This is a genomic window from Ruegeria sp. AD5 (genome assembly GCF_056542345.1).
In genome coordinates, this window is sequence record NZ_JBQFZR010000002.1 from 449,522 (window position 1) to 561,101 (window position 111,580).

The window sequence follows — 111,580 nt, forward strand, 5'->3', positions numbered from 1 at the left end:
GCCCTTATCGTAGCGTGACTGCATCCAGGCTTTGCTCATATCAATGCTGTCTGCATAGACGATGGGGGCGATCGCGTCGAAAAAGGCCAGCGCCTCGGCACCAGTCTCTGCGCGAATGGCTTCCCCCAATGCGGGCGAGGTCAACGGCCCGGTTGCAAAGATCCACTTTCCGTCTTGGGGTAGACTGGTTACTTCTTCCGCTGAGACCGAGACCCGTGGATGGGCCTTCAGCTTGGCAGTTACGGCTTCGGCAAAAGGATCACGGTCAACCGCAAGCGCGCCACCCGCAGGCAGGCGATGGCTATCTGCGGTCGTCATGATCAACCCGTTTGCCGCGCGCATTTCCCAATGCAGCAAGCCGACTGCGTTCTGTTCATCATCATCCGATCGGAATGAGTTCGAACACACCATCTCGGCCAGATTGCCGGTCTGGTGTGCAAACGTGCCCACATTAGGACGCATTTCGTGGATCACAACATCCACGCCCATTTCCGCTGCCTGCCAGGCGGCCTCGGACCCGGCCATGCCGCCGCCCACGATATGCAATGTCTCTATCATGTGCTGCCAAATAGGGCAGAGCAGCGCCATGCGCAATGCGCAGTAATGGCTTTAGTTCTGAGGGGGATTCTTGGGGTCGCCGCTGCGGGAATGTCAACGCCGGTGAGAGAAACCAGCTTGGAGGGACCTTCCGCCCACGGCGACCCAAAAGTATGGTCAGGCCTTGGCCTTGACCCAGCTTTGCCACAGTGTCGCCCTTTTGAAAAGTGAAAAAATGCGAACAGTCGGCAAAAATGAATTAAATAATTGCGTTACTGGTGCCAATCAGGCGGGCGCTTTTCGATAAAGGCACTAATTCCTTCCTCAGTATTCCGGTCCATCATATTCTGTGCCATTACCTCGGCGGTATAATCGTATGCCTGATCAGTCCGCATTGTAATCTGTTGATAAAAAGCGGTTTTACCGATTTTCACCGCACTGCTGAGCTTGCCTGCCAACTTCTCGGCCAACGCATTGGTTTCATCTTCCAACAAGTTCTCGGGAACCGCTCGATTGATCAGACCCAGCTCAGCCGCGCGTTCGGCGGTGATAAAATCACCGGTCGTGAGCATTTCAAACGCCTGTTTCCGCGGTATATTCCGGCTGAGAGCCACCATCGGAGTGGAGCAGAACAAGCCGATATTGACACCATTTACGCCGAACCGTGTACCCTCGGCCGCGATTGCCAGGTCACAGGTTGCTACAAGCTGACACCCTGCGGCAGTGGCGATCCCGTGCGCTTGGGCGATCACGGGTTGGGGCAGGGACTGAATGGACATCATCATCTTGGCACATCGGTCGAACAGATCCTGAAAATAGGAAAGCCCACCATCGGGTGCCTGCCGCCCCTGGGTCATCTGTTTCAGATCGTGCCCCGCGCAAAAGGCTTTCCCCGCACCGGAAAGAACAACAACACGAATCGACTTGTCTTCGCGCAGCGCATCGAACTCTGCCTGCAGTGCCGCCAGCATTTCATCGCTGAGGGCGTTCAACCGCTCAGGCGCGTTCATTCGAAGCCGTGCAATCGCACCTGTGTCGTTACGTTCCAGAATTGCCATCTTGCCCTCCCGCTGGCGTTCAGGCCAACTCTAGGCGGGCAGAGCGACGAGGGGAAGCATGTCATTAGCACTGAACAAACAAGAATTGACGGAATACCTGGCACAGGTGTTTCCACAGGTTCATAGCGACTTTGTCGTCGAGGATCTGACAGAAGCCAACATCACCATGCGCCTGAGGGTCGAAGACCGTCACCTGCGCCCCGGAGGCACAGTATCTGGTCCGTCCATGTTCGGGCTGGCCGATGTCAGTGTATATGCAATGGTTTTGGCACGGAAAGGTCGGCAATCTCTGGCTGTCACCACCAACAGTTCTCTGGATTTCTTGCGCAAGCCCGAAGGCGGGGCGGACCTGATTGCTGAGTGTAAGTTGTTGAAATTAGGTCGTACACTGGCTGTTGGGGATGTGCTGATTTACTCGGTGGGCTCTGACAAGCCCGTCGCGCGGGCCAGCATGACCTATTCGCTTCCTCCAGAAGGCTCAGCCGCTGCTGCCTTTGGGTAAAAAAGGCCGGGGATAAACCCCGGCCAGGAAGAGGTCCCTTAGATGGGACTGGGGATAGTCTATTTCATCCAGAAATAGCGGCTGACTTCTGAATCTGCCCGATGGCGGGTCAGCCCGACATCGCGGAGCAGCCTGTCATCCAGCTTACCTAAGTTTACCCGGCTGCGGCGACGTTGTTCCCATTGTGTGACCGACGCCGCAAACCGCACGGCCAGCGCGGCGATCAGCGGCAGCCGAGGGCTGTCGTTCAGCAGCAAGAGGGCGGGGTTGTGCATTGCGCGTGTCATCTTGGGTATCCTTTCAAATTGTATTGACACAAAGTAAATATGTTCGGTACACTGCCTTGATACATTCAGCATTGTGTCGAAATCAAAGGAAGAATTGTAATGGATACAATTTGGCCAGAGGCGTTACCGAAATCCAAAGGTCCAAAATATACTCTGGTCGCTGACACGATCCGAAAAGCGATAGAAAACAAAACACTGGAGGTTGGAAAGAAACTACCTCCGGTGCGTGAGTTAGCGTATCGATTAAAGATTACACCAGGCACTGTCGCGCGCGCCTATACGATCCTGACCGATGAAGGTTTGCTACAAGCCGAGGTCGGGCGTGGTACATTTGTAGCCCCGCCGAGATCGCCCATTCTGGATGATGTCTGGTCGCGGCAGCTACATCTGAGGGACGACAAATATGAATCCAATGTCAGCCTGTTCAGCCCACGCTTGCCGGATGTGGGGCAGGTGACATTAATCCGCGAATGCCTTGAAAAGGTTGCAAAAGGCGATCCGCGGATGTTTATGAACTATCCGACCCGAGATGCCTACCTACCCCTGCGCCAGGTTGTGGCCGACTGGTTGTCAGATCTTCCTCTGGGCTCAATTAATGCAGATGACATTGTACTGACACATGGTGGGCAAAGTGGCATTTGCGTTGTGTTCCAGACCGTTCTGAAAGATCCAAAACCCATCGTGTTGGTTGAGGACTTGTCTTATGCCGGGTTCAGACGGGCAGGTGAGTTGATGCGCGCCGAGGTTGTCGGGGTAAAAATGGACAAATGGGGCATTAGCCCTGAAGCGCTGGACCACATACTCAGGCAAACGAAGGCGCAGGCGATCTGCGTCTCACCCGAGGTGCAGAACCCGACGGGCGGGCATTCTCCGTTGGAGCGACGCAAAGAAGTTGTTGAGATCGCGCGTAAGTATGAACTGCAGATCATCGAAGACGATTGCTATCGCATGGGCGAGGCCCGCGCGCCCAGCTATCGTGCTTTGGCACCCGAACGGGGCTGGCATGTTTCGTCAATTTCGAAAACTCTAACACCAGCATTACGGGTAGGTTTCGCCATCGCACCGAAAGAGCAGAGCGTCGATCTGCGGCGTTCTGCAGAATACGGGTATTTCGGGCTCGCCCAGCCTTTGGCTGAGTTGACGCGGTTACTGTTGGGACATCCAGAGGCGAGGCAACTTGCAAAAAACGTTCGCTCCAAGATGGGCGAATATGTACGTGTGGCGGTAAACGCCCTGGGTGGCTTCGATCTAAACTGGGATTCTGAGATTCCCTTCGTCTGGCTTCATTTGCCTTCCGGTTGGCGGTCTGCTGCGTTCAGCCGGGCGGCCGAGCGGGAAGGTATTCAGCTGCGATCGGCCGATGAATTCGCGCTGCGGGATGGTCGCGCGCCAAATGCCGTTCGTATAGCGGTGAATGGGCATGTCTCGCTCGAGAAGTTCGAAGATGCCATGCTGCGTCTGCGCGCGCTGCTCGATAACCCACCCGAACAAATAAGCGTCTAGCCGCTATTGCACTGGGGCAGGGTCACCGAAAAAGCCCGACAAATGAGAAATCTTACCATCGGCATCGAGACGAATGAAATCATGTCCGGCCACCATAATGGAACCATCGGGAGCAACCATATGCCAGGTGAAGTGGACCACATCATGGTGTGAATTCGGCTCACTGGTCAGCTCAACTCGGCCCTTTGTATCACTCAGAACTGCTCCGATATGGGCATTGAGTTGATCTCTGCCGGAAACTTCTGCAGTTGGATCGACGTAACGACCAGTTTGTGCAAAACACTGCTCAAGAAGGCTCAGTCGCTTTTCGGGATCGGTCGACTGCCATGCCGCACCATAGGCAGCGATAACCTGTTCCAATTCTTGCATAGCCACCTCCGACATTGGATGATCTTGGTTGAGTCTAGCTTAGCTAAACTACGTAAAGTTGGATATGCCGAAGAAATTTTGGGGTAAAATAATACCTATTTTATAAGTTATTGTTATTGATAGATATATTATACTTTGCCTGTATTGACCTGCATAACTAGTAGGTCTAAACCCCCTCCATCGAATTCGGGCCGCTCCGCCAAGGGGCGGTCTTTCACATCAAACAGGACTATCCTGCCATGAAAACCTTTTCTGCAACACCTGCAGACATCGACAAGAAATGGATCCTGATCGACGCCGAGGGCGTTGTTCTGGGCCGTCTTGCCTCGATCGTCGCCATGCGCCTGCGTGGCAAGCACAAAGCGTCGTTCACACCCAACATGGACATGGGCGACAATGTCATCGTGATCAACGCTGACAAAATCCAGATGACCGGCAAGAAGCGCGAAGAGAACTTCTACTGGCACACTGGCCACCCGGGCGGCATCAAGTCGCGCACCAAGCAGCAGATCCTTGAGGGTGCACACCCCGAGCGCGTCGTGACCCAAGCGGTCAAGCGCATGCTGCCGGGCAACCGTCTGGCGCGTCAGCAGATGACCAACCTGCGCGTTTATGCTGGTGCCGAGCATCCTCATGAGGCGCAAGCGCCCGAAGTTCTGGACGTAAAGTCCATGAACAAGAAAAACACCCGGAGCTAATGACCGATGGCTGATCAGATCAATACTCTCGAAGAGCTGAGCGCCGTCGCAGGCGTTGAAACCGTGGCCGAAGAAGTTATCGTACGTGAACCCGTACGTGACGAGCTGGGTCGTTCCTACGCCACCGGCAAGCGTAAAGACGCTGTTGCCCGCGTCTGGATCAAGCCGGGTTCCGGCAAGGTCACCGTAAACGGCAAGGATCAGGACAAGTATTTTGCGCGTCCCGTTCTGCAGCTGATCCTGCGCCAGCCGTTCCAGGTTGCTGGTGTGGAAGGTGAGTTCGACGTTGTTGCAACCGTCAAAGGCGGTGGCCTGACCGGTCAGGCCGGTGCGGTCAAGCACGGCATCTCGAAAGCGCTGCAACTGTACGATCCCAACCTGCGTGGCGCTCTGAAAGCCGCTGGCTTCCTGACCCGCGACAGCCGCGTTGTGGAACGTAAGAAATACGGTAAGCGCAAAGCGCGTCGTTCGTTCCAGTTCTCGAAGCGTTAATCTCTACGGATACCGAATTGGAAAGGGCTCGCAACTGCGAGCCCTTTTTCCTTGGTCGGTTTATTCTTCGTAAACCAGTTTCCACGCACCATTTTCGACGACGCTGACAAATACAGAGTCAGCACCCTGATGGTCATTGGGCCCATAGGTGATCTGGTTGCCGACCAACTCATCCATGTAATCCAGAGATTCCATCGCGGCAATGAAGCTATCATGCGTCAGATCAGGACCTGCAGCTTCAAGCGCTTTGACCATCATCTCGGCCGCTGAATAGCCCAGCATTGAAAATCCGACCGGGTCTTCGCCCGTAGCCTCTTTGTATTCAGAAATAAATGCTGCCGGGGCGGGCTCTTCGGCGCGCGCCCAGAGATCCAGCCACGAGGCCGCCGCATAGAAACCGTCGGTCACACCACCGGGCACCTGCGCCACCACGGTTAGGAAGCTGGCAGAGGTGCCGAGGAACTTCATGTCGGTCAGGCCCATTTTCTTGGCCGTTCCAACAACAGTGATTGCCTGACGCACGCCGAGCGCCATCGTGACGATGTCACAACCTTCTTCTTTAAGCTTGCTCAAGGACCCCACGAAATCCGTCTCGTCCGGTTTATGGGTGGTCTCAGCGCCGAAAGTGATGCCAGCCTCTTCGGCTCCCGCTTTGCTGCCTTCCAGAATTTCCTCACCGAAATCAGTAGGCAGGTACATGGTGCAAACGGTTTGCGATCCAAATTCACCGTTCAGATACTTCACCCCAATCCGAGCTTGATCGTAATAGGTCGAGAACGAGGTGAACTTGTTCTTCATCGGCTCTTGCAGCATTTGCCGCGCGGCGGTCAGAGGGGCGACGTTGGGAATACCTTTCGGATCCAGCAGCTTGAACCCAGCAACATTCATCGGCGTACCCAGCGACTGCAACATCGCGAAAACCTTGTCACGGTTCAGCAGCTTGTTATAGCCCTGCATCGCGCGTGGCATCTGATAGCCGTTATCCTCGACGACAAAGCGGATCTTGCGGCCATGCACGCCACCCTCGGCGTTGACGCGATCAAAGACCACATTTGCGCCTTTGGTGGCCGGAACGCCCACAGCAGCGAAGATGCCGCTGAGGTCGTTGACTGAGCCAATGACGATCTCGTCATCTGTCACGCCTTGTGTTTGCGCCCAGCTGATCGTGGCAGATGCAGTCAATGCCGTCGCTGCGGCAAGGCCCTTAAATAAGTGTTTCATACTTCTCCTCCCTGTTGGGTCGCCCCTTAACTAATTGTACATATCTTCAATGAGATGTGCGTGTTTCTTTTCCACCAGACCACGTTTGAGTTTCATCGTCGCCGTCAGCTCCTCATCTTCGGCAGTGAGCAACACGTCGATCAGCCGGAAATCCTTGATCTGTTCGACCCGCGCAAAGTCCTTATTAACCGCTGCGATTTCCTCGCCGATCAGCTCCGTCACTTCGGAAGCAGCACAAAGGGAAGAAAAGTTCGAAAAGGGGATCTTGCGCTCTTGTGCGAATTTCTCGACATTTTCCTGATCGATCATGATTAGCGCCGTCAGATACTTGCGCCGATCCCCGATGATCACCGCGTCCGAGATATACTGGCTGAACTTCAACCCGCTCTCGATCTCTGCGGGCGTGACGTTCTTACCGCCCGCAGTAATGATGATGTCCTTGAGGCGCCCTGTGATGGTGACAAAGCCTTCCTCGTCGATATGCCCCATATCCCCAGTGCGCAGCCAACCGTCGCAGGTGAAGCTTTCGGCTGTTTTGGCATTGTTGCGCCAGTAGCCCTGAAAGACGTTCAGGCCTTTGACCTGAATTTCTCCGTCTTCCGCGATGCGCAGGTCGTTGCCAGGAACAGGTTTTCCAATGGTGCCGATCTTGTTGGCCTCAAGCGTGTTCAGCGCTGCTATGCCGGCGGTTTCAGTCATACCGAAGCCCTCGACAATGGGCACACCAATTGCCCAATACCACCTGAGCAAATCGGGAGAGATCGGCGCTGCACCAGAGCCGCCTCGGCGGAGACGATCTAAGCCCAGCATCCGGCGCAGGTTGCGCAGAACAAGCCGATCCCAAAGCCAGAACTGCATAGCGATCGGTGCTGGAACAGGTTTGCCTGCAAGGATAAATTCGGCCCGCGCCATTCCAGACTTGAGCGCCTGTGCAAAGGCGAAGCGCCCTGTGGGCGTTGCTTCTTTCGCCATGAACATGACCTGCGAGTAGATCTTCTCCCACACGCGCGGGACGGCAGTGAAGGTGGCGGGAGAGACCTCTTGCAGGTTGGAGAACACTGTCTCGGGGCTTTCAGCGAAATTCACAGTAGTCTTCATCGCAAGCGGGTAGTAGATCGACACGTCGCGTTCGAGGATATGACAGAGCGGCAGAAAACATAGCTGTTCGTCGGTTGATTGGGAGGGCAGGGAATGCGCCCCTGCCTCAATCGCGGCCATGATGTTCTCATGGCTTAGCATGGCGCCTTTGGGATTACCGGTGGTACCTGACGTATATATGAGCAGGGCGGTGTCTTGTGACGTGGTTTCAGCGATTTCTGCTTCGAATGCGCCGGGTTCATCGACCTCAGCTTGCTGCCCCAGAGCATACAAGTCCTCGATCATCATGCAACGCGGATGATCCAGGTCGTGCAGGCCTTCATCCTCAAGGATAATGACCTTGAGCAGATCGGACAGATCCGCCTCGACTTCGAGGAACTTGTCCAACTGCTCTTCATCTTCAACGATCAGAAACCGGCTGCCACTGTCATTGATCAGGTATTTTAACTGGCTGGCCGAATCTGTGGTGTAGACGCCCGAAGCAATCCCTCCGACACACTGGATGCCCATGTCGAACCACGCCCATTCCTTGCGGTCTTCGGACAGGATCGAGACAACCTCGCCACGTTGCAGACCCAGCTTGCGCAGGGCCAGCCCGATCCATTTGGCGTGTTGCCAGTAGTCGGCCCATGAGTAGGATTTCCAGATGCCGAAGTCCTTCTCGCGATGCGCCGTACGCGGTCCCAGTTCGGCACAGCGTTTCTGGAATAACTCGCATATCGTGACACAGCCATCGACTCGCAGGGGTCTCTGACCTGGCGTAGCGTTGAACTGCACACCGTTGATACTGGTCTGAGGGGGCAGGGGGCTTGCGTCCATCCAGCTCACCTCCACGTCTTTTTGCGTTTCCAGCGGCGGTTTTCTCGCGCGCCTTCTTCCTGAACGCCCAGATAGAAGTTCTGAATGTCCTCGGATTGCAGCAAGGTTTCAGCCGCACCATCCATAACGATCCGTCCGATTTCCATTACATAGCCATGATGGGCGAGTGCCAGTGCCGCATTGGCGTTCTGCTCGACCAGCATCATTGTCATGCTCTGTTCGTCATTCAGGCGTTTGAGAATGCCAAAAATCTCTTGCACCAGCAGCGGCGATAGGCCCAGCGAGGGCTCATCCAGCAGCATGATACGCGGGTTAGCCATCAGGCCGCGCCCAATCGCCAGCATCTGCTGTTGCCCGCCGGACAGAGTGCCAGCCTCTTGATTGCGGCGGTCTTTCAGCACAGGAAAGTAGGAAAACACCAGATCGCGGTCATGATCGATCTGTCCTTTATCCGACAGGGTATAAGCCCCAAGGTTCAGGTTCTCGTCGACGGTCAAAAGTGGAAAGACCTCGCGTCCCTCGGGCACATGGACGATGCCTTTTTGCACGACCTTGTGAGGTTCCGATCCCTGTATTTGCTGACCGTCAAATGTGATTGAACCTTTTTCGGGATCCATCACGCCTGAGATTGTTTTCATCAGCGTTGTCTTGCCCGCGCCATTTGCGCCCAGGATTGAAACGACCTGCCCTCGATGCACGTCCAATGACACGCCACGAATGGCCATGATCGGGCCATAAAAGCTTTCAACATTGCGAATGCTAAGGATCGGTTGGTTCATGAAGCTTTGCCCAAATAGGCCTCTACCACAGCAGGATGAGATTGAACTTCGGCTGGGGTTCCAAGGGCAAGCTTCGCTCCGTCGGCCATGGCAAGAACCCGGTCGGATACGCCCGAGACCAGACCCATATCATGCTCTACCATAAGCACGGTAATGCCCATCTGACGCCGGATGTCATCGATCCACCAACGCATATCTGTGGTCTCTTCCACCGATAGGCCCGAGGCGGGTTCATCCAACAGCAGGAGTTTTGGATCGGTGGCCAACGCTCGGGCGACTTCGACCACCTTACGCACGCCATAGGGTAAGCCCGAGATCATCTTGTCACGAAAGGCCTGGAGGTCGAGGAAGTCGATGATCTCTTCTACCTTTTCTCGGTTCTCGATCTCCTGCCTGCGAGCTGAGGGCGAGAACAGAATTTCCGAGATCAGATTGGTTTTGCGGTGCCGGTGGCGCCCGACCAGGAGGTTCTGCAAAACGGTCGCATGTTCGAACAGTTCAATGTTCTGGAACGTCCGCGCGACGCCATAGGCCGCGACACCCGAGGGCTTGATACGCAGCAGATCATGCCCGTCAAAGTGGATCGCACCTGCATAAGGATCATAGAAGCGCGAAATCAGGTTGAAGACCGTTGATTTGCCTGCGCCGTTGGGACCGACGATGGCGAACACCTCACCTTCTTGCACGTTGAAGGACAGATCATCCACAGCAGTCAGACCGCCGAATTTCAGGGTAACGTTTTCAAACTCCAGCAAGCTCATCTCAGACGCTCCGTCTTGAGATAGGACTTTTGTCTTTTGAACATGTCCTTGCGGTAGAAGGGGAACAGTTCGAACCACGTCCGGATTTTTAGCCACCGACCATACAGACCCATCGGTTCGAACAGAATAAAGGCGATCAGGATCATGCCGAAGATGCCGAATTCGAGCCCCGGAATGGCGACCGTATTGCCGCCAAACAGGGCTGCTGCGTATTCTTTTGAAATCGACAGAAACTGCGGTAGGAAACCGATCACGATTGCGCCCAAAAACGCGCCATGGATCGAACCCAGACCTCCGATAACGATCATCATCAGCAATTGGATGGAAATTACGACACTGAAGGTCTCGTTATTGAACGCCCCAGAGAACATACCCATCAATGCGCCTGCTAGTCCGGTGACCGCGCAGGAGAGGGCGAAAGAGATCGTCTTGGTGCGCGCGATATCCACACCCATCGCCTGCGCTGAGACCTCAGAGTCTCGTACGGCGATGAAGCTACGGCCCAAGGGCGCGCGCAATAGGTTGATATAGCCCAGTGTCACGATAACGGCGACGGCCAGCACCAGCCAGAAAAACGGGGCCGGGGTGGCCCAACGATCGACCAGATATCCGAAGATTTCGACACCACCCAGATATTTACCCGCGACACCTCCGGTGACGGGTTCGGCCAGAACGATGATGTCGTCCATGAGCACAGACAGAGCCAGGGTGAAGATCGCAAGATAGATGCCATGCAGGCGCAGGGCAGGGATGGCGACGGTTGCTCCGACGATGCCGGTCAACAGGCCCGCCAACGGGAACGCCAGCAGAAAGGGCACCCCAGCCTCAATCAGGATGACATTGGCATAGCACCCAACGGCCAGAAAGGCGGCATGGCCAAGGCTGGCCTGCCCGGTATGGCCGGTTAGGATCATCAAGCCCAAACCCGCGATGGCCCAGATCAGAACATTGGTCAGTTCGCCAAGATAAAAGTCATCCAACCACCACGGCGCAGCGGTTACGACCGCCAACAGGATCAGATAGAGGCTGAGCTGATAGCCATCCTTCCAAGGGCGAATGTCCTGCATATAGTTTGTTTTGAAAACAATCCGCATGCGATCAGACCTTCTTGACCCGCACCTGGCTGAACAGCCCATGCGGTCGAAAGATCAGAACTGCCAGCAACAGCGCATAAGGCGCGATCTGACTGTACCCGGCTGCGATATAGCGGCTGGCAAAGGGCTCGATTACGCCGACGATTAGCCCGCCGGCCAAAGCGCCAGGCAGGCTGCCGAATCCGCCTATCACAGCTGCTGCAAATGCCTTGATTCCCAGAAGCCCAGTTGTGGGATCGACCGAGCCTTTGGCCGCGAACAAAATTCCGGCAATCCCGGCGACAACTCCGGCCAATGCCCAGATTAAGCCCTGAACCCGCTTAACCGGTATCCCCATGTAATATGCCGCCAACTGGTTTTGAGACGCACCTTGCATGGCAAGCCCCAGCTTGGTCTTGCTGAAGAACACATAAAGACCCCAGGTCAGTAGGACGGTGACAACAATCACGGCCACGTCCTCCATCCCCAGCACAAGACCACCGAACCGGATTTCCTTACCAGCCAATGGGTTCTGCAGCGTTTGCGGCTCGTGCCCCCAGATCAGACCAGCTGCAAACCTGATCACAAAGCCCAAGGCGATGGTTAGGATCACCACGGCAGTCTGACTTTCGCCAAAGACGCGGCGGATGATCAGCCGATCGATCAGATACCCAAGTGCGCCCATAATCCCCAGTGAAATCGGTAGCGCCAGCCAGAAGGGCAGCCCCATATATTCCGTATTCGTAAGGCCAATGGTGACAAACGCACCCAGCATCATGAAATCGCCCTGCGCAAAATTCACTGCCTCGGTGGCTTTGTAAATCAGTACAAAGCCAAGGGCGATCAGGCCGTAGACACAACCATTCGCCAGCCCGCTAATCAGCAGCTGTGCGTTATCCAATCTCACCCTCCCTAAGCCGGTTAAGTCCGGCGCTTTGTTCTACTATGGAGTGATTATCACCTTCCCGTCACTCTTTTTCAGAGCATCCGCCAGATTTGGCAGCACTTCTCGTAGCGAAAGCCGTGCGGAAACATCTGTGCGCCAGCGCCCATCTGCAAATCGCGCCTGCACTTCGCTGACAACTCGCATTTGATCAGCCGGGGGTGTGTCCATCATCCAGCGGGTCAGCCAGAAGCCCTCGATCCGTTTGCTCATGAAGATCAACTGGCCCATCTGGGTCAACTTCGGCATTTCCGTACTGAGTTTCCCATAGCAAACCCACCGCGCGCCATTGGGCATCGCGCAGAACACCTGCTCTGACAGTTGGTCGGCAACCGCGTCGAGAAAAACACGAGGTTTCAGATCTGCACTGATCGTGGCAAACCGCGTCGGCGCATCCGTATCGCTGGTCACGACCACCTCTGCCGCACCCAGGCCTTTTAACATCTCGACCGTTTCGGCGCGCCGCACCAGAGCGATCGGTTTCAACCCAAGATCCCGTCCAAGGCTGCACATCAACTTACCAAGCTGGCTGGTGGCGGCAGAGACCACAAAAGCCTCGCCCTCAGCCCGTGCGATATCCACCATCGCCATTGCGGTTAGCGGGTTTACGATCTGCGCCGCCCCGTCCTCATCCGAGATTTCGGGGCGCAAGGGGATACACATCTGGGCCTGCGTCACAACATATTCGGCCCAAGCACCAGAGCCTGCAGCCACAAAGGCCACGCGCTGATCCAGCAGGGCGTCAGCCCCGGTACCGGTGGCAACAACATCTCCGCACCCCTCGAACCCTGCTGCGGCGCCTTTGACCCGCGGCTGACCATATTCTCCTTTGATAAAATGGATATCTGAAGGATTCACCGAGGCAGTGCGCACTTTGATCAACACTTGTCCCGCCTTTGGGACAGGTACAGGCAGTTCAGCCTCCGCTAACCAGTCCGAGGCATTCTCCAGCGTCGGTCCCGTGGCTGTGCCGGAATATCCGTCCTGCGTCTGAACAACGGCAAACATGGTGTAAGGCAGGGTGGTCATCGTTCGATCCTTCTTTGATGCGAGTTCAGCACGAGGCCTTCATCGTCACAATGTAACACACTGACAAAAGGTTTTATTTTTTCAAAACAATCTCAAGAAAGCAATCAAACACGGTGAGCTATGTCAATTGGGTAATGCCGTAATGTGACGCAAATTAAGTCGCATCCCGACCGGGTGAACCAGCCCTCTTAGGGCTGGTTCTGGAATTGATCACTGCTGCGTCATCAGATTGCGCAGATCCTGTATCTTCGCGACAACCAGCTCAGGCGACGCTTTGATCTCGTCGAGGATCTTCATAACCTGTGTTTTGATGTCCTGAGACAAGGCGCTTTCCTGAACCGACGTGACGATTGCGTCATAGTCGAAATTCTGCGCGGTCAGCATGCCGTCCTGAACCCACGAGTTGAACAGTTCCTGCCCCTGACCGGCAAGCGCTGCGACCTGATCGCCAGCTGCTGAGGCTGCATCATTGGCCTGCTCGGTCAAAGAAGTGGCAGCGTCGCTGGCCTGTTCCGATACCGAAGATGCAGCTTCCGAGGCCTGATCAGCAATCGAGGACGCAGCCTCGGATGCTTGTTCAGTCGCCGCCTCAACGGCATCAGCAGCGCCCTCTTGTATTGCCGAGGCTGCTTCACCAACCGCCTCTGAGGCATCTTCAGCCGCCGATTGCAACTGCTCGGCAGGGGTTGGTTCAGGTTTTGTGGCGAAATAGTAAGCGCCTCCGCCGATAACGGCGATGGCTACGATAAGTAAAAGACGCGACATTGGATGTCTCCTTCAAATGATGTGTCGCTCAGATGGGGTTAAGGTACGTTAAAGCAAAGGGGAAAACACGTGAGTTTGCAGCATATTGCGGGTTTGAGCCACACTGCGCTGATTGACACTGCAGGCAGTGGCAACATCATGCCATCCATTGCAGGAATCGCAACACAAGCAAAGAAACAGCCTTGAAGGATGAATTGATTTATGGCGGAGAGACAGGGATTCGAACCCTGGGTGGGCTTGCACCCACAACGGTTTTCGAGACCGCCCCGTTCGACCACTCCGGCACCTCTCCGCGGGGGTCTGTGAGGGGGGGATTTAGTGGTGAACGGGCAGGGGTGCAAGCAGAAAATACCGGATTTTGACGATAGTGGGATTTTCCATTGCCAGAGGTAAGAAAACACCTAGGCTGATATGTATGACTTACTTTATACGCCAGTTCGCAATCAGCCTCATCCTTCCAATTTTCTCGCTTGGTGTCATGGCCTCGCCATCTCAGGCCGCCAGTCAGGATCAGATTGAGGCGTTTCTGACCACGACAGGGTTTGACGTTGCCTTGGAAAGCATAGCGCAGGCCTCTGCTTCGGCCCCGCAGATGCTGGGTATCGACCCTGACGGCTTCGGATCGGATTGGGCGCGTCTGACCGAAGAGGTGTTTGATACCGCTTTGATGCACGAAACGGCCGTCTCGATCCTTGAACAGACGCTTAGCGAAGAGGCGCTGGTCCACGCGGTCTCGTTTTACGCCTCGGAGTTGGGGCAAAGACTGGTCGTTGCTGAAAACGCCGCTCATATGGATGACGATGATGATGCAAAACAACTGGCCGGGCAAGAAATCGTCTCGAAGTTGATAAAAGAAGGCTCATCTCGTGTTGAAAGCCTGAAGCGCATGAACCGTGCGGTGGACGCCAGCGGAACCTCGCTGCGCGCGCTGCAAGAGATTCAGGTGCGGTTTTTACTGGCCGCAAGTGCGTCTGGCATTATCGACATGCAACTGAGCGGAGATGAACTGCGCGCGATGATCCAACGCAATGAAGGTGAGTTGCGTCGATCTCTGCAACTGTCAGCTTTGGCAGGGGCGGCTTACACCTACCAGGATTTCTCGGATGAGGATGTCGACGCCTATGTTGACGCTCTGGAACAGCCTCTGATGCAGGAGGTCTATGAGCTGTTGAATGCGATCCAATATGAAATCATGGCGATGCGGTTCGAAGTATTGGCCGCCCGCATGGCCGAATTGCGCCCGGCACAGGATATCTGATGCGAGTTTTAGCTGCGGCACTCTGTTTGACGATCTGGGCGCTGCCTCTGGCCGCAAGCGAGCGTGCTGAAAGACTGATGCATGCGATGCATATTTTGGATTTTATGAAAATTCTTAGTGAAGAAGGCGTGGCGCAAGGGCATGCAATCAACGAGTCGATGCTGGGCAGCTCAGGAGGAGCCTATTTTTTGGCGCAAGTTGAGGATTTGTACGATCCGACCACGATGCACCAACAACTTTCGCTGTCGGTTGGCGAGATGATGTCCGATGTGCAGATAGAACAAGCTTCGATCTTTTTTGAAAGCGAACTGGGGCAAAGCATCGTTTCTCTGGAAAACTCGGCGCGCCGGGCCATTGCAAATGACGCGATCGAAGAGATGGCACGCAGCGCTTACGAACAGGTTGATCGCGAGGGCATGTTTTTTCGTCTTGTAGATGAATATGTGCAGGTCAACGACCTGATCGAGAAAAATGTGCAAGGCACCATCAGCGCTGATTATAGTTTTTACCAAGGATTAGCCTCCGGGCAAAGTGCCCTGTTCGACGATGCATCCGTGTTGCAGGAACTGCTATCTCAGCATGAGAACACCAGGGCGGAGACAACTGAATGGATGTACTCGTTCCTTTTATTGGCCTATCAGCCGTTGAACGAGTCTCAGATGCGAGAGAACATCGCCTTTTCCCGAACCGATGCGGGTCGGGCCTTGAATTCCGCTTTGTTCATGGGTTTTGATGAAATGCTAAACGGCATCTCTTACCAGCTTGGTCAAACCGTCGCGCAAGCCATGAAAGCGTCGGATCTCTGAGCCGCAGATTTTCGGATCTCTGAGCCGCGGATTTTTGGTTGACTTTCTTCATGAATGCTTCGATAAGCGCGCATCCCGGCCGGCTTTCCGCGCCGGGTATCGTTATTCTTTGACCTGATGGCATGTGCCAAAGGTCATTCACACAGCCCGAAAAGGGCGCGCTGTTCGAGGTGGCGAAAGCCGGAAACACCCAATCGGGGACCACAGAACGCGGTTAGACAAAGGAAAGACGCATGTTTGCGGTCCTCAAGACTGGCGGCAAGCAGTACAAGGTTCAGGCGGGCGATGTGCTCCGTGTTGAAAAGCTGGCTGCCGACGCAGGTGAAAAAGTTCAATTCAACGATGTTCTGATGCTGGGCGGCGACGCACCGGTTGTTGGTGCACCTTTCGTTGAAGGCGCAGGCGTACAGGCCGAAGTGATCGAACAGATCAAAGGTGACAAGGTCATCAAGTTCGTCAAGCGCCGTCGTAAGCACAGCTCGAAGCGTACCGTTGGTCACCGTCAGAAACTGACTCTGGTCAAAATCACCGACATCCTGTCGTCGGGCGCTGACAAGTCGGGCATCAAAGCTGCAACCGGTTCGGCACCGGCTGGCGAAGCTGCTCCGGTAGCGAAAAAGCCTGCCAAGAAAGCTGAAGCCAAAGCAGAGGCACCCGCCGCAGCTGCTGCCGCCGACGATCTGACAGCCCTTAACGGTGTCGGCCCTGCCGCTGCCAAAAAGCTGGTTGAAGCCGGTATCGAAAGCTTTGCCGCTCTGGCCGCCTTGTCGGACGAGCAGATTGCTGCTATCGACACCATCAAAGTGAAACCCGAATGGGTTGAGCAAGCCAAAGAGCTGGCTCAGGGCTAAGGAGAGAGAGAATGGCACATAAGAAAGCTGGCGGTTCCTCCCGTAACGGTCGCGACTCAGCTGGTCGTCGCCTTGGCGTGAAGCTGTATGGTGGCCAGGCCGCCATCGCAGGCAACATCATCGTACGTCAGCGCGGCACCAAGTTCTGGCCGGGCGAAGGCGTAGGCATGGGCAAAGACCATACCATCTTTGCAACTGTCGATGGCGCCGTGAAGTTCCATAAGGGACTTAAAAACCGCACCTTTATTTCGGTCCTGCCAGTGGCGGAGGCCGCAGAGTAAGCCGAAACCCAGAAGGTTTAAGAAAAATTCATGGGGGACCGGCACAAAGTGCCGGTCCCTTTTTCGTTTTAACGCAGTCGTGATCACCAGAACCGATGACAGTCGCAACCACCAGTTTCCTGATTTTTGCCGCTTCGCAGGTCGGCACGCCGGGACCGGCCAATATGGTCCTGCTGGGAACAGGTGCGCGTTTTGGCTTTCGGTCGGCACTGCCCTTTGTGGGCGGGGTCATTCTGGGAAAACAGCTGATCATCTGGCCGGTTGGATTTGGCCTGATGCAAGTTGCCGATCAAGCGCCGTTGGTGTTCGAGACACTCAAATATGCTTCTGCTGCATATATTTGCTGGCTCGCGTGGAAAATTGCCAATCTGCGGCTTTCCCGAGGTCAATCGGATAAGCAAGTGCCCGGTTTTCTGGCGGGGTTAATAGTGCATCCTCTTAACCCTAAGGCTTGGGCAATGATTATCGCAGGCTTCACCGGGTTTGTGGCAACAGGAACACCCAGTTTTGAGGCGACCCTCACGATCGCTCTCTGTTTGTTAATCTGCCAGATCGTATTGCACCCGATCTGGACATTTGCCGGAGATCGGATCGCCCATGCGGTTGAAGGTCGGCCTGCGGAAAAATATCTGATGTGGACGTTAGCCAGTTTGACAGTTGCGTCCGTACTTTTTGTGTTGTTCGGAGGAGGAACGCACTCATGAAAATTGAGGCAATAATAAATCAGCCGGTCATTGAAACCGAGCGGTTCGACCTTCGCCCTCTGCGTCGGTCGGATTTGGGTCTCATTGAGCACTATGCAGGCGATGAGCGTGTGGCGCGCATGACGACATCGATCCCGCATCCATTGCCACCTGGCTCGATTGAGGCGTTTGTGATGCGCGCGATGGCCGAAGACCGGGACGAGGATGTCTGGGCAATGGATGCCACAAAGGATGGTGGCCCGGAGCTGATCGGACTGATTTCATTGACCCGGCTGGATCGCAACCAGTCCGAGGTCGGCTATTGGGTCGCCCCGGTGTATTGGAACACCGGCATTGCATCGCTGGCCGTTGAAACGCTGGTCAACGCCAATCCGCTGAAAAACGCGACCATGTTTGCCAGCGTGTTCCAGGACAACCCGGCCTCGGCCCGGGTTCTGACCCATTGCGGGTTCCAGTATCTTGGCGATGCGGAAACCTATTCGGTGTCGCGCGATGCGAATGTGCCCACCTGGACCTATACAAAGAAACTCTGACTTGTGGCCGATGGGGCCTTTGCAGTAGGGGACAGCTATGAAATTTCTCGATCTTGCAAAGGTCTACATCCGGTCCGGGGCCGGAGGTGGCGGCTGCGTCAGCTTTAGACGTGAAAAGTACATCGAATACGGCGGACCCGATGGCGGGGACGGCGGTAAAGGCGGTTCGGTTTGGGCCGAAGTTGTGGACGGGCTGAACACCCTGATCGACTTCCGCTATCAGCAGCACTTCTTCGCCAAAAACGGCCAGCCCGGTCGCGGTCAGCAGCGTACCGGCAAGGATGGCGATGACATCATCTTGCGCGTGCCAGTTGGGACCGAAATTCTGGACGAAGACGAAGAAACCGTGATCTGCGACCTGACTGAGGTCGGTCAACGGTTTTTGCTGGCCAAGGGCGGCAATGGCGGATTCGGCAACCTGCATTTCAAATCGGCAACCAATCAGGCCCCGCGCCGTGCAAATCCGGGGCAGGCGGGGATCGACCGCACAATCTGGCTTCGGCTAAAGCTGATCGCGGATGTGGGTCTGTTGGGCATGCCCAACGCGGGCAAGTCGACCTTTCTGGCCGCAACATCGAATGCGCGACCCAAGATCGCCGACTATCCGTTTACTACGCTGCACCCCAATCTGGGCGTTGTCGGTGTCGATAATGTAGAGTTCGTCGTTGCCGACATCCCCGGACTGATCGAAGGCGCGCATGAAGGGCGTGGAATCGGTGACCGGTTTCTGGGCCACGTGGAACGCTGCGCTGTGCTTTTGCATCTGATCGACGGCACCTCGGAAACTGTGGTCGAAGACTATCGCACAATCATCACCGAGCTTGAGGCTTATGGCGGAGAGCTGGCGGATAAGCCACGTATCACCGTTTTGAACAAGATCGACGCTCTGGACGATGAGGAACGCGAACTGATCAAGGCCGAACTGGAAGAAGCCGTTCGCGGCCCGGTCATGACCATGTCAGGCGTTGCGCATTTGGGCGTGACCGAGGTGCTGCGGTCCTTGCGGGCTCAGATCGATGAAAACCGCCTGCGCCAGAAACCCGCCGAGGAGGCCACGCCTTGGCAACCCTGACCCATGCCCGCCGCCTGGTGGTCAAGATCGGATCGGCCTTGTTGGTCGACCGGGATACGGGATTGCTCAGGTCGGATTGGCTGAAATCGCTGGCGCAGGACGTGGCTTGGCTGAAAGGGCAGGGGACAGATGTTGTTCTGGTCTCGTCCGGGTCAATCGCGTTGGGTCGAGGTGTACTTGGCCTGCCGATGCAGAATCTGCCGCTGGAACAGTCACAGGCCGCTGCGGCGGTTGGACAAATCCGGCTTGCCCGTGCGTATGAAGAAGCGTTGACGCCGCATGAGATCAAAACCGCTCAGGTGCTGGTCACGTTGGAAGACAGCGCGGATCGGCGGCGTTATCTGAATTCCCGTGCAACGCTGGAAACGCTGCTGAGCCTGGGTGTTGTTCCGATTGTCAACGAAAACGATACAGTCGCCACGGATGAGATCCGGTATGGCGACAATGACCGGCTGGCAGCGCAAATCGCCGTGACCATCGGCGCGGATCAGTTGATCCTGCTTTCAGATGTCGACGGGTTCTATTCGGGCAATCCCAACGAGGACACGACAGCCACCCGATATGACGTGATCAAACAGATCACGCCCGAGATCGAGGCCATGGCAGGTGACGCGGGATCGGGGCTGTCAAAGGGCGGCATGAAGACCAAGCTGTTGGCTGCCAAGATGGCAACCGCAGCTGGCTGCGATATGGCGATAACTGAAGGATCACCCCTGAACCCGCTGAAAACGCTTGAAAATGGAGCGAGCTGCACTTGGTTCACGGCCACGCTCGATCCGCATGCAGCCCGGAAACGCTGGATTTCGGCGATGAAACCGCGCGGAGAGATCGTGATCGATGACGGCGCGGCAAGGGCGCTTTCCAATGGCAAAAGCCTGTTGCCCGCTGGCATTGTCGAGGTCACGGGTGATTTTGGTCGCGGCGATCCCGTCGCTGTTCTGGATGCGCAGGCGCGGAGGCTGGCACAGGGGCTAAGTCGCTATACCGCGCAAGAGGCGGATGCGATCAAAGGACGTAAATCGTCTGAAATCGAGGCGACGCTAGGCTATCCAGGCCGCGCGGCCCTGATCCACCGGGACGATCTGGCGCTGTAAGGGCGTGATTTGATAAACTGAGACCGAAAGGCGCTTGAGATGAAGGATTTCGACAACATTCCCGCAATGATGGCCGACCTTGGTGCGCGCGCCAAAGCAGCCTCGCAAGAGCTTGCTTTTGCCACCGCAGAACGCAAGCACGCTGCGCTGATCACAGCCGCAGACGCCGTTTGGCACAAACGTGCCGACATTATCGAAGCGAACAAGAAGGATTTGGAGTTCGGGCGAGAAAAGGGTTTGAGCCCCGCGATGATGGACCGCCTGATGCTGGATGAAGCACGCGTTCAGGGCATGGTTGACGGACTGCGCACCGTCGCCGATCAGACCGATCCTGTGGGTGAGGTGTTGGCCGAATGGGACATGGCCTCGGGCCTCAACATTCAGCGTGTGCGCACGCCATTGGGTGTGATCGGCGTGATCTACGAAAGCCGTCCCAACGTGACGGCGGATGCGGGTGCATTGTGCCTGAAATCCGGGAACGCCGTGATCTTGCGAGGCGGGTCTGAGAGCTTTCATTCGTCAACCGCGATCCACGCCTGTCTGGTTGAGGGGCTAGCAGCTGCTAGCTTGCCCGAAGACGCCATTCAACTGGTGCCGACTCGCGACCGGGCTGCGGTGCAAGAGCTTTTGACCATGACTGATTATGTCGACGTCATCGTTCCTCGAGGTGGCAAAGGATTGGTGGGTCTTGTGCAACGCGAGGCGCGCGTGCCCGTCTTTGCGCATCTCGAAGGCATCGTTCATATTTATGTTGATAAAGCCGCCGATCCCCAGAAGACGCTGGATGTTGTGTTGAATGCCAAAACTCGGCGCACCGGTATCTGTGGCGCGGCAGAATGCTTGCTGATCCATCAAGACGTTGCAGAAACACTGGGCCGTGATCTAATCGCTGCTCTTCAAGCTGCGGGTGTTGAAGTGCATGCCGAAGGCGTTTTGGCCAATGAGAACACCATTCCTGCGTCGGATGATGACTGGGGAAAAGAGTACCTAGATAGTATCATCGCTGCACGGCCCCTCGCAGATATCGACGCCGCGATTGCGCATATCCGGCAGTTTGGCTCAAGCCACACCGATTGTATCATTACCGAGGATTCCGTGGCCGCCGAGCACTTTTTCGAACGGCTTGACAGCGCAATCCTGATGCATAACGCCTCGACCCAATTCGCGGATGGCGGTGAGTTTGGCATGGGTGCTGAGATTGGTATCGCCACCGGCAAGATGCACGCGCGCGGTCCTGTCGGTGCCGCTCAGTTGACCAGTTTTAAGTATCTGGTACGCGGAAACGGGACCACGCGGCACTAAAACCGCAGTGTCACCTGGGTTGCGGTCGTTTCTACCGTGATTCTGCGACCCATCGTCGAGGCTGTATCCGGCAGCAGGGCAAATTGAACATGCGCCGGGCTTAGTTTTTCGGTGAATCGCCCCGAGCCAATCCCTTTCCACAGTCCCGTATTGAGGTTCAGCTTGTCAGCAACGCCAGTCACCGTCCATACGTCGCCCTGAGTTTCGATTTCCACTTCGCCGCCGAAGGGCATCGCACTTTCACAGCACATCACAGCCAGAAACGCGAGTTTAACCTGATTGCGCGGGACAGGTTCGGTCAGGTTCCAACTGATCCGCAGACGCCCGGCCTTTTCCACATCTTTAAGAAGCTCGACCACTTCGGTGCGACCCAATGGCTGATCGCTTGCTGATCCAAAGGCAACGCGGAAAAACCGGATGCGGGCGCCTGCACTGCCAACGCTGCCTGAAATCAGCTCCATTTCAGGGCCTTGGACTGCGCCAACCATCTCCAACAGCTCAAGCCCGTTGGTAATTGCCCCAATGGGGCTGATCAGATCATGACAGATCCGAGAGCCGATCAATTCGGCCAGGTTGACGTCTGACGCGCCCATGCGTACCTCCTGCTGCATCTGCCTTGGACCCGGAGCCCGATATGACAGATCTGAATGCCATTCTTGCACCGGGCATGTTTGTCCGCCACCCCGATTTCCCCGATTGGGGCGTTGGACAGGTGCAGTCCAATATCGGAGGCAAGATCACCGTTAACTTTCGCGAGCAGGGGAAAGTGGTGATCGACGGGACACGCATAGCCCTGATGCCGGTCTTTGATCCGTGAAACTGGTTTAGGAAAGGTTAACAACTCGGGCAAAACGCGGGCGAGTTGCCTTTGGCCGAGCAATCGCGTTATCAGCGCGCAACCGCGATCGATGGAATTTTCTTGATGCCAGACGAAGGCCCCTCATTCACTGTCAAATTGGCCAATACCGAGGTTGAACTGCGGGCGGCCCAACGTCTGCGCTATGACGTGTTTGTTCAGGAATTGGGCGGTGGCGGCGAGATGGTGGATCATGAGGCGGGGCTCGAGAAGGATCGGTTCGATCCATACTTCGATCATATGCTCGCCATCGACGATTCATCTGGAGAGGTGATCGGCGTCTATCGACTGCTTCCTGGTGAGCGAGCTGCCGAACTGGGGCAATTCTACTCCGAGGATGAATACGATCTCACCGTTCTGAAACAAAGCGGGCGCAAGCTGTTGGAGCTTGGACGCTCGTGCGTGCATCCGGATTATCGTGGTGGCACGGCGATGTATCATCTGTGGAATGGTCTGGCTGCATACGTCACTGAGCGTGGTATTGAGATCTTGTTCGGGGTCGCGAGTTTCCACGGAACCGACGTGAGCAAATTGGCGCAGCCGCTGTCGATGCTGCATCACAACCATCTTGCCCCGCTGGATTTGCGGGTTCGGGCCCAGCCAGAGGTATTTCAATCAATGGACCTTTTGGCACCCAACGCGCTGGATCGGCGCGCGGCGATGGTTCAAGTGCCGTCTCTCATCAAGGCCTACCTTCGCCTCGGTGGATTCGTGGGCGAGGGGGCATTTATCGATCATGCCTTCAACACAACCGATGTGTGTCTGATCCTTGACACAGCCCGCATGAATGAGCGTCAGCGGCGTATTTATGGTGGAGCATAACCCTGTGAGCGACCCATCGTGGCAGAGTGAAGACGCTCCTGATCCAATTGAGCTTGGTTTCTTAGGTTGGGTCCTGGTGATACTTCGCGGTCTGCCGCTGGCCCTTCTGGTTTTTGGGGGGCTGTTCGTCTTATTGGCCATACGTCTCATCGAACGACCGCTTTATGGCGTTCAACGGCCGGTGACACCGTTCATTTCTCAGTTCGTTTGTCGCAGTGCATTTCGAATTCTCGGGATCAGATTTCGCACCTCTGGCGCGCTCATGCAGGAACGCGGCGCTGTGGTTGCAAACCATACATCGTGGTTGGATATCTTTGCGCTGAATGCCCGTAAGCGCGTGTATTTCGTATCGAAAGCCGAAGTTGCAAAATGGCCCGGCATCGGCTGGCTGGCACGCGCGACGGGTACGGTCTTTATCGAACGTGATCGCAAGAAAGCCCGCGAGCAGACCCGGATTTTCGAGGAACGTCTGAAAGCCGGGCACAAGCTGTTGTTCTTTCCTGAAGGCACTTCGACCGACGGACAGAGAGTTTTACCCTTTAAAACAACACTCTTTGCCGCGTTCTTCACTGAAGAGCTGCGGGAATTCATGTATGTTCAACCGGTTTCGGTCATCTTTCACGCTCCCCAAGGTCAGCCCGATAGGTTTTATGGCTGGTGGGGCGACATGGATTTCGGACCGCATTTGCTTAAGACTTTGGGGGCACGTCGACAAGGCACCGTGGAATTGATCTACCACGCGCCAGCTAAGGTTAGCGACTTTGAAAACCGCAAAGCTCTGGCAGCCCATTGCGAAGACGCGGTACGTCATGCGCATTCACTGGCGCGGCTTGAAAAATAGGGGCATTTGGCCCTTGCGCTGATGCTAAACCTGCCGTATACGCGCGCCATTCAAACCCGCAGGCGGGGTTTGGGCTTTTTGAGGGAGACATCCTTATCTGGCCCGCCGGTTGGAGCATCCGCTTCTTTCACCCCCGCCGAGGCGTAAACCGGAAAAGGAAAGTAAAGCATGGCTCTTCCCGAGTTCACCATGCGTCAGCTGCTAGAAGCTGGCGTTCACTTTGGTCACCAGACACAGCGTTGGAATCCCCGCATGGGCCCGTTCATCTACGGCTCGCGCAATGGCATCCACATCATGGACCTGACTCAGACCGTTCCGATGCTGGATCAGGCTCTGCAGGCTGTTCGTGACACCGTCGCAAAAGGTGGCCGCGTTCTGTTCGTAGGCACCAAGCGTCAGGCAGCTCAGCCGATCGCAGATGCCGCTGAAAAATCGGCTCAGTACTACATGAACCACCGCTGGCTGGGCGGCACGCTGACCAACTGGAAAACCGTTTCCCAGTCGATCAACCGTCTGAACCAGATCGACGAAGCCATGGAGTCGGGTGCCGAAGGCCTGACCAAGAAAGAGCGTCTGGGCATGGAACGTGACCAGGCCAAGCTGCAGGCTTCACTGGGCGGTATCCGCGAGATGGGTGGCGTTCCGGATCTGCTGTTCGTCATCGACGTCAAGAAAGAAGCACTGGCTATCGCCGAAGCCAACAAGCTGGGTATCCCGGTTGTGGCTGTTGTCGACACCAACTGCTCGCCCGATGGCGTTGACTACATCATCCCCGGCAACGACGACGCAGCGCGCGCAATCGCTCTGTATTGCGATCTGGCCGCACGTGCCGCTCTGGACGGCATGACCGCTCAGATGGGTGCTGCTGGCGTTGACCTGGGTGCATTCGAAGAAGCTCCGGTTGAAGAAGTCGTAGCCGAAGAAGCACCCGCTGAAGAAGCCGCGCCGGAAGTCAAAGCCGAAGCGTAAGCTGCCCGTCACGTAAATGACATATGGGGCAGGGTAGACCTGCCCCAATTCCGTTTGAATTGAGGAGAGCCAAAAGATGGCAATCACAGCAGCAATGGTAAAAGAACTGCGCGACTCGACCGGCGCAGGTATGATGGACGCAAAAAAAGCGCTGACCGAAACCGGCGGCAACATGGACGAAGCCGTTGACTGGCTGCGCACCAAAGGCCTGGCCAAGGCGGCCAAGAAATCGGGCCGTACCGCAGCCGAAGGTCTGGTTGCTGTTCACGTCAACGGCGGCAACGGTGTTGCTGTCGAAGTGAACTCGGAAACCGACTTCGTTGCGAAAAACAGTGAATTCCAGGAGATGGTCGGCAAGATCACCTACGCAGCCGAGGGTGTTGATGACGTCGATGCGCTGCTGGCTGCTGATCTGGGCGGCAAGTCTGTTGCAGTTACCCTGACCGACAAGATCGCCACCATTGGTGAAAACATGTCGGTCCGCCGCATGTCGAAACTGTCGGGCGATACCGTCGTGTCATACGTTCACAACGCGGCGACAACCGGCATGGGCAAAATCGGCGTTCTGGTTGCTCTGTCCGGCGGCGATGAAGCCTTCGGCAAGCAGGTTGCAATGCACATTGCGGCTGTGAACCCGGCGGCCCTGTCCGAGGCGGACATGGATCCGGAAGTTGTCGAGAAAGAGAAGCAGGTCCAGATGGACATCGCTCGCGAATCCGGCAAGCCGGAGCAGGTGATCGAAAAGATGATCGTCGGTCGCATGAAGAAATTCGTCGCCGAAGCGACCCTTCTGAACCAGGACTTCGTTGTGAATCCTGACCTGACCGTCGAAGCGGCCGCCAAAGAAGCGGGTGCGACCATCACCGGTTATGTCCGCATGGAAGTAGGCGAAGGCATCGTGGTCGAAAAAGAAGACTTCGCTGCCGAAGTTGCAAAGGCAGCCCAAGGCTAAAATCTTTTGCAGCTTCGGTTAGAGGCTGCAACAAATACCGAGCCCGGTTGCATAGCGCAGCCGGGTTTTTTTCATGTCAAAAGCCTGTGAACCGATGCTTGCGAAGATTAGTGAATTGAGGGGCCCTGCATGATGGGGATGGAAGGGCCCCTCAATAATCCCGACAAAGAGACGTGGACGAATAGACGCCTCGGTGTCAGAGCGATCAGAGAGCTTTGGTATTACAAAGATCCGATCAAAACGTTCCCTGGCTAAAGCCACCACTCACGGAACAATATCAATTTGCAATTTTATCGGGAGATTCGGAAAGTCATGTATTCCTTACCCTAGGTCAATTTGATGCTAATTAGCATCAAAATAGGGTCATGCTTCCATCACAAACATCTGATTCTGCAACGCGGCCTTCAATACGGCCTGTGCTGTTGTTTCAACCGAAAGCGCCTCACGCGCGAGTCTCAGATGTTTTTCCACCGTTGCCGAAGTCAAACCCATCAATAGCGCGATGTCCTGCGTGGTCTTTCCGTCGCCGACCCATTGCAAAGCTTCGCGCTGGCGTTTGGTCAGCGCGCGGTTCGGGGCATGATATGGCAAGGTCAGGATTTTGAGATGAGCAACATTGTTCATCAGAAGGATGTCGTCGCCGTGCTCGTTCCAAACCTCGTCCATCTCCTCCTGGCTGTGATTACGTGCCGCAAGCGAAATCGCCCCTTTGGAACGCATCGATACCGAATTGAAGCTGACCGTATAACCTACTGTAATATCACGCGACTTATTGAACTCGAAAACCCGAAGCTCTTCGTTCGACATGACCCCGCTGGACATCATGTCCTGTATCATGCTCCAACTTGCAGCGCCTTCGTTGTTCAGCGCCCATTTCAGCATGGGGGCGTGAAAATACAGGCCGGATTGAAGGAACCCTTCCAAGTAATCCGAGCAGTGATTGGTCAGGATTACAAAGTCTTCTGGATCGCCGAGCGAAGTCGCCGTTCGGTATTGCGTATACCCATACAACAGCCGGTCGAAGCCATACTTTTCCATCTGGCGGCAATGTGCATCCCAAAGCTCTTCCAGAGTTTTCGTGTAGCTCAGAAAATTCAGATACTCTTTGAGGGTCATCCTGTGTCCCTCTCAGCCAGATGCGCGGCAATCGCGTTCAGTGCAAGAACATAGCTTTGCGCGCCAAAACCACAGATCTGTCCAATCGCGACTGGTGCGATATGCGATTTGTGACGAAACGCCTCGCGCGCGTGGATGTTAGATAAATGAACTTCGACCACGGGTACTTCGGCCGAAGATATCGCATCCATCAGCGCAATCGATGTATGCGTGAATGCGCCTGCATTCAGTACTATGCCATCCTGAACGCCGCGTGCCGCGTGGATCGCGTCAATCAGCGCGCCTTCGTGATTGGATTGGAGATGGGTTATGTTTTGACCCAGCGTTTCACCATGCGCAACGCACAGGTCCTCGATCATCTGCAACGTCGTTGCGCCGTAGACCTCGGGTTGCCGTGTACCAAGCAAATTCAGGTTCGGACCATTCAGAACCAGGATATTGTGCATATTCAAACTGTCCCCATCTTCCCTTTTTCATAAACATGAATTTAAAGGTCGTCCAGCGACCTTCGCTCTTATGGGTAGAGCTTCATTGACGCATGCAGGTTGCTGGATCGGCTCAATCCCATCCCCTATTCAATTATCTTCCATCGTGACCACAACTTTACCGAGAGCCTCGCGCCGTTCGAGCATGCCAATTGCCTCTGCCGCCTGGGTTAGCGAAAATCGTGCACTGATACGGGGTGAAATCACTCCCGAACCATATAGGCGGAACAACTCGGCCAGGTTCTGTGCGTGCCCTTTCGGGTCGCGAAATACGGACGCGCCCCAGAACACCCCGACGATCTGACAGCCCTTGAGCAAAGTCAGGTTCAGCGGAATGCTGGGGATGCCGGCAGGAAAGCCAACAACCAGATAACGCCCACCCCATGCCATACTTCGCAAGGCGGGCTCAGCGTAGTCTCCGCCGACCGCGTCGTAGACCACATCCACACCTTCGCCCCGGGCCAGTGCCTTTATCTCGGCGGACAGGGCCTTTTGCGCTTCGCGGTCCAGATCGCGTGGATAGATCAGCGTCTGGTCTGCGCCAATATCTCTGCAAAACAATGCTTTACCTTCAGACGAGACCGCCGCGATCACATGTGCCCCCATCGCTTTGGCTAGCTCGATCGCCGCAGACCCAACGCCACCGGCGGCCCCCAGAACAAGTACTTTTTCGCCGGACTTAAGTAGCGCACGGTCCTTGAGGGCGTGGTATGAAGTGCCGTAGGTGAAGACAAAGCTGGCCGCATCTTCAAACGGCATCACGTCGGGTATCTTGACGGCAGTCGCTGGTTTGAGCTTCAGATGCGTAGCGAACCCTCCGTGCCCTGTGAGCGCCAGAACCCGATCACCAGGCGCGAAGTCTGTGACGCCTTCTCCGACCGAGACAACTTCTCCGGCGATTTCACCACCTGGCGCAAAGGGGCGGGGTGGTTTTATCTGATAGAGGTCCCGGATCATCAGCGTATCAGGGAAGTTCACCCCGGCGGCGCGGATACGCAATACAATTTCATCTGACTCAGGGGTTGGATCGGGCAGGGTGGTCAGTTCCAAACTCTCGGGGCCGCCTGGTGTGACGCTGAGTAATGCCTGCATGTTTTTCATTTGCCTCTTGCTTCACCTGTTTTGAAATCGTTGGATTGTCAGCACGTATTGTCAAGAAGACCTCACGCCAGAATCCCAGATCGCCTGAATGGAGTGCACATGACGCCCGAGACTTTGTTTTCGCTCAGTGGAAAGACGGCACTGGTAACGGGGGGTGCCACCGGTATCGGTCGAATGGCGGCCGAGGCGTTGGTACGTGCCGGGGCGCATGTACTGATCGCTTCTCGCAAAGGCGAGGCATGCGAGGAGGTTGCAACAGAGTTGAACGCTCTGGACGCACCAGGCTCGGCCGAAGGGTTTGCTGGCGACATCAGCAGTGAGGCGGGTATAGATGCGCTGGTAGATGAAGTCAAAAGTCGCACTCAAGCGATTGATATACTGATGAATAATGCAGGTGTGTCTTGGGGCGCGCCGATGGGGCAGTTCCCTCATTTCGCTTGGGACAAAGTCATGTCGGTTAATGTCGCAGGCGTATTTGATCTGACCCAAAAATTGCTGCCACTTCTGATGAAATCCGCAACCGACGAGGATCCTGCGCGGGTCATCAATGTAGGTTCGGTCATGGGTGAAGTTCCGATGGGTGACGGGGCCTACAGCTATTCCGCGTCCAAAGCGGCGGTTATTCACCTGTCCAAAATCATGGCTAAAGAATTGGCACCCTACAGAGTTACGGTGAATGCGCTGGCCCCGGGACCATTCGTATCGCGCATGACGGCCTTTGCGACCGAGGACGAAACCAAGCGCGCGCGGGTCGGCAAAGGTGTTCCACTGGGCCGGGTTGGCCAGGCCGAGGATATCGCTGGTTGCATGTTGTTTCTATGCGGTCGCGGAGGCAGCTATGTCACTGGCGCGGTCATCCCTGTCTCCGGCGGGATAAATGTGCAGACCGGTGGCAATATCTTTGCCGATGCCCTTTAGCCGTGGGTTCATACGCAGGCTGAATATATGACACACACTGAAAACACTCTGGATATCAAGTCCGTCGACGCTTATCTAAACACGCATCTTGTTGGGTATCATGGCCCTCTTGAGGCTACAAAATTCACCGTGGGTCAGTCGAACCCAACCTATCTGCTGCGTACGCCGGCCAAATCCTATGTTCTGAGACGCAAGCCGCCGGGCATATTGCTGAAATCCGCACATGCAGTGGATCGGGAATTTCGCGTACAAGCGGCGCTGGCTGGTAGCAAAGTGCCCGTCCCGCAAGTACATCTGCTTTGTGAAGATGACAGCGTCATAGGCTCTGCCTTTTACGTGATGGAGCATCTGAAAGGGCGCACATTTGTCGACCCTGTCATGAAAGGCGAAAACAATGCGACGCGCACGGGTGTACTGAAAGAGATGAACCGCGTACTGGCCGAACTGCACATGGTCGATATCGATGCGGTGGGTCTTTCGGATTTCGGACCTCCAGGCAACTATTTTGAGCGGCAAATTGCTCGCTGGACCAAACAATATCGCGCCTCTGAGACCGAAAGAATCGCCGAGATGGATCAGCTGATCGCCGAGCTTGAGCGCCAGATCCCCGAGGATGACAATCAAAGAACACTGGTTCATGGGGACTACCGAATCGACAATCTGATGTTCGAGGCGCATGGCACCGCCTGCATCGGAGTGCTGGATTGGGAGCTATCGACCATCGGTCACCCATATGCGGACCTGGCAGCCGTCATCATGCAATGGCAGCTGCCCCCGGGCAAGGAGGGTCGGGGGTTGGCTGGCGTAGATCGGTTAAGCCTTGGGCTACCGTCAGATCAGGACTTCATCGCCGAGTATTGCGCGCGCCGCGGCCTAACGGGGATTGAGAATTTTGGCTTCTACCTTGCTTTCAACTTCTTTCGGATGGCCGGCATTCTGCAAGGTGTCTACAAGCGGGCCTTGGATGGAAACGCATCAGACCCGGCACGCGCTGGGGCTTTCGGTGCCTATGTGCCGGTCTTCGCCCAACACGGATTATCTGCGCTGCAAAAAACGTAGGCAGTATTCTCGGCGCCCTTCAACAAATCCAGCAAAAATCAGCAGAATTCGCTGTTGCCTCGGATCTCACGAAGGCAAGATCGGCCTGATTAAGATGGAGTTGCCTCATGGGATTTGATCCGACCGCGCAGACCGACATCCACAATTGGATGCACCGATATGTGGAGCAGAGGAAATACGCAGGCAGCGCCCTTCTGATCCACCAGAACGGGCAAGAGGCATTCTTTCACGCATGTGGCCGCCGCTGCATTGAAACCGACCTCGCGTTCCAGCGCGACAGCCTGGTTCGGATCTATTCGATGACTAAGCCTGTGACGTCCGTTGCTTTGATGATGTTGGTGGAACAAGGGTTGTTTCATCTAGATGCCCCGGTTTCCGATTTCCTGCCAGAGTTTGCAACGATGCAAGCCTTGGTCCCGGGCGCAACGCAGTTGAACCAGACCGAGGACGCGCCAACACCCAGCTTGCATCAATTGCTGACGCACACCAGCGGGCTGAGCTACCCGTTCAATCCCGGCCTTTTGCCAATGGCCATGGATGAGCTCGATCTGATCTTTTCCCCGAAACAAGGCCCGCTGGCGGATCGGGTTAAAGTGCTGGCAGGGTTGCCGCTGGCTTTTCAGCCAGGCAGTCGCTGGGAGTACTCGGTCGGGATCGACGTGATTGGCCGCGTGATAGAAGTTGTATCAGGCAAACCGCTGGACGTGTTTCTGACAGAACACATCTTTCGACCACTTGGGATGAGTGAAACCGCGTTTTCAGTGCCTGAAGGGGCAGGGGACCGATTTGCCTCGCTCTACACCCCGCTCGAAGGCGATGCCATGGCGCTGAATGCCGCAAAATCGGGTGGCGAAACATTGCGGTTGGTGGATCGGGCCGGAGAGTCCCCGTTTGAGGCGGCAACGACCTTTTCTGGCGGTGGCGGATTGATCAGTACCATCGACGATTACAGCAAGTTCGCCGAGATGTTGCGAAACAAAGGAACCGCAAATGGCGCGCGATTGCTCGGGCCGAAGACTGTAGAATTCATGTTTCGCAACCATTTACCGGACGATATTGCATCCATGGGTCCACGAAGCTTTGCAGAGCAACCCATGGAAGGCACAGGCTTTGGCATCGGAGGCGCGGTGGTACTGAACCCGGCGCGCACCCGAGCCCCAAGCTCGGTTGGCGACTATGGCTGGGGCGGGATGGCCTCCACCTATTTCTGGATCGATCCGGTCAACGCGCTTTCAACAGTGTTTTTTACACAGCTCTCGCCATCCAGCTCTTATCCATCCCGAGCGGAACTGAAGGCGCTTGTTCACGCGGCGCTCGTTGAATGATCGGTGTTTGAGTGATACCGGAAAAGGCCAAGACGCCGGAGAGCCCTGAATGACCGAAGCCGAACGCATATTGCTTGATCTGCTGAATATCGAACCGCTTGAGGTCGATTTGTTTCGCGGAACCGGTTCTGGTGGCGAGACACCAACGCGTATCTTTGGCGGGCAGGTGATCGCGCAAGCGCTTGCCGCAGCGTACAGGACGGTCGAGGATCGTTTATGCCATTCCTTGCACGCCTATTTCATAAGGCCCGGAGATCCGTCAATTCCGGTTATATATCAAGTGGATCGCGCGCGCGATGGAGGTTCTTTTACAACCCGCCGCGTGGTTGCGATCCAGCATGGCAAGCAAATTTTGAACATGTCGGCCTCGTTTCACAAGCAGGATGACGGATGGGAACATCAGCATCCGATTCCGGACGTTCAAGCGCCCGAGCACCATCCATCGCGTGACGAATTGCGCGAAAAATACCTGGATCGCGTTCCCGAAAAGCTGAAAGCTGAATTGCTGCGCGAGCGCCCGATCGAAGTGCGCGAAATCGATCCGCTGGACCTGTTTGCACCCGCCAAGGCAGATGACAAGAACCACGTCTGGTTTCGCATGGGCGCAGCGAACCACGCGGACACCGTTACACAACATCTTCTATTGGCCTATGCCTCGGATATGAGCTTGCTCAGTTCCGGAATGCGGCCCCATGGGCTGAGCTGGTTCACTGGTGAAATTGATGGGGCCAGTCTGGACCATGCCATCTGGTTTCATGCACCCGTGCAGTTTCAAAACTGGCATCTGTATTCGATGGAGTCGCCGTGGACAGGGCAGGGGCGCAGCTTCAATCGGGGTTCGATCTTCTCGCAGGATGGCAAACTGGTTGCATCCGTCGCGCAAGAAGGCCTGCTCAGAAGACGGAAACCGCGCTAAGAACTGTCAGCAAACCTTTGATTAAGCTTCATCATTCCACCTAACCATCGGTCGTAGTCTTCTGTTTTTAAACGCATATAGTCAAGCACTTGTGGATGCGGAAGAATCAAAAAACGTTCATCCGCCAGCGCCTCGACACAGGCTTGGGCGACCTCATCAGGTTCAATTATTCCGTCAATCGCGGCGACCGAATCCTCATGTCCACGTATCATCTCCGACCGAACGGCCTGTGGACACAGAACCGAAACCCTGAGACCTTTATCGCCATAGGTCATCGCAACCCATTCAGCAAAACCCACAGCCGCATGTTTGGTTACGCCATAAGGGGCTGCGCCGGGTTGATTGAGCAATCCAGCCGCTGATGCTGTGATCATCAAATAACCACCACCACGCGCAACCATCCTTGGGACCAGGTGCCGCGCGGTCCAGACATGAGACATCACGTTGATCTGCCAGATGCGGTCCCATTCAGCATCCGGCACTTCAAATCCACCTAAGGTGAGTATTCCCGCATTGGCACAGAATAAATCAATCGGAGCGATCGTATCCTCGACAGTCTCAATCAGATTTCGAATATCACTTTCCTTGGACACATCACAGCTGAGTGCATCACCGCCAATTTGCGCCGCCACGGCCTGCGCGCCGGCAAGGTCGATATCGGCGCAGACTACATGCGCACCTTCTTCTGAGAACCGCTTGGCAAGACCTTTACCTATGCCATTTGCAGCGCCAGTGATGACGACGGTCTTCCCAATCAGAACCATTGCATAGCTCATGTCTTACTTCTCAAACACAGCGTAACATATTGGCAAGCCACGACCAATGTGTGTTCTATAGTCGTGGCTCGCTTGCTACGTATTTTACATAATACCGATTATGCGAGTAATAGGTGCAGCCTCAGTAAAATGCCTGTAGTCCGGTTTGCGCCCGCCCCAGGATCAATGCATGAACGTCGTGCGTGCCCTCATAGGTGTTGACTGTCTCAAGATTGATCATGTGACGCACCACCTGGAACTCAAGTGAGATACCGTTGCCGCCGTGCATGTCACGCGACATCCGCGCAATGTCCAATGCCTTGCCGCAATTGTTACGTTTGATGATCGAGATCATCTCGGGCGCAGCTTCAGCCTGATCCATCAGTCGGCCGACGCGCAAGCTTGCTTGCAGTCCCAAAGAGATTTCGGTCTGCATCTCTGCCAGTTTGCATTGAAACAACTGGGTCTGCGCAAGTGGTCGATTGAACTGTTTACGATCCAAGCCGTATTGACGCGCTGCGTGCCAGCAGCATTCCGCGGCCCCCATCGCACCCCAGCTGATACCATAGCGTGCGCGGTTCAGGCAGCCGAACGGTCCCTTGAGACCCTGAACATGTGGAAGCAAAGCGCCCTCGTCCACCTCAACGCCATCCATGACAATTTCACCTGTGATCGAAGTACGCAGGCTCAGCTTGTTCTCGATCTTCGGTGCGCTCAGGCCCTTGGTGCCTTTATCCAGCACGAATCCACGAATCTTGCCGTCATGCGCATCTGACTTGGCCCAGACCACATAGACATCTGCGATCGGTGCGTTTGAAATCCACATCTTGCTGCCGGTCAGACGATACCCGCCATCAATCTTCTCGGCACGGGTCTTCATCGCCGCCGGGTCCGAACCCGCATCCGGCTCTGTCAGGCCAAAACACCCAATCCATTCGCCACTTGCCAGTTTCGGCAGATATTTGCGACGCTGTTCTTCGCTGCCATAGGCGAAAATCGGGTACATCACCAACGAGCTTTGCACCGACATCATCGAGCGATAGCCGGAATCCACCCGTTCAACTTCCCGCGCCACCAGTCCATAAGATACGTAGCTCGCACCGATCCCACCATATTCTTCCGGGATTGTCGTGCCCAACAGCCCCATTTCACCCATTTCACGAAAGATCTCGGGATCGGTTTCTTCGTTTGCAAAAGCCTTAGTGACACGCGGCTGCAATTTCTCCTGGGCGTAAGCGCGCGCGCTGTCGGCAATCAGGCGTTCATCCTCTTCCAACTGGTCCGACAAGCGAAACGGGTCGTCCCAGTTGAAACGTCCAAGGTCAGGCGCATCTTTTGCGCGCAGGACAGGCTTTGTATCTGGAGCGTTCATTTTGCTTCTCCGACTTGACTAGGTTTGCGCAACTATAATCTGAGTAATATTCAAAAAACAGCGAGACATTTGCATTGTTTCATGATCAAAACGCATAGATGGACACCAAGCGCCCTATCCTGCCGCCTATATCCGCGCTGCGCGCGCTTGAGGCTTTGGATCGCCTTGGATCAGCCTCGGCAGTCGCGGACGAAATGGCACTGACGCAGAGCGCGGTCAGTCGGCAACTGCAGACGCTTGAAGCGCATTTGGACGCAGAATTGGTCAGCCGTGATCGCAAGCGATTGTCACTGACAAAGGCTGGACAAGACTATGTACAAGAAATTCGGCCAGCCTTGTCTCAGATCGCGCAGGCGGCGCTGAAACTGCACATTTCCCCTGTCGGTGGGACATTGAATCTGGCGATTCTGCCGACATTCGGAATGCGCTGGCTGGTACCGCGCCTGCCGGATTTCGCCCGCCGCCATCCGGATATCACAATCAACATGACCACGCGGTTGCGACCGTTTAGTTTTGCTTCGGAACCCTTTGATGCGGCTTTACATTTTGGGGAACCTGATTGGCCGGGAACTGATCGCTTGTTATTAAGTGTCGAGCGGGTTTTGCCCGTCTGCGCGCCCGAGCTTTTACCCAAAGGCACTCCGACGTCACCCCGCGATCTGCTAAAACTGCCGCTGCTGCATATCCAGACAAGACCGCGCGCCTGGCAGGACTGGTTTCAACAGATGGGTGTCACGCACCCGCATCCCCTGCCCGGCACCGTCCACGACCAGTTCAACACCATCAACCAAGCCGCGCTGCACGGCCTGGGTGTTGCCCTGTTGCCAAACTATCTGGTGGAACTAGACCTTGCGACAGGTAGGCTGGTTGCAGCCTTCCCTGACGCGATAGAGACGATGGGGGCATATTATCTGGTTTGGCCGCGCGAAAAATCGGATGACGCATCATTGCGAGAGTTTCGACACTGGCTTGCTTCTCAGGCCCAGTCCGAAGAAGCACTGCCACGTTAGCCGAGCGCGTATCCTGCCCCGCGCACCGTGCGCACCGGATCTTCACCGCCATGTTGGGTCAACGCTTTGCGCAGACGACCGATATGAACATCAACAGTACGCGTGTCGACGTAGATATCGCGGCCCCAGACGCGGTCAAGCAACTGCTCTCGGCTCCAGACCCGGCCGGGCTTTTCCATGAATGTGCTCAGCAACCGGAACTCGGTCGGGCCCAGTTTTAACAGCTTGTTGTCGCGGCTTACCTTGTGGGTCTCAGAGTCCAATATGATATCGTCAAACTCCAACCGGATGCCCACGGTCGCTGGACGCACTCTGCGCAATTGTGTCCGTACACGCGCCATCAATTCGACAACCGAGTAAGGCTTAACCACATAATCATCGGCACCGGTTTCAAGGCCGCGCACTTTATCAACCTCTTCTGAGCGCGCCGACAGCATGATGATCGGAATTGATCGGGTGTCCGGCCGCGTTTTCAGGCGGCGGCAGACCTCGATACCGCTGAGATTGGGCATCATCCAATCCAGAACGATGATATCCGGGCGGTCTTCTTCGACCAGCAACAAAGCTTCGTCGCCATTAGCGGCACGGATTACCCGGAACCCTTCGGCGTCCAGATTATAGGCCAGTACCTCTCTTTGGGCCAACTCATCCTCAACAACCAGTACCGTCGGTTGATCAGCGGACATGACTGAGATCTCCTAGATCGTTTGCGACGTGTTGTCGGCTTTGGGGCGCGCTTCGCTGGGTCTCTCGCCGGTGACGAGATAGACGACCTGCTCGGCAATGGCGGTGACGTGATCGCCCATGCGTTCGATATTTTTTGCGATGAAATGCAGGTGCATGCACGATGAGATGTTGCGCGGATCCTCCGCCATGAAGGTCAGGAACTCGCGAAACAGGCCGTTATACATCTGGTCCACTTCCAGATCCCGCTCGATCACGTCCTGCGCCAGCTCAGCATCACGCTGGATATAGGCATCCAGCGCGTCGCGCAGCATCCGCTCGACCTCGCGCGCCATTCGGCGCAGAGCGGCGGCACTGCCGTTGATTTCGCCGGCATTCACCAGAACGGTCGTTCGCTTGGCGATGTTCTTGGAGTAATCTCCAATCCGTTCAAGGTTGGTCGCAACCTTCAGCACGGACAGCACCAGCCGCAAATCGCTGGCCGTCGGTGCACGCAAGGCAATCAGGCGCGCGGTCTCTTCGTCAATCAGTTCTTCCAGTGCGTCGATGGCCTTGTCGCCTTGACGCACTTCATTTGCCAGTTCTTCGTCGCGGGTCTCCAGCGACCGGGCCGCGCCCATAATGGCGGCTTCGACCAGTCCACCCATCTTCATGATGTGTGCTTGGATGGCCTCAAGGTCGCGGTCGAACGCGGATGCAATATGTTGTTCGCTCATTGCAGTTATCCTGTGCTCAGCCAATCCGGCCGGTGATGTAACTTTCGGTTCGGGGATCTTCGGGGTTGGTGAAGATCTGCCCGGTTTCGCCGAACTCAACCAAGTTCCCCAGATGGAAAAACGCTGTCTTCTGACTGACCCGCGCGGCCTGTTGCATCGAATGGGTTACGATCACCACTGAATAGCGTGAACGCAGTTCGTCAATCAGTTCCTCGACCTGCGCGGTTGCGATTGGGTCGAGCGCCGAACAGGGTTCGTCCATCAATAGCACCTCAGGCTCGGTGGCTACGGCGCGCGCGATGCAAAGACGCTGTTGCTGACCACCAGAAAGGCCGGTACCGGGGGCATCCAGACGGTCCTTGACCTCATCCCAGATCGCACCACGACGCAGAGATTTCTCTACGATTTCATCCAGTTCTGCCTTATTCTTGGCAAGGCCGTGGATACGCGGACCGTAAGCCACGTTGTCATAGATCGATTTGGGGAACGGGTTCGGTTTTTGAAAAACCATGCCGACCTTGGCACGCAACTGTACCGGATCGACGCGCTTGTCGTAAATGTCTTCACCGTCCAGCAGGATATCACCCTGCACCCGGCAAATGTCGATTGTGTCGTTCATCCGGTTCAGACAGCGCAAGAAGGTGGATTTACCGCAGCCAGAGGGACCGATGAAAGCCGTCACAGTCTTGTCTTCGATATCGACGCTCACGTCCTTAATGGCGTGGGTCTCACCGTAGTAGACCTGAACCTGCTTGGCGTTGATCTTGATGTCTTTGGAGTCCACGGTTCTCTCCACTCGTGTCATATCGTTCATTTTAAACCCCTCCTACCAGCGGCGTTCAAAGCGGCGGCGCAGGATGATAGCGATGATATTCATGGTCAGCAGGAACATCAAAAGGATGATGATGCCGCCCCAGGCTTTCTCGTAAAAACCCACATCGGCACGCGCGGCCCAGGTGTAGATCTGTGCCGGCATGGCCGAGTTCGGCTCGGTGAAGCCCGCCAAAAAGCCATCGGGATAGCCTCGGGCGACAAAACCCACCATGCCGATCAACAGCAACGGAGCAGTTTCACCCAGCGCCTGCGCCAAACCAATGATGGTACCAGTCAGGATACCGGGCGCGGCCAACGGCAGCACGTGGTGGAAGACGGCCTGCATCTTCGAGGCCCCTACCCCCAACGCCGCGTCGCGGATAGACGGGGGAACCGCCTTTAGCGAGGCTCGGGTCGAGATGATGATCGTTGGCAGGGTCATCAGCGTCAGCACCAGACCACCCACCAGCGGTGCCGACTGCGGCAGGTGCATGAATTGAATGAACACTGCCAGCCCCAGGATACCGAAGACGATGGACGGAACGGCGGCCAGGTTCGAGATATTCACCTCGATCAGGTCGGTAAATTTGTTCTGCGGCGCAAACTCTTCCAGATAGATCGAGGCGGCGACCCCAATGGGCAGCGATAGGCACAGCACCACCAGCATCATGAAGAACGAGCCAACGACCGAGGCACCAATACCCGCGCCACCGGGGTTATCCACGCCCGAGTCCGCACCAGTGATGAACGGCCAGTTGAATGCCTGCTTGATGATCCCTGCCTCTTTCAACGCGTCCACCAGATCCAGATCGCTGAGTTGCAGGAAGCGGCTGTCCTGCAGGGTGTCACGAGACACCCGACCCTTGAAGTAGCCATCCACACGGCTTGAAGCCGCCAGATCGAACATGATCGGCTCACCCAGCTTGCTAGGATTATCGGCATAGAAGGTTCGGATCGTACCGCCGATTTTGCCCAACAGACGCTCGATGGCATCCTGATCGAAATCCACGGTGATGCCACTTTCGGCTAGTTGTTCATTCAGTTCCGCAATGAACAGATTGGAGTAGGCCTTTGTCTTGAACATCGTGCCTTCGGCTTCATCGCGCTGCGCTTCGCTCAGCGTGAATTCTAAACTGATCACTGTGCGCTGGAAGGCCGGGATGCCCTGCGACAGGATTGAGGCAAACAGCACAATCAGAAAGAACAGTCCGGTCGCGATAGCGACGATCCCGTAGGCGCGAAAACGCTTTTCGGCAGCCGCGCGTTTTTTGGTCCGGGCATCGGATGCAGTCAGCGAGGTCGAGGTATTTTGCATGCTGGCGTCGGTCATTCGTACTGCTCCCGATACTTGCGCACGATATAAAGGGCGAAAACGTTCAGCCCCAGAGTGAGGATGAACAGCGTCATGCCAAGCGCGAAGGCGACGAGGGCCTCGGGCGAGGCGAAATCGGCGTCGCCCGTCAGCTGGCTGACGATCTTGGCGGTGACGGTGGTCATGGCCTCGAACGGGTTCAGGTCCAGACGCGCGGCGGCCCCTGCCCCCAGAACCACGATCATGGTCTCACCGATGGCGCGCGATGCCGCCAGCAGGATCGCTCCCACGATCCCGGGCAAGGCTGCGGGCAAAACGACCTGCCGGATGGTCTCGGATTGTGTGGCCCCCAGCCCGTAAGAGCCATCACGCATGGCCTGAGGCACCGCGTTGATGATGTCGTCGGAAAGCGACGAAACGAACGGGATCAGCATGATGCCCATGACAAGACCGGCGGTCATCACCGCCGTACCGGCTTTCATCCAGCCCAAACCATCATCCCCGAACACGCTCAGCAACAGCGGGCCAACGGTCAGCAGAGCGAAAAGGCCGTAAACGATGGTCGGGATACCGGCCAGCACTTCCAGCATTGGTTTGGCGATCGAGCGCACGCGTGAAGATGCGTACTCACTGAGATAAATCGCAGCGAAAAGACCGATTGGCACGGCCACCAACAACGCCACCAACGAGATATAGAACGTGCCCCACAGCAAAGGGATGATACCCAGATCTGATGCCCCACCACGGCCCGAGAAACTGGGCGCCCAGGTAGTACCGAAAAAGAATTCTGATGCCGGGTAAAGCTTGAAGAACTCCCACGTATTGAAAACCAGCGAAAGGACGATGCCGACCGTTGTCAGGATCGCAATCGACGCAGCCGCCAGCAGCATCACACGAATTCCCTGCTCAACCACATTGCGGGCACGATATTCAGAATGCGTCTGGAACCAACTGAACGCAGCACCGGCCAAGGCGACCAGTATCACAGCGACGGACATGATCGCGTAACCGGTTGAATTTATCGCCCGATAGGCTTGAGCTGCATGCAAAACCGTCTGCGTGATGTCCGAGGTTACGACTTGACCCGCGTCCTTCAATTTTTGGGTCATCTCGGAAATATCTGCCCGCGCATCCTGTGCGAGCGTTTCGGTGAGATGTCCCTGCGCAACGGCACTGTCCAGACCATTTGCGGTCCGACGCACCTCGGCCATAACAAGACTGCGCGACGATCCTTCCTTGATCGCCGTTTCGGGAACCATCTCCGAGACCTGAGAGTTAACGTAGAGCGGCTGAACCAGCAGCCAGACGATCAACAATCCTAAGGCGGGAACTATGACTTTCAGTGCGACGTTAGCGCCATAAAACGAGGGAAGAGAATGCAGATTGCGGCTGTCCCCTCCGGCACTTTGCAAGGCGCGCATTCGCCCCAAAACATATCCGACTGCCGCGATCGCAAGCACGATCAGAATGAGCCAAAGAATTGGCATGACGCCCCCATAGGTCTTGATCGGGATTAGGGAAAAATTGGGGGCGACAGAAAACGCCGCCCCCAGTCAATTCAATCGGGGTGAGGGATTAGCTGCCCGAACCCAAGGTTACTTCGTTGGCAATCGCGTCCTGCGTTTTTGCCAGTTCAGGATCGGCAACCAGACCGTAGTTGGCCAGCGGGCCCGAGGGACCAGCAATTTCTTCATGAGTGAAGAACTGGGCGTATTCTTTCAGACCGGGGATCACGCCGATATGCGCTTTCTTGACGTAGAAAAACAGCGGGCGCGAGACGGGGTATTCACCCGACGCGATGCTCTCGGTCGACGGTGCGATACCACCCATCGTAGCCACTTTCAGCTTGTCGGTGTTGTTCTCGTAGAACGCCAGACCAAACACGCCGATACCATTGGTGTTTGTGTCGATGCGGGCCAGAGTTTCGGTGTAGTCACCGTCGATATCGACCGATTTGCCGTCGGTGCGCACGTCCAGGCATGCATCTTCGGCGTCATCTTCGCTTAGGCCGCCCGCGACCATGGCTTCCATCGCGCCCGTCGCTTCGCAACCTGCCAGCAGAACCTTGTCTTCGAACACTTCGCGGGTACCGTGCTTGGTGCCCGGGATGAACATTGCGATTTCCACATCCGGCAGGTCAGCGTTGAACTCGGCCCAGCTGTTGAAGCTGTTGTCGACCAGCGCGCCATCTTTCATCACTTTCGATCCGATGGCATTGTAAATATCCGCAGGCTCAAACGCCGTGAACGCAGGACCCGACTGCTGGCTTGCAAATACGATGCCGTCATAACCGATGCGGACTTCCATGATGTCGGTCACACCGTTTTCGGCGCATGCTTTAATCTCTTTTTCACGGATGGCACGCGATGCGTTTGCAACGTCGATCGTGTTTTCACCGACGCCTTCGCAGAAGCGTTTCAGACCGGCGGACGAGCCGCCTGATTCAACAACCGGTGTGGGGAAGTCGGTATTTTCACCGAACAGTTCTGCAACGATTGACGCATAAGGCAGAACGGTGGAAGAGCCAGCAACTTGAACGTTGTCACGCGCAGCAGCAGTGGTTGCCGAGACGGCAGCGATAGCCAGCGCAGAAGCCGACAGTTTTACAAAGGACATTTCAGTCTCCTTGAAAAGGATGGGTACTGATCATCCCCATGATGATCTGAGCGCAGCACTATGACGCCTGCGTAAGCCTTTTGTGACAGGTATGTAACGGTTTCATGACAACTCATGAATTTCTCAGAAATTCTTAACTTGACGATGCGTCACCCTAGTAAAGCCTGCGTTTGGCACGACCTTAGCGTGGTAAAATGACCGTAAACGTCGCTCCCTGCCCCGGTTCACTTTCCACACGCAACCTGCCCCGATGGCGATTGACGATATGCTTCACGATCGCAAGCCCCAGTCCGGTTCCGCCCAACTCGCGCGAGCGGTGACTGTCTGCGCGATAGAACCTTTCGGTCAACCTGGGCAGGTGTTTGGCATCAATACCGGGCCCTTGATCAATGATCTTGATCCGTACCGCAGGACCGCGCATCGCCGTATCCCGCTCAGACAGGGTTACGACCACACCGACCTTGCCACCGCTGCCCCCGTATTTGATCGCGTTTTCAACGAGATTGGTTATCACCTGACGAAGCTGATCGCTGTCTCCGACCATCTCGATCGACTCGTTTGGGGCATCCAACGAAACAACAACACTGGCATCATCCGCCAGCGGTCGCAGAGTGTTTAAGGTCGATTGAATCAGGCCTGTCAGTTCCAATGGCTCTTTAGGTCTGACCCGTTCTTCACTTTCCACCCGATTGAGCGACAGCAAATCCCCCACAAGCCGGTTCATCCGATTGGCCTCATCCGCCATGATCTGAAGAAAGCGGTCGCGGGCGGCGGTGTCGTCGCGGGCGGGGCCTCGCAATGTTTCGATAAACCCCATCAAAGCCGTTAGCGGCGTGCGCAATTCATGGCTGACATTGGCCACGAAATCGCGCCGCATCTGACCGGCCTGTTCCAGATGCGTGATATCCTGAAATACCGCCAATACCGCCTCGGTCCCGCCGACGAATCTGCACTGCACCTCAAACGTCGTATCCTGAGCACCATCATTGGACAGATGCCGCGCTTTGCCGGGCTGCTTCGAGCGCAGGCATTGTTCGACGGCATCGATGACCTGAGGCTGGCGCAGGATTGTGGCAAAATGCCTGCCTTCGATTGCGTGCCCCAAAAGCGTCCGCGCCTCGCTATTTGCGGCGACAATACGCTCGGTCTGACCGACCAGCACGGCGGGCATCGGAATGGCTGAAACCAATTCGGCAAGCAGGGTATCCGTCATGCGCGTTTAGACCGGACGCAATGTTTGGCGAAACTTACGCATGTTGTCCTGATAGTGCAGCGCACTCAGCGTTAGTTTCTGGGCCGCCGCCTCATCAAGCTGCCGCACAACTTTGCCCGGCGAGCCCATGACCAACGAATTATCGGGAACCTCTTTGCCTTCGGTGATCAGCGCCCCCGCCCCGATCAGACAGTTCTTTCCAATCTTCGCCCCGTTTAGAACGATAGCCCCCATACCGATCAGCGTATTGTCTCCGATCGTGCAACCATGCAGCATGACCTTGTGACCAATTGTGCAGTTCTTCCCAATGGTCAGCGGATAGCCCGCATCGATGTGCATCACGCAGTTTTCCTGCACATTGCTGCCTGCGCCCACACGGATTTCTTCGTGATCGGCCCGGATGGTGCACCCGAACCAGACCGAAGCGCCTTGTTCCAGGACTACTTTGCCGATCAAGTTGGCGTCGGGGGCTGCCCAGGTGTCTTCGTGAATTTGCGGCGAGTCATCGCCCAAAGCATAGATGGTCACGACAAGCCCTCGAACTCGGTCTGCAACGAGCGGATGTGGTTCTGCAGGCTGGGCTGTTGGATGCGACGCATGCGTTCTGCGCTGACGATGGTCTTCAGCTTTTCCTCGGTGGTATCCAAATCATCGTTGATCAGAACATAGTCGTAGTAGCCCCAATGGCTGATCTCATCCCAGCTTTTCAACATGCGCTTGGCGATCACATCCTCACTGTCCTGCCCACGCCCTTCCAGCCTGCGCCGAAGCTCGCGGATCGAGGGCGGGAGGATGAAAATCGACAACGCATGCTTGCCCAGATCCGAATTGCGGATCTGCACTTCTCCCTGCCAATCGACATCAAAAAGCACATCGCGCCCCTGTGTGATGGACTCGCGGACCGGTCCAGCAGGAGAGCCGTAGAAGTTGCCGAACACATGCGCGTGTTCCAGCATCTGCCCATCCGCCACCTGCTGTTTGAACTCGTCCTCGGATAGGAAGTAATACTCCCGGCCATGCTCCTCACCCGGGCGCGGAGCACGGGTGGTGGCCGAGATCGAGAATTCCAAACCGACATCCCATTGCATCAAACGGCGGGCCAGAGTGGATTTACCTGCGCCCGAAGGCGAGGACAGTATGATTAATAGACCGCGGCGATCCGCCATATGATGTTCCCGTCCTTATTCCACGTTCTGCACTTGCTCGCGCATCTGATCGATGACCGCTTTCAGCTCCAACCCAACCGCCGTCAGTTCGGCATTCTGCGATTTCGAGCAAAGCGTATTGGCCTCACGATTGAACTCCTGCATCAGGAAATCCAGCTTACGCCCAACCGGGCCGTCTTGCGTTAAAAGGGAACGCGCCGCAGTGACATGGGCCTTCAACCGGTCAATTTCTTCGGTAATATCGGCCTTGACCGCGATCAGGGCCAGTTCTTGTGCAACACGATCAGGGTCCGCACCTTGCGTATTGTCGAGAACGCGCGTCAGATTTTCGCGCATGTTTTGCGCCATTTCCTCGCGGCGACGCTCGGCCAGATCAGCGGCCTGATCCGTCAACTTTGCGACTTGGTCGAGTTGTCCCGCAAGAATGCCTGACAGAGCTTCACCTTCGGAACCGCGCATCTCAATGAATGAAGCAAGCAAGCCACCGAACTCAGATTTCAGGTGCTCGACAAGTTGGGCTGGATCATCCGCGTCAGCTCCGGCTTCCAACATCCCTTTCAACGCAAGAAGATCACTTGCTTTGGACGGTGCCAACAATACGCCCCGCGCGCCTGCAAGCGCTTCGGTCTGGGCCAGTGCATCCAGCGCAGCTTCCATCGCTGGGGTGTTCAATCGGACATCCGCGGCGGATTCTTCCCGTCCCATCCGAAGGGACAGCGTGATGTTCCCTCGGTTGACCTGCTTCGACAGATCGCCTCTCAGCGCGGCCTCTAGCCCTGTCAACCAATCGGGGAGCCGCAGTCGCAAATCCAGCCCCTTGCCATTGACGCTGCGCAATTCCCAAGTCCAGCTATGGGGACCAAACGCCCCCTTGCCCGAGGCGAAACCGGTCATGGATTTGATCATGCCTGCCCTTTCCGTCAAATTCACTGGTCGCACCTAATGCCATTGACCAGCAAGGGGCAAGACCTTGCTCATTCCCCAATCAATGCCAAGAGGTTAACCATTCGTTAAAGAATTGCTCCAAAATTGTATTAACCCGTGTCAATCTGACAGTCAGAAAAGCTGGCGGATCGCAGCTTTGCCCATTAGATGGCATTTTAGGAAAATCGCGAGTGATTGACGGTAGGGTGATGAAATGAAAACCTTTTTCGGGACTGGTTCCGGCTCAGAACTTGGAAAGATCATCGCAATGGACCGATTTGACAGCGGGCGAAGCCTTTCTCCCATCCGTCAGGCCGAAGCCTATTGGACCGCCTTGCTGACAGGTGAAGGCGTTCCGATGCGCTCGCAGATCGATCCGCGCGGCCTGGAGAATGTTCTCGAATACACTTTCATACTGGAACGCATCGCGCCGGGTTTGGCCCGGTTTCGGCTGGCGGGAAGTCACCTGAACAATCTGGCGGGCATGGAAGTTCGCGGTATGCCTCTAACGGCTTTTTTCGAACCGAGCGCCCGCGATGATGTCAAATCCATTCTGGGCCAAGTCCTCACCGGCCCCGCAGTTGCTGAACTGGGCTTGCTTTCGAAAGGCAAGCTCGGACGAACCAGCCTTCAGGCCCGCATGATCCTGCTGCCGCTTAAAAGCGATCTGGGCGACGTCAGCCGCATTCTTGGGGTCATGATCAGCGACGGAACCATCGGGTCGACACCGCGTCGCTTCATCGTCTCGGATCGCCGCGTCAACACGATCTCTGATTTGCAACAGCCTCCGAGGCCTGTCCAACAGCAAGCAGAGGGGTTCGCTGAAGACCAGACCACGTTCAAAGGGGTACCGCACTTAAGGTTGGTATCATCACGTGACGACTAAATGAAAACGGCGGGCATGAGGTCCGCCGTCTTACTAATTCAGGATGTATTCGAAGTCAGCTTGCAGCGCGCTTGCTGCGGTCACGACGTAGGTTGGTCAGTTCTTCCGCGACAAGGAATGCAAGTTCCAGCGACTGCGAGGCGTTCAGGCGCGGGTCACAAGCTGTGTGATAGCGATCCGAAAGATCCTCTTCGGTCACCGCGCGCACACCTCCGGTGCATTCGGTGACATCCAGCCCTGTCATCTCGAAATGAACACCACCAGGGATCGTGCCTTCAGCCTGATGTACGCCAAAGAAATCGCGTACTTCGCGCAGCACGGAATCAAACGGCCGGGTCTTGTAGCCGGTCGCGGATTTGATCGTGTTGCCATGCATCGGATCGCAGACCCAAGTAACCTGTGCGCCCTCTTCCTTCACGGCTTTGACTAGACGCGGCAGATGCTCACCCGCTTTACCTGCACCAAAGCGCGCGATCAGAGTCAGACGCCCCTCTTCGTTTTCGGGATTCAACTTGGACATCAGAACCTTGAGGTCTTCGGCACTGGTTGTCGGGCCGCATTTCAGACCAATCGGGTTCAGAACACCCCGGCAGAACTCGACATGCGCACCGTCGGGCTGACGGGTCCGATCGCCGATCCAGATCATGTGCCCGGAACCGGCCAACCAATTGCCCGAGGTCGAATCCAGACGGGTCAACGCCTCTTCGTACTCAAGCAACAGGCTCTCGTGGCTGGTGTAAAACTCCACCGATGAGAATTCGTGGGTGGTGTCGGCGGTGATGCCTGCAGCCCCCATGAAGTCAATCGAATCCTGAATGCGGTCGGCGATCTCAGAGTATTTCTGAACGTCTTGCCCGTCGGCAAAACCCAGCGTCCACGAATGCACGTGGCTCATATCCGCAAAACCACCGGTCGAGAACGCCCGCAGCAGGTTCAGTGTAGCCGCCGCCTGTGTATATGCCTGAAGCATCTTGTCGGGATTCGGAATGCGTGCCTCGGGTGTAAAGGCCAGCTCATTGATGATGTCACCGCGGTAGCTGGGCAACTCCACACCGTCCACAACCTCAGTCGGTGCACTGCGCGGTTTTGCAAACTGGCCCGCCATGCGGCCAACTTTAACCACGGGAACCTTGGCGCCGTAGGTTAGCACCATTGCCATCTGCAGCATCACCTTGAACGTGTCACGGATCGCATCCGCGCTGAACTGCTCAAAGCTTTCAGCGCAATCCCCGCCTTGCAACAGGAACGCTTCGCCACGGCCCGCGGCTCCCAGATGCTGCTTCAGCCGTCGCGCTTCACCCGCAAAAACCAGCGGGGGATACTGCGAAAGCTGCGCCTCGACTTTGGCCAGCGCGGCCGCGTCGGTATAGTCTGGCATCTGAACCCGGGGCTTGTTGCGCCAGTTCGTTTTTTGCCATTCAGTCATAGCTTTTATCTCCGCTGAAGTATTTCAGGTGGCCTCTATACAAAAAGCATGAATGAGAGGCCATATCCCTTTTGCGCCTCTTGACGCCATAATCAAGCTTTGAGCATGGTGACTGGCATATCCGCCACCGTGAAAACCCCGGTGCGCGCCGAATCAAGGACAGTTCGCCATGCAAGAGCAACGCCAAGTTGTCACTGTGGATCATAGCACAGGCAAGCCGCATAACTTTGTATTTGTGCTTTTGGACAAGTTTTCCCTTTTGTCATTCGCTTCGGCTTTGGACAGTCTGCGGATCGCCAATCGAATGGCCAACCGAGAGCTTTATACCTGGACCTTGACGGGCGAAGGCGGTGAAACAGTGACTTGTTCAGCCGGTACTTCTTTCAATCTTGATTCTGATCTGACCGAATTGCAGCGTGACGACGTCGTCCTGATCTGCGGGGGGGTCGATGTACAAGCGGCAACCACCAAACGCATCCTGAACTGGGTACGCCGCGAAGCGCGTAAAGGGTTGAAAATCGGCGGTCTTTGCACCGCGGCCTATACGCTGGCCAAAGCCGGTTTGCTGGAAGGCAAGCGCGCTACGATCCATTGGGAAAACTCAGACAGTTTCGCCGAAGAATTCGACACAGTAGAGCTGACCAAGTCGGTGTTTTTGGTTGATGGCAACCGAATGACAACTGCAGGCGGCACATCCTCGATTGACCTGATGCTCAAGCTGATTGCCGAAGACTACGGAGAAGACCTGGCCAACGCGGTCGCTGATCAGATGATCTATTCTTCGATACGTACGGATCAGGACACGCAACGTTTGTCGACACCTACACGGATCGGCGTGCGCCACCCCAAGCTCAGTCAGGTTATCCTGATGATGGAAAAGAACATAGAAGAGCCAATCTCGCCTTCTATTCTAGCCAAGGACGTAGGCATGTCGACGCGCCAGCTAGAACGTCTGTTCCGCCGCTATCTAAGCCGCTCGCCCAAGCGCTACTATATGGAGTTGCGCCTACACAAAGCGCGGAACTTGCTGATGCAGACCGATATGAGCGTCATCAATGTGGCGCTGGCTTGCGGCTTTGCCAGCCCGTCGCATTTCTCCAAATGCTACCGGGCGCATTACAACACCACGCCTTATCGCGAACGCGGTGCACAGAGCGGTCGGTTGTCTGTTTGATTCACGGCCGCAGGGAAACCTTACAAATCTTTCGCAAAGTAGTGCAGGTGCGGCCGTAACATCGGTTGATCCAGATAGGTCGTGGTTTCGATTGGTGAGTCCAGTTCAACAAAACCAAGTTTGGGGTACAGGTCGCGCATTTCGACATTCGGTGTAAGCGTATCGGCGATGAGGCGTTTCAAACCCATATCACGCGCGGCCTGTTCCCGGGCTTCGATCAAGGCACGCCCGGCACCGGTTCCCCGTGCCTCCTCGGTCACAAAAACTCGCTTAAGTTCACCGGTTTGGTGATCAAATCGTTTCAGCATCCCACATCCAATGATGTCTCCGGCATCGTTTCGCGCCACCACAAGACATCCATTCGGGGGTAGGTAATCCTCTGTATGCGCCCAAAACTCCGCCAATGCGCTTTCGGGGGCTGCTGGATCAATCTCAAAGCCCATATCCTGCATTCGTTGCACGATAAGCGCATAATATTGTGCCAGGATCGTATTCAGTTCGCGCTTTGGCGGCATTGTTTCACAAAGCTCGATTGCAAAATCACACATTCAAATCTCCTGATCACACTGAAGCCCGGAACAGATACACCGTGACCGAATGGCATAGATGCAAACGCCCTAACCCCGTTTTATACCGTCAGAGGGGCGTCATTCGGTAAACCGCGCCTTGCCCGACGGAAATGAACCAGATCGACCCATCTGGTGCTTCGGCGATGTCGCGAACACGTTCGGTCTCGGGGCCTTCGATCTGCTCAGCCTCACGCAGTGGATCGCCCGCCAAACGTGCAATGTAGTCGAATTTCAAAGAGCCAACGAATAGATTCCCCTTCCATTCCGGCCAAAGTTTCCCGGAATAGACCATCAAGCCAGAGGGTGCGATGGAAGGATCCCAATAATACTCGGGCTGTTCCATTCCTTGCTTCGACGTGCCTTCACCGATCTTCTGACCCGAATAATGAACGCCATACGAAATCACTGGCCAGCCATAATTGGCACCGGGTCTGATCAGATTAACCTCATCCCCGCCTTTTGCCCCGTGTTCCGAAACCCAAAGCCGGCCCTGCTGATCCAAATTGGCACCCTGAGGGTTTCTGTGACCAAACGACCAGATCTCGGGGCGGACACCGGGATTGCCCACAAACGGGTTATCACTGGGAACTGAACCATCACGGTTGATCCGAATGACCGTTCCCATGTGGTTCGAACGATCCTGCGCAGCCGGGCGATCACCTCGGTCACCGATAGTGACGAACAACGTGCCATCATTCGCTTCAACGACACGAGAGCCAAAGTGGCGCCCGCCGGAGCCACCGGGAGAGGCCTCGAATATCACGCGCAGATTGGTTAGACGTTCTCCGTTTTCCGATAAACGAGCGACAGCGACAGCGGTGCCTGCACCGCCTCGTTGCGATTTGGAGAAAGTCAGAAAAAGCTCGCGGGTCTGATTAAAGTCACGCGCGATGGTGACATCTAGCAGACCGCCCTGCCCGTTCGCGACCACTTTTGGCAGACCCTTGATGCGCTTCGCCTCACCTCCGGCAACGTACAAAAGCTCGCCATCTCGCTCAGTGACAACAAAGCTGCCATCCGTAAGAATGCCAATCGCCCAAGGTGTATCAAGGCCTCTAACCACCTGAGTAACCTGAACCGGCCCGCCGGTTGTGTTGATGACATCGGACCAGCCTGCAATCGACCAGCACGACAGAATGAGAATCGCAAAAGTCCTGATCATATCGACCCAATCCCTAGTGGTGCACCGCAACAAACTGACCTAACCTAACAAAACAGATAGGATTGCTGCTTTCAAAAGCACTTTTTTGTTAGGACTTTTCTTTTTCGGACAGCTTGCCTAGGGTCATGCCCAGAACGACGACGTTCAAACGATAAATAGGGAGTAACCTAATGAAAAAGCTGCTTACCGCTACTGCAGCAACCGCTCTGCTGGCGGGTACCGCTATGGCCGAGGACGTGAAGCTGGGCGTGCTGTTCGGCTTTACAGGCCCGATTGAATCGCTGGCCCCGGCCATGGGTTCGGGCGCTGAAATGGCGATGGCCGAGGTCACCGAATCCGGCAAACTGCTGGACGGCGCAAGCGTGACCGGAACCCGCGCCGATACCGGCTGTATCGACAATGGTCTGGCCACCTCGAACGGCGAACGTATGATTGCCGATGGCGTTGCCGGTATCATCGGCGGCGACTGCTCGGGCGTCACTGGCGCGATCCTGCAAAACGTCGCAATCCCGAACGGCATGGTCATGATCTCGCCGTCGGCCACGTCTCCGGGTCTGTCGACCATGGAAGACAACGGCCTGTTCTTCCGCACCGCGCCGTCGGATGCGCGTGAAGGTCAGGTAATGGCAGACATCCTGAATGACCGTGGCATCAGCTCGATTGCTCTGACATACACCAACAATGACTACGGCAAGGGTCTGGCGGACGCGATCCAATCCTCGTTCGAAGCTTCGGGTGGCGAAGTCACCATCGTTGCCGCGCACGAAGACGGCAAGGCCGACTATTCGGCCGAAGTTGGCGCGCTGGCCTCGGCCGGTGGCGATATTCTCGTGGTCGCAGGATATCTGGACCAAGGTGGTTTGGGCATCATCCAGTCGGCTCTGGACAGCGGAGCGTTTGACACGTTCGGTCTGCCGGGCGGCATGATCGGTGACTCGCTGCCGGCAAACGTTGGTCCCGACCTGAACGGCTCGTTCGGTCAGATCGCTGGCTCGGGCGGTGAAGGTGCCGAGAAGTACTTTGCCATGGCTGAAGCTGCGGGCTTTGACGGTTCGTCGCCCTACTCGCCGGAAAGCTATGACGCCGCCGCGCTGTTCATGCTGGCGATGCAGGCCGCAGGTTCGACCAACCCCGCTGAATACGGCGCGAAAATCATGGATGTCGCCAATGCTCCGGGTGAGCAAATCTTCCCCGGAGAACTGGCTAAAGGTCTGGAGCTGTTGGCTGCCGGTCAGGACATCGATTATGTCGGCGCATCGGGCGTTGAGCTGATCGGCCCTGGTGAAAGCGCAGGTTCCTATCGCGAGATCGAGGTGACCGACGGCGAAAACAAGACCGTCAACTTCCGTTGATCCAAGGTTAAAAGTCATAAAAACAAGCAGCCCGGCCCTTGTGTCCGGGCTGTTTCAATGAAAAAAGGCCGCACTCCGGTTAACGGGGATGGTAAAAACGCCGAAAACGGCGGCTAGGGGAAAAGATGATCGTCGTCGATGACGTGCACAAGCATTTCGGCGGGTTTCATGCGGTGGACGGGGCATCGCTGGAAATCCAAAAGGGCTCGATCACCGGTCTGATCGGACCGAACGGGGCCGGAAAAACCACGCTATTCAACGTGATCGCGGGCGTACTTCCACCGACTAGCGGTAAGGTACACATGGACGGTGAGGATATCACTGGCCTGCCCCCGCATGAGCTGTTTCATAAAGGCCTGCTGCGCACCTTCCAGATCGCGCATGAGTTTTCGTCGATGAGCTGCCGTGAAAACCTGATGATGGTGCCCGGCGCACAATCCGGAGAATCGCTGTGGAACACATGGTTCGGGCGTAAGCGTATCGCGGATGAGGAACGTGCACTTAGGGCGAAAGCCGATGAGGTGCTGGAATTCCTGACAATCGAACATCTCGCCGATCACAAGGCCGGTCAGGTCTCGGGCGGTCAGAAGAAGCTGCTGGAACTTGGCCGAACCATGATGGTCGATGCCAAGATCGTGTTTTTGGACGAGGTCGGCGCTGGTGTGAACCGCACCCTGCTGATGACCATCGCCGACACGATCCTGCGCCTGAACAAGGAACGCGGCTATACCTTCGTCGTTATCGAGCACGACATGGATTTCATTGGCAAGATTTGCGACCCGGTCATATGCATGGCCGAGGGCAAGGTGCTTGCCGAAGGTACTCTGGACGAGATCAAGGCCAATGAGCACGTGATCGAAGCTTACCTAGGCACCGGCCTGAAGAACAAAGACAAGCTGGAGGCGGGCGTATGAGCGACAACCCCTACCAGGACGACAAGGGCAACAAGGACGCTTCGATCACTAATACGCATGGTGTCGGCACCATGACTCCAGCACATCGCAAAAGCGGTGAAACGCATCGGGTCGAGGGCGGTCCTTTCCTGATTGGCGACACCATGACTGGTGGCTATGGCAAAGGGCCGGACATCCTGCATGACTGCACCATCGCCGTTGATAAGGGCGAGATCGCGGTGATCGTCGGCCCCAACGGCGCGGGCAAATCCACCGCAATGAAGGCTGTGTTTGGCATGCTGGACGTACGCCAAGGGTCTGTGCGGCTGGATGGCGAAGATATCACCAATCTCAGCCCGCAAGACCGCGTGGTACGCGGCATGGGCTTTGTCCCGCAGACCTCGAACATTTTTACGTCGATGACGGTGGAAGAGAACCTTGAGATGGGCGCCTTCATCCGTCGTGACGATTTCTCGGATACGATGGAGCAGGTCTATGACCTCTTCCCCATTCTCCGCGACAAACGCAATCAGGCCGCCGGAGAGCTGTCAGGCGGCCAACGCCAACAGGTTGCCGTGGGCCGCGCGCTGATGACCCAGCCCAAGGTGCTGATGCTGGACGAACCCACCGCGGGTGTCTCACCCATCGTAATGGATGAGCTGTTTGACCGGATCATCGAGGTTTCCCGAACCGGGCTGCCGATCTTGATGGTCGAGCAAAACGCCCGTCAGGCGCTCGAGATCGCCGACAAGGGATATGTGCTGGTTCAGGGGCGCAATGCCTATACCGGCACGGGCAAGGAACTGCTGGCCGATCCAGAAGTTCGCAAGAGTTTCTTGGGGGGATGACGCCAGTGACAGCTACTCTCGAGTTTGATCACTCTGAAATCAGGTCGAAAAGACGTACGAACTTGGAAAATGAGGTAACGAACTAATGGACTTCCTCAACGCCCTTGTGGCGCTCTCCAACTTCGTTCTTGTTCCCGCAATCGCCTATGGCAGTCAGTTGGCGCTGGGCGCTTTGGGGGTGACGCTGATCTACGGCATCCTGCGGTTTTCGAACTTTGCCCATGGCGATACGATGGCCTTTGGCGCGATGATCGCGGTGCTGGTCACTTGGGGCCTGCAAGCCGCAGGCGTCAGTTTCGGGCCGTTGCCAACGGCTCTGCTCGCCCTGCCCTTTGCCATTCTGGGCTGTATCGTTCTGGTGCTGATCACCGACCGGTTGGTCTATCGCTTCTATCGGGAACAGAAGGCCAAGCCTGTCATTCTGGTGATCGTCTCGATGGGCGTGATGTTCATCATGAACGGGCTGGTTCGTTTCATCATCGGTCCGGATGACCAGAGGTTCTCGGACGGAGCGCGTTTCATCGTCTCGGCGCGAGATTTCAAGGCGATGACTGGGCTGCGTGAAGGGCTGGCAATCAAGACCTCCCAGGGCATCACGGTGATCGTCGCGGTTGTCGCCGTGGCGCTGTTGTTCTGGTTCCTGAACAAAACGCGCACTGGCAAATCGATGCGGGCCTATTCTGACAATGAGGATCTTGCGTTGCTGTCCGGTATCAACCCCGAGCGCGTGGTGATGATCACATGGATCATCGTTGCCGCGCTGGCGACCACTGCGGGCGTGCTTTACGGCCTCGACAAAAGCTTCAAGCCATTTGTCTATTTCCAGCTTTTGCTGCCGATCTTTGCCTCGGCTATTGTGGGTGGCCTCGGAAACCCTCTGGGAGCCATCGCAGGCGGTTTCATCATCGCGTTTTCTGAGGTGACGATCACCTACGCGTGGAAGAAAGTGCTGACTTATCTGGCACCTGAAAATCTGGAGCCGTCAGGTTTGGTGCAGTTCCTGTCCACCGATTACAAATTCGCTGTCAGCTTTGCCATTTTGCTGATCGTACTTCTGTTTAAGCCAACCGGCTTGTTCAAAGGAAAAGTGATATGAGCGAACCCGTCAAAAACACGCTGCTTTTCGTGGTCGTCGGCGCACTCATCCTGTTGACCGGATTCACCCAAAGCTGGAACGCCGCAATCCTGATCCTGAACATGGGCTTGATCTCGGCCATCATGTCGATTGGCGTCAACCTGCAATGGGGCTTTGCTGGCCTCTTCAACGTTGGAGTCATGGGCTTTGTCGCGCTGGGCGGGTTAGCGGTTGTGCTGGTTTCGACACCCCCAACCCCCGGCGCCTGGTCTGGTGGCGGGTATGGCGTCATCCTGTCGCTTTTGATGGGTGCGGCAACCGTAGTTGCAGCTGTGATGGTGGCCAAAAAAATGCCCAAGGGACGCACACAAACCTTTGCGATCATCGGTATTCTGGTCGTAGGTTTTTTTGTTTACCGCGCAATTTTTGATCCCAACGTAGCTGCGATCGAAGCGATTGATCCTGCTGTCGCTGGTAATATCGGCGGTTTGAACCTTCCTGTCCTATTCGCTTGGCCTGCCGGGGGACTTTTGGCGGCGGGCGCAGCATGGCTGATCGGAAAAACGGCGCTGGGCCTGCGCTCGGACTATTTGGCAATTGCCACACTTGGTATCGCCGAGATCATCATCGCCGTCATGAAAAACGAGGACTGGCTGGCACGTGGTGTCAAGAACGTCTACGGCATTCCACGTCCCTCACCGGTGGTTGGCTACGAAGTTGAATTGCAGCAAGACCCATCTTTCCTTGCAAGGGCCGAGTGGTTTGGGCTGGATCCGGTTACAGCCTCGACGCTTTCCGTCAAGCTGGGCTACTCTTTGCTGTTCCTGATCGTGCTCCTGGTGCTGCTGTGGATGGCTCAGATGGCGTTGAAAAGCCCTTGGGGCCGCATGATGCGCGCCATCCGCGACAATGAGGTTGCCGCCGAGGCGATGGGCAAGGATGTCACCCGCCGCCATCTGCAGATCTTCGTGCTGGGCTCGGCCATCTGCGGCATCGCCGGTGCGATGATGACCACTTTGGACGGGCAGCTGACGCCGGGCACTTACAACCCGCTTCGCTTTACCTTCCTTGTCTGGGTCATGGTGATCGTCGGCGGGTCGGGCAACAATTTCGGAGCCGTACTGGGAGCGTTCCTGATCTGGTTCCTGTGGGTTCAGGTTGAACCCATGGGCCTGTGGCTGATGAACCTGATAACCTCAGGCATGCCTGACGGCAGCGCACTTAAGACGCATCTGATCGATAGCGCCGCACATATGCGCCTGTTCACCATGGGGCTGATTCTTTTGATTGTTCTCAGATTCAGTCCAAGAGGGCTGATCCCCGAGAAATAAGCAAAATTTCTTGCGAAATTCCCCTAACGCACCGTTAATCGGTGCGTTTTATTGTGCGGCGAGTCAGAACGCTCTAAATCGGTGTATCGTGATCCACCACATCGCGCTGTGCCCCATACCATGTTTGTTTGGTGCGGAGTTGTAACGATCTGACAGTTAACCAAGATGAGAGCACCGTAGTCGCAATGATTAAACCACTCAGAGTTTTCGCAATCGGGATCCCGCTGATGGCAACGCTATCAGCGTGTATTCCCTCACCCGAACAATTGGAGACCACCCCGGTCAAGGTCCAGACGCCCAAAGGTGTTGTGACCTGTCAGCTTTACCGCCAGGACCGCGTCACCTGGGACCGCGCAATCGATTTTCCGGCCACCAAAATGTCGGTGCCCGAGGCGGATAATTATTGCAGACAGGAAGGCCTGCGCCGGCTTAATCGATAACAATATGGGCGCGCGACTGGTTCGGCGCGCGCCGCACTCCGGATTCTAGCGATTGCGGAACAAGCCGCCCAGTATGCCCCTGACGATGCGGCGGCCAGTTGTTCCTTTCAGTTCTTTGATCACGGCCTCGCTCATGGCTGTGGCGAAGGTATCCTTTTTGCGCGAAAGACGAGATGACGATCGCCCAACGCGATTGCCCGAATATCTTCGGGCCGAAGCGTATTCGCGTTCTGCCGGGCTCTGCTGTTCCAGAACTTCGTCGGATTCCGCCTGTTCCGCCGCATTCGCAGCGGCATCCGCGCGCGCCTGCAGAATCTCAAACGCCGATTTGCGGTCGATACGCTTGCCGTATTTTGCATCCATCGGCGAAGCTTTGATCACCGACTGACGCTCAGCTTTGGTAATCGGACCAAGTTGGGAGCCCGGTGGCCGGATCAAAGTGCGCTCGACCACGCCCGGTACACCCTTCTTTTGCAGCATCGACGTCACGGCCTCGCCCACGCCCACCTCTCGGATTGCGGTCTCAGTATCGAAAGCTGGGTTTTCACGATAGGTCTCAGCAGCAAGTCGCAGATTCTTGCGGTCGCGCGCTGTGAAGGCCCGCAGCGCATGTTGGACCCGGTTGCCCAGCTGACCCAAAATATCTTCCGGGATGTCTGCCGGATTCTGCGAGATGAAATAAACGCCAACGCCCTTTGATCGGATCAGGCGCGCCACCTGCTCGACCTTGTCCACCAGCACCTTGGGAGCGTCCTCGAACAGCAAGTGCGCTTCGTCAAAGAAGAACACCAGCTTCGGTTTTTCAGGGTCCCCCACTTCGGGCAGTTCTTCAAACAATTCGCTAAGCAGCCACAACAGGAAAGTCGCGTATAGGCGCGGAGAGCCCATCAGCTTGTCAGAGGCCAGAATGTTCACCATCCCCTGCCCGTTCGCATCTGTCCGCATCAGGTCGGCCAGGTCCAACGCAGGCTCGCCAAACAGATTGGTACCGCCCTGATTTTCCAGAACCAGCAAGCGGCGTTGAATAGCACCGATCGAAGATGTCGAGACATTGCCATAGCGCAGCGATAGTTGGGCGCGATTCTCGCCTATCCAGACCAGCAATGCCTGCAGGTCTTTCAGGTCGAGCAGCGGCATGCCTTCTTCGTCTGCGACCCGAAAGGCGATGTTCAGAATGCCTTCCTGCGCCTCGCTCAGCTCCATCAGTCGCGATAGTAGCAGTGGGCCCATCTCTGTCACTGTGGTTCGGACCGGATGCCCCTGCTCGCCAAACAGATCCCAGAACGTGACTGGACACGCGGCGTAAGAGAATGTGCCGAACCCGATCTTCTCGGCCCGATCCAAAAAAGCCTGGTGTAATTTGTGGGTTTCGCTTCCAGGCAGCGCCAGCCCAGACAAGTCACCTTTCACATCGGCCAGAAACACTGGAACCCCCGCCTGTGAGAAGCCCTCAGCCAGAATTTGCAGCGTAACCGTTTTGCCCGTACCGGTCGCACCAGCAATCAGGCCATGGCGGTTCGCATATTTCAGCGACAGCCCCTGTGCCACTGAATAGCCGTCGCCACCACCGCCTACGAAGATCTTGTTGTCCATTGAAAATCTGTCCCGAGTTCTACCGATCTGCTGCAAGCATACAAAGTTAACCTTTCGCTGCGAGAGTAAATGTTGCTTCTCGTGGCTTGGCTGCGGGGGCAAACTTCCTCCCTGTCGACTGGCCGTGCCTTTGGGCACGGCTTTTTTTTAAATTCTACGAAAACCGAAAGACGCAAGAATAGTTTTTTAGGGTTAGGAGTTGACCAACGGGTTCCCCTTTCGTAACGTCTGCGCATAACTAAGTCGGCCAGTCCGACGGGGAGAAAATATTCAGGAAGGGAGCCGCTCCACCGGCTCCCTTTTTCGTTGCAGATCGCGGTGTTTCCCACGCATTTCGGCAAAAAACGATCAATTCCCGGTCTGGAATTCGGATTTACCCTGACACCACTGAATTGCGGTGATAGAGGAAACAAAAAACTGGATCAGTTAGATGAGGCATTCATGATCAGGAAACTTGTCCCTTTTAATGTGGCGGCCGCAGCACTTTTGTGCGGAACAGCATTTGCGCAGGAAACCACACAGCAACCTGAAGCCGGTGCTGAAGCCGAAGTTGGCAGCGATCTGGATCTGGGTGAATCCGGTCCCCGTGTTGGCGAGCAATACGTCAAAGAACAAACGGGTGAATGGAATATTTCCTGCATCAAAACCGAAGGCGAAGACGATCCCTGCGCGATGGTTCAGATCCTCAATAACCAACAGGGTGATCCGATTGCCGAAGTTTCGATCGGAAAACTGCCCGAAGGCGGTGCCGCTGTTGCTTGGGCGAATGTTGTTGTACCGCTCGAAACCCTGCTGCAGGCGCAATTGGCTATGTCGATCGATGGGGCACCGCGCAAGCTTTACAATTATCACCACTGCATTCCAGTTGGCTGCGTGGCGCAACTGGGTTTGACACAGGGTGATATCGACGCGATGAAATCAGGCCAAAAGGCAGTGCTGTCGCTGGTTCCTGCGCGCCTGCCAGATCAGGTTCTGAATATGGACATGTCTTTGTCTGGCTTCACAGCAGGCTTTGACGGACTGAACGTTTCCATAAACTAAGCCCCGCAAAAGCATCGAATAAGAAAGCCGCCGTGATAACACGGCGGCTTCTTCATATACGCTTCAACGCAAGAACGGCGTTCAGCCCACCAAAGGCGAAAGCATTGCTAAGGGCGACATTAACTTTTGCCTCACGCGCCTCGTTTGGCACCACATCCAGCGCGCATTCGGGGTCGGGCTCTTCATAGCCAATGGTCGGGGCGATCACCCCGTCGCGCAGGGCCATGATACAGGCTAATAGCTCAACTGCGCCGGTACCGCCGATCAGGTGTCCGTGCATGGACTTTGTTGACGAAATCATCAGATCGTCGGCGTGCGGACCAAACACACCAGCAACGGCTGCACATTCGGTTTTGTCATTTGCAGCCGTGCCGGTCCCATGGGCATTTATGTAACCCACATCGCTTGCATTCAGCCGTGCATCCGATAGCGCCCCGGCCATGGCCCGTGCTGCACCCTGTTTGCTCGGCATAACTATGTCGGCCGCGTCCGAGGACATGGCGAAGCCCACGACCTCGCACATGATATCTGCTCCGCGCGCGCGCGCGTGTTCGTATTCTTCGAACACAAAAACACCCGCACCTTCGCCTTGCACCATCCCGTTTCGGTTTGCGCTAAAGGGCCGACAGGCATCTTTTGACATGACGCGAAGCCCTTCCCATGCCTTGACGCCACCAAAGCACAGCATCGACTCGGACCCACCGGTCACCATTGCGGGCGCTGCCCCGCTGCGCACCATCTGAAATGCCTGCGCCATTGCATGGTTCGAGGACGCACACGCTGTTGATACTGTAAAGCTAGGGCCTTTTAGGTTGTGCTCCATCGAAACGTGGCTGGCCGCCGCGTTGTTCATCAGCTTGGGCACGACAAAAGGATGCACGCGATTTTTGCCATCCTCGTAAACCGAGCGGTAGTTGTCATCCCAGGTGGAGACGCCACCACCGGCCGTTCCCAGCACCACCCCCGACCGCGCGGCTGTGTCACCCGAGAATACGATGCCGGATTGATCGATCGCTTCTTTGGCGGCGGTTAACGTGAACTGCGTGAACCGATCATACAGCGTCATCTGTTGGCGGTTGAAACGGCCTTCGGCCTCAAAACCCCGGACTTGACCACCGATCTTGATCGACAGGCGATCCACATCACGAAACTCAAGCTCGGAGATACCACAACGACCCTCGCGCATGGCTTCCAGAGTGTCGGGGACGGAATGGCCCAACGCATTAATGGTGCCAGCACCCGTAATGACGACGCGTTTCATACCGGCGGTCAGACCTTTTCCGATACGAGTTTTTCGATACCCGCAATGATCGCTGTCACATTCGAAATGTCGAAATCGCCGGATGTGGGCTCGTTTGCGTTGAAGGGCACGGTGATATCGAACTCTTCCTCAATGGCAAAGATACTCTCAACAAGACCCAGGCTATCGATGCCCAATTCTTCGAGCGTACTGTCAGGCGTCACATCCGAAGGCTCAAGCACGGCCTGTTCGGCAATGATTGCTATGACGCGGTCGCTGATGCTCATCTCGATCCCCTGATTTTCGCCTTGGGGATGATTTAATCACTTGAAGGCTGTTTGAAAACAGCCTTTTTCAACGCCTCGACGTCGCGCGACAATCGGGGCAGACGACGTTGGGCTTTATATATCTCGGTATGGCTTTCCATTTTAATGCCCGGGTAGCCCATGATCACGCGACCAGCAGGAACATTTGACAGAATCTTGGTGCCGCCACCGGCAATCACGCCATCACCTATGAAAATATTATCGACAACACCAGTCTGACCACCCAGTACTACGTTATTACCAATCTCGACCGAACCAGAAACGCCGGTTTGCCCACATAACAAACAATCCTGCCCGACTCGGGTGTTGTGTCCCACGTGGACAAGATTATCCAGTTTCGATCCACTTCCGATTACAGTATTGCGTATGGTCCCGTTGTCGACAGTGCAGTTCGAGCCGACCTCGACGTCATCGCCAATCTCGACCGCACCAAGCGAATGGATGCGCAACCAGCTTTGCGCCTTTGCATCCCCCTGATCACCCAGAGTTTTCCGCGCATTTTCGGCACCCGAGACTTCTGGTGTGACATAGCTGAAACCGTCCCCGCCGATACGGGCACCCGGCTGCGCGATAAAGCGATCACCGATTTGAGCCCGCGCACCGATGCTGACCATTTCGCGCAGCAGAGCGTTTTCTCCAAGCGACGCATCCATACCGATCACGCAATGCGCGCCGATAACCGAACCCGCGCCGACGCGCGAGCGCGCACCGATAACAGCAAGCGGGCCGACCGATACGTCGACCCCGATCTCGGCGGTTTCATCAATGACAGCCGATGGATGAATTCCCGGCGCAATCCCCTGCCCGCGATCCAGCATCGCGGTGATCCCTGCCATCGCCATGCGGGGGCGTTGCACAAAAATGGCGGCCTCAAGCCCCAGTGCTTTCCAGTCCGCGCCATCCCACAAAACCGCGGCCCGTGCTGCACCGGTCTCCAAGTCTTCAGCATATTTTGGCGACATCGCCATGGCCAGATCGGTTGGCCCGGCATCTCCTGGCTCGGCTGCCCGCAAGATGGTCAGGCCAGTCTGGCCTTCTGCGACGACCCCCAGGGAATCGGCGATTTGTTGAACAGTAAACTGCATGTCGGGCGTCCTCGTGGCGGGATTTGCCTCGTGATTACCCTTGAACGTCCGGCAGGACCACCCCTGCCTTTTGCAGCGCTTCCCAGATTTTGCGATCCCGGTCATACACGTCGCGGCGATACTGCACCTCGCCTTTGGGGCCAATATAGGCCGTGCGATAAATCAGATGCACCGGAATTTTTTTATCCAATTCAACCTTCGCTTCTTTGCCCGTGTTCAGAACGCGGTGGAAAAACGCCTTTGGATCCTCTTCCTGCTTGGCCAGCAGCTTATAGGCAAACTCGAACGGTTGCGCCAAACGGATGCATCCATGCGAGAATGCCCGAACCTCGCGTGCGAACAGAGATTTCTGAGGCGTATCATGCAGATAGATGTTGTACTTATTAGGGAACATGAACTTCACTAGCCCCAGTGCGTTGCTTTTGCTGGGGGGCTGACGCATGGAAAACGGGAAATTACGCGCAGTGAATTGGGTAAAGTCAACCGCTCCACGATTCACCTGACGGCCACGGCGATCGGTGATCTGGATATGGCCGACAGCATTTGGATTGGCCCGTAATTGCGGCAGATATTCCTTCGTGATGATCGAGCGTGGCACATACCAACTTGGGTTGATCACCATATGCTCCATCTCATCCGAGAACTCTGGGCTACGGCGATCATGTGTGTTTTTGCCGATCACGGCACGAGTCTCAAACGTGACCTGCCCGTCATCGACGATCTTGGCAGAAAAATCGGCCAGATTCACTAGAATATGCCGCTCACCACGGTCTTTGGGTAACCAGCGCTCCCGTTCAAGCGCAACGTAAACAGCTTTCAAGCGGTCTGAAACTGGGCGATTGATCTCGGAAATAGTGCCTTTGCCAGCTACGCCATCCGCCTCAAGACCATGAGCAGCCTGAAAGGATTGCACCGCCGCAAACAGCGCATCATCATAGTTTGGGCTGGCAGTAGGCTTCAGATAACCCATCGCGACAAGTCGATTGCGCAGCCTGATGACACTGTTCCCTGTGTCCCCAACCTCAAGCTTGGAGACAGGAACGGTCTCGCCCCAGCCACCTTGTGTCATCAGCGCTTCCAGCGCCTTCTTCTGTTTCAACAGCGCAAGATACTGGCGCGATTGAGGCATCATATCCCTGAAATAGGTATCACCCTGGCTGGAAACGAGCAGTTCAAGATGCGCTGCGGCGCTGCGTCGTTCCACCGCCCGCACCAGGCCGGGATCAATTTGCGAAGGCGTTACAGAACCGGAATGCAAGTCACTGGCATATTTGACAAAAACCCGAGTCAGCTCGGCCTCGAGCATGCCCAGATCACGGGTGTTGCGCCCGTCCTGCATCTTTGTCACCAAAGTCTGGACGTCGTAACGTGCCCCAGGCAATCCATGCAGATCGGTCGTCGAAAGCGCTTCGATCAGGGCTTTGCGTCGTGCAGCATGTTCGGGCGTATCGCCAACCCAAACCGGATCAAACCCGTTTGTGCGATAAAACTCAGCAATTGCCGGGCTGTTGGACACACTTTCCGCAACGGCCATTTGAAACGCTGTGCCGTCCGTCCCCGCCTGCGCGACTGAGGCCGAAGCCACAAGGAAAGCGGCGATAAAAACACTTGAACGAGCACGGGTAACAAATGACATAGGATGGCCCTGTTTCTTTAATGACTTGTCACGCCCTATAAGCGGCGTCTGAAAATAATGTTTTGCTGAGCGCCTGATGTCTATTCACAAATTCATCACCAGACCGCTTCTTTGACCCCTGGTGCGCGTTTGCATCGCCGACGCGCGAACTGCGCCAAAAGCAAGCATACTTGCATCAGTTGCGCAAAAAACTGCCGAAATTTCCCCCTTGATTTGACTGCGACCAAAGATTTCTTGGCTGTTGAATCCTACTGTGCCATAAATCCCGCATCTGGGATGGGAAAAAATTAATACGGCGCGCGTAACATCGTGTGCAGGCAGGAACAGTACGGGACGAAACAAAAAATGACCAAGAGCAGTACCTCGGGCCTGACCCGGCGTGCCCTATTGGGCGCATTCGCCGCAACAGCAGTTGTTGCAGCCCCCACATATTCCAACGCAGCAGGTTTCCTTCGCGGCGGAGGTGATATTCGCCGTATCCGCATGTATTCCGGCCGTACCGGTGAACGTATCGATATGGTCTATTGGGTTGATGGCAAATACATCAAAGACGCGGTGAAAGAGGTCAATCACTTCATGCGCGACTGGCGCAGCGATCAAGTCAAGTCAGTGGACCTGAGGACCATCGACATCATGGCGGCCACCCACAATCTTCTGGATGTCAGCGAACCCTACATGCTGTTGTCCGGTTACCGCTCGCCGCAAACCAACGCAATGCTGCGCCGCCGCTCGCGGGGTGTTGCCAAGAATTCGCTTCATATGAAGGGTCAGGCTGCTGATCTGCGACTGTCATCACGCTCGGTCTCGCAAGTGGGCAAGGCAGCGATGGCCTGTCGTGCCGGTGGCGTTGGACAGTACTATCGTTCGAATTTCGTTCACATGGATTGCGGTGTCATCCGCTCGTGGCGCGGCTAATCGAGCATTTCATCTTTCGCTGTTGCACAACCCCCATCAGATAGTTCTGGCGGGGGTTTTGTTTTGCCTGGAAAAACAGGTTCGTGCACCGTCAGTTCTGCGTAATATGACGACTAGCAAGGGTGAAATGGCGCACCTGAGAGGATTCGAACCTCTGGCCTCTGCCTTCGGAGGGCAGCGCTCTATCCAGCTGAGCTACAGGTGCCTTGGCCGTTAGCTACCCTCGTTCCAATCCGGGCGCAACTGCAAATCCGCAGTACGATCAGGCAAACAGATCGTGGGCAAGCTCCAACGCATCGATCAGGGTGTCGACCTCATCCGTCGTGTTATAAAGCCCAAAGCTGGCACGACAGGTAGCAGTGACCCCCAAATGATCCATCAGCGGCCCGGCGCAGTGGTGGCCTGCGCGCACGGCGACACCCTTTTTGTCCAGAATGGTTGAAACATCATGGGCATGCCCTGCCCCATCCAAAGTAAAGCTGAATATCGCGGCTTTGTTCGCTGTGGTGCCTTGAACCTGCAGCCAGTTCAATCCATTCAACCGTTGCATCGCATAGTCGCGCAATCCGGCCTCATGCGATGCGATGCTCTCCATGCCAAGGTCCATCATATAGTCAAGCGCCACACCCAACCCGATGGTCTGCACGATGCCGGGGGTTCCGGCCTCGAACTTCATTGGAGGATCGTTGTAGATCACCTGATCCTTTGAAACCTCTTTGATCATGTCACCGCCACCTATAAAGGGGCGCATTTCAGCCATGCGGTCCGATTTGATAAAAATTGCGCCAGAACCGGACGGGCCGTACAGTTTATGACCCGTGATGGCATAGAAGTCACATCCGATGTCATCGACATTGACGGGCATATGAACCGCGCCCTGGCTGCCATCCACCAGAACCGGAACGCCTTTGGCGTGGGCGCCTTGCGTGATTGCTTTGACATCAACCACAGTGCCCAGCACGTTCGAGCACTGGGTCACCGCAACCAGCTTTGTCTTGGGGCCAATGGCATCGATTACCGCCTGAGGGTCAAGATGGCCGGTCGCATCGACATCGACCCATTTCAGCACCACGCCCTGCCGTTCGCGCAGGAAGTGCCACGGTACGATGTTGGCGTGATGTTCCATCACGCTGAGGACAATCTCGTCCCCCGCCTGCAGGCGTGGCATTGCCCAACCGTAGGCGACCAAATTGATTCCCTCGGTCGTACCCGAATTCAGGACAATCTCATTCTCGTTTGATACGCCCAGAAACCGCGCAACCGTGCCACGGACGGCCTCATATTTCTCGGTCGCGAGATTTGACAGATAGTGAAGCCCTCGATGCACGTTCGAATATTCGAGCGCATAGGCCTGCGTGATCGCGTCGATCACTACCTGGGGTTTCTGCGCGGAGGCCCCGTTGTCTAGATAAGTCAGCGGCTTTCCATTGACATGACGCGACAGGATCGGAAAATCTGCGCGGATTTTTTGTACGTCATACATAGACAGGACTTCCCTATACAGACCCGGCGGGGATCAGCCAAAGAACAAACGGGACGGCCACAAGACCAGAGATCAGGATCACAACAAACGACTTTCCCAACGAATTAAATCGATGCGCCTCGTTGAGAAAATGCAGAGTGATATAAAGGCTAAGACCCAGCATCGCCAGACTGGCCGGTAAGAATAGAAACGGCAGCGCCGCAACCAGCGCTAGAATGATTGCTTGCCCCGCAATTTGCAGGATTTGCAACCAGACAATCAGCGTCATGAAGTCATTGAACGTTCCCGTTCCACCTAGGACGCGGCCCACTAACAGGAACGTCACGACGCTGATCATGATTGCCGCAACAGAAACAAAAAGCGTCCTCGATAGTGGCTCAGCCAATTGCTGAACATCCGGACTGATAAGCGGCAGGACGAAGCTGGACGCAGACTGGACCAGAGCGTTCAGGATCACCGCGAGAGAGAAGGCGAGCCACAGTACATCCGTACCCAGCCGCAACGCGAGCAATCGTCTTGCGGCTTCGGCTGGATTGGACAGGGTCAGAACGACCAGGTTGAGCAGTGCGGTGGAATTCATTTAGCAGCCTTTTGCGATTGCTTGAGGCCCGACAACCAGAACCAGAGAAAAACCGCAACCCATAACAGCCCCACAAGTGTTTGCGCTGACCCGGGGCCGATGAAACCGGACACCAGCCCATTCAGCAACACCAAAGGCGCTGACGCGAGAAGCGCCCAGAACAAGGCTAGCCGCGCACCATAGCTGGTGCCAACGCCCCCCATCATTCGCGCGATGAAATGGGTGAGCCAAGCAAGAAGATAAAAGCACAATGGCAGAATAAAGACCGAGCCCAACAGGGCCCCGCCCATCAGCATGTTCAGCTCTATTCCTTCCAGATGAGCTCTCCGTGCAAGGCCGGGCAATTGTGCGATAAAGCCTATTACACAGAACGCCATCACAAACGCCAATGCGCGATCTTCGCGCGGCCCCATATCAAGCAGCCGACGCACCACACGCCCCGGTCCGCGATACGTGGCCACGATATCAGTTGTGACAGGCATCAGCGTCGGCGTGCCAGCCAATCTTGCAATCGGGACACGATATCAGCTGCCAGATCCTCGTCCTCGATTTCATCGACGGCTTCAGCCAGGAAGGCCAGTGTCAACATGTCGGTTGCTTCCGCAGTTGGTACTCCACGCGAGCGCAGGTAGAACAAAGCCGTTTCATCAATGGCGCCCGAGGTCGAACCATGCGAACACGCAACGTCATCGGCGTAAATCTCGAGCTCGGGCTTTGCGAGGAACTGACTGTCATCGTCCAGAAGCAGCGACTGGCTGATCTGGTAACCGTCGGTTTTCTGAGCACCTTCCTTCACCAAGATCTTGCCCTGAAAAACACCCGTCGCACCGTTGCGAAGCACCTTCTTGAACACTTGGCGGCTCTCGCAATTCACCGCATCATGGGTGACAAAGACCGTGTCATCATGGAGAAAATCACCGTCTCCAACACACGCACCCGCCACGTGCGCGACCGCATCATCACCCGTCAGTTCGACGACTTGCTCGTTTCGCGTCAAAACTCCGTTCACGGTCAGCGTGAAGGATTTATAGACGGATTCTTTACCAAGCCGCGAGAACATATGAGTTGCCGCACGACGTTGATGATCCCGGCCCTGCGCACGGATGTGATGCAGTGTACCATTGTCGGCGATATCGATCTCCATGCATTTGTTGAAGCGCGAAGCTGCGGGTCCGTTTTCAAGGATCGTGACTTCGGCACCGCTTTCAACCCGAACGACATGATGCAGGATTGCATCCGACGTTTCAGATTCATGGCGATAAATCAGGTTAATCGGTTTGCTTGACTTGCCGGTTACATGAATGGCAACGCCGTCTGATGCGTAGGCCGTGTTCAACGCCGCCAATGGACGCGGCACCGGTTGTTGGCCTTTTGCTTCAAGAACGCCGTATAACTCTTTGGCCCAATGGATATCTTTGCAACAGATATCTTCCAGCCGATCGATCGTTACACCCTCCAGAGACAGATCATCAGACTCTTCCGGGCTGAATACGCCATCAATGAAAACGATCTTCAGCCGGTCGAGCGCGTGGAAAAGAGCCGGTTCATCCGTTTTGAACAAAGCAGCACTGGGAGCTTCCGCAGAGACCAGAGTGTCTGGACGGGTATATTTCCAGTATTCATCTCGACGACTGGGCAAACCCATCGCGCGTACACGTGCAATTGCGGCTTCGCGCGCTTTGCGTGTGCATCCCGCATCCGGCATGGTCAGCGCTGCCAGCCGTTCCTCGGTCGCCGTTTGTTTCGCTTGGGGCAATGCCATCAGTTCACCTCGGCCAGAATGTCGGCATAGCCGTTGTTTTCAACTTCCAGCGCCAGTTCAGGGCCGCCGGATTTCACGATGCGACCATCCGCCATGATGTGAACCACGTCAGGTTTGATGTGATCGAGAAGCCGCTGATAGTGCGTGATAACAAGGAACCCGCGCCCCTCATCACGCAACGCGTTCACGCCCTCGGCCACCAGTTTCATCGCGTCCACGTCAAGGCCCGAGTCTGTCTCATCCAGGATGCACATCTTCGGCTCAAGCATCGCCATTTGCAGGATTTCGTTGCGCTTTTTCTCACCACCCGAAAAGCCAACATTGACCGGACGTTTCAACATTTCAGCGTCGATTTTCAGCGCCTTGGCCTTGGCACGAACCTCTTTCAAAAAATCCGTCGCCGACAGCTCTTCCTCGCCACGTGCTTTGCGCTGCGCATTCACGGCGGTGCGCAGGAAGGTCATGTTGCCCACACCGGGAATCTCGACCGGGTACTGGAACGCCAGAAACACACCTGCGGCTGCACGTTCTTCCGGTTCCATCTCAAGCAGATCCTCGCCATCAAGCGTCGCGCCGCCCTCGGTCACCTCATAGCCATCACGACCAGACAACACGTAGCTGAGCGTTGATTTGCCCGAGCCATTCGGCCCCATGATCGCGTGCACTTTGCCAGGCTCAACCGTCAGGTCGACCCCTTTCAGAATTTGCTTGTCTTCTTCCTCAAGTTTGACGTGCAGGTTATTGATTTCCAGCATTTTCTGTCCTTTAGCATCTCGCAAGGGGCGCATTGCGGCCCCGATAAGTTCTTATCCCAGCACCTTGCGGATCACGCGGGCGATGATCCATCCAAGCAACGCGCCTGCGCCCACTGCCCAAACCGGGTTTATGAAGTCCATGTACTTGGTATTGACGTAAGCAACCCCCAACAGGCCGCCGAGCACCGGCAACGCATAGCCAAGCACGGTCAGGACATCGTCCTTTCGGATTCGCTGTTGGGGTTTTGGTGTCATCAGCCGACTGATCCCTCAAGGCTGATTGCCACAAGCTGTTGCGCTTCCATCGCAAATTCCATCGGCAGCGCCTGCAGAACGTCCTTGCAGAACCCGTTGACGACCAAGGCCACGGCTTCTTCCTCGTCCATGCCACGCTGACGGCAATAGAACAGCTGATCGTCATCCACTTTTGATGTCGTCGCCTCGTGCTCGACCCGAGATGAGTTGTTCTTCACCTCGATATACGGAACCGTATGCGCCCCGCATTTGTCGCCGATCAGCAGGCTGTCGCACTGGGTGTAGTTTCGGCTATCCTTGGCCTTGGGATGCATCGACACCAGACCACGATAGGTATTCTGCGCCTTACCGGCGCTGATCCCTTTCGATACGATCCGCGACTTGGTGTTCTTGCCCAGATGCACCATCTTGGTGCCGGTGTCGGCTTGCTGCATGTTGTTGGTGATTGCGATCGAGTAAAACTCACCCTGGCTATCGTCGCCACGCAGGATGCAGGACGGGTATTTCCAGGTCACAGCCGAGCCGGTTTCGACCTGCGTCCACATCACCTTGGACCGATCACCCCGACAATCGGCGCGCTTGGTCACAAAGTTGTAGATACCGCCTTTGCCATTCTCATCCCCGGGGAACCAGTTCTGAACGGTCGAGTATTTCACCTCGGCATCTTCTTCGACGATAATCTCGACAACCGCCGCGTGAAGCTGTGCAGTGTCGCGCTGAGGCGCCGTGCAGCCTTCCAAATACGAGACGTAAGAGCCCTTGTCGGCGATGATCAGCGTGCGCTCAAACTGGCCGGTATTTTCTGCATTGATGCGGAAATATGTGCTCAGTTCCATCGGGCAGCGCACGCCCGGAGGGACATAAACAAACGAGCCGTCCGAGAATACAGCTGAGTTCAGCGTGGCATAGAAATTGTCCGAGACCGGTACGACCGTCCCTAAGTATTTCTTGACCAGTTCCGGATGCTCTTTGATCGCCTCGGAAATCGAGCAGAAGATAACGCCGGCTTTCTTCAACTCTTCCTGAAAAGTCGTCCCGACCGAAACCGAGTCAAATACTGCATCAACAGCAACCTTACGGCCTTCTGCCGGTGCATTCTCAGCGCCCTCGACACCTGCCAGGATCATCTGTTCTTTCAGAGGGATACCTAGCTTTTCGTAAGTCGCCAGAAGCTTTGGATCGACCTCATCCAGAGATTTGGGTTTATCTTCCATCGATTTCGGACGGGCATAATAATACTGGTCCTGAAAGTCGATCGGCGGGTAGTGCACCATCGCCCATTTAGGCTCTTCCATCTGGGTCCAGCGCTCGAACGCGGCCAGACGCCATTCGGTCATCCACTCAGGCTCATCATTTTTGTCCGAAATCAGACGTACAATATCGGGATTCACGCCTTTTGGCGCATACTCCATCTCGATATCAGTTTCCCAGCCGTATTTATAAGTGCTGACCTCGCGAACCGCGTCTACGGTTTCCTGATCGACACCCTCTTTCACCTGGGTCTGGTCCAAAGCGGCCATAATTCACCCTCCGTCAGATCACGCGGCCCGCGCGCGATGCTTTTTCTCTTTTTCAAGCCACGTTTCCGCGAAACGCAGCACATCTTCTTCTGCCGTCTCTGGCCCCAGCGATACGCGGATTGCGCTGGATGCCGTCATCTCATCAAATCCCATGGCCGTCAGTACGGCGCTTGCGCGAACCTTGCCGCTGGAACAGGCCGAGCCCGCACTGATCGCGAAGCCTGACAAATCCATCTGCATGACCTGTGTCTCGCCCTTCCATCCCGGTGCGGCGAAGCACAGAGTGTTGGGGAGTCGCCTTTGGTCTTTCCCGACAAAAATAGTAGCTTTCGTACCAGCCTCAAGAGCGTTTTCTAGAATATTTCTAAGTTCTGCAACGTTTTCCCAAACGCCATTTGCTAAATCACGGGACGCGGCTTCAGCTGCTGCTCCGAACCCCGCAATTCCAGTGACATTTTCTGTGCCCGAGCGACGCCCCATCTCCTGCCCGCCGCCCTTGATTTGCGCAGCAAGATTGGTGCCGCGTTTCATCACCAACGCCCCGATCCCTTTTGGCCCGCCAAGTTTGTGGGCTGAAATCAGCGCCATCTCAGCCCCCAGCCAGTTGAAGGCTATCGGCAACTTACCAAAAGCCTGAGTCGCGTCAGTGACCGCAAGACCGGCAGGCAAAGACTGAACAATCCCGGTTTCCGAATTGGCCAGTTGCAGCGTGGATCGGGACGCCTCCAGCACGTTAACGTGCCCACTCTGGGCCGCAGGCAAAACCTCATTAATCCACGATCTTACCGCGTCATGTTCAATCGCTGCACCTTGAAGATCGCGCCCCGCCATGGCCAAAGCCGCTGCCTCAGTCGCGCCGGATGTAAACACGATGTCGGCACCATCGGCCCCAAACGCTGTTGCGATTTGAGCCCGCGCTTTCTCGACCACCGCTTTTGCGGCGCGCCCTTCGGCATGGACCGAGGACGGATTGCCCACCAAATCCATCGCCGCGATCATTGCATCGCGGGCCTCGGGCCTCAGAGCGGCGGTTGCGTTATGGTCGAGATAAACCCGTTTCATAGATGTATCTTTTCCAAGATGGGTTTTGACGGAGCACAGAAAAACGTCATCAGATCAATCGTCCACGACTGCGAACAAGCTAGGAACAGCAGGACACGGTGCAAGATCATTCCGAATTACATCCGACAGCCGCGTTTGATGCAGGAAAACGTAAACATTCGCGCTCAGGCTTTCCCACAACCGATTGGTCAGTGACTGCGCCCGGCTGCCCGAAGACGCGCCCGAGGCACCTGCCCCCTTGTGCATCGCATCCACCGTCTCATCAACCGCGGCCAGTATCTCGACCACACGGATTTCCGAGGCTGGTCGCGCCAGGCGATAGCCCCCACCCGGTCCGCGTACTGAACTGACCAGATCAGCTCGGCGCAGTTTCACGAAAAGCTGCTCCAAATACGGCAGTGAAATATCCTGACGTTCGGAAATCTCGCCCAACGTGACGAGTTTGTCCGAGGACTGAAGGGCGATATCCGCCAGCGCAACCATCGCATAGCGGCCTTTGGTCGACAGCTTCATTTTGTTTCCTTCAGGCAAGAACTGCGCGAAAACATTGACGTCGCCCGAGCCAGTGCGTATCTCCCACTGACAGCGTTTTCACGCGACACAATGTAATTAGAACCGTTCTAAGGTACCTGAGGATTACCGTCAAGATAATCTCGGGGCCGACGCGTCAAAAAACAGGACCAAAGCACACATGCCCGAGGTGATTTTTCCCGGACCCGAAGGCCGCCTGGAAGGCCGCTACCACCCGCAAAAGGAAAAAGACGCACCGATCGCTATCGTGCTTCACCCGCATCCACAATTTGGCGGGACCATGAACAACAAGGTGGTCTATAACCTGCATTACGCCTTTTACAACATGGGCTTCACGGTTCTGCGTTTTAACTTTCGCGGCGTTGGTCGCAGCCAGGGTGAGTATGACCAGGGTGTAGGTGAGCTGAGCGATGCAGCATCAGCGTTGGATTACCTTCAGTCGATGAACAACAACTCCAAGCATTGCTGGGTCGCTGGGTTCTCGTTCGGTGCATGGATCGGAATGCAGCTTCTGATGCGCCGCCCCGAGATCACTGGCTTCATCAGTGTATCGCCGCCCGCAAACATGTACGACTTTTCGTTCCTGGCACCCTGCCCGTCTTCTGGCTTGATCATCAACGGATTGGCGGACCGTGTGGCACCACCTGCAGACACTGCGTCTCTGGTCGGAAAGCTGCATGAACAAAAGGGTATCACCATTACCCATAATGAGGTGGAAGGTGCCGATCACTTCTTCCAAGACCGCCACATGGACACGCTGATGACAGATGTGACGGATTACGTGAAACGCCGCCTGACAGAGAATACGCGCTGATGTCCGATACCATCACTACCCTCGCCGCCAGATTGGCCGAGGACACGATGAAGGTTATGGACGAGACAGGCGAGGATCGATTCTTTGTGGAGGTTGGAGACGTTCTCGGTGCAGCCTCGCAATCTCTGGAAGAAGCGTTCTTGACCGAAATCCGGGTTAGGCTGGCGGAACGCAAGGCGCGGCAATTCGTGGTGAAAAGACTGTCTGAACATCGATCCAAGCTGAAAGCGATCGAAAAGCAGTAAAGATTGCTTAGCGTCTGAAGAAAAGAAAAGGAGCCCGAAAGCTCCTTTTCAAAGATATCGCTCAGTGGGCGCCTAAACCGGAAAACCTGTGAACCGCTCAACATTCTGGGCTGCATCAATGTCGACGGACCCCCCGTCTGCAAGCCACCCCAACGCCACAATCAAAACCGAAGCGATAATGACCGATTTTGCAAAAGTCGTCATCTTATCAAACTCATTAAAAACACACTAAAAACAATCGAGTGTTTAGCACAAATGCAAAAGCCCGAATAGTCGGGTTTACCTGACCTTTGGTAAAGTTAGGGTTTTGATCATCTGCATCTGAATCCCCTTGCCCAAATGATCGCAAGTATGCTCAACCTTTCGCGATAATTCAGAGAGGCATCGCTCGTGCCAAAGACCTACCCAATCCTAATGTTGGCTGTTATCGCGGAAACCATCGGCACGACTGCGTTGCAGGCTAGCCATCAGTTTACGCGATTTTGGCCGTCGGCTCTTGTCATGGTTGGCTATGGGTCGGCCTTTTATCTTATGGCCCTCACGTTAAAGGTCATGCCTGTGGGCATTGTCTATGCAATCTGGTCGGGCCTTGGTATTGCCCTGATCGCACTGATTGGATTTCTGGTTTTTGGCCAAAAACTCGATTGGCCCGCAGTCTTGGGTTTGGGCATGATTTTGAGTGGCATTCTGATCATCCACCTGTTTTCAGCCACAGCGGGCCACTGACCGCCGGTTAGGGCTGGTATATTCTGTCGCGCCGCGTTATGCGCGCGGCAACTTCCCGTTCAAAGGCTGACCTCTCATGGACCTGCGCAATATCGCAATCATCGCTCACGTGGACCACGGCAAGACGACCCTGGTGGATGAGCTGCTCAAACAATCCGGCGCGTTCCGGGAAAACCAGGCCGTGGCAGAACGCGCCATGGACAGCAACGACCTGGAACGCGAACGCGGCATTACCATCCTAGCCAAAGCCACCAGCGTTGAGTGGAAGGATACCCGCATTAACATCGTCGACACCCCCGGCCACGCTGATTTCGGTGGGGAAGTCGAACGTATTCTCAGCATGGTCGACGGCGTTGTACTGCTGGTCGACGCCGCCGAAGGCCCGATGCCGCAAACCAAATTCGTGACCTCAAAGGCGCTGGCTTTGGGCCTGCGCCCGATTGTCGTGCTGAACAAGGTCGACAAACCCGATGCCGAGCCTGATCGCGCGCTGGACGAATGTTTCGACCTTTTCGCCAACTTGGGCGCCGATGACGATCAGCTGGATTTCCCGGCCATGTATGCTTCGGGCCGGTCCGGCTGGGCCGATATGGAGCTTGACGGTCCGCGCAAGGACTTGACCGCCCTGTTCGATCTGATCGTTGATCACGTCCCCGCCCCCAAGCAGATCGAGAAAAAGGACGAACCGTTCAGGATGCTCGCCACCACTTTGGGCAGCGATCCATTCATCGGTCGTATTTTGACCGGTCGCGTGGAAAGTGGAACTCTGAAAGCGGGTGACAGCCTCAAAGCACTCAGCCGAGACGGCACCCAAATTGAAAGCTTCCGCGCGTCGAAAATCCTAGCATTCCGTGGATTAGCTCAACAACCCATCGACGTCGCTGAAGCAGGCGACATTGTCACGATTGCGGGTATGAGCAAAGCCACCGTGGCAGATTCCCTTGTATCCCCGCAAGTCGAAGAGGCCCTACCCGCCCAGCCTATCGATCCGCCAACCATCACAGTGACCTTCGGCATAAACGATTCCCCGCTGGCCGGTCGTGACGGCAAAAAAGTTCAGTCTCGGGTCATTCGTGATCGCCTGATGAAAGAAGCCGAATCGAACGTAGCCATCCGCATCAGCGACACGCCCGGCGGCGAAGCCTTCGAGGTTGCTGGTCGCGGCGAATTGCAGATGGGTGTTCTGATCGAAAACATGCGTCGCGAAGGATTCGAGCTCAGCATCTCGCGCCCACAGGTTTTGTTCCGCGAGGAGGACGGCCAGCGCCTTGAACCTATCGAAGAAGTCACGATCGATGTGGATGATGAATATTCTGGCGCGGTGATCGAGAAAATCACGGGTGCACGCAAAGGTGAACTGGCTGAAATGCGCCCTGCAGGGGCAGGCAAAACCCGGATCATCGCCCACGTGCCGTCTCGTGGCCTGATCGGCTATCACGGAGAGTTCCTGACCGATACACGCGGAACTGGCGTCTTGAACCGGGTCTTCCACGGCTGGGCGGCTCATAAAGGGCAGATTCCTGGTCGACGTGCGGGTGTTCTGATCTCGATGGAAAACGGTCAGGCGGTCGCCTATGCGCTGTGGAATTTGGAAGAGCGTGGCCGCATGTTTGTTGGCCCGCAAACTGATGTCTATCAGGGCATGGTGATCGGAGAGCATTCGCGAGACAATGATCTGGAAGTGAATCCGCTGAAAGGTAAAAAGCTAACCAACGTGCGTGCCAGCGGCTCGGACGACGCAGTGAGGCTGACCCCTCATATTCAGTTCTCGCTTGAAGAGGCAATCGCCTATATCGACGACGATGAACTGGTCGAGGTTACGCCCAATGCGATCCGGCTTCGCAAACGTTATCTGGATCCGCATGAGCGTAAACGGATGTCAAAATCAGCCTGATCAATGCTGTGAACTTGTTCACGTTTTGGAAACATTGCCACATTCGTGACATTTTTGCGTCAGGCTAGAAACAACACAGAAAAAGAAGACCTGGTGCAACAGCAGGTCTTCTTTTTGTTTTTTATGGATTAATCGTGTTTGAGTGAGCTGGATCACAGAAATCCAACAGAAAGTTTGCTTGAAAATAGGCGATAGAAAGAGGACTTTGTGTTCAAAGTGTGACGCCGTTTGAGTATACGGCAATTTGGTTAATGAGTGCTTAAGGAGCGTGCGATGCGCATCAAATCCAAACTGTTATCGATTGCTTTTGCTTCCGCAATCTTACCCTTCATCTTCGTAAATTCCGCTCAGGCAGCTGGCACATGTACCGTGAGAACGGCCAAACAATCTGTATCGTCGAACACGCTTTGTGCGTGCGATGTGGTTACCTCGGGCATGCTTCGCTATATCCAACGGCGCGCGGATTTCGAGTCGATCCTGGAGCGTACTATTCTTGATTGCCCGCGATTTGCAGCTGTTTTGACTGACCTTCCAACGGCAAGCATCGGTGCAAATCCGCAGCGCACCGGTGACGGCCCTGCAAATGAAGACAAAAATTTTGCGGGTGACCCAAATAGCACTACTGCTGATGAGCCTACCGGCGAGGACAATCCGCAGCCTGAGAGGAATCCCAAGGATAAAGAAAACCCAAAGGATGACGAAGAGGCAAAGAATAAAAAAGAAAAGAAGAAAGCGAAAAATAATCGCAAGAAGGCAAAAAAGCATAGAGAAGAGGCCAAAGTAAAAGCGGCCAAAGCGAAGGAGCTCAAAGAAAAGGCCAAACGTTACAGAGACGCAGCCAAAGAGAAAAAGAGGCTCGGCTATGATAAAAAGGCCGAGGAAGCCCGCAAAATTGCAAAGAGGCTCAGAGAAAGCGCTGACAGGTATAGGGCACTTGCGCAAGAACAGCGCGAATTGGCCGAGCATTATCGGGAAAAAGCCCAACAGTCGCAAAAGCGTTTGGCAAAACTGTCGAAAGCCGAAGCCAAACGGGCTTTAGACCAAGCCAAATCCCGGGAACGTCGAACTGAACGTTTGAAGGAAGACGATCGGGGAAATTAACTTATTCGATCCGGTCTCGGGCACGCTATAGGTGCAGCAGACGAAAATAGAAAATGGGCGGAGTGCTAATGCACCCGCCCATTCTAGTTGAAATCAACGAATTCAGCTTTTCCCATAAACTCCCAACCATCTGGCGGGCTGCTTAGGATCTTGCATCCTCAGGAACAGATAGCGCGTCGCCTTCCAAGGCTTGATCTGATTGGTCAAATTATCCAGAACCAGATCGCCGTCGCTTGACCGATAGACCAAAACAGCATGAGAGTTTCTGCGCGTATCCAACACTGTCGCGAGCAGTAGCTTACGAGGGTCGAAACCAGCCTGGATCAAGTCTCTTTTCTTTAGAAGCGCAAAATCCTCGCAGTCTCCACCGCGCGACGTTGGAAGCGCCCAAAGTTCACTGGTTTTGTATTGCGACTGATCTGTGACCTCTCGCGTGGATCGATTAACGCGGCGGTTGATCTCTTTGACAAGTTTCAATTCTTGGCTGGTGGATAAGGAACCAATACCTTTTTGCGCACATGCCCAGGAATATTTACCGCAAAGCTGACGCGCACCAGAGGGTGGTGGCGAGGCAGCGATACTTGGGATAAACGCGGCATCTTTCGCCGATGCTTCAGTCCCAAACAACAGCGATCCGTTAATCAGGATAGCCAAACCAAACAGCCCGCCAAGCTTGGCAGCGCTCTTTAAGTGGGCGTCTATGGTCGTACCAAAGAAATTCATGCCTGTCCCTCGAGTCCTATTAATCCCTGCAAACTGCGTGGATCAGAACCCATCTGTATACCGGACCATATCCGCAAACCGTGGTTGTCACGCAATCAAATCCGAGATTGAGCGGAAAAAACGGCGGAAATTCGTCACTTTTCGTGACCATTTCCGCGCAAGAAAGTGGCGCGAAGTGCCACAATCGGACAGAGAAATATGTTCAAAACCAACAGGAAGTACGCACAACCCGTTGTAATAATGTGTATAAATTCAGAGCGATCGTGAAGAGCCGCCCACGCTAAAATGCATGGCAGGTCGCACGGCTCTGGGCCGGGCAGAATTTGCAAATTTCATGCGAAGGTAGATTTAGCCTGATTCTCAGTCGGTAATTTCAACGACCACCAGCTCTCGCTCGCTGGCGCCACGGGCATGATCCAATGCCTGCTGATATGCAGGAGAATTGTAGCACTCTACCGCAGCCTCGAGGGTTGGGAAGCGGGCGACCACATTGCGTGGTCGCTCTTTGCCCTCTAACTGCACGTAACGTGCCGCGCGGGCGATGAATTCACCCCCATGCGCCGCAATTGCCGGCCCTGCAAGCTCGGCGTATTTTCCATAAGCATCGGCATCTGTCACAGTAACGTGTGCGATCCAAAGTGCTGGCATCTTATCCTCCCAAAACCTGTTCAGCCGCCTTGATTGCAGCCTCTGCATTTGAGGCATCCTTGCCCCCACCCTGTGCCATGTCAGGCCGTCCACCACCGCCCTTGCCGCCAAGTTCGGTCACCGCCGCGCGGACCAGATCCACCGCAGATACCGTGTCTGTCAGGTCAGACGTGACGCCCGCAGCAACAGCCGCTTTGCCGCCGGTATCAGCAATCAATAATACTGCACCCGTACCCAAACGGCTTTTGTGCTCATCAATCAATGCAGGCAGGTCCTTTCCGGAAACACCCGAGAGCGACTGCGCAAAGAACGCCACACCGTTTACATCGCGCGCTTCAGCGCCACTGCCCTGCCCCGCACCTCCGGCCATCGCCAGATCACGGCGCAACTGCGCAACTTCGTTCTGCAGCGATTTACGCTCGTCCAACAGAGTCTTAACACGCGCAACAACGTCATCCGGCTGGGCTTTCAACTCAAGCGCAATTGCTGAAAGGCGATGATCCTGTTTCGACAGATACTTAAATGCGTCATCACCGGTCAAAGCCTCGATCCGCCGCACGCCAGCGCTGCTGGCACTGTCGCCCAGCACGACGAAGGTTCCGATATCACCGGTCTGGCGCACATGGGTGCCGCCACACAGTTCAATCGACCATGTTTCGCCATCCTGGCCTTTGCCGGTGGGTGCTTTGCCCATCGAAACCACGCGCACCTCATCCCCGTATTTCTCACCGAACAGAGCTTGAGCACCCAGTTCACGGGCGTCATCCGGTGTCATAATCCTGGTTTCCACGGTTGAGTTTTGGCGGATGAATGCGTTCACCTCTCGCTCAACTTTCTGCACTTCTTCCAGTGTCAGAGCCTTGGAATGGCTGAAATCGAACCGCAAACGATCTGATGCGTTGAGCGACCCGCGCTGCGCCACGTGATCACCCAATGTCTCACGCAGGGCTTCATGCAGAAGGTGCGTCGCGGAGTGGTTGGCACGAATGGCCGTGCGGCGCGCGTGATCGACTTCCAGCTCAACTGCGTCACCTTTTGAGATCGCCCCATGATCAATCGTGACCTTGTGAGCATAGACTTTGCCATCAGCAAACTTTCTGGTGTCTTCAACACGGGCGATATCGTCGCGCTCATCCAGCCTGCGAATTTCACCGGTGTCGCCGACCTGGCCACCGGCCTCGCCATAGAACGGTGTCTGGTTGACTACGACCCAGCCGGTACCACCCTTCTCGATCTTGTCGACCAATGCACCATCGACCACCAACGCAGCGACCTGCCCTTCGGCCTTTTCAGTATCGTAGCCAAGGAAATCGGTCGCACCGGCCGCATCCAGCACATCGAACCAAACCACCTGATCGGCAGATTCGCCAGACCCGGCCCACGCCGCGCGTGCCTTGGCTTTTTGTTCGGCCATCGCCACGTCAAATCCATCGGTGTCGACGGTTCGACCTTTCTCGCGCAGCGCATCCTGCGTCAGATCGAGCGGGAAACCATAGGTATCATACAGTTTGAATGCCGCGTCTCCGGGTAGTGGATCGCCTTCAGGTAGGCCCGAAACTTCCTCATCCAACAGCTTCAGACCGCGATCCAAAGTTTGCTTGAACCGAGTTTCCTCAAGCAGCAGTGTCTCTTCGATCAGTGGCTGCGCCTGACCAAGCTCTGAATATTGCGCACCCATCAATTGCACCAGCGTGGGTACCAGGCGGTGCATCACCGGATCTTTGGCCCCCAACAGATGCGCATGGCGCATCGCGCGGCGCATGATACGGCGCAGAACATACCCTCGCCCATCATTTGACGGCATCACACCATCCGCGATCAGGAACGAAGTTGAACGCAAGTGGTCCGCAATCACGCGATGATGCACGTTTTGATCCCCATAAGGATCAACACCGGTCGCATCCGCGGAGGCTTCGATCAGCGTTTTGAACAGATCGGTGTCATAATTGTCGTGGCTGCCTTGCAGCAACGCACCAATGCGTTCCAATCCCATGCCGGTGTCGATCGACTGCATGTCGAGTTCGACCATCGAGCCGTCTTCGAACTGCTCGTTCTGCATGAAAACGATGTTCCAGATTTCGATGAACCTATCGCCATCTTCCTCAGCCGAACCCGGAGGCCCACCCCAGATATGATCACCGTGGTCATAGAAAATCTCCGTGCACGGGCCACAGGGGCCTGTAGGGCCCATTTGCCAGAAATTGTCATTGGTAGCGATGCGGATGATCCGGTCTTCTGGGACACCAACCTTTTTCCAGATTTCAAATGCCTCATCATCGGTGTGATAGACAGTGGCCAACAGACGGTTCTTATCGATACCAAATTCTTTGGTGATCAGTTCCCAAGCGAACGGTATCGCCTCATGCTTAAAGTAATCCCCGAATGAGAAATTCCCCAGCATTTCAAAGAACGTATGGTGGCGAGCGGTATAGCCCACATTGTCCAGATCGTTGTGTTTGCCGCCTGCACGCACGCATTTCTGTGCAGTGGTAGCACGGCTGTAGTCGCGGGTTTCGACGCCAGTAAACAGATTCTTGAACTGAACCATACCCGAGTTGACGAACATCAGTGTCGGATCATTGCGCGGAACCAGCGGGCTGGACGCAACCACTTCGTGCCCCTGCTTGGCAAAGTAGTTCAGGAAGGTAGATCGAATGTCGTTCAGCGTTGGCATAAGGCTCTCTCAGCGCGCAGTCGTTATGGTCAGCAAAGGTTTAGCCCCACCCCCCGAGAGTGTCCACAGCATTGGCCCATCCGAAACGAAACAAGGCGGCCCCGAGGGGCCACCCTGTTCCAGATAGTTTCAGCACCACCGGGGTGCCGAGGGATTTCTTCGGTTCCCCCTCAGGTACGCTTTAAGCTTCGAGGATGTCATCCTCTTCCGCTTCGGGTGGCATTTCAAAGTCTAACCCATGCGCGGCACGTATTTTGTCTTCGATCTCGAGCGCCGCACGGGAATTGTCACGCAGATATTGCTTGGCATTCTCACGCCCCTGCCCGATCCGCTCATCACCGTAGCTGAACCACGAACCCGACTTTTCGACCACACCGGCCTTGACGCCCAGATCCAGCAGCTCACCCATTTTGCTGATGCCTTCGCCATACATGATGTCGAATTCCACCTGCTTGAACGGCGGTGCCACCTTGTTCTTGACGACCTTGACGCGGGTCTGGTTGCCCACAACTTCGTCCCGATCCTTGATCGCACCGATACGGCGAATATCCAGACGGACCGAGCTGTAGAATTTCAACGCATTACCACCGGTAGTGGTTTCCGGGCTGCCAAACATCACACCGATCTTCATCCTGATCTGGTTGATGAAGATCACCATGCAGTTCGAGCGATTGATCGAGCCGGTCAGCTTGCGCATCGCCTGGCTCATCAGCCGGGCCTGAACACCGACGCTGCTGTCACCCATGTCGCCTTCCAACTCGGATTTCGGCGTCAGCGCCGCAACCGAGTCGACCACGACCATGTTCACGGCTCCCGACCGCACCAAGGTGTCGGTGATCTCAAGTGCCTGCTCGCCAGTGTCGGGCTGAGAGATCAGCAATTCATCCAGATCCACACCCAGCTTGCGCGCATATTGAGGGTCCAGCGCATGTTCTGCGTCGACGAACGCGCAGACTCCGCCGCGTTTTTGCTGTTCAGCGATGCAGTGCAGCGTCAGCGTGGTCTTACCCGAGCTTTCCGGGCCATAAATCTCGACGATCCGCCCCATCGGCAGGCCGCCGATCCCCAGCGCGATATCCAAGCCCAGCGACCCGGTCGAGCTCGCATCGATATCCTGCTTGGAATCTTCGCCCAACTTCATGATCGAGCCTTTGCCGAACTGCCGTTCGATCTGGGCCAATGCGCTGTCGAGCGCCTTTTGCTTGTCTGCGTTTTTCTTGTCGCTCATCGTCAGAAGATCCGCCATTGTCCTGTCGCCTTCTCTTTTGTCACACCCTTGATCGGGCGGCAATCGCTGCTTTGTTCGCCTCTTGTTCCTTATGGGACCAAAAAGAGAACATTTCAACTAAAACTTATGAAAACTACTCTTCAGCAATTGTGTTAAAGAGTCGTTTACGACAATCTGAGACATGAAAGGCATTGAAGAGAAAAGATAAATGCTTGTTTTCTATGAAAAGCGGCTTGCGCTTCTGTCTGTTCCAAAGACCGGCTCCACCGCGTATCAATCAGCTTTACGCGATCGGGCCGATATCGTCGTGTCCGGACCAACAGACCTGAAACATGCGAACATGCGCCGCTATGATCGTTTCTTCCAGACCATGTTTCGCAAGATGTTTGATGCAGAAATGGACGTCATGGCCATAGTGCGCGAACCTGTCGATTGGTTGGGAAGTTGGTATCGATATCGAACGCGCGCCGAATTGGCAGGTCATCCGCATTCCACAAAAGGTTTAAGCTTCGAGGAATTCCTTGACGCCTATATGCAAAACCCCCGCCCGGCCTACGCAAATGTGGGATGCCAAACCGATTTTTTGCAACCCCGCAGTAACGGTAAAGGTGTTGCGCATATCTTCAAATATGACAGCCAGCAAAAGATACTGGATTTCCTTCAGAATCGGCTGGAATGTAAAATCGATCTACCACGAGAGAACGTCTCGCCTGCTTGCCCGATGGACTTCTCAAAACAAACTGAACTCCGGTTCCAATCATTGAACGCCGCAGAATACGCATTGTATCGTGCTGCCGAATAGCGTTTTCAATTCATTTGCTGAAACACCGCTTCGGTCAGCTGGGTCAACGAAAACGGCTTGGGCAGGAAGGTGGAATTTTCGATCTGAGGACCAGATTCGCCGAACGCCCCTTCAGTATAGCCTGACATGAAGACCACCCGCACGTCAGGCCGTGTTTTCATGGCCTCGCGCACCCAGGTCGGGCCGTCCATTCCGGGCATGACGACATCGGTAACAAAAACATCCACCAGCAAATTGGGGTCGTCCAACAATTGCAGCGCATCTTCGGCTGATTCAGCTTCAAGCACAGTGTAGCCCTTCAAGCGAAGCGCCCGCGTCGCGAAGGCGCGCACCGGGGCTTCGTCTTCGACCAACAAAACCACGCCTTCACCCAATCGGGAACTTTGCACCTCTGAGGTATCGGGGGCCTCAGGCTCCGATTCTTGGACCCGGGAACTCACAGGCAAGAGCACGGTGAATTCCGTTCCCCGGTCCTGCACACTGTCGACAAATATGAAACCACCAGTCTGTTTTACGATCCCGTAAACAGTCGATAACCCCAGCCCCGTCCCCTCGCCTGTGCGTTTGGTCGTATAAAATGGCTCAAACACTTTTTGCAGTTTGTCTGCAGGAATCCCGATGCCGCTATCGATGACTTTGACCGTAACATATTCTCCCGGCTGTACCGTAGCCCGATCGCGCGTGATCGATTGATCCAATGTCACTACTTCGGTCTCGATCCGAATCTCCCCACCCTCGGGCATCGCATCACGCGCATTGACGACCAGGTTCATCAAGACCTGCTCTAACTGGCGCTTGTCCGCGCAGACGGATTTGAGCACCGGATCATGACTGAGCGTCAGGCGGATCTTCTCGCCCACAAGACGGTTTAGCAAATGGATAAGGTCTGAAATCGTATCTCGCAGATCCAGCACCTCGGGCCGGAGCGTTTGTTTGCGCGAAAAGGCCAGAAGCTGGCTGACCAACGCTGCAGCACGGTTGGCGTTCTGATTGATCTGTATAAGATCGCCGTAATTCGGGTCATCTTGGTCATGGCGCAACAGCAACAGATCACAATGCCCCGAAATCGCCGTCAGCAAGTTATTGAAATCATGTGCGACCCCGCCAGCCAATTGCCCAACGGCTTGCATCTTCTGGCCTTGAACAAACTGCGCCTCCATCGTTTTCAGTTCGGTGGCATCGTTCAGAACCGCAATAAGACAGACCTGACCATCCCTGAGAATCCGTGACAGCGTAACTTGCACAAATACCTCTTTGTCCTTGCGCACCAAACGCAGGAATTCAGACCGCGGTGCTGCGCCTTGTTCGGCAGCACTCGCCAGCCAGTCCCTGATCGGATAGCCGAGCCCCTGCATCATGCTTTCGATATTCGTCCACCCCGGTTGGATCTCACCGACCAATTCAACCGCGAGGTGGTTTGCTTCGCTAACATCTCCATCGGGAGACATGCACATGATCGCAACTGGCAAATCTGCAAATGATGTCGTGTGCTGCGGTCCTTCGGCGTGCTGCAGCGGCGTTAAAAGCAACTCACGCACAATACCGCTGTGCCTTAGCGTTGTGACAGTGAATGGTGCTTCGGTTTCCCCGGTTTTAATCTGTATGATGCTACCATCAACTGCACCGCCAGCTTGAACCATCGGCTTGAGGCATGTGGGAATCTGACCAAAAAGTTCGATTGCCGCATCATTGGCATCCAGCACCACGTCATTTCGTCCGACCGTCAGAACCGGCCGCTGCACGCTGCGCCAGATCTGGGGTGCATCTATTCTAAAACGCCAGCAAAACCGATTTTCACCCAGCTTTGAAACAGACACGGGTATTGTTTGTCCGCGCGTGACAACATCTTCTTCCCAAAAGCCCCGTTTCAGGGCATGAGACTGCAAACGCAACAGCACCGCCGACGGGTTTGCAAATACGGTACGCAGAGACTCATCTAGTCGCGTACCCGCGTTCCGAATAAGACGCGCATTGGCCTGAGCGTTTGCAACTAGCACCTCGCCCGTCGCATCCGAAATGACACAGGCATCGGTTTCTTGCTCTAGAAAACCCGTCATCGCAGCGTATGTTTGCGCTTCGATCTGATTCAATATCCAAGCGCGCGCCAAGGCAAAGACCACTACTACCAGGAAGGACAAGCCAACGGCTGCGACCCCGGCACTTAACCGTGGCGGCAAGACGTCAAAGAAGGAAAGTACGCTCAATAAAATGGCGATCAATGCCAGTGAGGCATAGCGCCCACGATCAATGCCCCATCCACTTGATCGAGAGGGGGTAAATTCAGATTGAATAGACATAAACAGCCCGGATTATTACAATTTCTGATCAATATCTGCCTGCAATGGTTAATTGCTGCTTAATGATCAGTGACATAAACTTCTTAAGGTTGTGTTTTAAAGTTTATATTCGCGTCAAGTGTGCTGTAAAAAATCCATCGGTCCCGTGTGAAACCAGCCACGTTTTGCGGTATCCGCTCTGCCATTCGGGATTGCTGGCCAAGAACCCATCAATAATGTCGTCGTTTTCAATCGCCAGCATCGAGCAGGTCGCATAGGCAAGCACGCCTTTGGGCGCAACGAGAGGTGAAACATCTCGTAGAATGGTGGCCTGAATCTGCGCTAGTTCCTCCAAACGCTCGGGCGTTAGTGCCCATTTCCCTGCCGGCGCGCGACGCCACGATCCGCTGCCGGAACATGGCACATCTGTCAAAACCACATCGAACGGGGCCTGACCGGTGATTTGGCCTGTGGTCAGGTTCGTAACATCCGCGCCCGCCCTTGCCGCGCGCGCTGGCAAGTCGCGCATACGGTTGGGATTGGCATCATGGGCAAAGACCTGAACACCCATATCCGTAGCCGCTAAAGCAAGGGACTTGCCTCCGCCACCCGCACAATAGTCCAGGACACGCATGCCTGGCTGTAAATCAAGCGCGGCAACAACCGCCTGGCTTGCGGCATCCTGCAACTCAACCAGCCCATCTGTATACGGACCGCTCTGAGATATCTTGCGTGCGCCCTCGGTAACTTCCAATGCAGTATCGCAGGCCGGATGTGGATGCGCCGTGATCTCCTCGGCAGCCAGTCGTTGAATGGCTGTAGGCAGGTCAGTTTTCAGCAGGTTGACCCTCAGATGAATCGGAGCGCGCGATTGTAGCGCGGCTGCGGCAAGTTCAGCTTCGTCCTTCAACGCGGCCTGAAATTGGGGCCACAACCATTCGGGGATATCCAGACGTTCTGCGTCGCTCTGAAATGACCTGGGTTGGTCAGCCTCGGTTACCTCTGCAGGTGCATATCGCGCGCCCGAAAATACTGACGTTAGGTCTGAGCCCAAGGATCGGGCGGCACCGATCATCAGGCCGCGCCCCGTCTCGGACCCACCGAGCGCCGAGAAGGATCGCTTGCACCGCAATGCATCAAACACATGATCCCGGATCGCAGCGCGATCCTTAGATCCCGCGAACCGACTGCGTCGAGCCCAGCCGGTCAACGCCTTCTCGACCGGTGCACCGGCAAGAATGTCATCGAGGATCTCGATCGAGGCCTGTACCCGAGCAGCAGGTGTCATCGCGTTTTCCGTTCGTCTACACGATCAATTTCGAGAGCCCCCCTGAAGGGTCTCACAAACTTACATCACGCGATAATTGGGGCTTTCCCGTGTGATCTGAACGTCATGCACATGGCTTTCCTTCAAACCTGCGCCAGTGATTTTGACAAAGTTGCAGTTCTGGCGCATCTCATCGACGGTGGCACAACCGGTATAGCCCATCGCCGCCCGCAAACCTCCAACCAGTTGGTGCACAACAGCGCTTGCGGACCCTTTGTACGGCACCTGGCCTTCGATCCCTTCGGGCACCAGCTTGTCATTCGCGGCGTCCTTCTGGAAATAGCGATCCGCCGAGCCGCGCGCCATCGCACCCAGACTTCCCATGCCGCGATACGATTTGAACGAGCGGCCTTGATAGAGGATCACCTCGCCCGGGCTTTCATCCGTGCCCGCAATCATCGAACCCACCATGGCGCAAGATGCCCCTGCCGCAATCGCCTTGGCGAAATCGCCCGAGAATTTGATGCCACCATCAGCAATGACCGGAACTTCCCCCGCCGCAGCGGCACAATCCATGATGGCCGTCAACTGAGGGACGCCAACACCCGCGACCATCCGTGTGGTACAGATCGAGCCGGGCCCGATGCCCACTTTGATCGCGTCTGCACCTGCATCGATCAGCGCTTTGGTGGCTTCGGCAGTGGCGACGTTACCGGCGATGATCTGAACCTCGTTCGACAGCGTCTTGGCACGTTTCACCGCGTCCAGAACCCCTTGCGAATGACCATGTGCGGTATCCACAACAATGATATCGACCCCGGAATCGACCAACTGCTCTGACCGCTCGAACCCAGCGTCTCCGACCGAGGTTGCAGCAGCCACACGCAGACGGCCCAACCGGTCCTTGCAGGCTGTAGGGTTCAGCACGGCCTGCTCGGTATCTTTCAGCGTCAGTAAGCCTGTCAGCTTGCCCTCGCCATCGACGACCAGCAATTTTTCGATCCGGCGCGCGCGCATGAGGCTTTTGGCTTCTTCGAGATCGGCAGGCTCTTGCAGCATCGCCAGATTGTCAGAGGTCATCATCGCTTTGATCGGCGTGTCATCCGAGGTCGCAAAGCGCATATCTCGGTTGGTGACAATGCCGACGACACGACCGCTTTCTTCAACGACCGGGAAGCCGGTGAAGTTGTAGCGCTCTACCAAAGCCTGAGCATCTGCCAATGTTTGATCCGCGCGCAGCGTGACCGGGTTATAGACAATACCGGATTCGAACCGCTTAACCCGACGCACTTCGCGGGCCTGTTCCTCGACCGAGAGGTTTTTGTGCACCACACCGATGCCTCCAGCCTGCGCCATGGCGATAGCCATACGCGCCTCGGTCACCGTGTCCATCGCCGAGCTTAGCAGCGGGATGTTCATCGTAATCTCACGCGTCACGCGCGTGGTGGTATCAGCGGTTGCCGGCAGCACAGAAGATGCGCCCGGAACCAGAAGAACGTCGTCGAAGGTGAGTGCCTCACGAATCTGCATTTGACAACCCCATGCAAAAGCCCGTTTGACGGTGACCCTATTGCATGGATTTCACCCGAGGGAAAGCCCCGAACCCAAGTTGTTTTCCCCCGCGGGCTTCTGCCACGCCCGAAAACGACGCAAGCAATGCAAAACGTGCCGCTGAATGCCCTTTCCCTTTGCGTTCAAACCCATATGTTCGCCGGCATACGCGCGAATACAAAGGCAAGCCATTCATGACCACCGATCCTCTTGTCGTTTTCACCCCGTCCGGCAAACGCGGACACTTTCCTGTTGGCACGCCAATCCTGACGGCAGCGCGCCAGTTGGGTGTCGATCTTGATTCAGTCTGCGGTGGACGCGGTATTTGTTCGAAATGTCAGATCACCCCCAGCTATGGCGAGTTTCCCAAACATGGCGTGACCGTCTCGGAGGACGCGCTGAGCGAATGGAACGCGGTTGAACAGCGTTATGACGACAAGCGAGGCTTGAAACCCGGGCGCCGTTTGGGCTGTCAGGCCTCGGTTCAGGGTGACGTGGTGATCGACGTGCCTCCTGAAAGCCAGGTTCACCGTCAGGTGGTCCGCAAGGCCGCCGCCGCCCGCGCCATCACCATGGACCCTGCTACACGCCTGTATTTCGTGGTGGTGGAAGAACCCGACATGCACTCGCCCACAGGCGATCTGGAACGGTTAGAGCGCGCCTTGCGCGAGCAGTGGAAGATCGACGCAATAACCGCCGACCTGTCCCTGATGTCCAAGCTGCAGCCAGTGCTTCGCAAAGGGAAATGGGAGGTCACGGTCGCAGTCCACAAAGGCCTCAAGGACAACGTGGCCCGTATCGTCGAAATTTGGCCCGGCCTGCACGAACATGGGCTTTACGGTCTGGCTATCGACCTCGGCTCGACCACCATCGCTGCGCACCTGACCGATCTGGAAACAGGTGAAGTCAAGGCTTCTTCCGGCCTGATGAACCCGCAAATTCGTTTCGGCGAAGACCTGATGAGCCGCGTGTCTTACGCCATGATGAATCCCGGTGGCGACAAGGAAATGACCCGGGCCGTGCGCGAAGCGATCAACGATCTGACCACTTCAATCGCTGATGAGGCCGGGATCGATGCCGCTTTGATCGTCGAAACGGTGTTCGTCTGCAATCCGGTCATGCACCATCTTTTGCTGGGTCTGGACCCAGTCGAACTGGGTCAGGCGCCATTTGCGCTCGCGACGTCCGAAAGCATGTCCCTGCCTGCGCATGAGATGGACCTGACCACGATGAATCCACGCGCGCAGGTCTACATCCTGCCGTGTATTGCGGGCCATGTGGGTGCGGACTGCGCTGCCGTTGCCCTATCCGAGGAACCCGGCAAGTCCGACGATCTGGTACTGATCGTGGATGTGGGTACCAATGCGGAAATCTTGCTGGGCAACACCCACCGCGTTCTGGCCTGTTCGTCACCCACCGGCCCCGCATTTGAGGGTGCCCAGATTAGCTCGGGCCAGAGAGCCGCGCCCGGTGCGATTGAACGAATCGAAATCGATCCTGTCACCAAAGAACCGCGTTTCCGCGTGATCGGGTCCGAAAAATGGTCGAATGACGAAGGCTTTGATCAGGACATTGCCACCACGGGCATCACCGGTATCTGCGGCTCAGGCATTATCGAGGCCGTGGCCGAGATGCGCATTGCAGGTCTTCTGGACGAAAGCGGGCTGATCGGCTCGGCCGCGCAGACGGGCACACCGCGTTGCGTTCCCGAAGGCCGCACCAACTCCTATCTGATCCACGACGCCAGCGCCGAGGGCGGTCCGCGTATCACGGTAACTCAGGGTGATATCCGTGCCATCCAGTTGGCTAAATCCGCGCTCTACGCCGGAGCGCGTCTCCTAATGGATGAGATGGAGGTTGACCGTGTGGATCGCGTGGTACTTGCCGGTGCCTTCGGCGCGCATATTTCGACCAAACACGCGATGGTGCTGGGTATGATCCCTGATGCACCGCTGGAGAAGGTCTCCAGCGCGGGTAATGCCGCTGGAACCGGTGCCCGGATCGCGCTGTGTAACATCGGATCGCGGGCCGAGATCGAACGCGTGGTGCGCGAGATCACCAAGGTCGAAACGGCAATCGAGCCCAAGTTTCAGGACCATTTCGTCGCCGCCAATGCGATCCCGCACAAAACCGATCCGTTCCCTGAATTGGCGCAGGTCGTCACCCTGCCCGCTCCGTCCTTCAATACCGGCGGCGGGGATGAGGAAAAATCTGGCCGTCGACGCCGCCGGAGGTCATAGTCGCCCCATCCACAGGAGGCGAATATGACATCAGTGAACGAGGAACAGGCGGAATTCTGGGGAAACTCGGAACAAGGCACCAAATGGCTGACCTTTGAGGATCAGCTTGACCACGCCTTCGCGCCCGTTCTTGATCTCGTTCTGGACCGGGCCGCCCTGTCGGCGGGTATGCAAGTGCTGGATATCGGATGCGGCACAGGCGTCAGTGCAATCGCAGCGGCGCGCGCGGTTGGGGCCGAAGGACACGTATTGGCGGCCGATATATCGCAGCCGTTTCTGGACCGCGCAGCCAAACGTGCTGAAAGCAACGGGATACAGACTATCACTTTTCAGCACGCGGATGCGCAAACCTACGCGTTTGAACCCGGACAAATGGATGCCGCAATCTCCCGGTTTGGTGTCATGTTTTTTAGCGACTCGATCGCAGCATTCCGAAACATCGCCTTGGCACTGAAACCCGGTGGGCAAATGACGTTCGCTTCCTGGGGGCCATTGGACGTCAACCCGTGGTTCAAGATACCCCATGTCGCCGCCGTTCGGCGAATGGGTCAACCGCCCCGCGTAGACCGCTATGCGCCCGGGCCGCTGGCGTTCCACGACATCGACCATGTCAAAGGTCTGATGACCCAAGCGGGGTTGTCTGAAATAACCGGCGACGCGATCACAGTGAACCTGACGGGTTTTGGCGGCGTTGAAGGCACGGCGAGGCTGGTGACACGTGTTGGTCCTGCGGGCCGTGTTGTTGCTCATTTCGAAGGGAGTGAGGCTGATACTGACGCCATTCAACAAGCGGTCGCAGAAGAGTTCCGACAGTATCAGTCTGTTTCGGAGATCCTCATCCCAGCGATGATCAACCTCTATCAGGCCCGACGCGCAGAATGATTGGAGCGGGTAGCGGGAATCGAACCCGCGCGTTCAGCTTGGGAAGCTGACAGGCTACCATTACATCATACCCGCCGCTGGGCATTGATTAGCACTGCTCTTTACTGGGGTTCAAGGGTCAACAAACGCTGACGAATCGAAAAGGCCGGATCAAAAAATCCGGCCCAATCCATTGTTTTATTTACCTTAAGCGCGGCGACGACGACCACCGCCACGACGTCCGCGTGCACCCTCGCCTTCGGCTCCGGCCTCAGCGGGTGGTTTGTTGAACCTGATCCACTCACCGCCATGTGCGTCGTTGTTGGTCAGCAGGTTGGCGGCGCGGATGGCCTCCATCTCTTTGCCCGCACGCGGAAGGGTCGAACCCAGACCGAACATCTGTACAAAGGTTTCGTCGTCCATATCCTCGGGCAGAATGATACCGGCGGCAGCAACGGCCTCTTTCTTTTCAGCAATCTTCTTCTGAGTCACCGGCAGAGCCACCGGGTTCATGATCGCTGAAGTCATTCCCGCACCCATTGCCATCGGCAGGAAGGCGTTGTTGATACCGTGACGGTTCGGCAGGCCGAACGAGATGTTGGACGCACCGCATGTGGTGTTCACGCCCAGCTCCTCCCGCAGACGACGGACCAGAGCAAACACCTGCTGGCCAGCAGTTGCCATCGCACCAATCGGCATGACCAGCGGATCGACCACGATGTCATGAGCCGGGATGCCGTGATCGGCTGCACGCTCAACGATGGTTTTGGCAACGGCAAAACGCACATCGGGGTCTTCCGAGATTCCGGTGTCATCGTTCGAGATCGCCACAACGGGTACGTTGTATTTCTTGACCAGTGGCAGAACCAGTTCCAGACGCTCTTCTTCACCGGTGACCGAGTTCAACAGCGGACGACCTTCCGCCGCCTCAAGACCGGCTTCCAAAGCGCCCGGAACCGAGGAATCGATGCAAAGCGGTACATCAACAAGCCCCTGCACCAGCTCGACGATCTTGGTCATCAGCGGCGGCTCGGTCTCGTTCGGGTTGGGGTTCGAGTTGTAGACGACACCTGCGTTGATATCCAGAACGGTCGCGCCTGCAGCGACCTGCGCCAGAGCATCCTTTTCGACTGTCGAGAAATCGCCTGCTTCCAATTCGGCAGCCAGTTTCTTACGGCCCGTTGGGTTGATCCGCTCACCGATAACGCAGAACGGTTCGTCAAAGCCCAGAACGGCAGTTTTTGTTTTTGATTCTACGACTGTACGGGTCATGTCCGTTCCTTAGGAGTTAACCGGCTTTGCCGAAGCGCCGCCGTTGTTGATCGCCCAGTTGGCGTTGGTCTTGATCCCGCCCAGCGGGAAGAAGTGTACCTTGGTGATATTGAAATCCGGGTTGGCTGCCTTGTGATTGGCCAGTTCGGTGACCACATCGGTTGGCTCGTAAGGCAACAGCAGCTTGGACACGTCCATGGCGCGCTTCTGCAGGACTTTCAGCGATGGACCAACGCCGCAGGCGATAGCGAATTTGATCAGCGTCTGCAGCTTCGCCGGGCCCGCGATACCGATATGGATCGGCAGATCAATACCCGCTTCTTTCAGGCTATCTGCCCAAGCGATGATCGGCTTGGCGTCGAACGCAAACTGAGTGGCCAGCGCCATTTCGGCGTCGGTGGTTTCCGAAAACTTCTGCTTCCAGCGCAGCGCGTCATCGACATACTTGGTCGAGCCGTCGGGATCGATATCCTTGTTGCCTTCGGGGTGACCGGCTACGTGCAGTCGCTTGAACCCCGCCTTGTCGAACAGTCCGGTTTCCAGCAGCTGCATCGAGCTGTCGAAATCACCATGCGGTTTGGCGACACCACCAGCCAGCAGAAGCGCCTGCTCGACACCCGCTTCACCCTGATACATGGAAATCCAGTTTTCAAGCGTCGCGGCATCCTTGATGATCCGTGCCGGGAAATGCGGCATGACAGGGTAACCTTCGGCCGCGATGCGCTTGGCGGTTTTGACCATGTCTTCGATTGGCGTGCCCTCGATATGGGCGATGTAGACACGGGTGCCTTCTGGCAGCAGCGCGCGGAAATCTTCGACTTTTTCCGCAGTGCGCGGCATCACCTCGATCGAGTAGCCCTGCAAAAAGGCTTCGACGGTCGGGTTCACAGGGCCGTTTTCGACCGCATCACGTTTCTTGAAGTTCAGCAAAGCCATAGCGGCCTCCCATAAAGATCTGGGGCTCATGCCCAACCGTCATTGGCGATCAGGGTCTTGATACGGTCCTGATCGTACTCTGTTTCCAAACGCGCGGCCTCGGCTTCGGCAATTTCGGACGGGTCGCCCTCAACTGCGAAAGGCTCGGCTTTGCGCCATTCGGCCAGATAGGCATCACTATCCTTGGCGTTCACCTTCATTGCGGCCCGGTCGATGGCTTGTTCAAACCGCTCTTCCAACTGCCGCTTAGCGCCACGACGGCCCTTGCCGACGATGACTTGGGCGGGAATATCGCGCCAATATACGATGGTGACGTCAGGCATTACCGTGATTCCTCCTAACCAGATGGACCGGTTCTAAACTTCAATGTGGGTCCAAGTCGGTCGATTTTCGACATACGGCGTATTTGCAGCGACCTTTTTGCCCACGGCTGCGTACCGCAGCTTTTAATGCCTTGGTGGCCAAAACCGAACATCAAAATCCTAATGACTTTAATGAGCGTCTTGCGTGATCCAATTGCGCGACCTATGGTCGGGGTAACTCGAAAATCGGAGGGCGTTTAAGATGGCGCCCAAGCGTCCCAGAGGTGCGGGCGCGTTCCCGAAAGCGGTCGAAAGCCCCGCGCCGGCAAGACCCGATCCAGATGCGTTGTATGCGGCACTGGATTTGGGGACAAATAGCTGCCGCATGTTGATCGCCCAGCCCAAGGGCAGTGGATTTCATGTGGTGGACAGCTTCTCCAAATCGGTGCAGTTGGGTGCCGGTCTGGAACGCACCGGGCGATTGTCGCGGGCGTCCATGGCACGTACCGTACAGGCGCTGCGGATTTGTCAGCAAAAACTCAAGCGTAACAAGGTCAAGCGCATGCGCTTGATCGCAACCGAAGCTTGCCGTCGCGCCAAGAATTCACGCGATTTCATCCGGCAAGTTAAACGCGAAACCGGCCTGACGCTCGACATCATCCAGCCCGAGGAAGAAGCACGTCTGGCTGTGATTTCCTGTGCACCGCTGGTGTCGACCAAGACCGAGCAATTGTTGGTCGTCGATATCGGCGGCGGCTCAACCGAATTGGTCTGGATCGACATCTCCTCTGTTCCTCGTCGGGATCGGCCTGCCGCGATCATGAGATTGCATAACGGGTTCCACACGCCTGAAAGCCCTTTCCCTGCGGCCAAGGTGGTCGATTGGATCAGCGTCCCCCTGGGCGTGGCAACATTGCGTGATCAGTTCAACGACGTCGAAGACGATGCCGCGCGTTTTGCGCTAATGAGCTGGTTTTTCGAAGAAAATCTGGCCGATTTCGCACCTTACAAGGATGAGCAGGCCCGCGAAGGGTTTCAGATTGTGGGCACCAGCGGAACGGTGACCACTGTCGCCGCCTCACACCTTGGCCTCAAGCGCTATGACCGGACGAAGGTGGACGGATTGCGGATGACCAGCGATCAGATTGACAAGGTGATACGAGGCTATCTAGAACTCGGCCCTCGTGGGCGCCGCCGTGATCCCCGGATCGGAGAAGATCGGCAGGCCCTGATCATGTCCGGCTCGGCCATCTTGCAGGCGCTGTTGCGCTGCTGGCCCACCGATCGCCTTTCTGTGGCGGACCGTGGGCTGCGCGAGGGTTTGCTTTATGCGCAAATGAGTGCGGACGGTGTATTGGAAGACGGACCGTTCTGATGGCGAAGACACCAACTGGCAAAAGCAACTCGGGTCGCGGGCAACGCGACCTGAAGGTGAAGGTCAAGACAGCGCGCGGGCGCAAGCTCAGCTCGACCCGCTGGCTGGAACGGCAGTTGAACGACCCCTATGTCAAACGCGCGCAGGTCGAAGGCTATCGCGGACGCGCGGCATTCAAGATACTTGAGTTGGACGACAAGTTCCGGTTTCTCGTACCCGGCGCGCGCGTGGTCGATCTGGGTTGTGCGCCCGGTGGCTGGCTGCAAGTCGCCGTGAAACGCGTCAATGCACTCGGCGAGAAAAGCGGCAAGCGCGTCGGCACCGTTCTGGGGGTTGACCTTCAAGAGGTTGAGCCCGTCGCCGGTGCCACCGCGCATGTCCTTGATTTCATGGAAGATGACGCCGATCAGAAGGTCAAGGACTGGCTGGGTGGCAAAGCGGACGTGGTCATTTCTGATATGGCGGCTGCGTCTTCGGGCCACAAACAGACTGACCACCTGCGGATCATGGCCCTGTGCGAAACGGCGGCTTATTTCGCGTTCGACGTGCTGGAAGAGGGCGGCACTTTCGTTGCCAAGGTGCTTGCTGGCGGGGCTGAGGGGGACCTTCAGAAACTGCTCAAGCAGAAATTCAACAAGGTTGCCAATGTGAAGCCTCCGGCCTCACGTTCTGATAGTTCCGAGAAGTTTGTTGTCGCCACCGGCTTCCGGGGTTAAGCGGCGTTAATCCAGATCGATCTTTCCCGGCGCTATGCTCTGTTTCCGCAGAGACGCTGCAGCTATGCCTTGCAGCAATAGTGCTTCGCCATGATTGATATCGACAGGCTTGCGCGCGCGCAGCTCTTCAATACGCTGGTCAAGCGTCGTTTTACGGGCCGCCGTCAGCGGCTTTGCGAGGGTAGCGGTGCGATCCGGCATACATCACCTGTAGCAATCCGAGTGCTTATACCGGTTGGCTAACCGCAGAATGCGCCGTGAAGATGGCGCAAATCTGCCAGTTCCATGCCAGTTATCTCCCGAGTTCCTGCGCCAGTTGCATTAAGTTTGGATCATCGGGAAGAACTAACAAGGCCTCGTCCAATGTCGCCAACGCAGCCTGAACACCGCGATTGATGTGGGCAAGTTGAACCAGCATCGGCCAAGCCTCAACGCGCTGCGGGTCGAGCGTTACAACCTCGCGGAATGCACGTTCTGCAGCCGGCGCGTTTCTGAGCGTAAGCGCCCAGCCACCCAGCACCAAATGGGTCTCAGGAAAGTCCAAACGATTGGAAATGCTACGTTGCCAATCCGCCATGCCCTGCTGCGCGCTTGCGCGTTGGTCTTGCTTCATGGCATGCGCGGGGATCGATAAGAACTCTTTCGCAGCCGAGATGCGTACATTGCGCATGGGGTCGGATAACAACGGCTCTAACCGCGAAGCGCGCAACTGGGCAGGAACCTGCCGCTGCAGTACCGGTCCATTGGCCCGTATCAGTGGGTCCGGATCGGCCAGCAACGGTGCTAGACGCTCGGCAAGATCAGGCGTTGCAAAAGGTTGCAACAAATACAGAGCGGTTGCGCGAACGATACCTGCCTGTCCTTCATCCAGAGCGATCGCGACTAGCGTTTCAGGGTCGTCCAATTGACCACTGCCTGCTGCTGCAAATGTCGTGCCATAGTGCGCCACTCTATAGGATGATTCCGGGAACCAGAGTTCAATCTGCTGCGCCGCCCAAGACTGATCTTCATCCGCATGGCAATCGGTGCAGGCATCAGTTCCGAGCCCCAGATCAGGGCGGGGAATGCGGAAGCTGTGATCGCGCCTGCCATCTACCCCCATATAGACACGCTCGATCATGTGGCAGTTCTTGCATTGGTCACCCGCAGAATTTTCAGCATGTTGGTGATGCGCGGGCGTGTCATAGTCGGCTTTCCGAAGGGTCGGGAAATCCGGGTTGCCAGCGGGGGAGTGGCATTGGGTACACAACCCATTACCCTCGGCTTTTACCTCAGCCCGGTGCGGATCATGGCAATTCATACAACCCACCCCTTCTGCATACATGCGCGACTGCAGGAATGAGCCATAAACATAGACCTCGTCCAAAATCTGGCCATCTGGGTGATACAAACCCGGTCGCAGCAACGCCAGGTTATAGGCGTCGTGATACGGCTTGCCGGGAAGCGGATTACCATCTTCTAACGCCTCGCGCCGGGAATGACAGCCGGCGCATTGCTGAATTTCCGCTTCTGTCTGCCCCCTGCCCCATGTCGTAGGGAATCCGAACTCGCTCAAACCGTCTTGCAACACTTTTCCGGTCGTCCACTCCAAATGCGCAGAACCCGGCCCGTGGCAAGCCTCGCACCCGACACCAATTTCGACCTGTGTCGAGGCATAGCGCCTTTCCTCAGAGTCGTAGTTCTTCACATAACCGGTCGCATGACACTCGGCACAGCGGGCGTTCCAATTTTTGTACGGACCGGTCCAGTGCAGCCCATCATTTGGAGGCAGATCCTGATCCGGGTAAAGGTGGAACCAACGGCCCTTTTTGACGTCCCAAACCACATCAAAACTCTGTAATCGGCCGGGTTCGGTTTCTAAAAGATATTGCTGTAGCGGCGCGATACCAACCACTGAATGTACTGGATAGGTCGTTGTAACGCCGTCCTTTTCGGTGACCTGCGCCGTAAGAGCTCCATCTTGATCCGCAAAGGCCACGCTCATTCCATCATGCGAGAATCGTGTTCCATCGAAATCAGCCTGAACATGGCCGTCCTCCACCTCGGTCCAGGCAAGCGCATGGTACGAGCTTTCCCAGGCTTCGGTTTCTTCCTTATGACAATCCGAGCACGCGTCTGATCCAACATAGTCCTGCGCCTGCGACTGCTGCGCGGTTGCCCAAAGGATCGCGGTCGCCAGGATTGCGCGGCGATACATCATTTGCCTTCCGCATTCTGCAGATCGATCAACGCGCCGTTGTATTCAGCCCCGAGGATCAGCATGGCCGAGCACAGGTACAGGAAAATCAGCGCCGCCATCGCCCCCGCAAGCCCGGCATACGTCGCGCTATAGGTCGCAAACTGGGCGATGTAGATCGAAAAGCCCCATCCGCCCGCAGCCCACAAAGCCAACGTCAGGATCACGCCCGGCAAAATCTGCAAAAGGCTGTGCCGACGGGTGGGCAGGATCAGATGGGCCAGAAGAACGGTGCCAGCGGGCACGGCCACGGTAAAGGTCCATCGCAGGCGATCCACCGACAGCCAGTTGTCGACATCCACTGCCGTCTTTTCCGAAACCAGACGGGTATAGACCGGCAAAACGACTTCGACCGCCGCGATGGCCAGAATGGCAGCGCCGCCGATTATGACCAGCGCGAAGCACAACAGTCGGGTTTTCCAGAACGGCCAAGTGTCTTTGTCGTGATAGGCTTGCGCCATCGCCTTTCGCACAGCGGCTACCCCGTTCGACGCAAAGTAGATCGCCAACAAGCCGCCCAAAGTGATCACGCCCGAGCCCGCCCCGGCCAGAACCGCCCGCAGTTCTGAAACGATGGGATCAGCCACGTCTTTCGGCCATGCTCCAAAGATCAGTTCGATCAACTCATCGGTCACATAGCCCTGTGACAAGGCCCCTGCCAACGCCACCGTGAATAGGACAAACGGAAACAAGGCCATCATCAACGACATGGCGACATGGCTGCTCATGACAAAGCCGTTTTTGTCATTGAACCGGCGCACAGCAAGCCAGAGCGCACGCAGGAATTGGCCGAACGAGGGAATCAAAACAGTTGGCATTGCGCTAGCCTAGCCTGCCTTTTCCTTTGGCAGAACCGTCAATCGGATCAGGCCACCGATTTCATGCGTATAACCTTCTGTATGGATTGCATAAACCCGCCAGCCTGTGCAGGATCAATCAAAACACATCCAGGCAGCACTCAGACCAAGGCCATCTTATGACCTCTGACCCAGAAAACAGCCCTTCCCGTGCGCGTCCGCAACTGAGCGTATTGCGGGATGTTGCGATCGTGGCCACGCTAATGGTGCTTGGCCTCTATGCAGGGGCAAACTTTCTGGTGCCGTTGACCATGGCGTTACTGGTCAACGTGCTGATCCTGGCCCTTAGCGACCGGGTCATTGCAGTGACGCGGGTGCCAATCTGGTTGGCGAATGTCGCGGGAGTAACAGTTGTATTGGCCGGTTTGTTCATGATCATGTACATTCTGGGCAGTCAGGCCACGCAGTTTGCACGCTCGATCAACACCTACGAAAGCCAGTTTGACGGGGCTGTTCATAGAATTACCGGGTTGGTCGGCAACGATGTCACAAGTTTTATCCGAGACAATCTGGTCAGCATCGATATGTCCTATGTCGCTCGGATATTGCTGGGCAGTGCCACATCGCTGCTTAACCAGTTCTTCCTTATAAGCCTCTATGTCGCCTTTCTGATGGCCGAGCGGTTGGCCTTTCGCAAGAAAATCCAGCTTGCCGCCGGCAACCCGCGGCTGGGGGCTGACCTGGCCTTGGTTCTGGATGCGATTTCGTACAGCCTGCAGCGATATGTCGGCGTGAAAACCTTTATCAGTCTGATCACCGCCACCATCAGCTACGCCGTATTCAAAGCGCTGGGTCTGGAATATGCTGAAACCTGGGCCGTGCTGACTTTCGCCCTGAATTTCATCCCGTCAATCGGTTCGATCATCGCCGTCATCTTTCCCGCAATGATCGCTCTGGTTCAGTTTGAGACGATCGGGCCATTTCTCGTGATCGTTCTGGGGTGCGGCACACTACAGTTTCTAATCGGCAACTTTCTAGATCCGGCCATGCTAGGCCGATCGCTGAACATGTCGACGTTCCTAGTGATTTTGGCGTTGACCTTCTGGACCACGGTCTGGGGTCTGATCGGAGCGTTCCTGAGTGTGCCTTTGACCGTCTGCATCCTGATCATCTTCAGCCACATCCCCGCGCTGCGCCCTGTCGCGATCTTGATGTCTTTGGATGGAAGGCTCGGTGAGGATGATCGGTCGTCAACAGAACATTCTGCTTGAAAGTCCGTCAACTTTGACAGCTAGCGACGAGGGCGCGTCGATCTTTCAACCTCAGCCGACCATACCCGCCTTCGATCAAGTCTAATTCGATAAGCCTGTGTAATGCTCGGTGAAGCGTTGGCGCAGAGACTGCAATCATAGCCGCCAGCTCTTCCTGCGAAACCGGTATCCAACCCTCTGCATCGGATGTCACCTCATCCAGATGCAGCAACCTCAGAACCAGCCGTTTCTCGGTGCCGGTCACCGCAAGATTGGCAACGATACGTAGGGCTTTTTGCATGTTTTCATGACTTAAGGCGTAGAAATCCCGAACAAAGTCAGGAGAATCCTGCACTAAGCGTTCTAACCGCGGGGCCGGAAAGAAAAGCGTCTCGGTTGGCCGAGTCGCCACCACGCTGATCAGCCGATGCGCAGTCGCAAACAACGCGAGATCGCCGATCCAAAAGCCACGTCCCTCTTGGTGTATGACAAATTCCTGACCGTCATCTGCGGGGACGGTGATCTTAACACTACCATCCAATACAGCGTGAATCCCGTTGGCGGGATCACCCTGGACAAACAAAGCTTCGTCAGCACCGTAAGTTCGGCGCACGGCGCTGCGCATCAGAGCATCCTGAAAGGCGGGAGATCTGGTTTTGAACCAGGAACTTTCCTGCAGCGCGTCTAGATCAGTTTCAATTAATGCCATCTATATATTTAAACTTCATCATATGATAAATTTCAATCAGGCTCACTGGCCTACATTACTTACACACGAATCCCGCAATCTGGCTATTTTCGCGGGATATCCAATGCTTAACGACTGCAACTAATCCTATTCTGGACACAAGTCTCAGATAGTTCACAGGGACAAATTGTCCACAAGTTCAGGAGTAAAACATGTTAACTACAACCCGGTTCTTGGAAAGCTGGCGTATCGGACTGCGCCGTACCGCAGCAGCGTCGATTGCCGTTCTGGTCGCACTGCCCGCATGGGCGCAGGATCAAAAACCCAACATTCTGGTCATTTGGGGCGATGACATCGGCCAATCCAACATTTCGGCCTACACAATGGGCCTTATGGGATACCAGACCCCCAATATCGACAGGGTCGCCGATGAAGGCATGATCTTCACCGATTATTATGGCGAGCAATCCTGCACAGCTGGCCGCTCATCTTACATCATGGGCCAATCGGTGTTCCGGACTGGACTGTCCAAGGTTGGCTTGCCTGGCGCTAAAGAAGGGATGCAGATCGAAGACCCCACGATTGCAGGGTTGCTTAAGGATCATGGGTACGTGACCGGCCAGTTTGGCAAGAACCACCTGGGCGACAGGGATGAGCACCTGCCGACAAATCACGGATTTGATGAGTTTTTTGGGAATCTCTATCACCTCAATGCCGAAGAAGAACCCGAGCATGAAGATTATCCCGGGGACGCGGTTTTGCCCGACGGGCGCACGTTCCGCGAGGCCTATGGTCCGCGCGGTGTGATCAAGTCCAGCGCAGGTGGCCCCATCGAAGACACCGGTCCACTGACACGCAAACGCATGGAAACGGTGGATCAGGAAACCCTGGAAGCTGCCGTTGAGTTCATTCGTGAGGCCAACCAGAACGGCACACCATTCTATGTCTGGTGGAATGGCACACGCATGCATTTCCGCACCCATGTCGGGGAAGATATGCGCGAAACAGCCAACGAAATCCTAGGTAGTCCGGCCGATGAGTACACGGCGGGCATGATCGAACATGACATTCAGGTCGGCCAACTGCTTGATCTGCTGGACGAACTCGGCATCGCCGACAACACGATCGTTCATTACTCCACCGATAACGGCCCGCATTACAACACATGGCCGGATGCCGCTTCGACACCGTTCTGGGGCGAAAAGAACACCAACTGGGAAGGCGGCTGGCGCGTACCATCCATGGTGCGTTGGCCCGGCAAGATCGAAGCGGGTTCGATCTCGAACGAAATCGTGCATCACATGGACTGGCTGCCCACCTATCTGGCGGTCGCTGGCGACCCCGAAATCAAGGAAAAGCTGAAAGCCGGCTATTCCTCACCTGCCATGGGTCGCGACTACAAAGTGCATCTGGATGGCTACAACATCTTGCCACTGCTGACCGGTGAGACCACTGAAAGCCCCCGCCGTGAAATCTTTTATTTCACGGATGACGGCGACCTGTCCGCTTTGCGCTTTGACGACTGGAAGCTGATCTTTTTGGAGCAAAAAGCATGGGCCACCCTGCGCGCATGGATGGAACCATTTACAGAACTGCGCGTGCCGATCATCGTGAATTTGCGCCGCGACCCTTATGAGCGTGGATACCGCACATCCAACACATACTACGACTGGATGATCGACCGGGTGTATTTCCTAGTACCGGCGCAGCAATATGTGGCGAGTTTCCTGAGTACTTTCCAAGAATTCCCACCACGTCAGAAGGCGGCCAGCTTCAGCCTTGATCAGGTGATGCAGAAATTGGCCACACCAACTTCGAACTAGAAAACAAGACAGGGGCCGCCGTAAAGCGCGGCCCCTTTTTCCAGTATCAGAGGCTATTACATGAGATTTCTCAAACTCACGGCATTTATAGCCACCGTCCCCCTAGTGGCGTTCGCAGACCCCCTGCCCAGCTGGACCGACTCGGCATCAAAACAGCAGATCATCGACTTTGTTGACGCGGTCAGCGACCCGGCGAATGAATTCTATGTCACTCCCGCCGATCGGATTGCGGTGTTTGACAATGACGGCACGCTCTGGGCTGAACAACCGGTCTATTTTCAGTTCATATTTGCCATGGACCAACTGGCAGAGCTTGCTAAACAAGACCCATCGATCTTATCGACCCCAGCGTTGAAAGCGGCTGCTGAGGGTGATCTGAAAACCATTCTGGAAGGCGGGCACGACGCTCTGATCGAAGTGGTCAACGCATCGCATTCCGGCAGCAGCGTTGAAGTATTTCAGGCGTCGGTGGCCGATTGGCTGGACACTGCACGACATCCCGAGACCGATCTGCCCTACGACCAGATGACCTATCAGCCGATGGTCGAGCTGTTGCGCTATCTGCGGGATGAGGATTTCAAAACTTATATCGTTTCAGGCGGAGGCCTGCATTTCATGCGTGTCTTCGCCGAACAGGCATATGGCATCCCGCCCGAACAGATTCTGGGCACCTATGGTGAGACCACGTATGACAATGTGGACGGCACGCCTGTAATCAACAAGGCCCCCGGCATCGCCTTCATCGATGATAAAGAAGGCAAACCTATCAATATCGAGCGCACCATTGGCAAGCGCCCCATATTTGCCGGGGGAAACTCGGACGGGGATTTTGCCATGCTAGAATGGACCACCGCAGGCGACGGGCCACGGCTGGGCGTTTTGATCCATCACACTGATTCGGATCGCGAATGGGCCTACGACCGCGAAAGCCCGATTGGACGGCTAGTCGATGGGTTGGACAAAGGCCCGGATATGGGATGGGTCATTGTTGATATGGCCAACGACTGGTCCCGCATCTACACTGGGGCAAACTAAGCAACCCGGATCGCTGCGCCCCGATGTGGACATTACTCGTCTCGTTTTTTCTGTTTTCACTCTATTGCGTAGCGGTCGTCTTTGCAGTTCGCGCTGCGCAGACTGCACGCACACCTCAAGGCGCGGTAGGCTGGGTTGTGTTCCTACTGTCGGCCCCGATGTTTGGCGTGCCGCTGTATCTATTCCTCGGTCACCATCGGTTCAGAGGATACCGGATCGCTCGGCAAGAAAGTGAGCGCGTCGTCGAAGGGATCAAGACCTTTGCCGATTTCTCGAAACCCGACCCTCAGACGATGCGAGTCAATCCTCGCGCGTTTGAAGCGTTGGCCCATTTGCCCGTCTCACGTGGTAATGGAGCCGAGCTGCTGATCGACGGCAAAGCTACGTTTGATGCCATTCTCGACGCCATAGATAAGGCCGAGAATTACGTTCTGATCCAGTTCTACATCGTCCGGGATGATGATCTTGGGCGAAGGGTGCGGGACCGGCTAATCGCCGCGGTCAAGCGTGGCGTACATGTTCGGTTCATGACCGACGCGGTGGGTAGCTATGGCCTGCCGTCCAGCTATTTTGAGACGCTGCGCCAGGCCGGTGTGGATGTTGCAGATCCCCGCGAACAACGCGGGCCCAATTTCCGGTTTCAACTGAACTATCGCAACCACCGAAAAACTGTGATCGTGGATGGCGATGTCGGCTTTATCGGTGGTCACAACATCGGCGTTGAATACTTGGGGCAAAGCCCTCGGTTCGGTCGCTGGCGGGACACGCATATCAAGATGACCGGCCACGTAGTACGGCAACTGCAATTGATTTTTACCGAGGATTGGCACTGGGCGCGCAACGAAGATCTGATCGACCAACTCGATTGGGCTGGAAATGAATCTGATCAGGACATGAATGCGCTGCTGGTGGCAACGGGCCCGGGCGACGAAACAGAAACCGGCGCAATGATGTTCTTTGCGGCCATCACTGAGGCGAAAGAACGGCTTTGGATCGCCTCGCCCTATTTTGTGCCCGACATCGACATCATGACCGCGCTACAGCACGCGGCGTTGCGTGGTGTGGATGTACGAATACTCGTGCCGGATGTCATCGACCATCGTCTGCCCTGGCTGGCCGCTTTTGCCTATTTCGACGAAATCCGAGACTGTGGCGCCCGGGTGTTTCGCTATACCGACGGCTTCATGCATCAAAAAGCGTTTGTTGTAGACGATACCTTGGCCGCCGTTGGCACCACCAATCTGGACAACCGATCCTTTCGCCTGAACTTTGAGGCGATGGCCCTGTTCTTTGACCGTCGCGCAGCAGAGGCCGTCGCCGCAATGCTGGAAACCGATTTTGAAGCAAGTTACGAATTGACCCGCGATTTGCCCCAGCAACCGTTCCACATCCGTTTTGGTGCGCCGCTTGCACGGCTGTTTGCACCGATCCTCTAGTTCAGGAACCGTTCTTCAAAGACCCGCGTCATGAGGGCCACCAGGAACGCGGTCGACAGCCCAAAGGCCAGTAGGCCCGTGACCGATGCAAACGCTCCGAAGATGCGCAGCCCTTCGCCCAAGACGATGTCGCCGTAACCCAGCGTCGTGAACGTCACCAATGAGAAATAGAGGGCCGAATTCCAATCCGGCAGCACATCACCCCACACCCAGACAATCGCCCAGATCCAGACCTGAACCGTATGGGTCAGCACGATAAACACCAGCGCCACGCTGATCGGGCCTGCGGTTGCAAGGATAGTGCTGTGCGTCTCCCATTTCGCAACCAGTTTTCGGATGACCAGAACGCACCATGTCAGCAGCATGATTTCGATCAGAAAACAAATACCCAGATAGAAGCTGCCCCAAATGATTTGTTGCGACAATGTCATGTAAACGGCCTTTGTTCTGATCGCTGAAAACTGTGCCAGCATGGGGGTTTCGCGCGTTGCCGACAACCCCATGCGATGCGTAAGGCTGCGGCGAATAGAACCGATCTCGGCTCTGGACACTGGCGCGCCGCGTTGCACATTGTGACGGGACCAGATGAGAGTTTGCATGTTGCTATCAATTGATCACGTTCGAAAATCCTATCCCGGTGGGCGACCTGTCCTGACCGATGTTTCATTGACGCTGGAACAGGGGCAGACCTTGGCGCTGACCGGAGAAAGTGGCAGTGGCAAAAGCACATTATTGCATCTGGTGGCGGCGCTGGATGGGTTTGATGGCGGAGAGATTACTCTGGACGGGCGCGCCATGTCGGCCCTGAATGATGCGGAACGCGCCGAATTGCGTCGCGGCACCCTGTCTCTGGTCTTTCAGCAGTTCAACCTGATCCCGTCGCTGACCGTTGCCCAGAACCTCTCGATCCATGCGCGACTTGCGGGTCGGAACGACCCGGATTGGGTTGTCCACCTGACCGAGCGCCTTGGCCTGAGAGAACTGCAAGACCGCTACCCCGAGAACCTTTCGGGCGGACAGCAGCAGCGGGTTGCCATCGGACGCGCCATGGCGATCCGACCACGATTGCTGCTAGCGGATGAGCCGACGGGCAATCTGGACGAAACAGCAAGTGCGGTGGTGCTGGACCTGATGCTTTCATTGGTTGCCGATACCGGCGCTGCGCTCCTGCTGGTCACCCACTCGAATGACATCGCCAGCCGTCTCGACCGGCGTGCCCACCTGACGGGCGGGCATATCGCATGACACGCGCTGCGGTCCTGGCGCTGGTGTCCCATTGGCGGATGCACCCATTGCAATTGATGACGCTTCTGACGGGTATCGCGCTGGCAACTTGTCTGTGGTCGGCCGTGCAAGCCATCAATGCCGAAGCGCGCGCGAGCTATGAACGCGCCAGCACCCAGCTTGCCATCGGACAATTCGACGAACTGCGCGCCTCCGGTCCCACGATCCCTCTTTCCCGCTACGCCGAGCTCAGGCGCGCAGGTTGGCAAGTGGCGGCCGTCTTAGAAGGCAGGCTGCGCATCAAGGGCCGTTCCGTACGTCTGATGGGGGTGGATTTGGTGGCCTACCCTGTCCTACCCGCGATCACCCAGATCGAGCAAGGCGCGGATGCCCCCGACCCCGCTGATATGCTGACAGCTCCGGGGCGGCTGCTGATGTCACCCGCCCTGGCCCCGCTGTTTCAATCTAACGACAAATTCCCACCGGTGCTTTCCAGCACCGCGCTGCCACCTGATCTGGTGCTCACCGATATTGGAGTGGCCGAGCGTCTTCTGAACCGTCCCGGTCAGATTTCCCGTCTGGTGATCTTGCCCAATCAGCCCCGTGGTGTCCCGTCTCTGTCAGAACTTGCGCCTGAACTTCAACGCATTAGCCCCTCGGCCCAGTTGGATACCGCGCAGCTTACCGACAGCTTTCACCTGAACCTCTCAGCTTTCGGCTTGCTGTCTTTCGCCGTCGGCCTGTTCATCGTTCACGGAACGGTCGGCCTCGCCTTCGCGCAGAGGCGTGGCACTATCCGTACATTAAGGGCGTTGGGCCTTCCCATGCGGGGCCTGATCTGGATCGTTCTGGGTGAATTGCTTCTCTTGGCCCTGATCGGTGGCCTGTTCGGGTTAATCCTGGGGTATTTTCTGGCTGGAGCCTTGTTGCCTGATGTCGCCGCCACGTTGCGCGGCCTCTACGGGGCAACAATCGACGGGCAGATGTCATTACGCCCCCAATGGGTCGCCGCAGGTCTTGCGATGGCAATAGGCGGCACGTTGGCGGCCAGTGGCCACGCTCTTTGGCGACTTTCGCGCATGCCCATCCTCGCAGGGCCGGGCTTACAAGCTTGGCGTGGCAGTAAAGCCTCGGCCCAGATTACGGGCGCGTGTGGCCTAGCCCTGCTAGCAGTGGGCTTTATCGCATATTTCACAATCGGCGGACTTATCGCAGGGTTTGCCTTGCTTGCCGGGATGCTGACCGGAGCGGCCTTGTTGCTGCCGCTCGCACTGTCAGGGATATTGACCTTGTGCCTGCGCCGGGCCCGCACGCCTGTTGGTCAATGGGTGCTCGCGGACATGCGGGCGCAATTGCCCGGTCTGTCACTTGCGCTGATGGCCTTGCTGCTAGCGCTCGCCGCGAATATCGGCGTGGGCACAATGGTTTCAAGCTTCCGCCTCACCTTTACTGGCTGGCTCGATCAACGGCTGACCTCCGAACTTTACGTGACCGCAGCCGACAATGCACAAGGCGCAGCCCTTATCGATTGGCTCGCCCCAAGGGCGTCAGCTGTCCTACCCATTCGCAGCACCGAATTGCCGCACGAGACCGGGCCGTTGTTTCTGTACGGGATTGTTGATCACGATAGCTATCGCAACAACTGGCCACTGATCGCCAAGGATCCCGACGTCTGGGACAACGTCCTGTATCGCGGCGCCGTACTCATCAACGAGCAACTCGCACGACGCGCGGATCTGTGGCCCGGAGATACCGTCGCGATCACACCCGAGCACAGCTTGCCGATTGCAGGTGTCTATTCCGACTACGGGAACCCGACAGGTCAGGCCATCGTCGCAATGCCGATGCTGGATCAGATTGCCCCGGATACGGATACACGCCGCTTTGGCATTCGCATCGCACCGGATCAGGCCTCGGAGCTGGCACAGGCGTTGCGTGACCAATTTGACCTGCCTCCATCGGCAGTTGTGCAGCAGGCCGCTATGAAAGCGCAATCGATGGCTGTTTTTGAAAAAACTTTCGTCGTCACCTCAGCGCTGAATGTGCTGACACTGGGCGTTGCGGGGTTCGCGATACTCACCAGTTTGCTGACATTGTGGACCCAGCGCCTGCCTCAGGTCGCACCGGTCTGGGCGCTGGGTCTAACGCGCGCGCAACTGGCCAAGCTAGAGCTTCTGCGCAGTGTCCTGCTTGCGGTGATGACTGCTTGCTTTGCCCTTCCATTGGGCCTTGTATTGGCATGGGTGCTGCTGGCCGTGATCAACGTGCAGGCCTTCGGATGGCGCTTGCCCATGTATTTGTTCCCAACTGATTGGCTGAGCTTATTCCTGCTGACTCTGGTTGCCGCCGTGCTCGCAGCAGCCCTACCCGCATTACGATTGCTCCGCCTGCCACCTGCTGCGCTGTTGAGGGTTTTTGCCAATGAACGTTAAAGCCTTCATTCTGTTCATCCTCCTTCCAATTACCGGTTGGGCGCAGGGTTATGCCGGGTTGGGCGGCAATGCGGATGGCTTTACGCGTCCTGAACCGGACTACAGCTTTCAGTTTCCGCAAGATCACGGCGCCCATCCGGATTATCGGATTGAATGGTGGTATCTGACGGCAAACCTCAAAGACGCAGAGGGTCGCGACTATGGCATACAATGGACCCTGTTCCGATCGGCCCTGAAACCGTCCGAGGCTGACGGCTGGCAAAACCCACAGATCTGGATGGGCCATGCCGCGCTCACAACGCCAGAAATACACTATTTCGCCGAACGACTCTCTCGCGGCGGTGTTGGACAGGCTGGCGTTACGGCCCAACCGTTTGAGGCATGGATCGATGAATGGCACATGCGCGGCGATGATTTGGAAACCCTCAGCCTGACAGCAAACGGATCAGACTTTGGGTATGATCTGACTCTAAAGGCCCAAGGCCCATTGGTGTTTCACGGGGCCGAGGGGTATTCGGTGAAATCCGCCGATGGTCAGGCAAGCTACTACTATTCACAACCCTTCTACTCGGTCGAGGGCACGCTCCACCTGCCCAACGAAGATGTCGAAGTCGCCGGCCAGGGTTGGCTGGATCGCGAATGGTCTTCGCAACCCTTGGCCGAAGATCAAAGCGGCTGGGACTGGTTCTCGCTCAGCTTTGACGACGGTGACAAGCTGATGGCCTTCCGCCTACGCGGGGATCGAGGGGATTTCACGGCCGCTACGTGGATTGAGCCTGATGGGCAAACGACCCCCCTACCTGACGGCTCAGTCCTGCTAGAACCCCTTGAAACCGCCCGCGTGGCACAACGTGACGTTCCGATCAAATGGCAGGTGTCGTTGCCGGATCGCGGGATCGATGTTGAAGTCGATGCCATAAGCCCGAAAGCCTGGATGGGAACCCGGTTCGAATACTGGGAAGGCCCAATCACCATCACAGGTAGCCACACAGGGCGCGGATATCTTGAGATGACGGGGTATTGAAGTTGAAATTTCGTGTTCTTTCAAGCTAGCGGATGTCCCCAAACGGGGTCAGAGCTTGCTTTTCAGGGTCATGCAATACCCAGCGCCCACTTATTCAAATTCGAGACCATGTGGAAATCCAGTTCCCACTCCTGGTCATATTCAGAGGCACAAGAAACAACACGCCGAGCCGTCCCACACATCATAGTGATGTTCCCGAGCTGCCTGCAAGGTTTTGCTGGTATTTGATATCGGAGCTGACGATCTGTTTAACGACACTAAACCTCGTCGTATCACAACATATTCGACTATCCTGAGTGCGGTAAACACCGGTCAGGATTGCACATATTTTTAATCGATGGGCGGAGAGAGAATCAGAAAAATCGCTTTGTCATAACACGTTAACAAAACAAAAAAGGAATGGGCAGAAGACTTGCAATAGCTGTCTGGTCTGAGCGAGGCGCAAGCCGAACACTTTTCCATTTCGCTCATGCGGTTGTGCGGAAAATTGAAAAATTCGATCAAATCCACTAGTGTTCAAAACACGGCAATTTCGCCCGTTTCAATAAAACTATTTTTAACTAATCGAATTCGGGCGTTGCCTGTTACACACACTTATTTGAAAGGAATTGAAAATGGCTAATGGCGTTGAAGTGAGCCGCGAAGAGATCGAAGCCTATTTGAACTCACTCGATCTAGGGCAACCAGAACAGGTAAAAGGTATCGATTTTTGCGATGCGTGGCCTGTGGTACGAGTGGTTCTGGAAAAGATCAAAGAAAAGGCGAACGGTGCAACCAAATTTATCATCAAGTGGATCATTGAATTACTTGATGCCTATTACGAGCAAAAGTGTAGCTAACGCTCTGCCCGCTGCGTTCTAAGCAGCGGGTCCCACCCACAGGTCAATTACAAAGCCGCCATCTCGCGCGACTGGGCATCAGAACTATTAAGAATTGCTGGATGTGACTACTTCAGAGCTCCGCGATTTCGTGGACAATGGCGCGTTGCCTCAACCAATATCGCACTGGCGGGATCGAGCGCTGGAACGCGCGGGATTAGCACCCATTCTGAATACCGAAACCGACCGTCCAGAAAATGTTATGGAAGTGTGAAATATCTGCCTAAACCTAGAATTGTGAAGCCACGGCTTGTCCAGAAATGGAGATATGACCCGTGTATTCAAAGAAAACTCGTTGATGAATCAAAACAGTTCAAAACAGATGTCCCAAAAAGAAAAAACAGCGAGCGGGTTACCCTAACTCACTGTTTTTACTTTGGTACCCAAGGC

At 55.9% G+C, this 111,580-nt stretch carries 111 protein-coding genes, 4 tRNA genes and 1 pseudogene (2 of these 116 cut by a window edge); 51 read left to right on the forward strand and 65 right to left on the reverse strand.

Annotated elements, in window-relative coordinates; all coding sequences use genetic code 11:
- Window positions 1-558 carry the beginning of a methylenetetrahydrofolate--tRNA-(uracil(54)-C(5))-methyltransferase (FADH(2)-oxidizing) TrmFO gene (gene trmFO, locus ACR0JG_RS10775; RefSeq protein ID WP_480569668.1) on the reverse strand. Its footprint begins 783 nt before the window's first position, so only the first 558 of its 1,341 coding nucleotides appear in the window; its start codon is at window positions 556-558; its stop codon lies off the left edge, out of view.
- 251 nt (window positions 559-809) lie between these two features.
- Window positions 810-1,604: pseudogene (locus ACR0JG_RS10780) on the reverse strand (enoyl-CoA hydratase); the annotation flags it as partial.
- 49 nt (window positions 1,605-1,653) lie between these two features.
- Between ACR0JG_RS10780 and ACR0JG_RS10785 the strand changes: the two are divergent.
- The gene (locus tag ACR0JG_RS10785; protein WP_223118064.1) at window positions 1,654-2,097 is read left to right on the forward strand and encodes a PaaI family thioesterase; all 444 of its coding nucleotides are present in this window, start codon (window positions 1,654-1,656) and stop codon (window positions 2,095-2,097) included.
- Between the two features lie 59 nt (window positions 2,098-2,156).
- On the opposite strand, the gene ACR0JG_RS10790 is transcribed toward ACR0JG_RS10785, so the two are convergent.
- Window positions 2,157-2,384, reverse strand: a complete 228-nt coding sequence (locus ACR0JG_RS10790) for a DUF1127 domain-containing protein (RefSeq protein WP_170562784.1) — start codon at window positions 2,382-2,384, stop codon at window positions 2,157-2,159.
- A gap of 99 nt (window positions 2,385-2,483) precedes the next feature.
- On the opposite strand from ACR0JG_RS10790, the gene ACR0JG_RS10795 reads away from it, so the two are divergent.
- Window positions 2,484-3,887: an aminotransferase-like domain-containing protein gene (locus ACR0JG_RS10795; RefSeq protein ID WP_480569671.1), complete on the forward strand. Its 1,404-nt coding sequence runs from the start codon at window positions 2,484-2,486 to the stop codon at window positions 3,885-3,887.
- Between the two features lie 3 nt (window positions 3,888-3,890).
- Here the strand turns inward: ACR0JG_RS10795 and ACR0JG_RS10800 are convergent, their stop codons facing one another.
- A complete protein-coding gene (locus tag ACR0JG_RS10800; RefSeq protein ID WP_170817762.1) occupies window positions 3,891-4,256 on the reverse strand; it encodes a nuclear transport factor 2 family protein in 366 nt (121 codons plus the stop codon).
- A 239-nt stretch (window positions 4,257-4,495) separates the two neighbouring features.
- On the opposite strand from ACR0JG_RS10800, the gene rplM reads away from it, so the two are divergent.
- Together rplM and rpsI are read left to right on the forward strand one after the other, a co-directional pair.
- Window positions 4,496-4,954 carry a 50S ribosomal protein L13 gene (gene rplM, locus ACR0JG_RS10805; protein ID WP_039536983.1) on the forward strand — a complete coding sequence of 153 codons (459 nt, stop codon included), beginning with the start codon at window positions 4,496-4,498 and terminating at the stop codon, window positions 4,952-4,954.
- 6 nt (window positions 4,955-4,960) lie between these two features.
- On the forward strand, window positions 4,961-5,446 hold the full coding sequence (gene rpsI / locus ACR0JG_RS10810; RefSeq protein ID WP_010440030.1) for a 30S ribosomal protein S9: 486 nt from the start codon (window positions 4,961-4,963) through the stop codon (window positions 5,444-5,446).
- A 60-nt stretch (window positions 5,447-5,506) separates the two neighbouring features.
- On the opposite strand, the gene ACR0JG_RS10815 is transcribed toward rpsI, so the two are convergent.
- The 9 genes from ACR0JG_RS10815 to ACR0JG_RS10855 all read right to left on the reverse strand — a co-directional run bounded on the left by ACR0JG_RS10815 (window position 5,507) and on the right by ACR0JG_RS10855 (window position 14,226).
- Window positions 5,507-6,667, reverse strand: a complete 1,161-nt coding sequence (locus ACR0JG_RS10815) for an ABC transporter substrate-binding protein (protein WP_480569674.1) — start codon at window positions 6,665-6,667, stop codon at window positions 5,507-5,509.
- A 30-nt stretch (window positions 6,668-6,697) separates the two neighbouring features.
- The gene (locus ACR0JG_RS10820) at window positions 6,698-8,584 is read right to left on the reverse strand and encodes an AMP-dependent synthetase/ligase (RefSeq protein ID WP_480569677.1); all 1,887 of its coding nucleotides are present in this window, start codon (window positions 8,582-8,584) and stop codon (window positions 6,698-6,700) included.
- A 5-nt stretch (window positions 8,585-8,589) separates the two neighbouring features.
- Window positions 8,590-9,363: an ABC transporter ATP-binding protein gene (locus ACR0JG_RS10825; RefSeq protein WP_480569680.1), complete on the reverse strand. Its 774-nt coding sequence runs from the start codon at window positions 9,361-9,363 to the stop codon at window positions 8,590-8,592.
- Window positions 9,360-10,124: an ABC transporter ATP-binding protein gene (locus tag ACR0JG_RS10830; RefSeq protein ID WP_170421563.1), complete on the reverse strand. Its 765-nt coding sequence runs from the start codon at window positions 10,122-10,124 to the stop codon at window positions 9,360-9,362. The genes ACR0JG_RS10825 and ACR0JG_RS10830 overlap by 4 nt, the downstream gene beginning before the upstream one ends.
- Window positions 10,121-11,218, reverse strand: coding sequence for a branched-chain amino acid ABC transporter permease (locus ACR0JG_RS10835; protein WP_480569683.1), 1,098 nt, complete (start codon window positions 11,216-11,218; stop codon window positions 10,121-10,123). Before ACR0JG_RS10835 ends, ACR0JG_RS10830 begins: the two co-directional genes overlap by 4 nt.
- Window positions 11,219-11,222: 4 nt before the next feature.
- Complete coding sequence (locus tag ACR0JG_RS10840) at window positions 11,223-12,098, reverse strand: branched-chain amino acid ABC transporter permease (RefSeq protein WP_170393104.1); 876 nt, start codon at window positions 12,096-12,098, stop codon at window positions 11,223-11,225.
- A 42-nt stretch (window positions 12,099-12,140) separates the two neighbouring features.
- Complete coding sequence (locus tag ACR0JG_RS10845; protein ID WP_480569686.1) at window positions 12,141-13,169, reverse strand: zinc-binding dehydrogenase; 1,029 nt, start codon at window positions 13,167-13,169, stop codon at window positions 12,141-12,143.
- 210 nt (window positions 13,170-13,379) lie between these two features.
- Window positions 13,380-13,934 carry a hypothetical protein gene (locus tag ACR0JG_RS10850; protein WP_170393102.1) on the reverse strand — a complete coding sequence of 185 codons (555 nt, stop codon included), beginning with the start codon at window positions 13,932-13,934 and terminating at the stop codon, window positions 13,380-13,382.
- A 202-nt stretch (window positions 13,935-14,136) separates the two neighbouring features.
- Window positions 14,137-14,226 (reverse strand) — tRNA-Ser (locus ACR0JG_RS10855).
- Window positions 14,227-14,349: 123 nt separating this feature from the next.
- Between ACR0JG_RS10855 and ACR0JG_RS10860 the strand changes: the two genes are divergently transcribed.
- From ACR0JG_RS10860 to ACR0JG_RS10900, 9 genes are all read left to right on the forward strand, one after another.
- Window positions 14,350-15,192, forward strand: a complete 843-nt coding sequence (locus ACR0JG_RS10860) for a DUF2059 domain-containing protein (RefSeq protein ID WP_170421599.1) — start codon at window positions 14,350-14,352, stop codon at window positions 15,190-15,192.
- Window positions 15,192-15,998, forward strand: coding sequence for a DUF2059 domain-containing protein (locus tag ACR0JG_RS10865; protein WP_480569689.1), 807 nt, complete (start codon window positions 15,192-15,194; stop codon window positions 15,996-15,998). Before ACR0JG_RS10860 ends, ACR0JG_RS10865 begins: the two co-directional genes overlap by 1 nt.
- Before the next feature lie 233 nt (window positions 15,999-16,231).
- Complete coding sequence (locus tag ACR0JG_RS10870) at window positions 16,232-16,849, forward strand: 50S ribosomal protein L21 (RefSeq protein WP_170421606.1); 618 nt, start codon at window positions 16,232-16,234, stop codon at window positions 16,847-16,849.
- Window positions 16,850-16,860: 11 nt separating this feature from the next.
- Window positions 16,861-17,130: a 50S ribosomal protein L27 gene (gene rpmA, locus ACR0JG_RS10875; protein WP_010440093.1), complete on the forward strand. Its 270-nt coding sequence runs from the start codon at window positions 16,861-16,863 to the stop codon at window positions 17,128-17,130.
- Window positions 17,131-17,225: 95 nt separating this feature from the next.
- Window positions 17,226-17,834 (forward strand): LysE family translocator, encoded by a 609-nt coding sequence (locus ACR0JG_RS10880; RefSeq protein WP_170509934.1) that lies wholly within the window; start codon window positions 17,226-17,228, stop codon window positions 17,832-17,834.
- Complete coding sequence (locus ACR0JG_RS10885; RefSeq protein WP_480569692.1) at window positions 17,831-18,367, forward strand: GNAT family N-acetyltransferase; 537 nt, start codon at window positions 17,831-17,833, stop codon at window positions 18,365-18,367. The genes ACR0JG_RS10880 and ACR0JG_RS10885 overlap by 4 nt, the downstream gene beginning before the upstream one ends.
- A gap of 37 nt (window positions 18,368-18,404) precedes the next feature.
- Window positions 18,405-19,439, forward strand: coding sequence for a GTPase ObgE (obgE, locus tag ACR0JG_RS10890; protein WP_480569695.1), 1,035 nt, complete (start codon window positions 18,405-18,407; stop codon window positions 19,437-19,439).
- Window positions 19,427-20,533 carry a glutamate 5-kinase gene (proB, locus tag ACR0JG_RS10895; protein ID WP_170393083.1) on the forward strand — a complete coding sequence of 369 codons (1,107 nt, stop codon included), beginning with the start codon at window positions 19,427-19,429 and terminating at the stop codon, window positions 20,531-20,533. The genes obgE and proB overlap by 13 nt, the downstream gene beginning before the upstream one ends.
- Window positions 20,534-20,572: 39 nt before the next feature.
- Window positions 20,573-21,835: a glutamate-5-semialdehyde dehydrogenase gene (locus tag ACR0JG_RS10900; protein WP_480569697.1), complete on the forward strand. Its 1,263-nt coding sequence runs from the start codon at window positions 20,573-20,575 to the stop codon at window positions 21,833-21,835.
- On the opposite strand, the gene ACR0JG_RS10905 is transcribed toward ACR0JG_RS10900, so the two are convergent.
- Window positions 21,832-22,428: a histidine phosphotransferase family protein gene (locus ACR0JG_RS10905; RefSeq protein ID WP_480569700.1), complete on the reverse strand. Its 597-nt coding sequence runs from the start codon at window positions 22,426-22,428 to the stop codon at window positions 21,832-21,834. The genes ACR0JG_RS10900 and ACR0JG_RS10905 overlap by 4 nt on opposite strands.
- 41 nt (window positions 22,429-22,469) lie before the next feature.
- On the opposite strand from ACR0JG_RS10905, the gene ACR0JG_RS10910 reads away from it, so the two are divergent.
- The 5 genes from ACR0JG_RS10910 (at window position 22,470) to tsf (ending at window position 26,275) form a co-directional block, all read left to right on the forward strand.
- Window positions 22,470-22,652, forward strand: coding sequence for a DUF3553 domain-containing protein (locus ACR0JG_RS10910; RefSeq protein ID WP_170393080.1), 183 nt, complete (start codon window positions 22,470-22,472; stop codon window positions 22,650-22,652).
- A gap of 105 nt (window positions 22,653-22,757) precedes the next feature.
- Window positions 22,758-23,513, forward strand: coding sequence for an L-ornithine N(alpha)-acyltransferase (gene olsB, locus ACR0JG_RS10915; RefSeq protein WP_480569703.1), 756 nt, complete (start codon window positions 22,758-22,760; stop codon window positions 23,511-23,513).
- Window positions 23,500-24,354, forward strand: a complete 855-nt coding sequence (olsA, locus tag ACR0JG_RS10920) for a lyso-ornithine lipid O-acyltransferase (protein WP_480571082.1) — start codon at window positions 23,500-23,502, stop codon at window positions 24,352-24,354. The genes olsB and olsA overlap by 14 nt, the downstream gene beginning before the upstream one ends.
- Window positions 24,355-24,522: 168 nt before the next feature.
- Window positions 24,523-25,323 (forward strand): 30S ribosomal protein S2, encoded by an 801-nt coding sequence (gene rpsB / locus ACR0JG_RS10925; protein WP_170405761.1) that lies wholly within the window; start codon window positions 24,523-24,525, stop codon window positions 25,321-25,323.
- Window positions 25,324-25,399: 76 nt separating this feature from the next.
- Complete coding sequence (tsf, locus tag ACR0JG_RS10930; RefSeq protein ID WP_480569706.1) at window positions 25,400-26,275, forward strand: translation elongation factor Ts; 876 nt, start codon at window positions 25,400-25,402, stop codon at window positions 26,273-26,275.
- 363 nt (window positions 26,276-26,638) lie between these two features.
- On the opposite strand, the gene ACR0JG_RS10935 is transcribed toward tsf, so the two are convergent.
- The 3 genes from ACR0JG_RS10935 to ACR0JG_RS10945 all read right to left on the reverse strand — a co-directional run bounded on the left by ACR0JG_RS10935 (window position 26,639) and on the right by ACR0JG_RS10945 (window position 28,968).
- A complete protein-coding gene (locus ACR0JG_RS10935) occupies window positions 26,639-27,391 on the reverse strand; it encodes an autoinducer binding domain-containing protein (RefSeq protein WP_170393076.1) in 753 nt (250 codons plus the stop codon).
- Entirely contained in the window at window positions 27,388-27,837 is a 450-nt protein-coding gene (aroQ, locus tag ACR0JG_RS10940; RefSeq protein ID WP_170509909.1) for a type II 3-dehydroquinate dehydratase, read from the reverse strand. Before aroQ ends, ACR0JG_RS10935 begins: the two co-directional genes overlap by 4 nt.
- A 129-nt stretch (window positions 27,838-27,966) precedes the next feature.
- A complete protein-coding gene (locus ACR0JG_RS10945; RefSeq protein ID WP_480569709.1) occupies window positions 27,967-28,968 on the reverse strand; it encodes an NADPH:quinone oxidoreductase family protein in 1,002 nt (333 codons plus the stop codon).
- Window positions 28,969-29,076: 108 nt separating this feature from the next.
- On the opposite strand from ACR0JG_RS10945, the gene ACR0JG_RS10950 reads away from it, so the two are divergent.
- The 4 genes from ACR0JG_RS10950 (at window position 29,077) to ACR0JG_RS10965 (ending at window position 33,195) form a co-directional block, all read left to right on the forward strand.
- Window positions 29,077-29,895, forward strand: a complete 819-nt coding sequence (locus ACR0JG_RS10950; protein WP_170405770.1) for an SDR family NAD(P)-dependent oxidoreductase — start codon at window positions 29,077-29,079, stop codon at window positions 29,893-29,895.
- A 27-nt stretch (window positions 29,896-29,922) separates the two neighbouring features.
- Window positions 29,923-30,954 carry a phosphotransferase family protein gene (locus ACR0JG_RS10955; RefSeq protein WP_480569712.1) on the forward strand — a complete coding sequence of 344 codons (1,032 nt, stop codon included), beginning with the start codon at window positions 29,923-29,925 and terminating at the stop codon, window positions 30,952-30,954.
- A 107-nt stretch (window positions 30,955-31,061) separates the two neighbouring features.
- Entirely contained in the window at window positions 31,062-32,279 is a 1,218-nt protein-coding gene (locus ACR0JG_RS10960) for a serine hydrolase domain-containing protein (protein WP_170405776.1), read from the forward strand.
- A 49-nt stretch (window positions 32,280-32,328) separates the two neighbouring features.
- Complete coding sequence (locus tag ACR0JG_RS10965; RefSeq protein WP_170393070.1) at window positions 32,329-33,195, forward strand: acyl-CoA thioesterase; 867 nt, start codon at window positions 32,329-32,331, stop codon at window positions 33,193-33,195.
- Here the strand turns inward: ACR0JG_RS10965 and ACR0JG_RS10970 are convergent.
- Together ACR0JG_RS10970 and ACR0JG_RS10975 are read right to left on the reverse strand one after the other, a co-directional pair.
- On the reverse strand, window positions 33,192-33,959 hold the full coding sequence (locus tag ACR0JG_RS10970) for an SDR family oxidoreductase (protein ID WP_223118049.1): 768 nt from the start codon (window positions 33,957-33,959) through the stop codon (window positions 33,192-33,194). The two genes, ACR0JG_RS10965 and ACR0JG_RS10970, sit on opposite strands and share 4 nt — an antisense overlap.
- A 133-nt stretch (window positions 33,960-34,092) precedes the next feature.
- Complete coding sequence (locus tag ACR0JG_RS10975; RefSeq protein ID WP_223118043.1) at window positions 34,093-35,322, reverse strand: acyl-CoA dehydrogenase; 1,230 nt, start codon at window positions 35,320-35,322, stop codon at window positions 34,093-34,095.
- Window positions 35,323-35,420: 98 nt separating this feature from the next.
- Here ACR0JG_RS10975 and ACR0JG_RS10980 point away from each other — a divergent pair, with 98 nt between their 5' ends.
- Entirely contained in the window at window positions 35,421-36,332 is a 912-nt protein-coding gene (locus tag ACR0JG_RS10980; protein ID WP_480569716.1) for a LysR family transcriptional regulator, read from the forward strand.
- On the opposite strand, the gene phoB is transcribed toward ACR0JG_RS10980, so the two are convergent.
- From phoB to ACR0JG_RS11030, 10 genes are all read right to left on the reverse strand, one after another.
- Window positions 36,329-37,018: a phosphate regulon transcriptional regulator PhoB gene (phoB, locus tag ACR0JG_RS10985; RefSeq protein WP_170393066.1), complete on the reverse strand. Its 690-nt coding sequence runs from the start codon at window positions 37,016-37,018 to the stop codon at window positions 36,329-36,331. The two genes, ACR0JG_RS10980 and phoB, sit on opposite strands and share 4 nt — an antisense overlap.
- Window positions 37,019-37,030: 12 nt before the next feature.
- The gene (gene phoU / locus ACR0JG_RS10990) at window positions 37,031-37,732 is read right to left on the reverse strand and encodes a phosphate signaling complex protein PhoU (protein WP_170393065.1); all 702 of its coding nucleotides are present in this window, start codon (window positions 37,730-37,732) and stop codon (window positions 37,031-37,033) included.
- Between the two features lie 16 nt (window positions 37,733-37,748).
- Entirely contained in the window at window positions 37,749-38,546 is a 798-nt protein-coding gene (gene pstB / locus ACR0JG_RS10995) for a phosphate ABC transporter ATP-binding protein PstB (protein WP_170393064.1), read from the reverse strand.
- 12 nt (window positions 38,547-38,558) lie between these two features.
- Window positions 38,559-39,875: a phosphate ABC transporter permease PstA gene (gene pstA, locus ACR0JG_RS11000; RefSeq protein WP_170393063.1), complete on the reverse strand. Its 1,317-nt coding sequence runs from the start codon at window positions 39,873-39,875 to the stop codon at window positions 38,559-38,561.
- A complete protein-coding gene (gene pstC, locus ACR0JG_RS11005) occupies window positions 39,872-41,344 on the reverse strand; it encodes a phosphate ABC transporter permease subunit PstC (RefSeq protein WP_170421643.1) in 1,473 nt (490 codons plus the stop codon). The genes pstA and pstC overlap by 4 nt, the downstream gene beginning before the upstream one ends.
- An 88-nt stretch (window positions 41,345-41,432) precedes the next feature.
- Entirely contained in the window at window positions 41,433-42,473 is a 1,041-nt protein-coding gene (locus tag ACR0JG_RS11010) for a substrate-binding domain-containing protein (RefSeq protein WP_170393061.1), read from the reverse strand.
- 181 nt (window positions 42,474-42,654) lie between these two features.
- Complete coding sequence (locus tag ACR0JG_RS11015; protein WP_170393060.1) at window positions 42,655-43,686, reverse strand: ATP-binding protein; 1,032 nt, start codon at window positions 43,684-43,686, stop codon at window positions 42,655-42,657.
- A 6-nt stretch (window positions 43,687-43,692) separates the two neighbouring features.
- Window positions 43,693-44,214: a gamma carbonic anhydrase family protein gene (locus tag ACR0JG_RS11020; protein ID WP_480569720.1), complete on the reverse strand. Its 522-nt coding sequence runs from the start codon at window positions 44,212-44,214 to the stop codon at window positions 43,693-43,695.
- On the reverse strand, window positions 44,211-44,852 hold the full coding sequence (gene gmk / locus ACR0JG_RS11025; RefSeq protein WP_170393058.1) for a guanylate kinase: 642 nt from the start codon (window positions 44,850-44,852) through the stop codon (window positions 44,211-44,213). Before gmk ends, ACR0JG_RS11020 begins: the two co-directional genes overlap by 4 nt.
- A 15-nt stretch (window positions 44,853-44,867) precedes the next feature.
- The gene (locus tag ACR0JG_RS11030; protein WP_170393692.1) at window positions 44,868-45,758 is read right to left on the reverse strand and encodes a YicC/YloC family endoribonuclease; all 891 of its coding nucleotides are present in this window, start codon (window positions 45,756-45,758) and stop codon (window positions 44,868-44,870) included.
- A 232-nt stretch (window positions 45,759-45,990) separates the two neighbouring features.
- On the opposite strand from ACR0JG_RS11030, the gene ACR0JG_RS11035 reads away from it, so the two are divergent.
- Entirely contained in the window at window positions 45,991-46,662 is a 672-nt protein-coding gene (locus ACR0JG_RS11035) for a PAS domain-containing protein (RefSeq protein WP_480569723.1), read from the forward strand.
- Window positions 46,663-46,717: 55 nt separating this feature from the next.
- Here the strand turns inward: ACR0JG_RS11035 and ACR0JG_RS11040 are convergent, their stop codons facing one another.
- Window positions 46,718-48,088 (reverse strand): class II 3-deoxy-7-phosphoheptulonate synthase, encoded by a 1,371-nt coding sequence (locus ACR0JG_RS11040; RefSeq protein ID WP_170393056.1) that lies wholly within the window; start codon window positions 48,086-48,088, stop codon window positions 46,718-46,720.
- A gap of 169 nt (window positions 48,089-48,257) precedes the next feature.
- Between ACR0JG_RS11040 and ACR0JG_RS11045 the strand changes: the two genes are divergently transcribed.
- Window positions 48,258-49,262 carry a GlxA family transcriptional regulator gene (locus tag ACR0JG_RS11045; RefSeq protein WP_170393055.1) on the forward strand — a complete coding sequence of 335 codons (1,005 nt, stop codon included), beginning with the start codon at window positions 48,258-48,260 and terminating at the stop codon, window positions 49,260-49,262.
- 20 nt (window positions 49,263-49,282) lie between these two features.
- Here ACR0JG_RS11045 and ACR0JG_RS11050 read toward each other — a convergent pair whose 3' ends face one another.
- Window positions 49,283-49,810 (reverse strand): GNAT family N-acetyltransferase, encoded by a 528-nt coding sequence (locus ACR0JG_RS11050; protein WP_480569726.1) that lies wholly within the window; start codon window positions 49,808-49,810, stop codon window positions 49,283-49,285.
- Window positions 49,811-49,898: 88 nt separating this feature from the next.
- Window positions 49,899-50,993 carry a PQQ-dependent sugar dehydrogenase gene (locus ACR0JG_RS11055; RefSeq protein WP_480569729.1) on the reverse strand — a complete coding sequence of 365 codons (1,095 nt, stop codon included), beginning with the start codon at window positions 50,991-50,993 and terminating at the stop codon, window positions 49,899-49,901.
- A 170-nt stretch (window positions 50,994-51,163) separates the two neighbouring features.
- Here ACR0JG_RS11055 and ACR0JG_RS11060 point away from each other — a divergent pair, with 170 nt between their 5' ends.
- From ACR0JG_RS11060 to ACR0JG_RS11085, 6 genes are all read left to right on the forward strand, one after another.
- Complete coding sequence (locus ACR0JG_RS11060; RefSeq protein WP_170393052.1) at window positions 51,164-52,345, forward strand: ABC transporter substrate-binding protein; 1,182 nt, start codon at window positions 51,164-51,166, stop codon at window positions 52,343-52,345.
- 125 nt (window positions 52,346-52,470) lie between these two features.
- Window positions 52,471-53,259 (forward strand): ABC transporter ATP-binding protein, encoded by a 789-nt coding sequence (locus tag ACR0JG_RS11065; protein ID WP_170562704.1) that lies wholly within the window; start codon window positions 52,471-52,473, stop codon window positions 53,257-53,259.
- Complete coding sequence (locus ACR0JG_RS11070; protein ID WP_170509856.1) at window positions 53,256-54,086, forward strand: ABC transporter ATP-binding protein; 831 nt, start codon at window positions 53,256-53,258, stop codon at window positions 54,084-54,086. Before ACR0JG_RS11065 ends, ACR0JG_RS11070 begins: the two co-directional genes overlap by 4 nt.
- 85 nt (window positions 54,087-54,171) lie before the next feature.
- Window positions 54,172-55,182, forward strand: a complete 1,011-nt coding sequence (locus ACR0JG_RS11075; protein ID WP_170393049.1) for a branched-chain amino acid ABC transporter permease — start codon at window positions 54,172-54,174, stop codon at window positions 55,180-55,182.
- A complete protein-coding gene (locus ACR0JG_RS11080; RefSeq protein WP_170393048.1) occupies window positions 55,179-56,492 on the forward strand; it encodes a branched-chain amino acid ABC transporter permease in 1,314 nt (437 codons plus the stop codon). Before ACR0JG_RS11075 ends, ACR0JG_RS11080 begins: the two co-directional genes overlap by 4 nt.
- 227 nt (window positions 56,493-56,719) lie before the next feature.
- Window positions 56,720-56,932: a hypothetical protein gene (locus ACR0JG_RS11085; protein WP_480438555.1), complete on the forward strand. Its 213-nt coding sequence runs from the start codon at window positions 56,720-56,722 to the stop codon at window positions 56,930-56,932.
- Window positions 56,933-56,977: 45 nt separating this feature from the next.
- On the opposite strand, the gene ACR0JG_RS11090 is transcribed toward ACR0JG_RS11085, so the two are convergent.
- On the reverse strand, window positions 56,978-58,525 hold the full coding sequence (locus tag ACR0JG_RS11090; protein WP_170662586.1) for a helicase HerA-like domain-containing protein: 1,548 nt from the start codon (window positions 58,523-58,525) through the stop codon (window positions 56,978-56,980).
- A gap of 441 nt (window positions 58,526-58,966) precedes the next feature.
- Here ACR0JG_RS11090 and ACR0JG_RS11095 point away from each other — a divergent pair, with 441 nt between their 5' ends.
- Window positions 58,967-59,566, forward strand: coding sequence for an invasion associated locus B family protein (locus tag ACR0JG_RS11095; protein WP_170393045.1), 600 nt, complete (start codon window positions 58,967-58,969; stop codon window positions 59,564-59,566).
- A gap of 52 nt (window positions 59,567-59,618) precedes the next feature.
- Here the strand turns inward: ACR0JG_RS11095 and ACR0JG_RS11100 are convergent, their stop codons facing one another.
- The 4 genes from ACR0JG_RS11100 to ACR0JG_RS11115 are packed head-to-tail and all read right to left on the reverse strand — an operon-like array spanning window position 59,619 to window position 63,853.
- The gene (locus tag ACR0JG_RS11100; RefSeq protein WP_170405821.1) at window positions 59,619-60,827 is read right to left on the reverse strand and encodes a beta-ketoacyl-[acyl-carrier-protein] synthase family protein; all 1,209 of its coding nucleotides are present in this window, start codon (window positions 60,825-60,827) and stop codon (window positions 59,619-59,621) included.
- Window positions 60,828-60,835: 8 nt separating this feature from the next.
- Window positions 60,836-61,093 (reverse strand): acyl carrier protein, encoded by a 258-nt coding sequence (locus ACR0JG_RS11105; protein WP_170393043.1) that lies wholly within the window; start codon window positions 61,091-61,093, stop codon window positions 60,836-60,838.
- 32 nt (window positions 61,094-61,125) lie between these two features.
- A complete protein-coding gene (gene lpxD / locus ACR0JG_RS11110) occupies window positions 61,126-62,217 on the reverse strand; it encodes a UDP-3-O-(3-hydroxymyristoyl)glucosamine N-acyltransferase (RefSeq protein WP_480569734.1) in 1,092 nt (363 codons plus the stop codon).
- Between the two features lie 34 nt (window positions 62,218-62,251).
- Window positions 62,252-63,853, reverse strand: coding sequence for a L,D-transpeptidase family protein (locus ACR0JG_RS11115; RefSeq protein WP_480569737.1), 1,602 nt, complete (start codon window positions 63,851-63,853; stop codon window positions 62,252-62,254).
- A gap of 345 nt (window positions 63,854-64,198) precedes the next feature.
- On the opposite strand from ACR0JG_RS11115, the gene mepK reads away from it, so the two are divergent.
- Window positions 64,199-64,768, forward strand: a complete 570-nt coding sequence (mepK, locus tag ACR0JG_RS11120) for a peptidoglycan L,D-endopeptidase MepK (protein ID WP_480569740.1) — start codon at window positions 64,199-64,201, stop codon at window positions 64,766-64,768.
- 128 nt (window positions 64,769-64,896) lie between these two features.
- Here mepK and ACR0JG_RS11125 read toward each other — a convergent pair.
- The 10 genes from ACR0JG_RS11125 to iscR form a co-directional block, all read right to left on the reverse strand.
- Window positions 64,897-64,973, reverse strand: a tRNA-Arg gene (locus ACR0JG_RS11125).
- Window positions 64,974-65,030: 57 nt separating this feature from the next.
- Entirely contained in the window at window positions 65,031-66,251 is a 1,221-nt protein-coding gene (locus tag ACR0JG_RS11130) for a cysteine desulfurase (protein WP_480569743.1), read from the reverse strand.
- Between the two features lie 13 nt (window positions 66,252-66,264).
- Window positions 66,265-66,831: a Yip1 family protein gene (locus tag ACR0JG_RS11135; protein WP_170421699.1), complete on the reverse strand. Its 567-nt coding sequence runs from the start codon at window positions 66,829-66,831 to the stop codon at window positions 66,265-66,267.
- Window positions 66,828-67,313, reverse strand: a complete 486-nt coding sequence (locus ACR0JG_RS11140; protein ID WP_170393037.1) for a YIP1 family protein — start codon at window positions 67,311-67,313, stop codon at window positions 66,828-66,830. The genes ACR0JG_RS11135 and ACR0JG_RS11140 overlap by 4 nt, the downstream gene beginning before the upstream one ends.
- Entirely contained in the window at window positions 67,313-68,593 is a 1,281-nt protein-coding gene (sufD, locus tag ACR0JG_RS11145) for a Fe-S cluster assembly protein SufD (protein ID WP_480569747.1), read from the reverse strand. The genes ACR0JG_RS11140 and sufD overlap by 1 nt, the downstream gene beginning before the upstream one ends.
- Window positions 68,593-69,348, reverse strand: a complete 756-nt coding sequence (gene sufC, locus ACR0JG_RS11150; protein WP_170393035.1) for a Fe-S cluster assembly ATPase SufC — start codon at window positions 69,346-69,348, stop codon at window positions 68,593-68,595. Before sufC ends, sufD begins: the two co-directional genes overlap by 1 nt.
- 51 nt (window positions 69,349-69,399) lie before the next feature.
- The gene (locus ACR0JG_RS11155; protein ID WP_170405842.1) at window positions 69,400-69,603 is read right to left on the reverse strand and encodes a hypothetical protein; all 204 of its coding nucleotides are present in this window, start codon (window positions 69,601-69,603) and stop codon (window positions 69,400-69,402) included.
- Window positions 69,603-71,123, reverse strand: coding sequence for a Fe-S cluster assembly protein SufB (gene sufB / locus ACR0JG_RS11160; RefSeq protein ID WP_170393033.1), 1,521 nt, complete (start codon window positions 71,121-71,123; stop codon window positions 69,603-69,605). Before sufB ends, ACR0JG_RS11155 begins: the two co-directional genes overlap by 1 nt.
- A gap of 18 nt (window positions 71,124-71,141) precedes the next feature.
- Window positions 71,142-72,185: a cysteine desulfurase family protein gene (locus ACR0JG_RS11165; RefSeq protein WP_480569750.1), complete on the reverse strand. Its 1,044-nt coding sequence runs from the start codon at window positions 72,183-72,185 to the stop codon at window positions 71,142-71,144.
- A 54-nt stretch (window positions 72,186-72,239) separates the two neighbouring features.
- Window positions 72,240-72,698, reverse strand: a complete 459-nt coding sequence (gene iscR, locus ACR0JG_RS11170; protein ID WP_170393031.1) for a Fe-S cluster assembly transcriptional regulator IscR — start codon at window positions 72,696-72,698, stop codon at window positions 72,240-72,242.
- 178 nt (window positions 72,699-72,876) lie between these two features.
- Here iscR and ACR0JG_RS11175 point away from each other — a divergent pair, with 178 nt between their 5' ends.
- Together ACR0JG_RS11175 and ACR0JG_RS11180 are read left to right on the forward strand one after the other, a co-directional pair.
- A complete protein-coding gene (locus tag ACR0JG_RS11175) occupies window positions 72,877-73,530 on the forward strand; it encodes an alpha/beta hydrolase (RefSeq protein WP_008758207.1) in 654 nt (217 codons plus the stop codon).
- Window positions 73,530-73,775 carry a hypothetical protein gene (locus ACR0JG_RS11180; RefSeq protein ID WP_170393030.1) on the forward strand — a complete coding sequence of 82 codons (246 nt, stop codon included), beginning with the start codon at window positions 73,530-73,532 and terminating at the stop codon, window positions 73,773-73,775. The genes ACR0JG_RS11175 and ACR0JG_RS11180 overlap by 1 nt, the downstream gene beginning before the upstream one ends.
- Window positions 73,776-73,847: 72 nt before the next feature.
- Here the strand turns inward: ACR0JG_RS11180 and ACR0JG_RS11185 are convergent, their stop codons facing one another.
- Window positions 73,848-73,979, reverse strand: a complete 132-nt coding sequence (locus ACR0JG_RS11185) for a hypothetical protein (protein ID WP_255612097.1) — start codon at window positions 73,977-73,979, stop codon at window positions 73,848-73,850.
- 210 nt (window positions 73,980-74,189) lie between these two features.
- On the opposite strand from ACR0JG_RS11185, the gene ACR0JG_RS11190 reads away from it, so the two are divergent.
- The 3 genes from ACR0JG_RS11190 to ACR0JG_RS11200 all read left to right on the forward strand — a co-directional run bounded on the left by ACR0JG_RS11190 (window position 74,190) and on the right by ACR0JG_RS11200 (window position 77,496).
- Window positions 74,190-74,501, forward strand: coding sequence for an SMR family transporter (locus ACR0JG_RS11190; protein ID WP_480571085.1), 312 nt, complete (start codon window positions 74,190-74,192; stop codon window positions 74,499-74,501).
- Between the two features lie 76 nt (window positions 74,502-74,577).
- Window positions 74,578-76,395 carry a translational GTPase TypA gene (gene typA, locus ACR0JG_RS11195; protein ID WP_170595576.1) on the forward strand — a complete coding sequence of 606 codons (1,818 nt, stop codon included), beginning with the start codon at window positions 74,578-74,580 and terminating at the stop codon, window positions 76,393-76,395.
- A 273-nt stretch (window positions 76,396-76,668) separates the two neighbouring features.
- A complete protein-coding gene (locus ACR0JG_RS11200; protein ID WP_480569754.1) occupies window positions 76,669-77,496 on the forward strand; it encodes a hypothetical protein in 828 nt (275 codons plus the stop codon).
- A 102-nt stretch (window positions 77,497-77,598) separates the two neighbouring features.
- Here the strand turns inward: ACR0JG_RS11200 and ACR0JG_RS11205 are convergent, their stop codons facing one another.
- The 4 genes from ACR0JG_RS11205 to recA form a co-directional block, all read right to left on the reverse strand.
- On the reverse strand, window positions 77,599-78,219 hold the full coding sequence (locus ACR0JG_RS11205; protein WP_480569757.1) for a transglutaminase-like cysteine peptidase: 621 nt from the start codon (window positions 78,217-78,219) through the stop codon (window positions 77,599-77,601).
- A gap of 360 nt (window positions 78,220-78,579) precedes the next feature.
- Window positions 78,580-78,867 (reverse strand): DUF1330 domain-containing protein, encoded by a 288-nt coding sequence (locus ACR0JG_RS11210; RefSeq protein WP_170421721.1) that lies wholly within the window; start codon window positions 78,865-78,867, stop codon window positions 78,580-78,582.
- A 1-nt stretch (window position 78,868) separates the two neighbouring features.
- Window positions 78,869-81,541 carry an alanine--tRNA ligase gene (alaS, locus tag ACR0JG_RS11215; protein WP_480569761.1) on the reverse strand — a complete coding sequence of 891 codons (2,673 nt, stop codon included), beginning with the start codon at window positions 81,539-81,541 and terminating at the stop codon, window positions 78,869-78,871.
- Window positions 81,542-81,722: 181 nt separating this feature from the next.
- Window positions 81,723-82,787 (reverse strand): recombinase RecA, encoded by a 1,065-nt coding sequence (recA, locus tag ACR0JG_RS11220; RefSeq protein WP_170393025.1) that lies wholly within the window; start codon window positions 82,785-82,787, stop codon window positions 81,723-81,725.
- Between the two features lie 190 nt (window positions 82,788-82,977).
- Here recA and ACR0JG_RS11225 point away from each other — a divergent pair, with 190 nt between their 5' ends.
- On the forward strand, window positions 82,978-83,571 hold the full coding sequence (locus ACR0JG_RS11225; RefSeq protein ID WP_480569764.1) for a gamma-glutamyl kinase: 594 nt from the start codon (window positions 82,978-82,980) through the stop codon (window positions 83,569-83,571).
- A 5-nt stretch (window positions 83,572-83,576) separates the two neighbouring features.
- Here the strand turns inward: ACR0JG_RS11225 and ACR0JG_RS11230 are convergent, their stop codons facing one another.
- The 3 genes from ACR0JG_RS11230 to guaB form a co-directional block, all read right to left on the reverse strand.
- Window positions 83,577-85,868: an ATP-binding protein gene (locus ACR0JG_RS11230; RefSeq protein WP_480569767.1), complete on the reverse strand. Its 2,292-nt coding sequence runs from the start codon at window positions 85,866-85,868 to the stop codon at window positions 83,577-83,579.
- A gap of 103 nt (window positions 85,869-85,971) precedes the next feature.
- Complete coding sequence (locus tag ACR0JG_RS11235; RefSeq protein WP_480569770.1) at window positions 85,972-87,135, reverse strand: RsmB/NOP family class I SAM-dependent RNA methyltransferase; 1,164 nt, start codon at window positions 87,133-87,135, stop codon at window positions 85,972-85,974.
- Between the two features lie 60 nt (window positions 87,136-87,195).
- Window positions 87,196-88,644 carry an IMP dehydrogenase gene (gene guaB, locus ACR0JG_RS11240; protein ID WP_170646100.1) on the reverse strand — a complete coding sequence of 483 codons (1,449 nt, stop codon included), beginning with the start codon at window positions 88,642-88,644 and terminating at the stop codon, window positions 87,196-87,198.
- A gap of 215 nt (window positions 88,645-88,859) precedes the next feature.
- Between guaB and ACR0JG_RS11245 the strand changes: the two genes are divergently transcribed.
- Window positions 88,860-90,905: an ASKHA domain-containing protein gene (locus tag ACR0JG_RS11245; protein WP_170393020.1), complete on the forward strand. Its 2,046-nt coding sequence runs from the start codon at window positions 88,860-88,862 to the stop codon at window positions 90,903-90,905.
- Between the two features lie 24 nt (window positions 90,906-90,929).
- On the forward strand, window positions 90,930-91,787 hold the full coding sequence (locus tag ACR0JG_RS11250) for a class I SAM-dependent methyltransferase (RefSeq protein ID WP_480569773.1): 858 nt from the start codon (window positions 90,930-90,932) through the stop codon (window positions 91,785-91,787).
- A 1-nt stretch (window position 91,788) separates the two neighbouring features.
- On the opposite strand, the gene ACR0JG_RS11255 is transcribed toward ACR0JG_RS11250, so the two are convergent.
- The 4 genes from ACR0JG_RS11255 to ACR0JG_RS11270 form a co-directional block, all read right to left on the reverse strand.
- Window positions 91,789-91,862: transfer RNA gene (locus tag ACR0JG_RS11255), tRNA-Gly, on the reverse strand.
- A gap of 111 nt (window positions 91,863-91,973) precedes the next feature.
- Window positions 91,974-93,038, reverse strand: a complete 1,065-nt coding sequence (locus ACR0JG_RS11260) for a methyltetrahydrofolate cobalamin methyltransferase (protein ID WP_170393018.1) — start codon at window positions 93,036-93,038, stop codon at window positions 91,974-91,976.
- 9 nt (window positions 93,039-93,047) lie between these two features.
- The gene (locus tag ACR0JG_RS11265; RefSeq protein WP_170646106.1) at window positions 93,048-93,974 is read right to left on the reverse strand and encodes a methylenetetrahydrofolate reductase; all 927 of its coding nucleotides are present in this window, start codon (window positions 93,972-93,974) and stop codon (window positions 93,048-93,050) included.
- 26 nt (window positions 93,975-94,000) lie between these two features.
- Window positions 94,001-94,297 carry a virulence factor gene (locus ACR0JG_RS11270; protein WP_170393016.1) on the reverse strand — a complete coding sequence of 99 codons (297 nt, stop codon included), beginning with the start codon at window positions 94,295-94,297 and terminating at the stop codon, window positions 94,001-94,003.
- Between the two features lie 241 nt (window positions 94,298-94,538).
- Between ACR0JG_RS11270 and ACR0JG_RS11275 the strand changes: the two genes are divergently transcribed.
- Window positions 94,539-95,651, forward strand: coding sequence for a Ppx/GppA phosphatase family protein (locus tag ACR0JG_RS11275; RefSeq protein WP_170393015.1), 1,113 nt, complete (start codon window positions 94,539-94,541; stop codon window positions 95,649-95,651).
- Complete coding sequence (locus tag ACR0JG_RS11280; protein ID WP_480569776.1) at window positions 95,651-96,367, forward strand: RlmE family RNA methyltransferase; 717 nt, start codon at window positions 95,651-95,653, stop codon at window positions 96,365-96,367. Before ACR0JG_RS11275 ends, ACR0JG_RS11280 begins: the two co-directional genes overlap by 1 nt.
- Window positions 96,368-96,373: 6 nt before the next feature.
- Here the strand turns inward: ACR0JG_RS11280 and ACR0JG_RS11285 are convergent, their stop codons facing one another.
- The 3 genes from ACR0JG_RS11285 to ACR0JG_RS11295 all read right to left on the reverse strand — a co-directional run bounded on the left by ACR0JG_RS11285 (window position 96,374) and on the right by ACR0JG_RS11295 (window position 99,421).
- Window positions 96,374-96,568: a hypothetical protein gene (locus tag ACR0JG_RS11285; protein ID WP_170393013.1), complete on the reverse strand. Its 195-nt coding sequence runs from the start codon at window positions 96,566-96,568 to the stop codon at window positions 96,374-96,376.
- 91 nt (window positions 96,569-96,659) lie between these two features.
- A complete protein-coding gene (locus ACR0JG_RS11290) occupies window positions 96,660-98,564 on the reverse strand; it encodes a cytochrome c3 family protein (RefSeq protein WP_480569779.1) in 1,905 nt (634 codons plus the stop codon).
- Window positions 98,564-99,421 carry a YihY/virulence factor BrkB family protein gene (locus tag ACR0JG_RS11295; RefSeq protein WP_480569783.1) on the reverse strand — a complete coding sequence of 286 codons (858 nt, stop codon included), beginning with the start codon at window positions 99,419-99,421 and terminating at the stop codon, window positions 98,564-98,566. Before ACR0JG_RS11295 ends, ACR0JG_RS11290 begins: the two co-directional genes overlap by 1 nt.
- A 158-nt stretch (window positions 99,422-99,579) precedes the next feature.
- Between ACR0JG_RS11295 and ACR0JG_RS11300 the strand changes: the two genes are divergently transcribed.
- Complete coding sequence (locus tag ACR0JG_RS11300) at window positions 99,580-100,671, forward strand: AI-2E family transporter (RefSeq protein WP_170393011.1); 1,092 nt, start codon at window positions 99,580-99,582, stop codon at window positions 100,669-100,671.
- 7 nt (window positions 100,672-100,678) lie between these two features.
- Here ACR0JG_RS11300 and ACR0JG_RS11305 read toward each other — a convergent pair whose 3' ends face one another.
- On the reverse strand, window positions 100,679-101,359 hold the full coding sequence (locus ACR0JG_RS11305; protein WP_170510220.1) for a Crp/Fnr family transcriptional regulator: 681 nt from the start codon (window positions 101,357-101,359) through the stop codon (window positions 100,679-100,681).
- A gap of 191 nt (window positions 101,360-101,550) precedes the next feature.
- On the opposite strand from ACR0JG_RS11305, the gene ACR0JG_RS11310 reads away from it, so the two are divergent.
- The 3 genes from ACR0JG_RS11310 to cls are packed head-to-tail and all read left to right on the forward strand — an operon-like array spanning window position 101,551 to window position 105,632.
- Window positions 101,551-103,161: an arylsulfatase gene (locus tag ACR0JG_RS11310; protein WP_480569785.1), complete on the forward strand. Its 1,611-nt coding sequence runs from the start codon at window positions 101,551-101,553 to the stop codon at window positions 103,159-103,161.
- A gap of 60 nt (window positions 103,162-103,221) precedes the next feature.
- Window positions 103,222-104,196 carry an HAD family hydrolase gene (locus tag ACR0JG_RS11315; RefSeq protein ID WP_170625874.1) on the forward strand — a complete coding sequence of 325 codons (975 nt, stop codon included), beginning with the start codon at window positions 103,222-103,224 and terminating at the stop codon, window positions 104,194-104,196.
- 23 nt (window positions 104,197-104,219) lie between these two features.
- Window positions 104,220-105,632: a cardiolipin synthase gene (gene cls, locus ACR0JG_RS11320; protein WP_480569788.1), complete on the forward strand. Its 1,413-nt coding sequence runs from the start codon at window positions 104,220-104,222 to the stop codon at window positions 105,630-105,632.
- Here cls and ACR0JG_RS11325 read toward each other — a convergent pair.
- Entirely contained in the window at window positions 105,629-106,231 is a 603-nt protein-coding gene (locus tag ACR0JG_RS11325; protein ID WP_480569791.1) for a potassium channel family protein, read from the reverse strand. The two genes, cls and ACR0JG_RS11325, sit on opposite strands and share 4 nt — an antisense overlap.
- Between ACR0JG_RS11325 and ACR0JG_RS11330 the strand changes: the two genes are divergently transcribed.
- From ACR0JG_RS11330 to ACR0JG_RS11345, 4 genes are all read left to right on the forward strand, one after another.
- Window positions 106,230-106,877, forward strand: coding sequence for an ABC transporter ATP-binding protein (locus ACR0JG_RS11330; RefSeq protein WP_170625872.1), 648 nt, complete (start codon window positions 106,230-106,232; stop codon window positions 106,875-106,877). The genes ACR0JG_RS11325 and ACR0JG_RS11330 overlap by 2 nt on opposite strands.
- Window positions 106,874-109,288: an ABC transporter permease gene (locus ACR0JG_RS11335; protein WP_480569794.1), complete on the forward strand. Its 2,415-nt coding sequence runs from the start codon at window positions 106,874-106,876 to the stop codon at window positions 109,286-109,288. The genes ACR0JG_RS11330 and ACR0JG_RS11335 overlap by 4 nt, the downstream gene beginning before the upstream one ends.
- Window positions 109,278-110,312: a lipocalin-like domain-containing protein gene (locus ACR0JG_RS11340; RefSeq protein WP_480569797.1), complete on the forward strand. Its 1,035-nt coding sequence runs from the start codon at window positions 109,278-109,280 to the stop codon at window positions 110,310-110,312. Before ACR0JG_RS11335 ends, ACR0JG_RS11340 begins: the two co-directional genes overlap by 11 nt.
- Before the next feature lie 614 nt (window positions 110,313-110,926).
- On the forward strand, window positions 110,927-111,151 hold the full coding sequence (locus tag ACR0JG_RS11345) for a hypothetical protein (RefSeq protein ID WP_170393004.1): 225 nt from the start codon (window positions 110,927-110,929) through the stop codon (window positions 111,149-111,151).
- Window positions 111,152-111,567: 416 nt separating this feature from the next.
- On the opposite strand, the gene ACR0JG_RS11350 is transcribed toward ACR0JG_RS11345, so the two are convergent.
- A tRNA-Leu gene (locus ACR0JG_RS11350) sits at window positions 111,568-111,580 on the reverse strand (it continues 73 nt past the right edge of the window).

Bases quoted from the DNA above. Each gene is read 5' to 3' on its own strand.
- ACR0JG_RS11200 (WP_480569754.1), top strand. From the start codon at position 76,669: ATGCGCATCAAATCCAAACTGTTATCGATTGCTTTTGCTTCCGCAATC.
- ACR0JG_RS11185 (WP_255612097.1), bottom strand. From the start codon at position 73,979: ATGACGACTTTTGCAAAATCGGTCATTATCGCTTCGGTTTTGATTGTG.
- ACR0JG_RS10980 (WP_480569716.1), top strand. From the start codon at position 35,421: ATGGACACCAAGCGCCCTATCCTGCCGCCTATATCCGCGCTGCGCGCG.
- ACR0JG_RS11010 (WP_170393061.1), bottom strand. From the start codon at position 42,473: ATGTCCTTTGTAAAACTGTCGGCTTCTGCGCTGGCTATCGCTGCCGTC.
- phoU (WP_170393065.1), bottom strand. From the start codon at position 37,732: ATGAGCGAACAACATATTGCATCCGCGTTCGACCGCGACCTTGAGGCC.
- ACR0JG_RS11245 (WP_170393020.1), top strand. From the start codon at position 88,860: ATGACCACCGATCCTCTTGTCGTTTTCACCCCGTCCGGCAAACGCGGA.
- guaB (WP_170646100.1), bottom strand. From the start codon at position 88,644: ATGCAGATTCGTGAGGCACTCACCTTCGACGACGTTCTTCTGGTTCCG.
- ACR0JG_RS11135 (WP_170421699.1), bottom strand. From the start codon at position 66,831: ATGAATTCCACCGCACTGCTCAACCTGGTCGTTCTGACCCTGTCCAAT.
- ACR0JG_RS10900 (WP_480569697.1), top strand. From the start codon at position 20,573: ATGAAGGATTTCGACAACATTCCCGCAATGATGGCCGACCTTGGTGCG.
- ACR0JG_RS11265 (WP_170646106.1), bottom strand. From the start codon at position 93,974: ATGGCTTTGCTGAACTTCAAGAAACGTGATGCGGTCGAAAACGGCCCT.
- ACR0JG_RS10815 (WP_480569674.1), bottom strand. From the start codon at position 6,667: ATGAAACACTTATTTAAGGGCCTTGCCGCAGCGACGGCATTGACTGCA.
- ACR0JG_RS11295 (WP_480569783.1), bottom strand. From the start codon at position 99,421: ATGCCAACTGTTTTGATTCCCTCGTTCGGCCAATTCCTGCGTGCGCTC.
- ACR0JG_RS11060 (WP_170393052.1), top strand. From the start codon at position 51,164: ATGAAAAAGCTGCTTACCGCTACTGCAGCAACCGCTCTGCTGGCGGGT.
- ACR0JG_RS10820 (WP_480569677.1), bottom strand. From the start codon at position 8,584: ATGGACGCAAGCCCCCTGCCCCCTCAGACCAGTATCAACGGTGTGCAG.
- ACR0JG_RS11070 (WP_170509856.1), top strand. From the start codon at position 53,256: ATGAGCGACAACCCCTACCAGGACGACAAGGGCAACAAGGACGCTTCG.
- ACR0JG_RS11085 (WP_480438555.1), top strand. From the start codon at position 56,720: ATGGCAACGCTATCAGCGTGTATTCCCTCACCCGAACAATTGGAGACC.
- olsA (WP_480571082.1), top strand. From the start codon at position 23,500: ATGGTGGAGCATAACCCTGTGAGCGACCCATCGTGGCAGAGTGAAGAC.
- lpxD (WP_480569734.1), bottom strand. From the start codon at position 62,217: ATGCAGTTTACTGTTCAACAAATCGCCGATTCCCTGGGGGTCGTCGCA.
- ACR0JG_RS10975 (WP_223118043.1), bottom strand. From the start codon at position 35,322: ATGAACGCTCCAGATACAAAGCCTGTCCTGCGCGCAAAAGATGCGCCT.
- ACR0JG_RS11075 (WP_170393049.1), top strand. From the start codon at position 54,172: ATGGACTTCCTCAACGCCCTTGTGGCGCTCTCCAACTTCGTTCTTGTT.
- ACR0JG_RS11285 (WP_170393013.1), bottom strand. From the start codon at position 96,568: ATGCCGGATCGCACCGCTACCCTCGCAAAGCCGCTGACGGCGGCCCGT.
- ACR0JG_RS11035 (WP_480569723.1), top strand. From the start codon at position 45,991: ATGAAAACCTTTTTCGGGACTGGTTCCGGCTCAGAACTTGGAAAGATC.
- ACR0JG_RS11140 (WP_170393037.1), bottom strand. From the start codon at position 67,313: ATGCCTGTCACAACTGATATCGTGGCCACGTATCGCGGACCGGGGCGT.
- pstC (WP_170421643.1), bottom strand. From the start codon at position 41,344: ATGCCAATTCTTTGGCTCATTCTGATCGTGCTTGCGATCGCGGCAGTC.
- ACR0JG_RS11095 (WP_170393045.1), top strand. From the start codon at position 58,967: ATGATCAGGAAACTTGTCCCTTTTAATGTGGCGGCCGCAGCACTTTTG.
- ACR0JG_RS10905 (WP_480569700.1), bottom strand. From the start codon at position 22,428: ATGGGCGCGTCAGACGTCAACCTGGCCGAATTGATCGGCTCTCGGATC.
- ACR0JG_RS10885 (WP_480569692.1), top strand. From the start codon at position 17,831: ATGAAAATTGAGGCAATAATAAATCAGCCGGTCATTGAAACCGAGCGG.
- rplM (WP_039536983.1), top strand. From the start codon at position 4,496: ATGAAAACCTTTTCTGCAACACCTGCAGACATCGACAAGAAATGGATC.
- ACR0JG_RS11015 (WP_170393060.1), bottom strand. From the start codon at position 43,686: ATGACGGATACCCTGCTTGCCGAATTGGTTTCAGCCATTCCGATGCCC.
- ACR0JG_RS10825 (WP_480569680.1), bottom strand. From the start codon at position 9,363: ATGAACCAACCGATCCTTAGCATTCGCAATGTTGAAAGCTTTTATGGC.
- ACR0JG_RS10955 (WP_480569712.1), top strand. From the start codon at position 29,923: ATGACACACACTGAAAACACTCTGGATATCAAGTCCGTCGACGCTTAT.
- ACR0JG_RS11045 (WP_170393055.1), top strand. From the start codon at position 48,258: ATGCAAGAGCAACGCCAAGTTGTCACTGTGGATCATAGCACAGGCAAG.
- ACR0JG_RS11205 (WP_480569757.1), bottom strand. From the start codon at position 78,219: ATGAATTTCTTTGGTACGACCATAGACGCCCACTTAAAGAGCGCTGCC.
- ACR0JG_RS10960 (WP_170405776.1), top strand. From the start codon at position 31,062: ATGGGATTTGATCCGACCGCGCAGACCGACATCCACAATTGGATGCAC.
- alaS (WP_480569761.1), bottom strand. From the start codon at position 81,541: ATGCCAACGCTGAACGACATTCGATCTACCTTCCTGAACTACTTTGCC.
- ACR0JG_RS11175 (WP_008758207.1), top strand. From the start codon at position 72,877: ATGCCCGAGGTGATTTTTCCCGGACCCGAAGGCCGCCTGGAAGGCCGC.
- ACR0JG_RS10880 (WP_170509934.1), top strand. From the start codon at position 17,226: ATGACAGTCGCAACCACCAGTTTCCTGATTTTTGCCGCTTCGCAGGTC.
- ACR0JG_RS10965 (WP_170393070.1), top strand. From the start codon at position 32,329: ATGACCGAAGCCGAACGCATATTGCTTGATCTGCTGAATATCGAACCG.
- rpmA (WP_010440093.1), top strand. From the start codon at position 16,861: ATGGCACATAAGAAAGCTGGCGGTTCCTCCCGTAACGGTCGCGACTCA.
- ACR0JG_RS11055 (WP_480569729.1), bottom strand. From the start codon at position 50,993: ATGATCAGGACTTTTGCGATTCTCATTCTGTCGTGCTGGTCGATTGCA.
- phoB (WP_170393066.1), bottom strand. From the start codon at position 37,018: ATGTCCGCTGATCAACCGACGGTACTGGTTGTTGAGGATGAGTTGGCC.
- ACR0JG_RS11340 (WP_480569797.1), top strand. From the start codon at position 109,278: ATGAACGTTAAAGCCTTCATTCTGTTCATCCTCCTTCCAATTACCGGT.
- ACR0JG_RS11105 (WP_170393043.1), bottom strand. From the start codon at position 61,093: ATGAGCATCAGCGACCGCGTCATAGCAATCATTGCCGAACAGGCCGTG.
- ACR0JG_RS11030 (WP_170393692.1), bottom strand. From the start codon at position 45,758: ATGATCAAATCCATGACCGGTTTCGCCTCGGGCAAGGGGGCGTTTGGT.
- ACR0JG_RS10795 (WP_480569671.1), top strand. From the start codon at position 2,484: ATGGATACAATTTGGCCAGAGGCGTTACCGAAATCCAAAGGTCCAAAA.
- ACR0JG_RS10790 (WP_170562784.1), bottom strand. From the start codon at position 2,384: ATGACACGCGCAATGCACAACCCCGCCCTCTTGCTGCTGAACGACAGC.
- ACR0JG_RS11050 (WP_480569726.1), bottom strand. From the start codon at position 49,810: ATGTGTGATTTTGCAATCGAGCTTTGTGAAACAATGCCGCCAAAGCGC.
- ACR0JG_RS11250 (WP_480569773.1), top strand. From the start codon at position 90,930: ATGACATCAGTGAACGAGGAACAGGCGGAATTCTGGGGAAACTCGGAA.
- ACR0JG_RS11225 (WP_480569764.1), top strand. From the start codon at position 82,978: ATGCTTGTTTTCTATGAAAAGCGGCTTGCGCTTCTGTCTGTTCCAAAG.
- ACR0JG_RS11280 (WP_480569776.1), top strand. From the start codon at position 95,651: ATGGCGAAGACACCAACTGGCAAAAGCAACTCGGGTCGCGGGCAACGC.
- ACR0JG_RS11315 (WP_170625874.1), top strand. From the start codon at position 103,222: ATGAGATTTCTCAAACTCACGGCATTTATAGCCACCGTCCCCCTAGTG.
- obgE (WP_480569695.1), top strand. From the start codon at position 18,405: ATGAAATTTCTCGATCTTGCAAAGGTCTACATCCGGTCCGGGGCCGGA.
- ACR0JG_RS10910 (WP_170393080.1), top strand. From the start codon at position 22,470: ATGACAGATCTGAATGCCATTCTTGCACCGGGCATGTTTGTCCGCCAC.
- ACR0JG_RS11300 (WP_170393011.1), top strand. From the start codon at position 99,580: ATGACCTCTGACCCAGAAAACAGCCCTTCCCGTGCGCGTCCGCAACTG.
- ACR0JG_RS10845 (WP_480569686.1), bottom strand. From the start codon at position 13,169: ATGACCACCCTGCCTTACACCATGTTTGCCGTTGTTCAGACGCAGGAC.
- ACR0JG_RS11180 (WP_170393030.1), top strand. From the start codon at position 73,530: ATGTCCGATACCATCACTACCCTCGCCGCCAGATTGGCCGAGGACACG.
- ACR0JG_RS11235 (WP_480569770.1), bottom strand. From the start codon at position 87,135: ATGACACCTGCTGCTCGGGTACAGGCCTCGATCGAGATCCTCGATGAC.
- sufD (WP_480569747.1), bottom strand. From the start codon at position 68,593: ATGGCATTGCCCCAAGCGAAACAAACGGCGACCGAGGAACGGCTGGCA.
- ACR0JG_RS11080 (WP_170393048.1), top strand. From the start codon at position 55,179: ATGAGCGAACCCGTCAAAAACACGCTGCTTTTCGTGGTCGTCGGCGCA.
- iscR (WP_170393031.1), bottom strand. From the start codon at position 72,698: ATGAAGCTGTCGACCAAAGGCCGCTATGCGATGGTTGCGCTGGCGGAT.
- ACR0JG_RS10870 (WP_170421606.1), top strand. From the start codon at position 16,232: ATGTTTGCGGTCCTCAAGACTGGCGGCAAGCAGTACAAGGTTCAGGCG.
- ACR0JG_RS10830 (WP_170421563.1), bottom strand. From the start codon at position 10,124: ATGAGCTTGCTGGAGTTTGAAAACGTTACCCTGAAATTCGGCGGTCTG.
- ACR0JG_RS10850 (WP_170393102.1), bottom strand. From the start codon at position 13,934: ATGTCGCGTCTTTTACTTATCGTAGCCATCGCCGTTATCGGCGGAGGC.
- rpsI (WP_010440030.1), top strand. From the start codon at position 4,961: ATGGCTGATCAGATCAATACTCTCGAAGAGCTGAGCGCCGTCGCAGGC.
- ACR0JG_RS11335 (WP_480569794.1), top strand. From the start codon at position 106,874: ATGACACGCGCTGCGGTCCTGGCGCTGGTGTCCCATTGGCGGATGCAC.
- ACR0JG_RS11090 (WP_170662586.1), bottom strand. From the start codon at position 58,525: ATGGACAACAAGATCTTCGTAGGCGGTGGTGGCGACGGCTATTCAGTG.
- recA (WP_170393025.1), bottom strand. From the start codon at position 82,787: ATGGCGGATCTTCTGACGATGAGCGACAAGAAAAACGCAGACAAGCAA.
- ACR0JG_RS11275 (WP_170393015.1), top strand. From the start codon at position 94,539: ATGGCGCCCAAGCGTCCCAGAGGTGCGGGCGCGTTCCCGAAAGCGGTC.
- gmk (WP_170393058.1), bottom strand. From the start codon at position 44,852: ATGGCGGATCGCCGCGGTCTATTAATCATACTGTCCTCGCCTTCGGGC.
- ACR0JG_RS11155 (WP_170405842.1), bottom strand. From the start codon at position 69,603: ATGACACCAAAACCCCAACAGCGAATCCGAAAGGACGATGTCCTGACC.
- pstA (WP_170393063.1), bottom strand. From the start codon at position 39,875: ATGACCGACGCCAGCATGCAAAATACCTCGACCTCGCTGACTGCATCC.
- ACR0JG_RS11040 (WP_170393056.1), bottom strand. From the start codon at position 48,088: ATGACTGAATGGCAAAAAACGAACTGGCGCAACAAGCCCCGGGTTCAG.
- tsf (WP_480569706.1), top strand. From the start codon at position 25,400: ATGGCAATCACAGCAGCAATGGTAAAAGAACTGCGCGACTCGACCGGC.
- ACR0JG_RS10970 (WP_223118049.1), bottom strand. From the start codon at position 33,959: ATGGTTCTGATTGGGAAGACCGTCGTCATCACTGGCGCTGCAAATGGC.
- ACR0JG_RS11190 (WP_480571085.1), top strand. From the start codon at position 74,190: ATGTTGGCTGTTATCGCGGAAACCATCGGCACGACTGCGTTGCAGGCT.
- typA (WP_170595576.1), top strand. From the start codon at position 74,578: ATGGACCTGCGCAATATCGCAATCATCGCTCACGTGGACCACGGCAAG.
- ACR0JG_RS11130 (WP_480569743.1), bottom strand. From the start codon at position 66,251: ATGTATGACGTACAAAAAATCCGCGCAGATTTTCCGATCCTGTCGCGT.
- ACR0JG_RS11305 (WP_170510220.1), bottom strand. From the start codon at position 101,359: ATGGCATTAATTGAAACTGATCTAGACGCGCTGCAGGAAAGTTCCTGG.
- ACR0JG_RS10785 (WP_223118064.1), top strand. From the start codon at position 1,654: ATGTCATTAGCACTGAACAAACAAGAATTGACGGAATACCTGGCACAG.
- aroQ (WP_170509909.1), bottom strand. From the start codon at position 27,837: ATGCACAATATCCTGGTTCTGAATGGTCCGAACCTGAATTTGCTTGGT.
- ACR0JG_RS10860 (WP_170421599.1), top strand. From the start codon at position 14,350: ATGACTTACTTTATACGCCAGTTCGCAATCAGCCTCATCCTTCCAATT.
- sufC (WP_170393035.1), bottom strand. From the start codon at position 69,348: ATGCTGGAAATCAATAACCTGCACGTCAAACTTGAGGAAGAAGACAAG.
- ACR0JG_RS11230 (WP_480569767.1), bottom strand. From the start codon at position 85,868: ATGTCTATTCAATCTGAATTTACCCCCTCTCGATCAAGTGGATGGGGC.
- ACR0JG_RS10865 (WP_480569689.1), top strand. From the start codon at position 15,192: ATGCGAGTTTTAGCTGCGGCACTCTGTTTGACGATCTGGGCGCTGCCT.
- cls (WP_480569788.1), top strand. From the start codon at position 104,220: ATGTGGACATTACTCGTCTCGTTTTTTCTGTTTTCACTCTATTGCGTA.
- ACR0JG_RS11325 (WP_480569791.1), bottom strand. From the start codon at position 106,231: ATGCAAACTCTCATCTGGTCCCGTCACAATGTGCAACGCGGCGCGCCA.
- ACR0JG_RS10950 (WP_170405770.1), top strand. From the start codon at position 29,077: ATGACGCCCGAGACTTTGTTTTCGCTCAGTGGAAAGACGGCACTGGTA.
- ACR0JG_RS10945 (WP_480569709.1), bottom strand. From the start codon at position 28,968: ATGCAGGCATTACTCAGCGTCACACCAGGCGGCCCCGAGAGTTTGGAA.
- ACR0JG_RS11165 (WP_480569750.1), bottom strand. From the start codon at position 72,185: ATGAAACGGGTTTATCTCGACCATAACGCAACCGCCGCTCTGAGGCCC.
- ACR0JG_RS11310 (WP_480569785.1), top strand. From the start codon at position 101,551: ATGTTAACTACAACCCGGTTCTTGGAAAGCTGGCGTATCGGACTGCGC.
- ACR0JG_RS11100 (WP_170405821.1), bottom strand. From the start codon at position 60,827: ATGAAACGCGTCGTCATTACGGGTGCTGGCACCATTAATGCGTTGGGC.
- ACR0JG_RS11270 (WP_170393016.1), bottom strand. From the start codon at position 94,297: ATGCCTGACGTCACCATCGTATATTGGCGCGATATTCCCGCCCAAGTC.
- sufB (WP_170393033.1), bottom strand. From the start codon at position 71,123: ATGGCCGCTTTGGACCAGACCCAGGTGAAAGAGGGTGTCGATCAGGAA.
- ACR0JG_RS11210 (WP_170421721.1), bottom strand. From the start codon at position 78,867: ATGCCAGCACTTTGGATCGCACACGTTACTGTGACAGATGCCGATGCT.
- ACR0JG_RS10935 (WP_170393076.1), bottom strand. From the start codon at position 27,391: ATGACCCTCAAAGAGTATCTGAATTTTCTGAGCTACACGAAAACTCTG.
- mepK (WP_480569740.1), top strand. From the start codon at position 64,199: ATGACCAAGAGCAGTACCTCGGGCCTGACCCGGCGTGCCCTATTGGGC.
- ACR0JG_RS11115 (WP_480569737.1), bottom strand. From the start codon at position 63,853: ATGTCATTTGTTACCCGTGCTCGTTCAAGTGTTTTTATCGCCGCTTTC.
- ACR0JG_RS11290 (WP_480569779.1), bottom strand. From the start codon at position 98,564: ATGTATCGCCGCGCAATCCTGGCGACCGCGATCCTTTGGGCAACCGCG.
- ACR0JG_RS10800 (WP_170817762.1), bottom strand. From the start codon at position 4,256: ATGCAAGAATTGGAACAGGTTATCGCTGCCTATGGTGCGGCATGGCAG.
- ACR0JG_RS10835 (WP_480569683.1), bottom strand. From the start codon at position 11,218: ATGCGGATTGTTTTCAAAACAAACTATATGCAGGACATTCGCCCTTGG.
- ACR0JG_RS11330 (WP_170625872.1), top strand. From the start codon at position 106,230: ATGTTGCTATCAATTGATCACGTTCGAAAATCCTATCCCGGTGGGCGA.
- ACR0JG_RS11345 (WP_170393004.1), top strand. From the start codon at position 110,927: ATGGCTAATGGCGTTGAAGTGAGCCGCGAAGAGATCGAAGCCTATTTG.
- pstB (WP_170393064.1), bottom strand. From the start codon at position 38,546: ATGAACGATATGACACGAGTGGAGAGAACCGTGGACTCCAAAGACATC.
- olsB (WP_480569703.1), top strand. From the start codon at position 22,758: ATGCCAGACGAAGGCCCCTCATTCACTGTCAAATTGGCCAATACCGAG.
- rpsB (WP_170405761.1), top strand. From the start codon at position 24,523: ATGGCTCTTCCCGAGTTCACCATGCGTCAGCTGCTAGAAGCTGGCGTT.
- ACR0JG_RS11065 (WP_170562704.1), top strand. From the start codon at position 52,471: ATGATCGTCGTCGATGACGTGCACAAGCATTTCGGCGGGTTTCATGCG.
- ACR0JG_RS11260 (WP_170393018.1), bottom strand. From the start codon at position 93,038: ATGACCCGTACAGTCGTAGAATCAAAAACAAAAACTGCCGTTCTGGGC.